The following is a 114,150-nucleotide window of genomic DNA, read 5'->3' on the forward strand; positions in this document are numbered from 1 at the left end:
CTGGCCATGACCGTCTTCGGCTTCGCCCCGGTCTTCGCCGTCATCACGTTCATCGCGCCGATCATGACCGGCGTCGGCGGCTTCTCGCCCGGCGCGGTGCCGGTCGTGATGGCCGTCTTCGGCGTCGGCCTCGTCGTCGGCAACCTCATCGGCGGCAAGCTGGCCGACCGCGCCGTCATGCCCAGCATCTACGGCTCGGTCGGCCTGCTCACCCTGCTCGCCGTCGTCGTGGCGCTCGTCTCGGCCAGCCAGATCCCCTTCGTCGTGACGATCACGCTGTTCGGCGTGGCCGCCTTCGCGACCGTCCCGCCCCTGCAGACCCGCGTCCTGGACGCCGCCGCGGGCGCCCCGACCCTGGCCTCGGCCGCCAACATCGGCGCCTTCAACCTGGGCAACGCCATCGGCTCGTTCGCGGCCGGTCTCACCATCGACGCCGGTCTCGGCTACACCGCCCCCGCCTGGACGGCCGCCCTGCTCGGGCTGGTGGGGCTGGGCGTGGCGGGGGTCGCGGGGGTGCAGGCCAGGCGGCTCGTACCCGCCTGACCGGTCATCACGTGGCGATGCCGCCGTTCTCGTGGGCGATCAGCCACTCCTTCACCGGCACGCCGTAGTAGTACCCGCCGTATCCGCCCCCCGTGGGCAACACCCGGTGGCACGGGACGAACGGGGCGATCAGGTTCTGCGCGCAGGCCGAGCCCGCCGCCCGTGCCGCCGTTCGCGGCATGCCCGCCCGCTCCGCCAGCTCCGCGTAGGAGACGGTCGTTCCGGCCTTGACCTCGCGCAGCGCCGCGTGCAGGCGCTTGCGGGTGGGCGAGCCGGGCTGCGAGACCGGGACGGCGTCCAGCGCGTGCAGGTCGCCGTCGAAGTACGCGCGGGACGCCTCGGCCGGAAGGCCGAGGTCGTCCACGACCTCCAGGCCCTCCGCCTGGAGCGCGGGCGTGAGCCGGGCGAACATGTCCGTCGGGTCGGCGGTGAAGCCGGCCGCGACCAGCACGCCCTCGCGGGCCAGCAGGGCCAGCGGGCCCACCGGCGTCGGTACGAGCTGGGCAGCGATCATGAGGAGCTCCAGAGGTGCAGGGCGGCGTACGCCCGCCACGGGCGCCACCGCTCGATGTGGTCATGGGGGATGCCCAGGGCGGCCATGCGCTTGTTCAGCACGAGGTCGCCCGTGGGCCACGCGTCCGGGTCGCGCAGCGCGCGCAGCGCGATGTAGCTGGCCGTCCACGGGCCGATGCCGCGAACCTCCAGCAGCTCGGCCACCGCCTCGGCCGGGTCCTGGCCGCCGTCCAGGTCGAGGTGGCCGTCGGTCACGCGGGCGGCGAGATCCTTGAGCGTGTCGATCCGGCGGCCGGTCAGGCCGAGCCCGGTCAGGTCGGTGTCCAGGAGGTGCGCGGGCGTGGGGAAGAGGCCGTCCGGCGCGGCGGCCCTGGCGACGATGCGGCCGAGCAGCGTACGGGCGCCCGCCACCGAGATCTGCTGGCCCACGACCGCGCGCACCGCCAGCTCGAACCCGTCGAACGCCCCCGGCACCCGCAGCCCCGGCCGGGCCGCGACGAGCGGGCCGAGCGAGGTCGGGCCGAGTGCCTGCGCGATGGCCTCCGGGTCGGCGTCCAGGTCGAGCAGGCGGCGGCAGCGGGCCACGACGCGGGCGAGCTGGCGGGTGTCGGCCACGCTCACGTCCAGCGCGATGTGGTCGCGCCGCGGGGTGAGCGTGATCGTCCCGCCGGGGACGGCCCTGGCGTACGAGGTGAGGTCGGCCACCTCCAGGCCGGGGATGGCCCGGGAGGCGAGGAAGGCGAAGACGCCGTCCACGTCGTACGGCTCCCGCCGGTGCAGCCGCAGCCGCAGCGTCGCACCCCCCGTCCCGGTCCCTTTCGCGGCTTCAGGGTTCGGGGTCCGGGGGCCGGCCGTGGCGCGCAGCTCGCTCGGCGTGAAGCCGTACGTCTCCCGCATCGTCGCGTTGAACTGCCGCACGCTGCCGAACCCGGCCGCGAACGCCACCTCGGTCACCGGCAGCGCCGTCTCCGTCAGGAGCTGCTTGGCCAGCAGCAGCCGCTTCGTCCTGGCCACCGCCAGCGGCCCGACGCCCAGCTCGGCCACGAACAGCCGGTGCAGGTGCCGCTCGGTGATGTGCAGCCGCTGGGCGAGCCCGGCGACGCCCTGCTCGTCGGCCGCGCCGTCGTCGATGAGCCGCAGCGCCCGCCCGACGAGGTCGCCGCGCACGTCCCAGCCGGGGTCGCCGGGCGACAGCTCCGGGCGGCAGCGCTTGCACGGCCGGAACCCGGCCGCCTCCGCCGACGCCGCGTGCCGGTAGAAGCGCACGTTGCGCGCCGAAGGGGTGCGGGCCGGGCAGATGGGACGGCAGTAGATGCGCGTCGTCGTCACCGCCGTGTAGAACCGCCCGTCGAACCGGGCGTCCCTGGAGGAGACGGCCCGGTAGCAGGAGTCGAAGTCGAGCTCTAGTGGCGACATGTCTCCGACAGTATGCGCTCCCCAAGGGGACCGACTGGCGGATTTCGGACGCGAACGTCCGAGCCCTGGAGCTGCCGTCTACGGCTCGTGGCGTAGCGGGGATCGGACATAGGGCAGCCAGCTCAGCGCCATGACGGCGGCGCCGAGCGCCATCGCGGCGCCCGCGCCCCACAGCTCGCCGACGCCGGCCGCGAGCAGCCCGCCGGCCCCGAGCGCGCCGGTCAGGAGCAGCCGCATCGTGGCCGTCATCCGGCCCAGCATGGCGTCCGGCGTGACCCGCTGCCGCAGGCTGACCAGCAGCACGTTGTTGAGCCCGGTGCGGAACGTCAGGACGAACCAGGCCGCCGCGCTCGCCCACACCCACGGCCCGCCCCAGGTCAGGAGCGGCACGACGAGCGCGGCGGGCGTGGTGACGACGCTCGCCAGCCAGGCGGCCCGCCCGGTGCCGAGCCGGCGGCCGACGGCGTTCGCGCCGGCCGAGCCCGCCAGCACGCCGAGCCCGCCGGTCGCCAGGTACGCGCCGACCACCCACTCGGGGTGGCCGAGCTGCTGGACGAGGACGACCGGGAGCAGGACGGAGCAGAGCGGGAACGCGAGGTTGGCCATCGTGCCCTGGAGCAGGGCGGTGACGAGGATCGGGTTGCCGAAGAGGAAGCGCACGCCCTCCGCGATCTGCCGCCCCATCGGCTCTCGCCGCTCCGCCGGCTCCTGCCGCTCCGCCGGCTCCTGCCGCCCCATCGGCTCCTGCGGCCCCATCGGCTCCTGCCGCTCCATCGGGTCGTCCGCGGAGCCCCGCCGTGCCCAGCCGGGCTCCGGGACGGTGCGGAGCCAGGCCGCCGACCACACGTAGCTCAGCGCGTCCAGCAGGATCGCCACCGGCGCCCCCGCCACCTGCACGAGCACCCCGGCCGCGCTGCGCCCGGCCACGTCCATCCCCGCCCCGGTGCCGACGAGCAGCGTGTTCGCGGGCGTGAGCCGCTCCCGCCCCACCAGCGCCGGCACGATGCTGTACGCGGCGACGTCGAACAGCAGCGTCCCGGCCCCGGTGAGCACCGCGACGACGTACAGGTGCCCCATGGAGAGCTGGCCGGCCCACCACGCGAGCGGGACCGACAGCAGCACGGCGGCCCGGAGCAGGTCGGTGGCGATCATGAGGGGGCGCCGCCGCACCCGGTCCACCCAGGCGCCGGCGGGCAGCCCGAGCAGCAGCACGGTGAGCGTCCCGAGCGCCGAGAGCAGCCCGACCTCGCCCGCGCCGGCGCCGAGGGCGGTCACGGCGAGCAGGGGCAGGGCGACGTAGCTGATCTGGGAGCCGAGCTGGCTGACCGCGCCGGCCACGAAGAGGTTGCGGAAGCCGCGAAGCCGCAGCAGCGGCTCTTCCTTCACCGTCGTTGACATGACCGCCACGATGGTGAAATGTCGGCAAAGGTGCCATCGATTAAGTGAGGCGCGAATCCAGTGACCCTCGACCTCGTCTTCACCGCGCCCGACCTCGCGAACCTCCGCTTCGCGATCTCCCCGCTGGGCGAGGTCGTGGCCGCCGTGCGCGTGGCGAAGGACCCGGCGGCGCACCCGCTGCTGCGCCCCTGGGCCGAGCAGGTGCGGCGGCGCCTGCGCGACGTCGAGTGGGGGCTGCTGTCCGACCTGGTGCCGGTGCCGACGATCACGATCGCGGGCTTCACCTGCACGCCGCCGTCCACGTCCATGCCGGACCTGGAACTGGAGCTCGCCACGATGCGGGGCGCGGCCGGCCGCGTCCGCGCGGATCTGGACGAGGTGCCCGGTCCCCGCACGAAACGGGTGCAGGCGCTCTACGACGACCCGGAGAAGGGGCTGGAACGCCTGGCCGCCGAGGTCACGGACTTCTGGCGGGCCGCGATGGCGCCGTACTGGCCGCGGGTCAGGGCCCTGCTGGAGGGCGAGATCCTCTACCGGGCCAGGCTGCTGGCGGAGGGCGGCGCGCAGCGCATGCTGGCCGACCTCGACGATGCCGTCACCTGGCACGACGGGACGCTGAGCATCCGGCACCGGTACGTCTCGGGCCCGCGCCCGCTGCGCGGCCTGGGGTTGCTGCTGGTGCCCTCCGTGTTCGTCTGGCCGCGGGTGTTCTCGGTGACGCTGCCGCCGTACCAGCCGACCGTGCGGTACGCGCCGCGCGGCATCGCGACGCTGTGGGAGCGCCGCGAGGTGGCGCCGCCGGAGGCGCTGGCGGCCGTGCTGGGCAGGACGCGCGCCCGGCTGCTGGCCGAGCTGGACCAGCCGGCCTCGACGCGCGAGCTGGCCCGGCGCGCCGGCCTGTCGGAGCCGGGCGCGAACCAGCACCTGACCGCCCTGCGCCGGGCGGGCCTGTGCACGGCCCACCGCACGGGACGCTACGTTCTGTACGCCCGCACGGCGACCGCCGAGGCCCTCCTGGCGGACAGCCACCTGGAGGACGGCTCCTGAGGCCGACCACTTGGAGGACGGCGCTTAGGGACGGCTACTTCGAGGAGACGCCCACCCCCAGGTCGAACTCCCGGTAGACCCGCGCCCAGAACCCGTCACGCAGCCACACCCGCGCCTCCGGGTAGGGCCGCAGCGAGTGCCCGAGCTCCTTCTCCGCCTCGATCAGCAGCTCGGTGTCGATCACGGTGGGCAGGATGGGCCCCGGCAGCAGGTCGCGGATGTTGTCGCGGCCGCGGGTGAGGATCCACTTCTGGGCCACGTGCTCGCCCACGTCCTCCACGCGCGGCCGGCTCGGCCCGAGCTTGGCGACCTGGCCGGGCTTGGCGTGCGGTTTGACGGGGGCGCGCCCGGCGAAGACCTGCGCGGGCGAGGGTGCGGCGGCGGGCGGTGGGACGGGAACGGGCTGGGGAGCACGGCTGAAAAACGGTCTTAGGAAATCAGCACTGATCACTTCGACGGTGTCGGACTCCCACACCAGGCGTTCGGCCTGGTTGGTGCCGTACGGCGGTTCGACGCCCCACAGGTGGATGCGCACGCCGTACGCCTGCGCCGCCTCCACCGCGGGGACCATGTCCTCATCACCTGCCAGCAGGATCGTGTCGGTGACCGCATGATGCCTGGCCAGGGCCTCCAGATCACTCCGGATCTGTGCGTCGACACCCTTCTGCTGGCCGCGGGCGTTCAGGTTGCCGAGTCGCACCTTGACCCACGGGAGCTGAGCGATGACACGCTGGTCGACGGTAGGCACGCGATCACGGGCTGCGTCATACCAATAGATCCGCAGAAGTTCGCCCGAAATGCGTTCCTCTGCATGTTTCTGTAGACTCTGGATGAGCTCATCGGCGGCCACCCGATATTCCTTGCGCTCCTTCGCGCCGAGCAGTACCTCACCTGCCGCCGCGTACAGATAACCGACATCCACTAGGACGGCGTACTTGGCTGCCACAGGATGCGGCATGAGGTCTGGGATGGCCATGTCGTCCTCCAGGCCGCGGTGTTAGTTGATCGGCCGACTATATACGCCTACTTTCTCTAGATAGTCCCAACTCCCGGGGAACTTGACACCCGATTCGCAGGATCTATCTAGGGTAGTGCGCTCATCCGCCATGCCGACTTCCCTGGTGCGACAGGCTTACGCATAGCTCTAGCCGGGTTTCGCCACGTTTGTCGTGCCGGCTGTCTTCCGGGCTCGGCGGGCGCCTCCGCCCGGGCGCGCCGCGCCGCCAGGACGGCGGTGAGCGCGGCGATCTCCTCGGGCGTGGCGTCGCCCCGGACAATCCGCAGGTGAGGCGTCATAGCGGGATGTTCCCATGCTTCTTGGGTGGCAGCGTCATCCGCTTGTTCCTGAGGGCCCGCAGCGCCCTGATGACCTGGGGCCGGGTTTCGGACGGCCGGATCACCGCGTCCACGTAGCCGCGCTCGGCCGCGATGTACGGGTTGGCCAAGGTGTCCTCGTACTCGGTGACGAGGGCGGCCCGCTCGGCCTCGGGGTCGGCGGCGGCGGCGAGCCTGCGCCGGTGCAGGATGTTGACCGCGCCCTGCGCCCCCATGACCGCGATCTGCGCGGTGGGCCAGGCCAGGTTGATGTCCGCGCCGAGGTGCTTGGAGCCCATGACGTCGTACGCGCCGCCGTACGCCTTGCGGGTGATGACCGTGATCAGCGGGACGGTGGCCTCGGCGTAGGCGTACAGGAGCTTGGCGCCGCGCCGGATGATTCCGTTCCATTCCTGATCGGTACCGGGCAGGAAACCCGGCACATCTACAAAAGTCAGGATAGGAATATTAAACGCATCACATGTTCGAATAAATCGCGCAGCCTTCTCGGATGCGTTGATATCCAGACATCCGGCGAAATGCATGGGCTGGTTGGCCACCACGCCCACCGGCTGGCCGTCCAGCCGCCCGTACCCGACCACCACGTTCGGCGCGAACAGCGCGTGGACCTCCAGGAACTCCCCGTCGTCCAGCACGTGCTCGATCACCTGGTGCATGTCGTACGGCTGGTTCGGCGAGTCGGGGATCACCTCGTCCAGCGCCGGATCCGGGTCGAGGTCGGTGACCGGCTCGTACGCCGGAGCCTCGTCCAGGTTGTTCGACGGCAGGTACGACAGCAGCGCCTTGACGTACTCCAGCGCGTCCTGCTCGTCGGACGCCTGGTAGTGGGCCACCCCCGAGCGGGTGTTGTGCGCGTGCGCCCCGCCGAGCTCCTCGAACGTGACCTCCTCGCCGGTCACCGTCTTGATCACGTCGGGCCCCGTGATGAACATGTGCGACGTCTGGTCCACCATCACCACGAAGTCGGTCAGCGCGGGGGAGTAGACGTGCCCGCCCGCCGCGGCGCCCATGATGAGCGAGATCTGCGGGATGACGCCGGAGGCGTGCACGTTGCGCTTGAAGATCTCGGCGTACAGGCCGAGCGCGACCACGCCCTCCTGGATGCGGGCGCCGCCGCCCTCGTTGATGCCGATGATCGGGCAGCCGGTCTTCAGCGCCAGGTCGAGCACCTTGACGATCTTCTCGCCGTACACCTCGCCGAGCGAGCCGCCGAACACCGTCACGTCCTGCGAGAACACGCACACCTGGCGGCCGTCGATCGTGCCGTGCCCGGTGATGACGCCGTCGCCGTACGGCCGGCGCTCTTCCATCCCGAACATGGTGGACCTGTGCCGGGCGAACTCGTCGAACTCCACGAACGAGCCCTCGTCCAGCAGCGCCAGCACCCGCTCCCTGGCCGTCATCTTGCCCTTGGCGTGCTGCTTGTCCACCGCCGCTGACGAGCCCGCATGCACGGCCTCGTCGAGCCGCCGCTCCAGATCGGCGATCTTTCCGGCGGTGGTGTGGATATCCGGTTGCTCCGGCATCGCCTCCGCAGTACTCATGCGCGCAAGGCTAACCCGTCCTCCTAGAGTGGAGCCATGTCGGACGCGGTTCGCACGCACGCCCTCGTGAAAAGATTCGGGCAGCAAATCGCCGTCGCGGGGGTGGACCTCGTGGTCCCCGCCGGGAGCTTCGCCGGGCTGGTCGGGCCCAACGGAGCGGGCAAGACGACCACCCTCAGCATGATCACCGGGCTGCTCCGCCCCGACGGCGGCTCCGCCGAGGTCGACGGGTTCCACGTCTGGCGCGACCCCGTGGAGGTGAAGGCGCGCATCGGGGTGCTGCCCGAGGGGTTACGGCTGTTCGAGCGGCTGTCCGGCCGCGAGCTGCTCCTCTACAACGGACGGCTGCGCGGCATCCCCAAGGCCGACGTCGAGCAGCGCGCCGCCGAGCTGCTGGCCGTGATGGACCTGACCGGCGCCGCGGACAAGCTCGTCGTCGACTACTCCACCGGCATGCGCAAGAAGATCGGCCTGGCCGCGGCGCTGCTGCACAACCCGTCCGTGCTCTTCCTCGACGAGCCGTTCGAGGGCGTCGACCCGGTCAGCGCCGACACGCTGACGGAGGTGCTGCGGCGCTACACCGCCTCCGGCTCCACCGTCATCTTCTCCAGCCACGTGATGGACCTGGTCGAGCGGCTGTGCGACTGGGTGTCGGTGATGAGCGCGGGCCACATCGTGGCCCAGGGCCCCTTGGCCGACGTACGCGGCGACCGTCCCTCGCTCAACCAGGCGTTCCTGGAGCTCGTCGGCCGCTCCGCGCACACCGGCGGGCCGGGCCTGAGCTGGCTCGGCGCCCGGCCGCACGAGCCGCGCCCATGAGCACCCCGTCCGGAAGCACCCCGGCGGTCAGCACCTCGTCGATGAGCACCGTCGCGCTGTTCGCGCAGCTCAAGCTCCGCCTGATGGTCGGGAACCTGCGCGGCGACCTCCAGCGCAAGCTCGGCTTCATCCTCACCCTCATCGCCGCCGTCTGGTTCGCCGTGCTCGGCTTCCTCCAGCTGGGCCTGCTGCGGCTGGCCCCGCCGGACATCTCGGCCGCGCTCGTGATCGTGGCCTTCTCCGTGTTCCTGTTCGGCTGGATGGTCGTGCCGCTCATGGCGTTCGGCCTGGACGACACGCTCGACCCGGCCAAGCTGTCGCTGTTCCCGCTGGCGACGCGGCGGATGGCGATCGGCCTGTTCACCGCGTCCGTGACCGGGGTCTGGCCGGTGGCGATGCTGTTCGTCATGTTCGGCGCCTGGATCGGGCTGGCCGACGGCGCCGGCGGCTGGCTGCTCGGGGTGCCGGCCGTGCTGGTGCAGTTCGCGCTGTGCGTGGTGACGTCCCGGCTGATCACGACGGCGCTGTCCAGCGGGCTGCGCACCCGGCGCGGGCGCGACGTGCTGGCCGTGGCCGCGCTGCTCGTCGTCCTGCTCGCCCAGCTGCCCAACCTGCTGATGAACGGCGGCCTCGGCGACCCCGGAGCCGTGCTGCGTCAGCTCGCCGCCGCGCTGCGCTGGACCCCGCCCGGCATGCTGGCCCACGCCATCGCCGACGGCGGCCTCGCCGGGCTGGCCGAGGTGGTCTTCGTGGCGCTGCTCACCGTGGCGCTGGCCTGGCTGTGGATCAAGGCGCTCGGCCGCGCGCTCGTCACGCCCGACGTCTCCACGCAGGCCGCGTCCGTCCGCAAGGAGAGCGGCCTCGTCGACCGGTTCCTGCCGGACGGCCCGCTGGCGGCCGTGGTGACCAAGGAGCTGAAGTACATCAGGCGCGAGCCCCGCTACCGGGTCGCCTGGTTCAGCGCGGTCCTGGTGACGATCGTGCTGTCGTTCTCCCTGACCAGGTCGGGCAGCGGCGCGGCCGGGCTGCCGATCCTCCTGACCGCCTTCGGCGGGCTGCTGATGGCGCTGCAGTCGGCCAACGCGTTCGGCGTCGAGGGCCGCTCCCTGTGGATGAACACCGTCGCCTTCGGCTCCGAGCGCGGCCTGGCCACCGACCTGGCCGGGCGGCACCTGGCGGCCTCGGCCGTGGCCGTGCCGCTGCTGGCCGTGCTCGCCGTCGCCTCCGCGCTGCTCACCGGGCATCCCGAGGCGATCCTGGCCGCCGTACCCGTCGGGTGGGGCGCGCTCGGGATCGGGTTCGGCGTCGGGTCGGTGGCCAGCGTGGTGCTGCCGTACAGCGTGCCCGAGCGGATGAACGCCTTCAGCGGCGCCGCCCCCGGCCAGGGCGGCATCGCGCTCGCCTCCTCCATGGAATCCATGGTGGCGATCGGGCTGCTCACGCTGCCGTTCGTGGTGCCGCTCCTGCTCGGCCTCACGTGGGTGTGCGTGCTCGCGCCGTTCTACGGCCTGCTCCTGGAGGTGCTCGGCCGGCGGCTGGCGGCGCGGATCGGCTTCGCGCGTACACCGGAGCTGCTGGCGGCCGTGTCAAAGGCCACCTGAGCAGTGGTCTAGTCCAATAACTGAGACCGGTCTACGGCGTCCAAAAGTGACTCGCTACCCTTCGAGACATGATTGACCAGGGGCTCGAGCGTCGCAGTGCCGCCGTAACCGAGATGCCGGACGAGCTACGTCACGATGTGCGTCTGCTGGGCAAACTGCTCGGCCAGGTCCTCGCCGAGCAAGGCGGCGAGGACCTGCTGGCCGACGTCGAACGCCTGCGCAAGGCCGTCATCGCGGCGCGCAGGGGCGAGATCTCGGCCGACGTGATCACCGAGATGGTCGCCGGATGGGAGATCGAGCGGGCCGTGGCCGTGGCCCGCGCGTTCACCTGCTACTTCCACCTGGCCAACCTGGCCGAGGAGCACTACCGCATCCGTACGTTGCGGGAGCGCGACGCCGAGGGCAGGGTGCAGCGCGAGTCGCTGGCACAGGCCGTACACGAGCTCGGCCACGAGCGCGTCAGCGAGCTGCTGGAGGGCCTGGAGCTGCATCCGGTGCTCACGGCGCACCCGACGGAGGCGCGCCGGCGCGCCGTCGTCACCGCCATCCAGCGCATCAGCGGCCAGCTCACCGAGTACAACGCGCCGGGACGCGGCGCCTCCGAGCGCGCCGAGAGCAAGCGGCGCATGCTGGAGGAGATCGACCTCCTGTGGCGCACCGCCCAGCTCCGCTCCACCAAGCTCGACCCGCTCGACGAGGTGCGCACCGCCATGGCCGCCTTCGACGAGACGCTGTTCCGCATGGTGCCGCAGGTCTACCGCTCGCTCGACACCGCTCTCGACGAGCGCAGCGGCACCCGTCCGCCGCTGGCCAGGCCCTTCATCCGGTACGGAAGCTGGATCGGCGGCGACCGCGACGGCAACCCCAACGTGACCTCCAAGGTCACCAGGGAGACCATCCAGATCCAGTCCGAGCACGTGCTGACGGCGCTCGAAACCGCGTGCGCGCGCATCGCCCGCACGCTGACCGCCTCCGCCCAGTTCGCGCCCTGCTCGCCCGAGCTGAAGGCGGCGCTGGCCACGGCCGTGGACGCGCACCCCGAGGTGGTGTCCGAGCTGGCCACCCGCTCGCCGCGCGAGCCGCACCGGCAGTGGCTGCTGTTCGTGGCCGCGCGCATCGCCGCCACCCGCCGCCGCGACCTCGACCTCGCCTACCGCACCCCGGCCGAGCTGCTGGCCGACCTCCGGCTGACGCAGGAGTCGCTGGCCGCATCAGCGCCGCGGCAGGCGTACGGGGAGCTGCAGCACCTCATCTGGCAGGTGGAGACGTTCGGCTTCCACCTGGCCGAGCTGGAGGTGCGCCAGCACTCCCAGGTGCACGCGGCGGCCCTGGCCGAGCTGCGGGCCGGCGGCGAGCTGTCGGAGCGCACCGAGGAGGTCCTGGCCACGATCCGGGTGATCGGCTGGATCCAGGAGCGGTACGGCGTCACCGCCTGCTCCCGCTACGTCGTCTCCTTCACCCGCTCCGCCGAGGACATCGCGGCGGTGTACGAGCTGGCCAGGCACGCCCTCGGCGACCGGGCGCCGGTGCTGGACGTGGTGCCGCTGTTCGAGTCGGGCCAGGACCTGGCCAACTCGCCCGGCGTGCTCACCGGCATGCTCGACATCCCCGAGGTGCAGCGGCGGCTGGCCGACACCGGGCGGCGCATGGAGATCATGCTCGGCTACTCCGACTCCGCCAAGGAGCTCGGCCCCGCCGCCGCCACCCTCCGCCTCTACGAGGCGCAGGAGGCGCTGACCGCCTGGGCCGCCGAGCACGACGTACAACTGCGCATGTTCCATGGCAGGGGCGGCGCGCTCGGCCGCGGCGGCGGCCCCGCCAACCGCGCGGTGCTGGCGCAGGCGCCCGGCTCGGTCGCCGGCCGCTTCAAGGTCACCGAGCAGGGCGAGGTCATCTTCGCCCGCTACGGCCACATCGCCATCGCCCGCCGCCACCTGGAGCAGGTGGCCAACGCCGTCCTCCTGGCCTCCTCGCCCACCGTCGGCGCCCGCACCGCCACCGCCGCCGAACGCTTCCGCGGCATGGCCGAGCAGGTCGCCGTCGCCTCGGAGCAGGCGTACCGCGCGCTCACCGAGGCTCCGGGCTTCCCCGAGTGGTTCGGCCTGGTCAGCCCGCTGGAGGAGCTCGGCAGCCTGCGCCTCGGCTCCCGGCCCGCCCGCCGCGGTCTCGGCGCCCCCCGCTCCCTCGACGACCTGCGCGCCATCCCCTGGGTCTTCGCCTGGGCCCAGACCCGCGTCAACCTCCCCGGCTGGTACGGCCTCGGCACCGGCCTGGCCGCCGTCGACTCCCTCGACGAGCTGCGGGCGGCGTACGCGGAATGGCCGCTGTTCAACGTGATGCTGGACAACGCCGAGATGTCCCTGGCCAAGACCGACCGCTCCATCGCCAAGCGCTACCTGGCGCTGGGCGGCCGGGAGGACTTCGCCCAGCAGGTGCTGGAGGAGTACGACCGGACCAGGGACCTGGTGCTGCGGGTCACGGGGCACACGCGGCTGCTGGAGAACCGCAAGGTGCTCTCGCGCGCCGTCCAGCTCCGCGACCCGTACGTGGACGCCCTGTCGCACCTCCAGCTCAGGGCGTTGCGCGCGCTGCGCACGGAAACCCTCTCGGACCAGGACCGCGACCGCCTCTCCACCCTGCTGCTGCTGTCGGTGAACGGCGTGGCGGCCGGCCTCCAGAACACCGGCTGAGATCTGTCCCCGAGCGGGAGGCGGCCATGGGCCGCCTCCCGCTCTTGGCATGATGGCCTCGAACGAGATCGGCCCGACTCGGAGGCTTCCATGTACGTCAGCAGGATCAAGGTCTCCGGCATACGCGGATTTTTCGGAAGACGCGCGCTCGATCTGCGGCTGACGCACCCCGGCTGGACCGTGCTGGCGGGCCGCAACGGGTCAGGGAAGACGACGCTGTTGCGTGCGATCGCCCTGGCCGTGTCCGGGCCCTACGTCGCGCACGCTCTCAACCCTGGCTTTCCCGGCTGGGTCTCCGTAGGGCTGGACGAAGGGGCCGTGGAAGCGGAAGTCCTGACGGATCCGGCTTGGGATCTCCTGTGGAACGAGGGCGTGGGGACGCTTTCCATCGGAATGAGCTGGGAGGGCGAGAGCGGTGAGTTCACCGTCTCCAGCTCCGATCTCGAGGCATCGAAAGAGACCTGGATGAACGAGCCTCGTGGCTGGTTCATCGCCGGGTACGGCCCCTTCCGGCGGCTGTCTGGAGGCGCGTCGGAGAGCCAGCGGCTCATGCGCGACACTGGGCGGGTCGCCCATCTGGCGAGCCTGTTTCATGAGGACGTCTCACTGGCCGAGAGCGTGAGCTGGCTGATCGATCTGCATCTGCGACGGCTCGAGGAACGGCCGGGGGCGGCCGACCTGCTGAGGATCGTGATCGAGTTGCTCAACGACGGGCTGTTGCCCGACGGGTTCAAGATCGAGCGCGTCGACAGCGAAGGGCTCTGGGTGGTCAGGGACGGTCACTCCATCGCCCTGCGTGAGCTGAGCGATGGCTATCGGACCGTCACGGCGCTCGTTCTCGACCTGGTGCGAAGAATGGACCAGGTCCATACCCTGACCGAACCAGACCGCGTGGACGGGTCCAGAGTGAAGGTGCCTGGTGTGGTGCTCATCGACGAGATCGACGCACACCTCCACGTGAGCTGGCAGAAGAAGATCGGCGGCTGGCTGAAGGATCACTTCCCGCAGATCCAGTTCATCGTGACCTCCCACAGCCCGTACATCTGCCAGAGTGCCGACCCCGGCGGCCTGATCCGGCTCGCGGGCCTGGACGAGGATGCTCCCCCCAGAGTGGTCGACGAGGATCTTCACCAACGGATCGTCAACGGCAGCGGCGACGACGCCCTGCTCACCGACCTCTTCGGTGTGGACTCGCTCTACTCCGACGAGGCGGAGCGGAACAGGCACCGGCTCGTCGTCCTGGAGCGGGCGATCATGGGCAACACCGCGACGCCGGAGGAGGAGCACGAGTACCGGACCCTACGTGACCGGCTGAAGAGCACCATGACCACCCGGGTGAGCGAGGTCGCGGCCAGGATCGTCGAGCCCTGATGCTCCGCGTCCACCGCATGGCCCTGCCGGTCGACCTCACAGAGCGCCTGCACCTGGCCACCGAGAAACTGCGAGCCGACACCGCCGACACGAAGCTCGCGCGTGCCCGCTGGAAGGCTGCGAAGACCACGCAAGGCCGGATCCGCTCACACCTCGCAGGCATGGTCCTGGGCATCAAGTCGTGCATGTACTGCGGCGACCATCTGAGCGCGGACATCGACCACTTCGAGCCGCTCGCCGAGGCACCGTTGCGGGCCTTCGACTGGCTCAACCACTTCCTGGCCTGCTCCCACTGCAACAGCCACGAGAAACGCGACCGCTTCCCCCGGGACGGCGACGGCGCGCCGCTGCTCGTGGACCCTGCCGCCGAGGATCCGCACGACCACCTCATGCTGGCCCTCGCCGCGGGCGTCTACACGGCGCTGACCTCTCGCGGTGCCGCGACCATCGATGTCTTCGGCCTGAACCGGCAGGACTTGGTGGACGCCAGAGCCGCCGCCTTCGATCGCACATGCGCGGTGCTGCGGGACCGGCGCAGGCAGCTCCGGGCGGGCGATACGGCCAGAGCGGGCAGGCTGGCGAAGTCCCTGTTCGACCAGCCCTTCATCGACGTCCTCTACACGATGCTGCGGGTCCGCCACCACCCTCGGGCCGAGCTCGTCCTGGACGGCCCGGAGGTGGTCGAGGCTCTCGCGGATCCCGCGCTTCACCTGTGGCCGGCTACAGGCCCCTGAAGAAGGCGATGACGTCCGAGGTGAGGGCTTCCGTGGCGGAGTGTGCCGTGTAGTGGCCGTGGGCCGGGGCCGGGAGGGTCTTCCAGGAGACGATGTTGGTGTGGTCGCGGTCGGCGAAGCGGCGGATCGACTTGAAGTCGCCCTCGGCCATGGCCAGCGCGATCGGCACGGTGGTCGGCTCCTTGGGCTGCTCGGCACGGGCGTTCTCCCAGTAGAGGCGCAGCGCGGAGCCGGCCGTGCCGGTGAGCCAGTGGATGGCGGCGTTGGCGATCACGAAGTCGTCGTCGAGGTCCTCGTCGAAGAGCTGCGCGAGCCAGCCGACGAGCCCGGCGGGGGAGTCGGTGATGGCGTGCGCGAGCGTCTGCGGCTGCTGGGACTGCAGCACGTTGAACGCGCCCTTCTCCTTCCAGAACCAGTCGAGCACGGCCAGCCCCGCCTGCTCCTCCTCGCTCAGGCCGGCGAACTCGGCCGGGTCGCCCGAGGGGAAGGAGAAGATCTGGGTGACGTGCACGCCCACGACGTGCTCGGGGGCGATCCGGCCGATCTCGGGGGAGATCATCGAGCCGCCGTCGTTGCCGACGGCGCCGTAGCGCTCGTAGCCGAGGCGGGACATCAGCTCGGCCCAGGCCCTGGCGATGCGCTGGTTGTTCCAGCCGAGCTCGCGGGTGGGGCCGGAGAAGCCGTAGCCGGGCAGCGACGGGATGACCAGGTGGAAGTGGCGCGACAGGGGCTCGATGGCGCGCAGGTACTCGGCGATGGAGCCGGGCCAGCCGTGGGTGAGGATCAGGGGGAGCGCGTCGGGGTCGGCCGAGCGGACGTGCAGGAAGTGGACGTTCTGGCCGTCGATCTCGGTGGTGAACTGCGGGTACGCGTTGAGCGTGGCCTCCAGCGCCCGCCAGTCGAACCCGTCGCGCCAGTGGGTGACCAGCCGCTTGACCCGCTCGACGCCGACGCCCTGCTCGGCGCCGGGGATCTCGTCGGCGAAGCGGGTGCGGGCGAGGCGGGCCTGGAGGTCGTCGAGGTCGGCCTGGGGGATCTGGACGCGGAAGGGGGTGATGGTGCTCATGGACGGACCTCCGAGAGAAGGAACGGAATGTTTCGTTCTGTTCTGAGGATAGCAGAACGGAATACTTCATTCCACTGTTTAGCCGATGATCCTTTCCGCCCCGGCGTACACGTTGCAGCGCTCCCCGCGCAGGAAGCCCACCAGCGTCAGCCCGAAGTCCCTGGCCAGCTCCACCGCCAGCGACGACGGCGCCGACACCGCGCACACCACCGGGACGCCCGCCGCCAGCGCCTTCTGCATGATCTCGTAGCTGGTCCGGCCGCTCACCATGAGCACGTGCTCGGCCAGCGGCAGCCGCCCCGTCAGCGCGGCCCAGCCGACCAGCTTGTCCACCGCGTTGTGCCGGCCCACGTCCTCGCGCACCGCCACCGGCGTCCCGTCGGCGGAGAACAGCCCGGCCGCGTGCAGGCCGCCCGTCTTGCCGAAGACGCCCTGGGCCGCCCGCAACGCGTCCGGCAGCCCGTACAGCACCTCGGGGGTGAGCTTGAGCGAGCCGCGCGGGACCGCCGCGCACCGGTCGCGCAGCGCGTCGAGGCTCGCCGAGCCGCAGACGCCGCACGCGCTGGAGGTCAGGAAGTGGCGGTCGAGCGCGGGCAGGTCGGGCAGGGGGCCGCGCAGGCGCACGGTGACGGTGTTGTAGCGGGCCTCGGGCGGCAGGTCCTCGTCGGTGCAGTACGCGATCGACGCGATGTCCTCGTGCCGGGCCAGCCCCTCGCCGTGCAGGAAGCCGGCGGCCAGCTCGAAGTCGTGCCCCGGCGTGCGCATGGTGATCGCGACGGTCCGGCGCGTGCCGTCGGGCGCGGTCAGGCGCAGCTCCAGCGGCTCCTCCGTGGCCAGGTCGTCGCGCCGCTCCCGGGCGGACGAGCCGGACAGCTCCATGATCCTGATCCGGGTGGTCGGCCCGGGGCGCTCGCTCACCCCACCATCTTGCCTCCTCCTCCTCGCCTCCCCCTCGCCTCCTGCGCGCCCGGGCGCCCGCCATCAGGGAAGATGGGGAGATGGCCGACTCACGCTACTCCGACCTCGACCGCCCGCCGCTGTCCGAGGCGGCGCTCAACCGCGCCCTGGTCCACCCGGGCTCGATGTGGACGGCTGTCACCGTCGTCGACAGCACCGGCTCCACCAACGCCGACCTCGCCCGGGCCGCCAGAGAGGGCGCGCCCGAGGGCATGGTGCTGGTCGCGGAGACGCAGGAGGCCGGGCGCGGGCGCCTCGGCCGCACCTGGTCGGCGCCGGCCCGCTCGGGGCTGACGTTCTCCATCCTGCTGCGGCCCGAGGTGCCGCCGCTCGCCCAGGGCTGGCTCCCGCTCCTGTACGGCGTGGCCGCCGCCTCCGCCGTGCGCCGCCTCGCGGAGGTCGAGGTGGGCCTCAAGTGGCCCAACGACCTGCTGATCGGCGAGCGCAAGCTGGCCGGCGTGCTGGCCGAGCGGGTCGAGGACGCCGTCGTGATCGGCATGGGCCTGAACGTGACGCTCCGCCCCGACGAGCTGCCCACCGAGACGGCCACGTCGCTGAGCATCGAGCAGGCCGCCTGCCTCGACCGCGACCCGCTGCTGCGCGCCGTGCTGCGCGAGTTCGAGAGCCACTACCGCGACTGGACCGAGGCCAAGGGCGACGCCGACGCGGCGGGGCTGCGCGCGGCGTACCTCGCCGTCAGCGCCACCGTCGGCCGCGACGTGCGGGTGGAGCTGCCCGCCCAGCAGGCGCTGACCGGCCGCGCGACCGGCGTGGACGGCGCCGGCCACCTCCAGGTGGAGTCGGCCGGCGAGCGCTACACGCTGAGCGCCGGCGACGTCGTGCACGTGCGGGCCGTGGACTAGGCGGGCAGTCGACCAAGCAGGCCACCTGCCCGTTGCGTCATGGACATGGCCCCGGCACCCCGATGGTGGCACGATGCTGCCCATGACCCTTCCCGACCACCATCTGACGCAGGGTGAGCGGCGCGTCCGGTCCTTCCACCCCCACTGGAAGCGGCTCGTCGCGCCCTTCATCGCGCTGGTCCTCATCGCCGCGGCCACGGGCGCGGCGCTGTACTTCATCCCCGACTTCGCGTACGTGTCCTACGCGCGGATCGCGGTCGTCGTCATCGGGCTCATCCTGCTCACGATCTGGTCGTTCGTGCCGTACCTGCAGTGGAAGAACACCGGCTACGTGCTCACCACGCACCGCTTCACGATCAGCACCGGCGTGCTCAACAAGTCGACCGACGAGATCCCGATCACCAAGGTCAACACGGTCAGCTCCGACCAGACCTTTCCCGAGCGGCTGCTCGGCTGCGGCACGCTGACGGTCGAGTCGGCCGGTGACCGCGGGGAGATCGTGCTGAAGGACATCCCGAAGATCCAGGACGTCCGCACCGACCTGTTCAGGCTCGTCGAGGACGCCTCCGACGGCGAGGTCGACGGCCGTTGAAGTAGCCTCCTCGGGTGAGCGAAGCCCGTCCCGGCCGCCCGAGCGCCGAGGAGATCGAGCGACTGCTGGTCGGCCTGCCGCCCCGGTACACGCGGGCGGAGGTCGCCGCCAGGAGCGGGGTGCGGCAGGAGCTGGCCGAGCGCATCTGGCGGGCGCTCGGCTTCGCGCAGCGGGCCGACGACGCGGTGGCGTTCACCGAGGCCGACGTCGACGCGTTGCGCCGGGTCCGCAGCATGCTCGACGGCGGCCTGCTCGACGAGCAGACCGTGATCAGGATGGCCCGCGCGCTCGGCCAGACCACGGCCAGGCTGGCGCAGTGGCAGGCCGAGATCATGATCGGCACGATGTTGCCGCCGGAGCCGTCCGAGGGCGACCTGGCGACGGTGCTCGACACGGCGCAGGGGCTGCTGCCCGACTTCGAGCACGTGCTCATCCACGTGTGGCGGGCCCAGCTCGCCGCCGCCGGCACCCGGCTGCTGGCCATCGCCGACGTCAACGACGAGCCGGTGCCGACCAGGGTGGCGATGGCGGTGGGGTTCGCGGACCTGGTGTCGTTCACCAGGCGCAGCCGCGAGCTGGGCGAGAAGGAGCTGGCCGAGCTGGTGGAGGGGTTCGAGGCGCGGGCCTCCGACGTGGTGGCCGGGCACGGCGCCCGGCTGGTCAAGACGCTCGGCGACGAGGTGCTGTTCACCGCGCAGGAGCCGGGGCAGGCCGCGGCCATCGCCCTCGACCTGGTGGAGACCGAGGAGCTGCGCATCGGCATGGCGTACGGGCCGGTGGTGCCGATGATGGGCGACGTGTTCGGCACGACGGTCAACCTCGCCGCCCGGCTCACCGCCATCGCCAGGCCCGGCACGATCCTCGTCGACGAGGCGCTGGCGGCGGGGCTCGACGGCGGGCCGTACGAGCCGCACCGGATCAGGCGGCGCCCGGCGAGAGGGCTCGGCGTGGTGCAGCCGTATGTCTTGCGGAGATCATCCTCCTGACACAAGATGACTGGCATGCCGTACGAAGTGCAGGGCGTGGTAGCCCAGGGCAAGGGTCAGGAAGTTTCCCTCGAGACGGTGCTCGTGCCGGATCCGGGTCCGGGCGAGGCGGTGGTGAACGTGCAGGCCTGCGGCGTGTGCCACACCGACCTGCACTACCGGGAGGGCGGGATCAGCGACGACTACCCGTTCCTGCTGGGGCACGAGGCGGCCGGCACCGTCGAGGCGGTCGGCGAGGGCGTCACGGGCCTGGAGCCGGGTGACTTCGTGATCCTCAACTGGCGGGCGGTGTGCGGCCAGTGCCGCGCCTGCCTGCGCGGTCGCCCGTGGTACTGCTTCGCCACGCACAACGCCAAGCAGAAGATGACGCTCAAGGACGGCACGGAGCTGTCGCCCGCGCTCGGCATCGGCGCGTTCCTGGAGAAGACGCTCGTCGCGGCCGGCCAGTGCACGAAGGTGTCGGACGACGCCCCGGCGCAGGTGGCGGGCCTGCTCGGGTGCGGCGTGATGGCGGGCATCGGCGCGGCCGTCAACACCGGCCAGGTGACGCGCGGCGACAGCGTGGCGGTCATCGGCTGCGGCGGCGTGGGCGACGCGGCGATCCTGGGCTCGTCGCTGGCGGGCGCCGCCAAGATCATCGCGGTGGACGTGGACGACCGGAAGCTGGAGTGGGCGCGCGGCTTCGGCGCCACCCACACGGTCAACTCGCGCTCGGCGGACCCGGTGGAGGCGATCCGCGACCTGACGGGCGGCAACGGCGCCGACGTCGTCATCGAGGCGGTCGGCCGGCCCGAGACGTACGAGCAGGCGTTCTACGCCCGCGACCTGGCCGGCACGGTCGTGCTGGTCGGCGTGCCCACCCCCGACATGCGCATCGACCTGCCGCTGCTCGACGTGTTCGGCCGCGGGGGTGCGCTCAAGTCGAGCTGGTACGGCGACTGCCTGCCCTCGCGCGACTTCCCCATGCTGATCGACCTGTTCCTGCAGAACCGCCTGCCGCTCGACAAGTTCGTCTCCGAGACGATCGGGCTCGACCAGGTCGAGGAGGCGTTCGGGAAGATGCACCGCGGCGAGGTGCTGCGTTCGGTGGTGGTCCTCTAAATGATCGACCGGGTCATCACGTCGGGCACCTTCTCCCTCGACGGCGGCACGTGGGACGTCGACAACAACATCTGGCTGGTGGGCGACGCGCGTGAGGTCGTGGTCATCGACGCCGCCCACGACGCCGCGGCGATCGCCGAGCGGGTCGGCGGGCGCACGGTCAGGGCCATCCTGTGCACGCACGCGCACAACGACCACATCAACGCCGCCCGCGACCTGGCCGCGCTGACCGGCGCGCCGATCCGGCTGCACCCGGCGGACCAGGTGCTGTGGGAGCAGGTGTACGGGCCGGAGGTGGCGTACGAGCCGCTGGCCGATGGGGAGAAGCTGGCGGCGGGCGGCGTCACCCTGGAGATCCGGCACACGCCGGGGCACGCGCCCGGCGCGGTCTGCGTGTACGCGCCGGAGTTGGGGGCGGTGTTCAGCGGTGACACCCTGTTCAAGGGCGGGCCGGGGGCGACGGGCCGCTCGTTCAGCTCGTTCGAGACGATCATCGAGTCGATCAGGGAGCGGCTGCTGACGCTCCCGCCGGAGACGGTCGTGCACACCGGGCACGGCGACTCGACCGCGATCGGCGCCGAGGCGCCGCACCTGGAGGAGTGGATCGCGCGAGGTCACTGACCGCGAAGGGGGGTAGGCGAGTGTGACCCACCCAACGTAGGCAAGCCTAACCAAAGTGGGTTACCTTAGGTGTGCCTAACCTTATAGCGCCCACCCCTTCGCGAGAGGCTTGTCCCCGGATGTACGTCTGCATTTGTCGTGCTGTGACCGAGAATGAGGTCCACGACTGCATTGCCGCCGGGGCCAAGAGCGCGAAGCAGATCCGCGACACCACTGGTGCTGGTGGGGACTGTGCCCGTTGTGTACGGAAGATCTGTGCGATCCTGAAACGGTCTGAAGAACTGACGACCGCATAGCCGGATAGCGATGAGGGGCCCGTCATGCAGGGCGACAAGCAGATCATCGAATTGCTCAACGAACAACTGACCGCCGAGCTCACCGCGATCAACCAGTACTTCCTGCACGCCAAGATGCAGGAGAACTGGGGGTACACCAAGCTCGCCGAGCACACCCGTTACGAGTCGATCGAGGAGATGCGCCACGCCGAGCGCCTCACCGATCGCATCCTCTTCCTTGAGGGCCTGCCCAACTACCAGCGGCTGGGCACCCTGCACATCGGCCAGACCGTCGAAGAGCAGCTCAAGGCCGACCTCGAAGTGGAGATGTCGGTGGTGGAGCGGCTGCGGCCGGCCATCCAGCTCATGCGCGAGAAGGGCGACATCACCTCGGCCAACATCTTCGAGGACATCTTGAAGGACGAGGAAGAGCACATCGACTACCTGGAGACGGAGCTGGGGCTGATCAACAGCCTCGGGATCCAGCTCTACCTGGCGCGCTACGCCGAGCCCACCTCCCACGACGACTAGCCGTCACGGGCCGGGGCCTATCGTCATCGGCCGAGGCCGTCCTCGCGGGCCAAGGCTGTCGTCACGCGCCGAGGCTGTCGTCACGGGTCGAGGCTGTCGTCACGGGTCAAGGCGCAGGCTGAGCTGCTCGCCGTACTCGCGGAAGCCCAGGGCCCTGGCGACCCGGCGCGACGGCGCGACCCGCGCCCGCCACTGCGGCAGCAGCCCGCTCGCCAGCGCGTCCGCGACGGCCGCCGAGGCCACCGCGCGGGCCAGCCCGCGGCCACGGCGGCCGGGAGCGGTCAGCACGCTCAGATGCGCCGCCGTTTCGACCCCATGTCCGGTACCCGGCCGCCGCGACCACCTCGGGACCGTCGCGGAGCACGTACATCTCCGACTCCACCTCGTCGAGCCCGCACTCCGCCGCCTCGTCCGCGGACACCGAACCCAGCAGCGTCAAGACGTCCGCGTGGTCCGGCGGCACGGCGCGCACATCCTCGCCGTGGGCGGGCAGGAAGTCGGCCGCGTCGAGGTAGGCCAGCGCCGCCGGGCCCAGCACCTCCCCGGCCGGCAGCCGGGCCGGATCGGCGCCCGCCGCCAGCCGGCCGCGCAGCGCCTCCACCAAGGCGGGGGTCGGCGCGGTGCACAGGACGCCCCCGTCCAGGACGACGACGCCCGCCCATCCCGGCGGGCACAAGCGCGAGTCGGGGGAGAGCACGACGCGCACCTCCCCGGGGCGGGGGAACGGCACGGGGGTCCGGGTCAGACCCGCCCACATCTCACGAGCCCGGTCGAGAGCGTTCACGCGCCCGATGATCTCAACAGCCGGTTGGGACGCGGAAGGGCGGGCATGATCGTCCGATGAATTCCGGGCCGAAAACGGCGGTGCTTTAATCACGACCTACCGTATTTTAGCTGTGTTTGCCCAGGTCAATGGATAGGTCAACGACGAGTCAAACCGCGCGCTGTGCCCGGGAAACGATCGCCTAAGGTCCTACGATCGCTTCATGACCTGCGTACTTCTCGCCGAGGATGACACCTCGATCTCCGAGCCACTCGCGCGTGCGCTGCGCCGCGAGGGCTATCAGGTCGAAGTGAGTCCCGACGGCCCGCAGGCCCTGGAAAGGGCCTTGTCGGGCGGAATCGACCTGATCGTTCTTGACCTCGGCCTGCCGGAAATGGACGGCCTGGAGGTCGCCCGCCGGATCCGGGCCGAGGGCCACGGCACCCCGGTGCTGATCCTGACCGCCCGCGTCGACGAGGTCGACACCGTCGTCGGCCTCGACGCCGGTGCCGACGACTACGTGACCAAACCGTTCCGGCTGGCGGAGCTGCTGGCCAGGGTGCGGGCGCTGCTGCGCCGCGGCACCTCCGAGACCCCGGTCGTCCAGGGCGTGCGCATCGACGCCGACTCGCGGCGCGCCTGGATGGGGGAGAAGGAGCTGCATCTGACCACCAAAGAGTTCGACCTGCTGCGCGTCCTCGTACGAGACGCCGGCAAGGTCGTCACCCGAGAGCAGATCATGCGCGAGGTCTGGGACACCAACTGGTGGGGCTCCACCAAGACGCTCGACATGCACATCTCCTGGCTGCGCCGCAAGCTCGGTGACGACGCGGCCAAGCCGCGCTACATCACGACCGTCCGGGGAGTCGGCTTCCGGTTCGAGCGCGAGTAGGAGATGCGCCGCCGACTGCTCTCCTCCACCCTGGTCGTCGCGGTCATCGCGGTCCTGCTGCTGGGGGTCCCCCTGGGCGTCGTCGTCAGCCGTCTGATCGTCGATGAGGCGGCTCAGGAGCTCGGGGCGGAAGCCAAGCGTCTCGTGGGAGAGGTGGAGTACGCCCGCGTCCAGGAGACGCCGCTCGACCCCCAGCAACTGGAGCAGAAGTACCCGGGCAGGTTCATCCAGATCTGGGAGCGCGGAACCCCCCTGAGGGTGACCGTCGTCGGCGACCCCCCGCCGTCCGGTCACCTGATGACCGAGGACGCGCAGACCAACACCGGCGTATACGTGCGGATCAGCCGCGACCGCGACCAGGTCGAGCAGGACGTACGAGCCCGCCTGCTGCTCATCGTGGCCCTGGCCGGCGCCGCCCTGGCGGTGGCCGTGAGCCTGGCCGTCGTGCAGTCCCGCCGCCTGACGCTACCCCTGCGGGACCTGGCCAAGATCGCCGAACGGCTGGGCTCGGGCGACGCCCGGCCGAGCAAGCACCGCTACGGCATCCCCGAGCTCGACCGCGTGGCCCAGGTGCTCGACCGCAGCGCCACCCGCATCTCCGACCTGCTCACCCGCGAGCGCGAGTTCGCCACCGACGCCTCCCACCAGCTCCGCACCCCCTTGACCGGCCTCACCATGCGCCTGGAGGAGATCGTGGCCTCCGCGGACGAGCCCGAGGTCGTGCGGGAGGAGGGCGAGGCGGCGATCGTGCAGGCCGAGCGGCTCACCGCCGTGATCGACGAGCTGCTCGCCGCCGCCCGCCGCCAGCGGCACGCGCAGGCCGAGCCGGTCGCGATCGACGAGGTGCTCGTGCAGCAGGTCACCGAGTGGGAGCCGGTCTTCCGCGACGCGGGCCGCACCCTGCGGCTCGAAGGCTCGCGCGGGCTGAAGGCCATGGCCACCACCGGAGGGTTCGGCCAGGTCATCGCCTCGCTGCTGGAGAACTCCCTGCGGCACGGCGGCGGCGCCGTCACCGTCACCACCTCCTACGGCGACAACTACGTCGTCGTCGAGGTCGCCGACGAGGGCCCCGGCATCGCCGACGAGATCGCCCCCAAGATCTTCGACAGGAACGTCAGCGGCGGCGGAGGCACCGGGCTCGGGCTGACGCTGGCCCGCGCGCTGGCCGCGGCCGACGGCGGCCGGTTGGAGCTCGTGCGGCGGCGGCCCGCCACGTTCGCCATCTTCCTGCGACCCGCGGAGGACGATGGGCGCAACCGCGTGGTCAGCGGTCCTGCTTGACGCCGCCCTCGGGCAGCTCGACCGGAATGGGGTCCGTCGCCTCCAGGAACACCCACTTCTTGTACGACCAGTAACGGAACAGCGTGCCGAGCCCCACGCCCACGATGTTGGCGATGTTGAAGCTGAGCGCGTCGTGCAGGCCGAGCGTGTAGGTGGTGAAGCCGATCGTCAGCATGCCGAACAACAAGGCGATGCCGTTGAGCAGGAAGAACAGGAAGTATTCGCGGCGCAGGCCGCTCTGCTCGCGGTGCCGGAACGTCCAGTAGCGGTTGCCCGCGTACGCGAACGTGGTGGAGATCGTCGTCGCGATGACCTTGGAGGTCAGCGGGCCCAGGCCGACGACGACGTTGAAGAGGTTGAGCAGGCTCGTGTCGAGGAGGAAGGCCAGGGCGCCGATGCTGCCGAACTTGGCCAGCTCGTGCACAAGAGAGGAGAACCGGTGGTAGAGGCGCCTGGTGAAGTTCACGTCTCTGCTCGGTCCCTTCCTCGTCGAGCTTGCGCACCCAGCGTACCGGGCACGATGGAGCACGGGTGTCGGCAGGATGAACAAAGGTCAGAAAATGGGCCTTGCGAAACATCCTCCGATAACCGACATACCCGCCCGGCGGGGATTACGCTGCTGAACAGTTCGAGGGCACGCGAACGCTGGACGGCCGTGCCCGCCGGACCGTGCCGCCGGACGGCACGGGCCTGGCGGGCAACCCGGAACGGCCGTCCAGCCCCGCCCGCCAAGCCATTCGGAACGGCCCGTCCAGCCCCCCTGCCACGACAAACGGCAAGGGGGCCGTAGCAGGGAAGTCGTCGCGTCCCGGTAAGCTCACCTGGCGTGAGTTCCTACAGCCCCATCGGACCGGTCGTCGGCATCGTCGGCGCCGGTCAGCTGGCCAGGATGTCGCAGCCGCCCGCGATCGCGCTCGGCATCGAGCTGCGGGTGCTGGCCAACAACCCGGAGGAGAGCGCCGCCCGGGTCATCGTCGACACGCGCGTCGGAGACTACCGCGACCTCGGCGACCTCAGGGAGTTCGCCAAGGGCTGCGACGTGATCACCTTCGACCACGAGCACGTGCCCACCGAGCACATCCGCGCCCTGTCCGAGAACGGCTACGTCGTGCACCCCGGCGCCGACGCGCTCGTCCACGCCCAGGACAAAGCCGTCATGCGCGAGCGCCTGACCCAGATCGGCGCGCCGTGCCCCGCCTGGTCGCGCGTCCCGGCCGCCGCCGACGCCGAACGCTTCGCCGCCGAGCACGGCTGGCCCGTGGTGCTGAAGGCGGTGCGCGGCGGCTACGACGGGCGCGGCGTGTGGGTGTGCCGCACCCCCGAAGAGGTCGCCGAGGCGTTCGCCACCGGGATCGAGCTCATGGCCGAGGCGTTCGTGCCGTTCGAGCGGGAGCTGGCCGTCCTGGTCGCCCGCTCACCGCACGGGCAGGGCGTGAGCTACCCCGTCGTCGAGACCGTCCAGCAGGACGGCATCTGCGTCGAGGTCATCGCCCCCGCCCCCGGCCTCGACCAGGAGCAGTCCGCGCAGGCCCAGCGCATCGCCCTCACCATCGCCAACCAGCTCGGCGTCACCGGCCTGCTCGCCGTCGAGCTGTTCCAGTCCGAGACCGGGCTGGTCGTCAACGAGCTGGCCATGCGCCCCCACAACAGCGGCCACTGGACCATCGAGGGCGCCACCACCTCCCAGTTCGAGCAGCACCTGCGGGCCGTGCTCGACCTGCCGCTCGGCTCGCCCAGGATGACCGCCCAGCACGTCGTCATGGCCAACCTGCTCGGCGGCGACGACCCCGACCTGTTCAAGCGGTACGAGCACGTGATGGCCCACGACCCCGGCATCAAGCTGCACTTCTACGGCAAGGAGGTGCGGCCCGGCCGTAAGATCGGCCACGTGACGGCCCTCGGCTCCAACCTCGACGAGGTACGCGCCCGCGCCCGCCACGCCGCCGTCTACCTCATGACCGGGGAGTACACGTGAGAGAGCGCAGCGAACGAGCCATGAGACGCAGCATCTCGATTTTCACGGTGCCGACGAAGGAGGCGCCGTGAAAATCGGCATCGTCATGGGCAGCGACTCCGACTGGCCGGTCATGAAGGCCGCCGCGGAGGCCGTCGCCGAGTTCGGCGTGCCGTTCGAGGCCGACGTCGTGTCGGCGCACCGCATGCCCACCGAAATGATCGACTACGGCCGCCAGGCCGCCTCCCGCGGCATCCAGGTCATCATCGCCGGCGCCGGCGGGGCCGCCCACCTGCCCGGCATGCTCGCCTCCGTCACCCCGCTGCCCGTCATCGGGGTGCCGGTGCCGCTGAAGTACCTCGACGGCATGGACTCCCTGCTGTCGATCGTGCAGATGCCCGCCGGGGTGCCGGTCGCCACCGTCGCCGTCGGCGGGGCCCGCAACGCGGGGCTGCTCGCCGTACGGATCCTGGCCGCCTCCGACGCCGGGCTGCGCGAGAAGATGGCGCAGTTCCAGGAGCGGTTGAAGGAGCAGGCGTACGCCAAGGGCGAGAAGCTGCGCGCGGAGGCAGCCCAGCTGTAACCGAACCCGAGCGGGGGGCCGGGCTGTGACCGAGACGGTCGAGCTGTAACCGGGACGGTCGAGCTGTAACCGGGACGGTTGAGCTGTAACCGGACCCAAGAGCGGGGCGGTTGCGCGGTAACCGAACGCTTTTTTCCCGGGGGTCGCGGCGGTTAGGGTGCCGCCATGGACGACCCGATCAAAGAGCACGCCACCCGTGTGTACGCCGCCGACCCGCTGCTCGCCGGCCAGGACGAGCTGACCGCCAGGCGCGGCGAGGACCTGCTCGAAGTGGCCGGCGGCATCGGGCTGGCCGCCGTCGAACGGCTCAACCCCGGCACCCTGCAAGCCTGCTGGTCCCCCCTGGTCGTCCATCGGCTGCGGGCCCGCGTCGCCGGCCCCGACCCGGAGGCCGCGCTCGGCGCGCTCCTCGACCAGTGGCTGGCCATGCCCCGCGGCGACGAGCCCGAGCAGGCGTTGAGCGTGGTGTGGCCGAGCCGCGACACCGCTCCCGTGCGGGCGCTGGCCGTGCGCGGCTTCGCGCCCATCACCTCGCTCGCCGTCCGCCGCCTCCGCCCCGCCCCCGCCCCTGACTCCGGCCTCGCCATCCGCCCGGCCCGCGCCGACGACGTGGAGACGCTGTCCCCCATGTACGAGCGGCTCGTGGCCTACGACGCCCAGTTCGGCTGGGTGACCGTGCGGGAGAGCACGGGCAGGTGCCTCAGGGAGTCGCTGGAGTCCGAGATGCTGCCGCTCGACTGGTGCTGGCTGGCCGAGGTGGACGGCGCCGTCGCGGGGCTCGTCATCGTGCAGCCGCCGTCCCGCTCCACCTGGATCTCGCACGTCGTGAACGAGGAGCCGGCCGCGTACCTGGGCACCATGTACGTCGAGCCGGCCGCGCGGGGCCGCGGCGTCGGCGCGGCGCTCGCCGACGTCGCGCATCAGGAGGCGGCCGCGCAGGGCGCGCCGGCCATGCTGCTGCACCACGCCCTGCCGAACCCGCTCTCGACGCCGTTCTGGGCCCGCCGCGGCTACCGCCCCCTCATGACCCAGTGGGTCCGCCACCTGCGGTGACGCAGGGGTTTCACGTCACTACGGACGGCCGAGGGCGCGGTAGTGCCATCCGGCGGCCCGCCACATCTCGGCGTTGAGCGCGTTCCGCCCATCCACGATCCGCCGGGTGGCGACGACGGCGCCCAGCTCCACCGGATCGAGCTGCAGGAACTCCTGCCATTCGGTGAGCAGCAACACCACGTGCGCCCCGCGCACCGCCTCGACGGCCGATATGCCGTAGTTCAGCTCGGGATGAGCCTTACGGGCGTTGTCGAGCGCGATCGGGTCGTACACGGTGACCTGCCCGCCCTGATGCCCGATCGTCACGGCCACGTCGAGTGCGGGGGAGTCGCGGATGTCGTCGGAGTTCGGCTTGAACGCGGCGCCGAGCACGCCGACGGTGCAGCCGTGGAAGGAGCCGCCGGCCAGCTCCCTGGCCAGGTCGACCATGCGGGCGCGGCGGCGCATGTTGATCGCGTCCACCTCGCGCAGGAACGTGAGTGCCTGGTCCGCGCCCAGCTCGCCGGCCCGCGCCATGAACGCCCTGATGTCCTTGGGCAGGCAGCCGCCGCCGAACCCGAGCCCGGCGTTGAGGTACCGGCCGCCGATGCGGTCGTCGTACGACAGGGCCTCCGACAGCAGCTGGACGTCGGCGTGCGCGGCCTCGCAGACCTCGGCCATCGCGTTGATGAAGGAGATCTTCGTGGCCAGGAACGCGTTCGCGGCCGTCTTGACCAGCTCGGCCGTGGCGAAGTCGGTCACCACGGTCGGCACCTCGCCGAGCGGCTCGTACACCTCGCGCAGCATCTTCTCCGCGCGCTCGCTGCGCACGCCGAGCACGACGCGGTTGGGGCGCAGGGTGTCCTCGACGGCGAAGCCCTCGCGCAGGAACTCGGGGTTCCAGGCCAGCTCGGCCTCGCCGCCGGCCGGGGCGAGCCTGGCCAGCTTGTCGGCCAGCCGCTCCGCCGTGCCGACGGGCACCGTGGACTTGCCGACGACCAGGCACTCGCGATCGAGGAGCGGCGCGAGGGATTCGATGGCCGCGTCCATGTAGGTCACGTCGGCGGCGTACTCGCCGCGCTTCTGCGGGGTGCCGACGCAGACGAAGTGCACGTCGCCGAAGGCGGCGGCCTCCTCGTAGGAGGTGGTGAAGCGGAGCCGGCCGGAGTCGAGGCCGCGCCGGAGCACGGGCTCGAGGCCGGGTTCGTGGATGGGGAGCTCGCCCGCGTTGAGTCGGTTGATCTTGTCGGCGTCGACGTCGAGGCCCAGGACGTCGAACCCGAGATCAGCCATGCAAGCCGCATGGGTGATGCCCAGATATCCGGTCCCGATCACCGTGAGGCGATATGGCACGAGGGAGCTCCTTTCGATCGCGCAGGCATGCTACCGGCCCCCGTCACCTCCTACGTGCCACCTGCAACTCCCCGCAAACCGTACCGGCTGGTAACAAGATGGTCGGACGTCCTAGTATCTAGAGCATGAGCTTCCCTCTCTACGCGCCCGCCGAAGAGCACGACATGCTCAGGGAGACGGTCCGCGCCCTGGCCGACGAGAAGATCGCACCGCACGCCGCCGAGATCGACGAGACCGAGGAGTTCTCCTGGGACGTCTACAAGGCGCTCGTCGCGGCCGACCTGCACGCCGTCCACGTGCCCGAACAGTACGGCGGCGCCGGGGCCGACGCGCTGGCCACGGTCATCGTCATCGAGGAGGTGGCCCGCGCCTGCGCGTCCTCCTCCCTCATCCCGGCCGTCAACAAGCTCGGCACCGTCCCGCTGCTGCTCTCGGCCTCCGAGGAGCTCAAGTCCCGCTACCTGGCGCCGGTCGCGCGGGGGGAGGCGATGTTCTCGTACGCGCTGTCGGAGCCCGAAGCCGGCTCGGACGCGGCCGCCATGAAGACCCGCGCCGTCGCGGACGGCGATTCGTACATCCTCAACGGCGTCAAGATGTGGATCACCAACGCCGGCGTCTCCGAGTACTACACCCTGATGGCCGTCACCGACCCCTCGGCCGGCGCCCGCGGCATCTCCGCCTTCGTCGTGGAGAAGTCGGACGAAGGCGTCTCTTTCGGCCCCAAGGAGAAGAAGCTCGGCATCAAGGGCTCCCCCACCCGCCAGGTCATCCTCGACAACGTCCGCATCCCCGCCGACCGCATGATCGGCGCCCCCGGCACCGGCTTCAAAACCGCCCTCGCCACCCTCGACCACACCCGCATCACCATCGCCGCCCAAGCCCTCGGCATCGCCCAGGGCGCCCTCGACTTCGCCATCGGCTACGTCAAGGAACGCAAGCAGTTCGGCCGCCCCATCGCCGACTTCCAGGGTCTCCAGTTCATGATCGCCGACATGTCGATGAAACTGGAGGCGGCACGGCAGCTCACGTACCACGCGGCCGCGAAGTCCGAACGCGCCATGCACGGCGAACCCCAGAAGGACCTGACGTTCCTGTCGAGCGCGGCAAAATGCGCCGCCTCGGACGCCGCCATGGAAATCACCACGGACGCGGTGCAACTGCTGGGCGGCTACGGCTACACGAAGGACTTCCCGGTGGAACGCATGATGCGCGACGCCAAAATCACCCAGATCTACGAGGGCACCAACCAGATCCAGCGCATGGTCATGGCCAGACAACTCCTCAAGTAGGGGCACCCTGGGGGCATCGGGGGAAACGCTCGGTCATCGCAAGAGAGGCGCTACGCGCTCGGAAGCTCAGGCAGTGACATCGGGGGCGCACCGCCCCCAAACCCCCAGCTCAAACCCCGCTGCGCCGCTTGGTGGGCTCGATTGCCCCGCCAAATAGTGCGACCGGCTGAAAACCTCGGTTCCAAGCCGCGGGCGGGGATTCGCACCCGGATGACGGTGGGATCGCTGTCAAATGACTCTGACGGAATGAGACCAGCAGCGGCATCAGCGAGGTCCAGGGCTTCATCACGGGCAGGGTCATAGCCTTCACCGACTGGTGAGCCGGATGCGCAAGGCGCCGGGAGTCAGCGCGGTGTGTAGACCGTCAGGCGGAGGCCGGGATCCTCGTTGGCCTGGAAGGTCGCGTAGTCGAAGGTGCGTCCGCGCAGCACCTTGCCGCCCGCGCCGCCCCGCGTGACGTCGTGCCGTGCCCACCAGCGGCCGAACTCCGGGCAGCCGCGGCGCAGGCGGGCGGCCAAACCTGTGAAGGCCGGGTCGGGCGCCCACAGGTCGAACGCGGCGCGGAACTGGGCGGTGGCGTGCCGTGCCTGCGCGGCCCAGCCGTCCCCGAACAGCTCGCGGGCCGCCGGCGTGAGCAGCAGGTAGACCAGCACGTTGCGGTCGCCGGGCGGCAGCCGGTCCAGGCCCGTGAACAGCTCGGCCGCGGCGGCGTTGACCGCCAGGACGTCCCAGCGGCGGCCGGTCAGGTAGGCCGGCCGGTCGAGGCTGTGCACCAGGCGGGCCGTGCCGTCCGGCACCCGTTCCCGGGTGAACGCGGGCAGGGCCGGCCGGCGGGCCAGCGTACGCAGGTGGGCGTGCTCGGTCTCGTCCAGGCGCAGCGCGCCGGCCAGGGCGTCGATCGTGGCGGCGGACGGGGTGACGGCGCGGCCCTGTTCGAGCCGTACGTACCAGTCGATGCCGATGCCCGCCAGCTCGGCCACCTCCTCCCGGCGCAGGCCCAGCGTGCGGCGGCGCGGACGCGGCGGCAGCCCCACCGCCTCGGGGGTCAGCCGTTCCCGACGGGAGCGCAGGAAGTCGCCGAGTGCGCGGCCACTCAGCTCGGCCATGATCGCCGCCTTTCCGCAGGGTGGTATCGGCCCATCCCAGGACGATACCGGTCCTGGTCCCGGGGCCGGCCGGGCGGCCAGGATGAAGCCCGCCAAGGGACAGGTGAAGCCTGCCAAGAGAGAGGAGTGCCACGATCATGAAGGCGGCTGTGCTGGCGGAGTTCGGTTCACCGTTGTCGGTGGAGGAGGTGCCGGAGCCCGTCCCGGGCTCCGGCGAGGTGGTGGTGGACGTCGTGGCGGCGCCGGTGCTGCCGTACGCGGCCGAGGTGTTCACCGGGCAACGGCAGTACCTGCTGCCGCTGCCGGCGACGCCCGGCACGGGGGCGATCGGCCGGGTACGCGCGTGCGGGCCCGACGCCACCCGGCTCGCCCCGGGCGACTGGGTGCTGTGCGATCCGACCGTACGGTCCCGGGACGACGCGCTGACCCCCGACATCACGCTGCAGGGCCTGAGCGCCCGCGGCGAGGGCGGGCTGCGCCTGCACCGGCACTACGGCCAGGGCTCCTTCGCCGAGCGCCTGCTGATCCCCACCGAGAACGCCGTGCCCCTCGGCCCCCTCGACCCCGGCGAGGCGGCGCGGTGGAGCGCGCTGTGCGTGTGCCTCGTGCCGTACGGCGGGCTCCTCGCCGGCCGGCTCCAGCCGGGGGAGACGGTCCTGGTGAGCGGGGCCAGCGGCAACTTCGGCGGCGCGGCGGTCGCCGTGGCGCTGGCCATGGGAGCCGCCCGCGTCATCGCGCCGGGTCGCAACGAGCGCGCCCTGGCCGCCCTGGAACGCCGGTTCGGCGCGCGGGTCAGCACCGTACGGATCACCGGCGGGGAGGATGAGGACCGCGAGCGCATGGCCGCGGCGGCGGCCGCCCCTGTGGACCTCGTGCTCGACCTGCTCCCGCCGGCGGCCCAGGTCGCCGCCGTACGCGCCGCCGCCATGACCGTGCGCGAGGGCGGCCGGGTCGTGCTCATGGGCGGGGTCGGCATGCTGAACGGCGACGACCTGCCGCTGCCGTACCGGTGGCTCATGCGCAACAACGTCACGGTGCGCGGGCAGTGGCTGTACCCGCGCGACGCCCCCGTGCGGCTGGCCGCCCTGGCCCGGTCCGGGCTGCTCGATCTCGGCCAGTTCGCCGTCACCGAGTTCGCCCTCGACGACGCGCCGGCGGCCGTGACCCACGCCGCCGAGCACGCCGCCCCGTTCCGGCTGACCGTGATCCGCCCTTGACCGTCGTCATGCGGGACGACGGGTACACGCGGTCGTCGTGCGCCGCTCAAGGGGCGGGCGGCCCCGCCATGCCCGTTCTCCTGTAACGGCGACTGGGACCCCTGGAGCGCACGGACTGTGTGCCGGTGTCCGGGGCCGGAAGAAGCGTGAGGCGTGACACGGCGGCGATCCGGCGACGATAGCTTGATCAATTGTGCATCGTGAGTTGCGTCTTCAAAGAGCAGGGGGAACGGCCCGAGGGGAGCGCAGGGGCGTGACGCGCTGGTCATGGTTGCCCGTCGTTCTCGCTCTCGCCGGCTGCTCCCTCGCGGCCCCGCCCACGCCGGTGCCCGGCAGCTCGCTGAAGGCCGGGAGCGAGATGGCCGTCCCGGGTCCGGCGCAGGCCCCGGACGGGGAGCGGAGCGTCGTGCATGTCACGGCCCTCGCGCCATCATGTAGCAAGACGTTCAAGGGCACGGGTTTCGTGTACGCCCCTCAGCGGGTGGTGACCACGGCGCACTTGGTGGCCGGTGCCGTTCCCGTGTCGCCGCTCGTGACGACGGCCGACGGCAAGGTGTACGAAGGGCGGGTCGTGGCCTTCGATCCCGATGTCGACGTCGCCATCCTGTACGTCCCGAAGCTGCCCGCACCCCCGCTGCGCATCACTGCGGCGCCCAAGCCGCTGCTGCCCATTCTTCGGCTTCCGCTCGGTGAGGCACTCCTGCTCGGTCATCGGAAGGGCGCGACGCGTCTGGAGACGCAGTCGGTCGTGCTTGAGGGGCGGCTTGAGGCGCAAGGGTCCAACCTCTACAAGGAGGGCGAGGTGTCCAGAATGGTCCTCGAGTTCTCCGCCGACATGAGCGAGGGGTTGAGCGGTGCTCCGCTGATCGATGAGGAAGGGGCGGTCATCGGGATGGTCTTCGCCGCGTCCATGAGCGATCCGGAACGGGGGTATGCGCTCGTAGGGGAGGAGCTTCTGGCCATCACCGACGGCGCGGCCGATGCCACCGAGTACGTCTCGACCCAGCGGTGCAAGACAGCGGACTGACCGGGCGCGGCCGCTCCACCCGGTCACCTCTCCTGTCCGGATCGCGGGCCGAGCCCGCCGCCCCCTCGAATCGTCGGCTCAGGTGATCTTCGCCAGGTCGATGAGGTAGAGGTCGTCGCCCAGTCGGTACGACAGCAGCCGCCCATCCCGCGCGACCCCAGGAAGCTGAAGGGCGCCCTTCTTGTCGGCCCGCACCAGGAGATCCGCCGACCGGCCCGTCGTCACGTCGTACAGGACGACGATGCGCCCCGCCTGCTCGGCCATGATCGGCGCGACCAGGAAGCGTTCGCGGGCGAGGCCGTCCGGCATGAGGCCGTTCACCGGGAGTTCCTTCTCCTCCAGGCCGTCGCGCAGGCGGTAGAAGGTCTTGTCCTGTTCGTCCCGGGTGCCGGTGCAGAGGCGGACGCCGCAGCTCAGGTTGCGGTCGCCGGGGCCCTTGACGGCGGCGCTGGTCTCCCCGGTCTCCACGTTGGTGATCGTGGTGAAGCGCGACCCGTCGTTCGCGGAGTAGATGCCGGGGGAGCCGATCCAGGGCCAGGCGAGCAGGTGCTGCCCCTCGCTGCCCGGCACCGCCTGCGGGGTGCCTCCTGTGGCGGGGATGGTGAACACGCCTCCCTCGACCAGGGAGAAGACGATCCGGTCGCCTTCGACGGCGAGGGCGTCGAGGCCGGCGCCGTCGCTTTCGGAGACCTTGATGTCGGCGATGCTCGTGGCCTGGCCGCCGGTCAGCGGGGCCGTCCATAGGTGGGCCTGTGCGTCCTTGGTGGCGGTCCACCAGGTGACCAGGCCGGCGCCGACGGTGAAGTCCGAGGCGAACGTGACCGTCCCGGTGGGAATCGGCACGTCGGCGACCTTGCGGAGGTCGCCGGTGTCGAGGTCGTACGCGTAGAGGGCGTTGGTCTTCTCGAAGCCGGACCAGGTGGTGACGAGCACCGTCCGGTCGTCGATGAACGCCTGCGGCATGAGCTTCGTCCCGCCCGGCCCGCGGGCGGGCACCTTGCGTACGGCGTCGGGCCACACCTGCTCCACGGGCTCGGGCAGCGGCCAGGCAGAGACCTCGGGGGCCCGTGGGGTGTCGGTCGTGGCCTCCCGGGACGTGCTGGGCACCGCCGCCGTCACGTCCCCGTGGCGCAGCACGGTCACCGTCCCGCCGGCCACGACCGCCACGGTCGCCGCCGCCAGCACCGCCTGGGCGAAGCCGCGCCGGCGGCGGCGCCGGTAGCCGGACTCCAGGTGGGCGGGCAGGCCGGTGGGCATCCGGGGCGCGTGCTGGGACGCGCTGCCGAGCGTCCTGCGCAGGGTCTCCTCAAGGTCGTTCATCGCGCGTTCCCTCCTCCATCCAGGTGCGAGTGCGGCCGGCCCCCGGCCGGTGCGGGTGGTCGTGTGTCGGCGGTCAGCGCAGGTGGTGGCAGGTCTTCGGCCGGTACGGCGGCGCGGAGCTTGTCGAGCGCCCGTGACGCCTGGCTCCGTACCGTCCCCCGTGAGATACCGAGCACATTGGCGATCTCCGCGTCCGTGAGCTGCTCGTAGTAGCGCAGCACCAGGACGGCGCGTTGCTTGCGCGGCAGGCCGGACAGCGCCTGCCACAGCGTGCGCTCGTCCCCGCGCGGCAGCGTGTCCTCGTGGGTGCCGTCCGGCAGGTCCCACGCGAGCAGCTCGCGCCGGCGCAGCCGCCACACGGACAGGTGCAGTCTGGCCATCGTGGTGCGGACGTAGCTCTCGGGGCTCTCCTTCGAGCGCAGCCTCGGCCAGGCGCCGCGCAGCCTCAACAGCGCCTCCTGCACGAGGTCGGCCGCGTCGTGCGGATTGCCGGCCAGTACGTATCCGTACCGCAGGAGCGCGTCACCCCGTTCGGCGACGAAGTCCGCGTAGCGGGGATCACCGTCCAACTGTCTCGACCCTTCGTTGTCTCCATCACTCCCAAGAGGACGAACCGCCAGGAACTGTTGCACGGCGGCCAGGGCGTCTTAGGTCCAAAGGAGGAGGGCCGCTCGATCGCGGGACCGACGCGGGTGACGGCGGCCAGGCGTAGCGTCCCGGTCATGGACGACACCGGGACGCTGGAAGAAGCGTACGAGCGGCTGCACGGGACGGGCCCCGAGTTCGAGGGCTGGCTGTCCAACCACGGTCCGATGGCGGTCGAGGCGATGGTCAGGCACGGGTACGGCCGCGACGTGCACCGCTGGCTCGACGGCTACGTCGCCCGGCTGGACGAGCTGCCGCGCGGCACCTCGCCCGTCGGCGAGCAGGAGTGGCGCGAGGCGCTGGGCGACGCGCGCCGGCTCGGCGACTGGCTGGCCTTCTTCGACCGGGAGGTGCGGGAGCGGCCGTGGCGGGACGTGCTGGAGACGTGGTGGCCGCGGCTGCTGCCCGGCATCGCGGCCGGGGCCACGCACGGGGTGATCCGCACGGGGCACGCGGTGCACGCACTGCTGGAGAAAACGGGCGAGAGCCGACTCGCCAAGGCGGGCGAGGGCCGACACGCCCAGGCGGGCGAGGGCCGGCTGGCCGAGGACGAGGCGGATGAGAGCCGGCTTGCCGAGCTGGGGCAGGCGCTCGGTTACTGGGCGGCGCGCTGGCAGCCGGTCGCCGCGTTCGGCGCGCCGTCCGGAACGGCCGATCCGGAGCGGGCACTGGCCGGGGTGCCGCGGGTGCCGGACCAGAGCAAGGGCATCAACCACCGGCTCGCGCAACTGGCCGGGCTCGACGGCTGGGGCGCGTCCGTGGCGGCCCTCGAACCCGCCGCCGACGCCGAGCAGGCCCGCACGCGTCTCGCCGCGCTGGCGGACGCGGCGACCCTCCGCTACGTCACGCACGCCCACGGCAATGCCGTCATGCTGGTGCACACCGCGACCGCCCCGACGGCCGTGCTGCGGGCGCTGCCGGCGCTGCCGAAGGAGATGTGGGGTGCCGGCCTGGACGCGGCGTGGGCGGCGGGTGCCGCGGTGACCGCCGCGTACGCGCCCGCCGAGCCGGTGGAACGGAAGGACCTGCCGGCCGGGCCAGGGTCGGCGGAGGAGGTGTTCGAGCTGGCCGTACGGCACGGCGACGAGCACGTGATCAAGCTGGCCGACACGGCGCTCGACGTGCATCGCCGCACAGGAGATCCCGCCGCTCTCGCCGCCGTGACCCGCGCCGCCGCACTGATCGCCCCCGCCTGAGGCTGCGAGAGAGCTGTCCGCCCCGCCTCCGGCTGAGGTCGCGAGCCCCAGGGCGGAGGCCGTGATCTCCAGGGCGGAGGCCGTGAGCCCCAGGGCGGAGGCCGTGAGGCCCCAGGACGAAGGGGGCTTTCGCGCTGCCCGAATGCGAAGCGTCCTCATTCGGCTACGAAACGCCGATCCCTCCGGCAGACTGCTGTCCCGAACGAAAGCGACAGATCGAACCAGCAAGGGCGGCGATCATGGCTGGAGTGGCCGGGAAGGGCAGGGCGGGCAACCTGCCCGTGGAGACCACGAGCCTCATCGGCCGCCAGGAGGAGCTGGCACGCATGGCGGCGCTGCTCGGCCAGGCCAGGCTGGTGACGGTGACCGGGGTGGCCGGGGTCGGCAAGACCCGGCTGGCCCTGCGCGCCGCCGCCACCCTGCAACCCAGCCTGGAGCACGGGGCCTGGTGGGTGCCGCTGTCACCGATCGGCCAGCCGGGCGCGGTGCTGTACGCGATCGCCGAGTCGCTGCCGATGGCCGACCGGACCACCCGCCCGATCAGCGAGGTGCTGGCCGAGTACCTGGCGGACCGGGAGCTGCTGCTGGTGCTGGACACCTGCGAGCACCTGATCGAGGAGTGCGCGACGATCGTCACGACGCTGCTGGCGGCCGCTCCCCGGCTGCGGGTGCTGGTCACCAGCCGCCGCTCGCTGAGCGTCGCCGAGGAGGAGACCCTGGTCCTGGGGACGCTGCCGGTGCCGGTCTCCGGCAAACGGGCGCGGGAGGAGACGGCAGGGGCGCGGGAGGAGGCGGACGCGGTGCGGCTGCTGTCCGAACGGGCCGCCGCCGCGCTGCCCGGCTTCACCCTGGACGACGGCGACCGCGAGGCCGCGGCGCTGGTGTGCCGGCGGCTGGAGGGCCTGCCGCTGGCCATCGAGCTGGCCGCCGCCCGCCTGGCCGAGATGTCGATGGAGGAGCTGGCCACCCGGCTGTCCGACCGGTTGTCCCTGCTCGGCGACACCGCGCAGGCCGTGTACGGCACCGTCCCGCCGTGGCACCAGGCGTTGCGTACCGCGATCGGCTGGAGTCACCAGCTCTGCACCTCGGAGGAGCGCCTGACGTGGGCGCGGTTGTCCGTCTTCGCGGGCTCCTTCGACGTCGGGGCGGCGGCCCAGGTGTGCGGGGACGCGCGGCTGCCCGGCGAGCGGATCCCCGAGCTGCTGTCGGCGCTGGCCGCCAAGTCGCTGCTGATCTGGGAGCCGACCGGCGGCGGTGAGCGGTACCGGATGCTCGACACGATCCGCGAGTTCGGCGCCTTCTACCTGCACCAGCTCGGCGAGCAGGACGAGCTGCGCCACCGCCACCGCGACCACTACCGGGCGCTCGCCCGCGCGGGCGACGCCGCCTGGCTCGGGCCCGACCAGTTCGCCTGGTACGACCGGATGACCGCCGAGCACGACAACCTGCGCTCCGCCCTGGAGTTCGCCCTGGCCCACCCGGGGGACCAGGCCGCGCTGGAGCTGGCCGGCGACCTGTGGTTCTACTGGTACAGCTGCGGGATCGCCAAGCTGGGCGCGCACTTCCTGGCGCGGGCGCTGGCCGCCGAGACGGAGCCGGGGCGGGCCCGTACCAAGGTGTTGTGGGTGGCGGGCCTGATCAGCACGATCCAGGGCGACGGGAGCGCGGGGACGGCGCTGGCGCGGGAGTGCATGCGTGCGGCCCGGCAGCAGGAAGACGCCGCCGCGCTGGCGGCGGGGCAGAGCGTCTACATGGCCGCCGCGCTGATCTCGGGCGAGGTCGAGCAGACGATGGCGTTGTCGAAGGACGTGCACGCGCACATGCTGTCGAAGCACGCGTCCGCGCACCTGTCCGGGCAGGACGGGCAGGGCGAGCGGAACGGGCAGGACGGGCAGGGCGAGCCGGCCGAGCAGGGTGAGCAGGACGGGCAGGGCGAGCTGACCCTGGCCTCCTGCCTGAGCGCCCTGTGCGCGGCGGCGGCCTACAACTTCTACAGCTCCAACGAGGAGGCGCTGGCCGTGTGCGAGCTGCTCGACCGCGACTGCGACCGCCACGGTGAACGCCTGATGCGCTCGCACAGCGACGTCGTCCGTACCGATGCGGAGCTGAGCCGCGGCCGTCCTGACGTCGCGCAGTCCTACGCCCGCTCGGCGCTGAAGATCAAGCACCGGCTGAACGACGCGCTCGGCGGCGCCGTCCTGCTCGACATGCTCGCCCGCGCCGCCGCCGCGCTGAACGACGGGGAGCGGGCCGCGTGCCTGCTCGGCCTGGCCCAGCAGGTGTGGAACCGGATCGGCCGGCCGCAGGTCGGCATCGCCACCTGGGTCGAGGCGCGCCAGGAGTGCGAGGCCAAGGCGCGCCGCCTGATCGGCGACGCCCCGTACGAGAGGGCTTATCAGGCGGGTTACGACGCCGACCCGCTGGACGTCGGGATCGCGTACGCGAGCGGCGCTGCCGGAGCCGGCCTGCCGGCATGACGTCGAGGTCTCAACGCTGGATCCTGCCGTCGATCCTGCTCGCCGAGGTCGCCGTCGCCGTGGCGGACGAGGCGGCCGTCTCCGTCTCGATGTCGGGGCTCCTGCTGATCGGGCCGCTGGTCGCCGCGCACTGCCTCCTCAGCCCCAGGCTCACCACCCTGGCCGCGGGGACGGCGCTCGCCCTGGCCGTGCTGCTGCTGGTCATCCCCGACGGCTCCGGCCTGTCGACGGTGCCCGACCACCTCATCCGGGTGCTGCTGGTCGCGACCAGCGGGTTGTGGGCGGTGCTGACGGCGCGGACGTACCGGGAGTACCGGATCGCCGTGACCCGCCTGGCCCGCCTCGCCGAGACGACGCAGCGGGCGATCAGCCCGCCGATGCCCGCGGAGCTGGGCGGCCTGAACCTGGCGGCCCGCACGCGCTCGGCCACGCCCGGCGCCCGCCTGGGCGGCGACCTGCACGAGGCCATCGCGACCCCCACCGGCCTGCGCCTGATCGTCGGGGACGCCAAGGGGCACGGCATCGACGCCCTCAGCCACGCCGCCGCCGTCCTGGCCGCCTTCCGGCGCAGCGCCCTCACCGCCCCCGACCTCACGTGCCTGGCCCGCCAGCTCGACACCCGCCTGGCCGGCGAGCTGGGGGAGGAGGACTTCGTGACGGTGCTGCTGGCCGAGTTCGGGCGCGACCACGTGACGCTCGTCAACTGCGGGCACCCGCCGCCGATCCGCATCGGCGCCACCCTGGACACCCTCGTCGTGCGCCGGCCGTCCCCGCCGCTGGGCCTGTCGCCCGACCCGTACCCGCAGCGGGTCCGGCTCCTGCCCACCGATCGCCTGCTGCTCTACACCGACGGCCTGACCGAGGCCCGCGCGCCCGGCGGCGCGTTCTTCCGCCTCGACGAGCGCCTGCACGCCGTGCTGGCCGCCCCCACGCTGGACCAGGCCCTGGACGAGCTGCTGGACGCCCTCGACGAGCACACCGAGGGGCCGGTCGCCGACGACGACCTGACCCTCGTCCTGGCCCAGGCCGCCCCGTCCACGCTGCTCAGCCCGCTCTCCGCGCCGGTCTTCGACGACCGGCGTCATCCGGTACGGCGGCGGCCGTAGGTCAGCCGCCGCAGCACGATCTCGGCCGGCCCCCGGTGCCCGGCCACGCGCATCACCTCGGCCAGCACGATCGAGACCACCCACACGGCCACCGCGACGCCGAGCGCCGCCGCGTACCCCATGTCGTCGTGCAGCCCCAGCGTGAACGGATAGAACAGCACCACCCACGCCAGCGCCTGGAACAGGTAGAACGTCAGCGACCGCCGGCCCAGCGCGGCCAGGGCCGTGGTGAGGCGGCCCTCGCGGGCCCCGGCCGCGACGAGCCCGATGGCGGCGGCCAGGCCGATGCCGCCCGCGTACCCGGTCAGGTCGTGCGCGACCGCGACCGCCCAGCTCACCGGGGCCGAGTCCGTCGTCCACGCGCCCGCCGCCATCAGCGCGGACGGCAGCCGCCCGGCCAGCGCCAGGCCGAGCCCCAGGGCGGCGATGCGGCGCAGCAGCGGCAGGTGCCGCTCCGGCTCGTCGAGCAGGCGGCGGCGCGCGGCCAGGATGCCCAGCACCATGGCGGGCACCACCATGACGGTGGAGAGCACGGTGTTGACGGGCCAGGCGGGCAGGGCGGCGACGAGGTGGGCCGCGAACGTCGGCTCCATGATCTCGGCGATGGTCGCCGGGTCCGCCTGCGCGGCCACGCTCTGCCAGGCCAGGAGCAGCGTGGCCGGCACGAGCGCCAGGCCGCCCGTCCACCACAGGGCCGCGGTCCGGGCCCGTACGATCGGCGCGAGCACCAGCAGGGTGAGCCCGTAGACGGCGACGATGTCGATCGGCACGAACACCACGGCGTTCAGGAACCCGATCACGATCAGCCACCACCCCCGGCGGCGCAGCAGTCTCCTGACGTCCGGCCAGCCGCTGCCCCTGGCCTGCTGACTCGCGAGTAACTGGATCAGGCCGTAGCCGAACAGGAACACGAACATGTTCCTGGCCTGGTTGTCGGCCACCAGCGACTTGACGAACTTCGCGCCGGCGTCCAGCCACGGCGGGCCGGTGTTCCAGTCGTCGACGAAGGCGGGCGCGTGGGAGAGGGCGATGAGCAGCAGCATCACGCCGCGGGCGAGGTCGGGCGCGAGGGACCTGGCGGACGCGGCGGTCCCGAGGTGACAACGAGATATTACGTCTTCAGTCATAGCTGAAAGCTAGATTGCTTTCAGCTCCCCGTCAACTCTTCATCCCGTATTTCCACAGGTCATTGCAATGGCAATGGAGTTGAACGCAAAACGGCGCACTTGCAATGAGATGCCGCTGAAGGCAAACTGAATTCCCCGACCCCAGCCCAGGAGGCGTACCCCACATGCCAGGCGGCAGGCTCACCCACGACGAACGCCGGACCATCGCGCAGGGCCTGGCCGACGGGCTCACCTACTCCGAGATCGCCCGCCGCCTCCAGCGCCCCGTCTCCACCGTCACCCGCGAGGTGACCCGCAACGGCGGGCCCGCCGCCTACCAGGCCGACCGCGCCCACGCCGCCACCGCGGCCCGCGCCCGCCGCGGCACGACCACCCGCCCGCCACGCCCGGCCCCCGCAGACGGGCGCGACCCCGCCACCATCAGGACGCTGGAGGAACGCTTCACCGCGATGCTCGTCGACACCGGCCTCGCCCGCACCCCCGCCCGCGTCCTCGCCGCCCTCTACCTCACCGACAGCGGCACCCTCACCGCCGCCGAGCTCGTCCAGCGCCTCCAGGTCAGCCCGGCCTCCATCTCCATGGCCGTCGCCCAGCTCGAACAGCAGCAGCTCATCCGCCGCGACCGCGACCCCCGCCGCCGCCGCGACCGCTACGTCATCGACGGCGACATCTGGTACCAGTCCTGGCTCGCGAGCGCCCGCCGAAGCGCCCACCTGGCCGACGTCGCCCACGACGGCGCCCAAGCCCTCGGCCCCACCACCCTGGCCGGCGCCCGCCTCAGGAACATGGGCCGGCACCTGCGCCAACTCAGCGACGACATGATCCGCGCGGTCGAGAAGCGGCGCGAGACCCCTCTTGAGGACGAGTAGGCGAGCGGCGGGCCTCGACGGGCCATAGGGTCCCCGCATGACGGAAACGCCCGCCACCGGCCAGTTGCACCACGTCGAGCTCTGGGTCCCCGATCTGGCCCGCGCCGAGGCGAGCTGGCGGTGGCTGCTGGAGCAGCTCGGCTACACCCTCCACCAGAGCTGGCCGGACGGGCGGAGCTGGCGTCTGGGGGCCACGTACGTCGTCATCGAGCAGTCCCCCGCCCTCACCGCCGCCCGCCACGACCGGCGCCGTCCCGGGCTGAACCACCTGGCCTTCCACGCCGGCACCCGTGACCGGGTGGACGCCCTGGCCGGGCAGGCGCCCGCGTACGGATGGACGCTCATGTTCGCCGACCGGCACCCCTATGCGGGTGGCGACGGGCACTACGCGGCCTACCTGGAGGATCGGGACGGGTTCGAGGTGGAGCTGGTGGCAAGGCTCTGAAGAGCGGGTGGACAGGGAGGCGCGGGCGGCGGCATCATGACGTTCATGATCTATGGAAAGGGCGGCCACCGCCCCAGCCGGTGAGGCCCGGCACGAGGAAGCCGAGCGACGGCGGTGACCGGCTCACCTTCCTGGCACACGCGATCTCCATGTCCGACAGGCACGGCCCCGGTCCCTGGCCGCCGCAGGCCATGGCGGACCTTCCCGACGAGCCTCCTCGCCCGGACGGCGTCCCGTACATGCCTTCCGTGGTCATGGACGGCGTCCGCACCCATCACTTCGCCTTCACGCCCGACCGCGACACCGCCCGAGAGGTCGCCGGGCTGCTCCAGGAGCGGGTTCCGTACCGGAGGCTGCACGACCGCCTCGCGGACGCCGGCGCGTTGCAGCTGAGCGACGAGCTGGTGCGGGAGCTGGTGGGCAGGCAGCTGGGCCGGCGGCAGGTGTACGAGGCCGGCCGGTGGCTGGCCGAGCACGGCACGCGGCGCGAGGCCGTGAAGATCGGCATCGTGCTGGTCGGCGTGTCCGGCAGCGAGCGGGACCGCGAGCTGCTGCTCCTGCTCGGCACGCTGGAGGAGTTCACCCTGTACGCGGTCGTCGCCCTGCTGCGCACCCAGCCGGCCGGGGAGGGGGAGCGGGCGGTGTACGAGCTGGCCAGGCGGGTGAGCGGCTGGGGCCGCATCCATGCCGTCGAACGCCTGGAGGACACCGACGACCCCGAGATCAAGGCGTGGCTGCTGCGCGACGGCTTCCGCAACGGCGTCATGGACGAGTACCTGGCGCCGCTCGCCGCCACGACCGGCGACCTGTACGCGGCGCTGCTCGACCCGGAGCCGGACGAGGCGCTGGTGGACGGCGCCGGCGGCATCCTGGCCGCGCTGGCTCGCGGCGAGGGCGGGCCGACCACGGGGCTCAGCGCGTACGGCGAGGCGGTGCCCGCCCTGGCCCGCTACGCCGACCTGGCCGCGTCGGGACGGGCCACGCTCCAGCGCCTCGACCACCTCCTGACCATCCGCCGGCACCTGCACCGGCCTCCCGGGCACTGGCTCGACAGGGACGTGGCGGCGCTGCGGCGGCGCTACTCGGACGCGATCGGGCAGCCGCGCTGGACCGAGCCGGCGCTGGCGGGGGTCCAGGATCCCGAGGGGCCGGGCTTCGACCTGGCCCGGCGCTGCGCGTCCAAGCTGGGCCTGCCGATCCTGCCGCAGCTCGTGGCGCGCCTCCGCGTGGACCCCGCCGACGACGCGACCTGGCAGGACGTCCTCGGCCTGGCTGACACCGGCACGCTGGTCGCGCTGGCGGAGGAGCTGCTGCCGCTGGACGCCCTGGCCCGCGGGCCGGCCGAGCGGGTCGTCGTCGGCAACGGACACGAGCGCGCGCTGGAGCTGGTGGTGACGGAGCTGGAGTGGCACCCCGGCCTGGGCCTGCCGCTCATCCGGGCGGCGCTGGCCGGCCGGGGCGTCCGGGCCCGCCGGTGCGGGCTGCGGGCGGTGCGCGCCTGGCTGCGCCCGCCGGAGGAGGCGGTCGCGTGGGTACGGGCGGCGCACGCGTCAGAGCCGGACGCCGAGCTGCGCGCCGCCATGGCCGTCTTCTTGGACGGGCTCCGGCGAGAGACATGACCGCCTGAGCCGGGGCGGCCCCGGCCACGTACCGGACAAAACCGCCATGGCGTGACGAATCAGGATTCGACGCCACTTCACTCTTAGTTCAGGAAATTGTCAGACATCAGCATGAAGCCGGTATAACGTCTGCCTTTGATCACCGAACGTCGAAGACGGGGTACCGCACCAATGCGCAAGGTCCTGACACTCACCCTCGCCGCCACCTCCGCCCTCTCCCTCCTGACCGCCACCCCGGCCACCGCCGCCGACCGCCCCCGGGACCTCCCGTCCGAGGTCTACGGGGGCGCCTGGACGGCCGGCCACGTCCAGGGCATGGCCATCGACCAGCGCAAGGGGTTCATGTACTTCTCCTTCACCAACCTCCTCGTCAAGACCGACCTCCAGGGCAAGCTCGTCGGCTCCGTCACCGGCTTCACCGGCCACCTGGGCGACCTCGACTTCAACACCCAGGACGGCCGCGTGTACGGCTCGCTGGAGTACAAGGAGCAGGAGTCGTTCTACATCGCGATCTTCGACGTCGACCGCATCACCGCCCCCGACATGGACGCCCAGACCACCGACGTGGTCAAGACCGTCTACCTCAAGGAGGTCGTGGACGACTACGTGGCCGACATGAACGGCGACGGCACGTTCGACGGCAACGTCGGCAACACCCCCGACCACCGCTACGGCTGCAGCGGCATCGACGGCGTCTCCTTCGGCCCCGAGTTCGGCAAGAAGCACGGCAAGCGGAAGCTGACCGTCGCCTACGGCATCTACGCCAACACCACCCGTCAGGACAACGACTACCAGGTCCTGCTCCAGTACGACATCCAGCAGTGGAAGGAGTACGAGCGCCCGCTGACCGAGAGCGACCCGCACAAGAGCGGCCCCGAGCGGGTGGACGGCAAGTACTTCGCCTACACCGGCAACACCACCTACGGCGTCCAGAACCTCCAGTACGACGAGCACACCGGCAACTGGATGATGGCCGTCTACAAGGGCACCAAGCCGCAGTTCCCCAACTACCCGTTCTTCATGGTGGACGGCGGCGCCCGCCCCAGGACGGGCGAGCTGGCCGGCCAGCCGCAGGCCGAGCGCGGCAAGCTCCTCACGCTGGCGCCCGGCGGGCTCCAGGACGCGGCAACGGGCGTGCGCGGCTGGCAGTTCAACGGCGAGTACGGGCTGATCTCGCTCGGCGGCGGCCGCTACTACGTCGCCAAGGCCGACAAGGTGACGGAGGACGGCGTCTCCAAGCACACCGGCACCGCCCAGCTCTACCGCTGGACCGGCCAGTCCCCGACCCCGTTCGAGCGCCTCGGCTGACCGCGCCGCGCGGTCTCCCTCACCTCCGCATGACCCGCCTGCGGACAGTCACTAAGGGCTGTTAAGGTCGTTCCTTATCTCTCGAACGAGTAAAGATTTCTGCCTGGGAGGGTCATGCGGACCGCTGGGAAGATCGCGATCATCACGACGGTGCTGGCCGGAGCCGCCGTTCCGATGACGGCCACGGCGCAGGCCGCGCAGGGGGCGTGGGTGGCCTACCACAACCTGAGCGCGAGCCAGAGCGTCGCCCGGGTCAAGCAGCTCAAGGACCAGGGCTACCGGCCGATCACGGTGAACGTCTCCGACGGGGAGCGGTACGCCGCCGTCTGGGTCAAGGGCGGGTCGTCCAACGAGTGGGGCATCTGGCAGGGCATGTCGGCCGGCGGGTTCCAGAAGCGGTTCGACGCCGGGCTGAAGGAAGGGGCGCAGCCGGTCAGCGTCTCGGCCACCGGGCCCGCCGACTCGGCCGTGTTCACCGCCGTCTTCGAGAAGAAGTCCGGCGCGTTCCTCGCCAGGTCCGGCCTCACCCCGTCCGCCTTCGCCACCGCCAACAAGCAGGCCACCGCGAAGGGGCTCGCGCTGACCTCCGTGGACGCGTACGGCACCCCCGACGACGTCCGGTACGTCGGCGTGTGGAGCGCCAACAGCGGCGGCGCCTGGTACTACACCTACGGCAAGTCGCTCAAGCAGCACGAGGCCGAGGTGCACGCCAAGAAGGAGAAGGGGTTCCGGCCGGTCAAGGTGGCCGTGGCGCCCGACGGGACGTACACGGCGGTGTGGCGCAAGGACGGGGTGAAGTCCTGGGCGCACTACGTGGACATGAGCGCCGCCGGCTACCAGCGGCGCTTCGACGAGCTCAAGGGCAAGGGGCTCGCGCCGGTGCAGGTCAACGCGGAGAACGGCAAGTACGCCGCCATCTGGCAGTAAGAACCCGGGCCAGAGGCGGCCCGGCCGCACCGCGGTCTCCTGGGGGCAGCACTGGCGGCCTCACCGGGTCAGGATGCGGACGTCGCCCGTGGTGCTGGCGGCCGAGATCCTGCGCTTGCCGTCCCGGTCGTTCTGGACCTCCGAGCGCGTGCTCCCGTCCTTGCTGCTCGCCGTCACCGCGTACGTGCCGGAGGGGACCCTCGCCGTCACCCCGCCGTCCTTCGACTGCAGGTCGAGGGTGGTCGGCGGGGTGGCGAAGGCCACGTCGATCGCCCCGTCCGAGGTGCGGCAGCGCATATACGCGGACTTCAGCCCCTGCGCCTTGATCGAGCCGTCGCTGCGCAGCCGCAGCCGCCCGGAGGCGCCGGTCACCTGGATGTGCTCCCGGCTTTTCGCGTCGACGTCCTGGGTGAGGTCGTCGAGGACGAGCCCGTCCGGCACGTCGATCGACAGCCGCACGCCGGGCGGGACCTTGACGTGGTAGCGGGCGCCGCAGTCGCCGAAGACGATGGTGCAGCTGGCTGACAGCCGCAGGGCGCCGTCCCGCAGTGACCACGAGGGGGCGTCGGCCGCCTTGCCGCGCACCCAGCGCTCCACCTGCACGGTGCCGGCGCTGCCCGGGAGGACGCGCACGCCGCCCAGGGACGCGTTGATCTTGAGGTCGGTCCCGCTGAAGGGGAACGACTGGGCGGCATGGACCTCTTCAGCCTCCAGGTCCATGCCGCAGCCGGCGACCACTGTCGCCAGGAGCGCCGCACATGCCGCTGATGCCGCGATTCGCCTCATGGCACCGATCGTGGCCGAACGGCCCGGCCGGGCCATCGACCGTCCGGCCGACCCGCTCCAAGCCCGCCTCGGCCATTCGGCCAATCGCGTTACAGCGCCGACAGCAGCGCGTTCACCTGACCCAGCGGATCGGCGCCGAGCGGCCGCACGACGACCGTCGTGGCCCCGGCCACCCACAGGCTCTTGACGAACGCCGCCGCCCCCTCGGCGCCGCCGGACGCCATCGCGACGTCCTCGGGCGGCACCCCCAGGAACCCGGCCTGCCCGGCCACCATCGCCGCCACCTCCTCGGCGCTGTCGGAGCCGACGCGCAGGAACGTGAACACGACCAGCTCGTGATCCTCGCCGGCGCCGATCGTCTTGATGATGCCGGGCACCTGGCCGGGCCCCACGCCCTCGGGCACGATCGTGCCCTGCGCGAGGCGGCCCGACAGCGCCAGCGAGCGCGGGCCCTTGACCCCGGCCAGCACCGGCGGCGGCTCGGCCGGCGGGTGCACCAGGGACACCTCGTCGAGGTGGACCTCCTTGCCGTGCAGGGTGACGCTCTCGCCGCGCAGCAGCGCGCTCACGGACGTGATCGTCTCCTCCAGGAGGGCGAGCGGCGAGGCGGGCGCGGCGCCGACCTGGCGCATCCAGTCTTGTACGCCGTGCCCGATCCCGGCCGCCAGCCGCCCCGGGTGCACGCGCGCGAGGTTGCCCAGCTCCATCGCCAGCAGCATCGGGTTGCGCAGGGGCGCGGGGGCGATGCCGAGGCCGACGCGCAGCCGGGAGGTGACGGCCAGCGCGGTGGCGGCCGAGGTGAGGCCGCCCGTCCAGCCCAGGTCCTCCACCACCCACAGGTCGTCGACGGTCGTCTCGTCGAGCGCTTTCGCGAACGGGACGAGCTGCTCGGGCGGCAGCCCCCGGTCGAACATGACGCCGAGTCTCACGATGCCCTCCAGTAGTAGCGGAACAACCGTCCGGTCTCCGAGTATCCAGCACGCAGGAAGGCGTTGGCGGTGGGGACGTTCGCGACGTCGGTGGCGGCCACGACGCGCTGGAGGCCGGCCTCGGCGAGCGTTCGGGTGCCCCGGGCGAGCAGGTCGTCGACGTAGCCGTGGCCGCGGTGCTCGGGCACCACCCCGATGTAGGCGATCGAGTGGTCGTCGGGCGCGACCAGCCCGACGGGGGACTCGCCGAGGTAGCCGATGACGAACCAGCCGGGCTTGGCCTTGCGGTTCATCAGGTCGTCGTACATCCAGCGGGCCTCGTGCTCGGCGCCCGACGTGGCCAGCTCGACCTGCGTGTCGTGGTCGAGCGAGCCGTGGGAGATGCGGACGAGCAGGTCGATCACCTCGGCCGGGTCCATGCGGCGCGCGGGACGGTACGTCAGCCTGCCCGGGTCGTCGGGGACGCCGCCCACGGCCACCCACTCCAGCAGCAGCCGCTCGACCTCCATCACGAACCCGGCCTCGAGCAGCGCCTCGTGCTCGACCGCGCGATCGACGGCGGGGTCGAGCCCGGGCTGGAGCGAGATGTCGTGGATCACCTTGGTCAGGCCCATCGCGGCGAGGCTGCGGCGCAGCAGGCCACCGGCGGCGACGGGGTCGGGGCCCGGGTCGAACTGCCAGACGATCGCCGGATCCGAGCCCGGAAAGGGCGCCCAGTAGGCCAGGCGGGCCTGCCCTTCCGCGAAGCACCACTCCGGCCGGGTCCTGCCCTCGTCGAAGGCGGCGCGGAGCTGGGATCGAGCAGGCTCGGGGAACTGGTCGAACAACGTGAAAGCCTCCGCACCTCAAGGGGGCTCTCCCGCGACGCCCGTGACGTCGGCACGGCTCGGGGGAAGGTGTGCCCAACATGACATGACCATGTTCTCGCACACCTCTTACCGGTTTCGCCCGTGCTCGGCGAGGTGCTGCTCAGGCGGCGCTGGCCAGCGCGGCGCGCGCCTCGGTGAGGGAGTCACTCGTCTCGAAATGCCGGTCGAGATTGGTGATGGTCAGCAAATGGCGGATCATTCCGGGCGCGAGGACCAGAATCATGCGCCCGTTGAACTCCTGGACGTGATTGAGCGTGGACACCAGCACGCCGAGCCCCACCGAATCGCAGAACGGCACTTCCGTCAGGTCCACGACGACGTTGAGCGGGTCGGCGGCCGCCAGGGCCTGCTCGAGCTCCGCGCGCAGCCGGGGCGCGCCTGCCACGTCGAGATCACCTGTGACGTGCAGAACCGTACAGGGCTCCTCCCGCCAGTGTCTGACCACCATGGGCCTCACCTGCCCGACGCCTAGATAATTATGCCTATTTCTTACATATGTTCTCCATTGCCGTTTTGGTGGTTGGTGTAACGCTCGGCCGAGCAGTTGGGGTCCCCGTTGACTTCTGTTGCTGGACTTTCAGCTGGTCGCTGCCCAGAATCAGCTCGATCCCGTCGAGCTCCACCTTGCGCAGCTCCGCCCCCGGAATGGCGGCGGCCACCACTTTCGCCTGCGCCTCGAAACCGTCGCCGTAACGGACGAACGTCTGCTTGTAGTCCTTCTTCGAGGTGTTGCCCGGCTTGCCGGGCACCTTGAACCCGTAGGCGACCAGGTCGTCCTTCATGCGGGCCGCCAGGCCGGTGATCAGCGTGCCGTTCTTGACCTCGAGCGTGATCTGGTCGGAGGTGACCGCCGACGGCTTGGCGGAAGCGGAAGCGGAGGCCGAGGCGGACGGCGTGGGCTTCGTGAGGTCCTGGTCCGCGTCGATCCTGGCGAACAGGTCGCGGGCCGCCTGCTTGTCCCACAACACCGCCGACTCGCCCGTGGGCGCCTTGAAGTCGACGTCGGCCAGCGGCACCTCGGCGAACTTCACGTCCGACAGCGACACGTCGCGCATCTGCGTGGCCAGCCCGAGCAGCCCGTCGTCGGGGTCGACCTTCACCGTGCTCAGCGTCGACTGGATGAACGAGGCCAGCTTGGCCGGGTTCGCCAGCGTGTCGGCGCTCAGCGCCCGGTTGAGCAGGGCCGAGATGACCTGCTGCTGCCGGTCGATGCGGTCGAGGTCGGAGCGGGCGGTCGCGCGGGTGCGCGCGTAGCCGAGCGCCCGCACGCCGTCGAGCTGGTGGGTGCCGGCCGGCAGGCTGAGCGCGATCTTGGTGTCGTTGATCGGTACGGGCGTGCAGACGGTGACCCCGCCGAGGGAGTCGACGACGTCGATGAAGCCCAGGATGTTGACCTCGATGTAGCGGTTGATCTCGAGCCCGGTGGCCGCCTCGACCGTCTGCTTGGCCAGCTTCGGCCCGCCGAACTGGTACGCGGAGTTGATCTTGTGCTCGCCCTTGCCCGGGATCGTCGTCCACGTGTCGCGCGGCAGGCTCACCACCGTGACCTTGCTGTGGTCCTCCGACAGGTGGATGACCATCATCGTGTCGGTGCGCTGGCCGCTCTCACGGCCCAGCTTGAGCCGGTTCTGCTGCTGGCGGGTGAGGTCGTCGCGCTTGTCGACGCCGACCAGCAGGATGTTCTCGGCGCCCGTCGAGGCGGGCGCCGTCACGCCGGCGTCGACCGTGCCGATCTGGCGCGGGGTCGCCCACACCACGCCCGTGGCGAGCAGCACGCCCGTGGACAGGAAACCGGCGACCAGGACGTTGCGGCGGCGGGCCTTGGCACTCCTGCGCGGCGGCCTGCGAGTGCGGACGGGTGTCGTCAGCTTGACGCCGCCGTAGGCGTCTCCGCCCACGAGCACACCGCCGTCCTCCTCGTCCGGGTCGCGCATACCGTCTCCCTTTTGTCACCCCGGAGGATCGGCCTTTCGATTGCCCTCCTCCCACGGTCGTACAGTAGCGTGAGCCCCGCCATGAAGCAGTTCCCCGACTCGCCGCACGCGCCCGCGCAGACGCGCGGCTGGCCCCCCATCTCCGTCGTCATGCCGGTCCTCAACGAGGAACGGCACCTCCGCGAGGCCGTCGAGATGGTCCTCGCCCAGAGCTACCCCGGTGAGATCGAGGTCGTTCTCGCCGTGGGTCCGTCCCAGGACCGCACCCAGGAGGTCGCCGACGCCATCGCGGCGGCCGACCGCCGGGTGACGGTGGTGCCCAACCCGACGGGCCGCACCCCCAACGCGCTCAACGCGGCCATCGCCGCCTCCCGCAACGGCATCATCGCCAGAGTCGACGGGCACGCCATGCTGCCCCCCGACTACCTGCGCGTGGCCGTCGAGACGCTGGCCGAGACCGGCGCCGACAACGTGGGCGGCATCATGGCGGCCGAAGGCGTCACGCCCTTCGAGCAGGCCGTCGCCTGCGCCATGACGTCCAAGATCGGCGTCGGCGCCGCCGCGTTCCACGTGGGCGGCACGCCCGGCCCCGCCGACACCGTCTACCTCGGCGTCTTCCGCCGCTCCGCGCTCGACCGCGTCGGCGGCTACGACGAGCACTTCCAGCGCGCCCAAGACTGGGAGATGAACCACCGCATCCGCCAGACGGGCGGGCTGGTGTGGTTCCAGCCCCGCATGCGGGTCTCCTACCGGCCCCGGCCCAACGTGAAGGCGCTGGCCAAGCAGTACTTCCACTACGGGCGGTGGCGGCGGGTGGTCGCGCGCACCCACGAGGGCACCATCAACCTGCGCTACCTCGCCCCTCCCGCCGCCGTGCTCGCCATGCTGCTCGGGCTGGTCGTCTCGCCGTTCTTCCCGTGGGCGCTGATCGTGCCCGGCGGGTACGTCCTGGCCATCGTCGCCGGGTCGGCGCTGACCGGCGGCGGGCTGCCGCTGAGTGCGAAGCTGCGGTTGCCGCTGGTGTACGCCACCATGCACTGCTCGTGGGGGTGGGGCTTCCTCACCAGCCCCAAGAAGCTGGCCCGCCCACCCCGCTGACCCCCTTCCGTCCGCCGCGCCGGACCCCCCCTTCCGTCCGTCCCCCCCCCCCGCCGTACTACGGCGGGGTCCTTTTTGGGGAGGAAAGCGCAGCACGCTGCGGAAGCCGCTGTGCGCGGGAGGCCAGGGCCCGGCGGGGTCAGTGGCCGGAGAAGACGCGTTCCACGGCCGCGTTGAAGCGGGTCAGGGCGTCCGGGTACTCCGGGCCCAGCAGGTAGCTCCTGAGCTTGACGCGGGCCCTGGCCAGCGTGTCCTCCCCGTCCAGGAACTCCGCCAGCCCCGACAGGTCCGCGCCCAGCAGCACCCCGGCCTCCGTGCTCGGGTACCGCTCGTGGAAGGCCCGTTCGGGCAGTCCAGCCACGTTCGTCACCGCGTACGGCTTCTCGCTGGCCAGGAAGTCGGCAACCACGCTGGAGATGTCGCTGATGAGCAGGTCGCATTCGTTGAAGCAGTCGTACAGGTGCGGCTCGGGCCCGGTGACGACGAGGTGCCTGATGTGCGGGGCGGTGTCGCCGGTGCGTGAGGGGTGGCGCGCCTTCGACTTGGCCAGCTCGGCCGCCTCGATCATGGCGACGATCTTGCGGTGGGCGCGGGTGGCGCTCTTGTCGCGGTGCCCGGTCAGCGGGTGCGGCTTGTAGATGACGCGCAGCGGCGGCTGGTGGTCGAGGAGCGCGCGGACGATGCGCGGGCCCATGGTGATGAGCGAGGTGTGGAACAGGTCGTCGTTCCAGCCCTCCCAGGTGGGCGCGTACAGGACGGTCCGGTACGGGTGCCCGGGCCCCTCCGTCTTGATGCCCTGGAGCTGGGGCCGCCCGACCTCGTGGATGTTCTCGTCCCTGACGCCCACCTTGGCCCGCCGGTAGCGGTCGCGGCCGGCCGGCCCCGCCACCCACACCTCGTCGTACACGCGGGAGAACGGGTTGAACGACGCCTCCTTGTCGCTGTCGCCGTGGTTGAGGAACGCGCTGCGCAGGGTCGGGATGCGCAGCATGTGGACGTTCCTGCCGACGTTGGCCACGTACAGGCACAGCTTGGCCCCGGCCAGCGCGCGGAAGCTCATCAGGTCGGCCGACGACGGGATGCACACCATCGGCAGCGTCGTGGACTCCAGGTGCCGGGCCATGCCGCGCTCGCGCAGCACGACGATGGCGCGGCGGGAGATGCGTTCGAGGGTGGGCAGCCACATCCTGGCCTGGTAGGCGGCGGCGGTGGCGCCGGAGAAGTAGAGGATCACCTCGGGGCCGTACTTCTCGACCTGCTCGCCGACGACCTCCAGCACCCGGGCGCGGTCGGTGAGCGGTGCGGCGCGGCGCACGTACGGGATGAGCGCGAGCGCCCCCGCCAGGCCCGCCACGAGGGCGAGCGCGGCGCCGGCGGTGGCGGGGACGGCGCCGAGGACGGCACCGAGGACCGGCAGCGCGTCCGCGTACAGGAACGGCACGCTGCGCGGGTCACGCAGCAGCCTGGGCGGCATCCTGGGGATGCGCAGCGCGGAGACGTCGAGGTTGCGGGTGGTCACCGGCATCCTGCTGAGCATCTGGCGCAGCCGCAGCGCCAGCCCCGTGTGCAGGGCGCGCACCACGTGGACGGCCAGCATGCCCGCCGCCAGCGCCGCGAACCACGGCAGCTCGGCCCCCGCCGTGCGCGCGACCAGGAGCAACGCCATCGTCTCCCGGGCCGCGAAGCGCAGCGTGATCCCGAGGTGCACCTTGCCGAGCAGCTCGGGCAGCGGGCGTCCGGCGCGCGGGGCCGCGTACTCGACGAGGTACGAGGCCGCCGCCACCACGCCGAACAGCACCGGCGCCGGCCACAGGGCCGCCACCAGCAGCGCCGGGTAGCAGGCGAGCAGCGCCGCGATCACGATGAGTCTCCTCATGTGATCGCACCGTAACAAGGCTCAGGTCAAGCGCCGTCCACGCGGGCGTCTATGACTTGCCCTGATAGGTCGGAGATGAGGATGTCCAGCGAGGTCTGCGCGACCACGAGCGGAGAGGCGCCGGTATTGACGCAGTTGACCCTGATGCCGTCGGCGGCCCACTCGCGGGCCAGCGCGCGGGTGAGCCCGGCGACCGCCGCCGCGCCCGACTCGTGCAGGGCGCCGGAACCCGGCGGGACGTGCAGCAGGAGGCTGCGGCGCAGGTGGGGGCGGGCGGCCCGGGCCACGTTCAGCGCACCCAGGTGCCCGGCCGCCACCGCGTCGGCCACGGTCTCGCCGCTCGCCCTGGACAGGTCGCCGGAGTGGCCCGTGCCCGCCACCAGCACCACGTGATCGGCGCCGCCCACGTCGTCGAGCGCCTTGGCGACGGAGTCGAAGTCCTCGACCCGCACCCCGTCGCCGGGGGTCAGCACGTGCACGGTGGCGCCATGGGCGGCCGCCTGCGCCGCGACCTCGGTGGCGGCGTGGGCGGCTGCCTCCGCCACCGGCCCACCGCCCCCTACCGTCCCGCCGTACTTCGGCTGAGGTCCTTCAGGGGAAGAAGAGGGTGCGTCTGGCGCGAGGTGCCCGGCCCGAGGGGTGGGTGCGGTGCCGGGCGCGAGGTGCCCGGGTCGAGGGGTGGGTGCGGTGCCGGGCGCGAGGTCTCCGGGTCGCGGGCCGGGGGCGAGGATGACGATCACCTGGCCGGACAGGGCGGTGCGGTCGCCCGCGGGCACAGGCGGCGGGAGGCGGAAGAGGAGGTCGGCGATGTGCAGGTCGGCGGGGTGGGTGACCTTGATGTTGCGTTCGCTGCCCGCCACCAGGTGGATCGGCACCTCGGGCAGGTACCGCAGCACCACCCCGCAGTCGTCGGTGGCGGGCAGGCCGGCGAAGCCGGGGTCGGCCATGGCCAGCTCGTACGCCCGCCGGATCACCGACAGCCGGAAGCACTGCGGCGTCTGGCTGCGCCGCAGCCGGGAGCGGTCGAGCACCTCGCCGATGGCGCCCTCCGGGGTGGCGACGAGGACCGTGTCGGAGCTCGGGATCGCCACGTTGACGGCCTCGTGGGTCTCCAGCGCCCTGACACACTCCGTGATGATCCGGGGCTCCAGGAGCGGGCGTACGGCGTCGTGCAGGAGCACGTTGCACTCGTCGGTGCCGAGCGCCGCCAGCGCCCGCCACGTGCTCTCGGTACGGCTGGAGCCGCCGTCCACGACCTTGCTGACCTTGCGGTATCCGCCCCGGGCGACGATCTCGCGCACCCGGTCGGCGTAGCCGGGGGTCATGAGCACCACGATCTCGTCGATCTCGGGCGCGGCCTCGAACACCGCGAGCGAATGCTCGATGATCGTCCGGCCCGCGACTTCGATGAGCTGCTTGGGCGTGCCGAGCCCGACCCGTTGTCCCACTCCGCCCGCGAGGAGCACTCCTACCGACCGCAGCCGTGAATCCATACCGGCAGCGTAACGGTGCTGTTCCGTGATATCGCGTTGACCTGTCGCTACGCTGTGTCTACGCACCCCCCGAGACCACGTGCTCCACCCCGACCGGGAGGAGACCTGAGCTTTGCCCGACTCATTGATCCGCGAAAGCGCGACCACCTCGGTCCTGCTGCTCGCCACGACTCCCGCGTGCAGGTTGCTCACCGGCGACGGCACGCTGCTCGACCGGCTCGGCGACCAGCTCGCCACGCTGCCCGTGCGCGAGGTCCAGGTGATGACCGCCGCGGGCGGTCTGGCGGCGGACCTGCGCGGGGTCGCGAAGATCGCGCGCACCACGGCGGGCGCCGTGGCGGTGCTGACCGCCGACCTGGTGATCCACACGGAGGCGCTGGCGATGCTGCTGGAGCATCCGGCGCACGGCACGGCCGCGCTGATCTCGCACGACGCGAGCGAGGGCCCGCTGCGCCCGCCGGTGCGGGTGGAGGGCGGCGCGGTCGTGGCGGCGGGCAGCTCGTTCCATCTCGTCCCCGAGTCGAACGGCACGTTCATGGGCGTGCTGCAGACGGGGGAGGCCGACCTGGCGTCGCTGGCCGACGTCGCCGAGGAGCTGGCGGAGCTGGCCGACGCGGGCAAGCTCGGCCCCGTCACCCCCGTCGAGGCGGTGGACCTGCTGCTGGTCGGGCTGGTCAGGTCGGGGGTGAGGGTGCGGGCGGCGAGCATCGGGCGGCTGCGCGCCGACCGGGTGACCGGCCAGAACGCCGCCGACGCCGCCCTGGCGAGGCTGGCCGAGGTGGACGAGGCCAGGGTGCGGCTCGACGCCTCCGTGAAGGAGGACGACGGCTTCTTCGCCACGTTCTTCGTCTCCTCCTGGACCCGCCACCTGATCAAGCCCAGCGTGCGGCTCAAGCTCAGCCCCAACACCGTCACCGGCGTCTCGGCGGGGCTGGCGCTGCTGGCGGCCGTCTGGTTCTCGGCGGGCAGCGAGGCCGGGCGGCTGGCGGGGGCGGGGCTGCTCTACCTGTCGTTCGCGCTCGACTGCCTCGACGGGCAGCTCGCCCGCTACACGCGGACGTTCTCGCCGCTGGGGGCGTGGGCCGACGGCATGTCCGACCGGCTCAAGGAGTACGCCGTCTACGTCGGCCTGGCCTTCGGCTCCGCCGCGCCCGACATCTGGTACCTGGCGGTGGCCGCGATGGTGCTGCAGGTCGTCCGGCACGCGATCGACTTCACGTACGCGGGCGCCGTCACCGACGCGGCCCGGGTCGGCGCCATGTGGGGCAGGCCCGCGCGCTCGCTGCTGGAGTCGCAGGACGTCCGCCGCGCCCCGGGCGGCGTGCTCAAGCTCGCCCGGCGGCTCGAACGCGACACGATCGCCCGCTACCTGAAGAAGATCATCGTGCTGCCGATCGGGGAGCGGATGGCCCTGATCGCCGTCACGGCGGCGCTTTGGGACGCCCGGGTCACGTTCGTGGCGCTGCTCTGCTGGGGCGGCGTGGCGGCGCTCTACCAGCTCATCGGACGGATCGCGAGGTCCGCGAGGTGATCGCGGCCCCCACCACCAGGATCGCGAGGTCCGCGGTGATCGCGGCCCCCATTACCAGGATCGCGAGGTCCGCGAGGTGATTTCGGTCCACATGACGCCCGTTCCCGGCAGCACGGTCGTGGCCTACCGCGACGACGGGCCGCTCTCGCGCGCCATGGGGCTGCTCGTGGCCGGGCAGCTCCCGCCGCTGCCGCCGGTGCTGGCCGGCACGTTCGTCACGGGCGTGCTGCTGATGCTGGGGGTGGCGGGCACCGACGGGCTGGCGGTGTTCGCGCCGGCGGTGACGCTGCTGCTGGCCGGGCCGGGCAGCACGCATCCGCACGACGGCAGGTTCGACTGGATCGTCCCGCCGATCCTGCGGCTCATCGAGTACACGTTCATCGCGGCGTGCGGGTTCGCCCACGAGGTGCACCCGCTGTTGATCTTCGCGTTGCTCGGCGCCCTGGGGTTCCACCATTACGATCTGGTCTACCGGTTGCGCCAGCGCGTCTACCCGCCCGCGTGGCTGCCCACCCTGGGGCTCGGCTGGGACGGGCGGATGATGGTGGTCTCCCTGGTCGCGCTGTCGGGCTGGCTGACCGGTGGCTACGCGCTGCTCGCGATCTACCTGTGGGCGCTGTTCGGCTGGGAGAGCCTGACGTGCTGGCTCGCCGCGCCCCGATCCGGGGTGGAAGCGACCGATATGGGAACGCAAGACTAACGCCGGATTACCCGCACGGGGGCCAAAGACGAATACTCTTTGGGCCATCGGAGTCATGCTCGACTGAGGAGTGCACGTTGCTGGGAATGGTTCTGGCCGCTGGAGCCGGACGACGCCTGCGGCCGTACACCGACACGCTGCCCAAGGCGCTCGTGCCGGTCGACGGCGAGACCACGATCATGGACATCTCGCTGCGCAATCTCGCCGAGGTGGGCCTGCGGGACGTCGTGGTCGTCGTCGGGTACGCGGCGCAGGCCGTACACGAGCGTAAGGACGCCCTGGAGGAGCGGCACGGCGTCAAGCTCACCCTCGTGCACAACGACAAGGCGGAGGAGTGGAACAACGCCTACTCCCTGTGGTGCGCGCGCGACTACTTCGCCCAGGGCGCGCTCCTGGTCAACGGCGACACCGTGCACCCCGTCTCGATCGAGAAGACGCTGCTGGCCGCCCCCGAGACCAGCGACATCCTGCTCGCCGTCGACAACGTCAAGCGGCTGGCCGACGAGGAGATGAAGGTCACGCTCTCGCCGGAGGGCTCGCTGCGCCGCATCACGAAGCTGATGGACCCGGCCGAGGCGTACGGCGAGTACATCGGCGCCACCCTCATCAGGCCGGGCGCGGCCGACCGGCTGGCCGACGCGCTCAAGGCCACGTTCGAGCGTGACCCGCAGCTCTACTACGAGGACGGTTACCAGGAGATGGTCGACCGCGGCGAGGTCATCCACGCCGCCCCCATCGGCGAGGTCGACTGGGTCGAGGTGGACAACCACGACGACCTGGCCAAGGCCCGCGCCATAGCCGTTCACTACTGAGGGGGCGCGGATGCCGCTTCTAGCGAGGATGTTGCCGGCGCCGCTGACCATGGACGTCAGGCGCGGCGCGGTCGCCCAGCTCGGCGCCCTGCTGGCCGACAGCCGCGTGGCGACCTCCGGCAGGGTCGCGGTGGCCGTCGGCATGGGCCAGGGCGACCACATCGAGAGCCTCATCGCGCCCACGCTGGGTGAGGCCGAGGTGTTCAGGGTGGCCGACGGGTCGGTCGACGCGGCCGTCTCGCTCGGCGCCGACCTGCGCAAGGCGGCCTACGAGGTGGTCGTGGGCGTGGGCGGCGGCAAGACGATCGACGTCACCAAGTACGCCGCGTCGCTGGCGGGCATCCCCATGGTGGCGGTGGCCACCAACCTCTCCCACGACGGCATCTGCTCGCCCACCGCCTCCCTCGTCTACGAGGGCGGCAAGGGCTCGTTCGGCGTGCCGATGCCGCTGGCGATCCTGGTCGACCTCGACTTCGTGCACAACGCGCCGGAGTCGCTGGTGCGGGCGGGCGTGGGCGACGTGGTGAGCAACCTGTCGGCCATCGAGGACTGGCAGCTCGGCAACGTCGAGCGCGGCGAGCCGATCGACGGGCTGGCCTGCTCGATGTCCCGCACGGCCGCGGAGGCGCTCATCGGGCGCACCGACTCGATCGAGTCCGACGCGTTCCTGACGGTGCTGGCCGAGTCGCTGATCCTGTCGGGCATGTCGATGGTCGTCGCGGGCTCGTCCCGGCCCGCGAGCGGTGGAGATCATGAGATCCTTCATGCCGTGGATCAGCTCTTCCCCGGCACCTCCAACCACGGCGAGCTCGCCGGCATCGGCGCCGCCTTCTGCTTCTTCCTGCGGCAGGACGACGCCCGCGTCAAACAGGTCGTCGACTGCCTGCGCCGGCACGAGCTGCCGGTCGTCCCCGGCGACATCGGGCTGAGCGCCGAGCAGTTCGCCGAGGTCGTCGCGCTGGCCCCGGCCACCCGTCCCGGCCGTTACACGATCCTGGAGCACCTGCGCATGCAGGACACCGAGATCCGCGAGCGGGTGGGGGACTATGTCCGGGCCTTCGGTAGCTGAGCTGCGCCAGGTGGCGCAGCCGCCCGGCCACCTGGAGCGCAGGAACGGCGAGCACTGGGCGGGCGTGCTCTACATGCGCCGCCTGTCGATCTACGTCACCTGGATGTTCGCCAAGACCTCCGTCACGCCCAACCAGCTCACCTGGGTGATGACCGTGGCGGGGGTCGCGGCCGGCTTCGTGCTGGCGCTGCCGGGGCTGTGGGCGGCCGTGCTGGCCGCCCTGCTGATCCAGGTCTACCTGCTGCTCGACTGCTCCGACGGCGAGCTGGCCCGCTGGACGGGCAAGACCTCGCTGGCCGGCGTCTACCTCGACCGGGTCGGCGCGTACTTCGCGGAGGCGGCGGTGCTGGCCGGGCTGGGCTGGCGGGCCTCCGAGGTGCTGCCCGACTGGTACACCGTGTGCGGCTTCGCCGCCGCGCTCGGCGCCATCCTCATCAAGGCCGAGAGCGACCTGGTGGAGGTGGCCAGGGCCAAGGGCGGGCTGGGGGCCGCGAGCGAGGCGGCGGCCGTGCAGTTCCGCTCCGGGCTGCTGGGGCTGGGGCGGCGGGTGCTGGCCGCCACGAAGTTCCACCGGATCGTGCAGCCGATCGAGCTGTCCATGCTGGCCGTGGTGACGGCGGTGATCGACCTGGTCATCGGCGCCCCGACGGCCACGCGGGTGCTCGTCGTGGCCTGCCTGGTGGCCGCGGCGCTGCAGACCGTGCTGCATCTGATCAGCATCATGGCGTCGAGGCGACTAGCTTGATGCCGGGCCTGGAACCACAAGGGCTTCCCGTCCGTCGTATTGATCGGACCTCCGCCGTTCGGTGGGGGTTCATCGTCGGTTCCGATACGCTTAGCTTCACCATTCCCAGACCATGCAGACCAGCAGACTCGGTGATCATGAAAGAATGCTCCGCTCGTGCTCTCAACGCGTCAGGACAGTGATTCGTTGAAGATCTCGTGCGTCATCCTCACCATGGGCAACCGGGTCGCGGAGCTGAACCGGGCGGTCGAGTCCGCGCTCAACCAGGTCGACGGCGACGTCGAGGTGGTGATCGTAGGCAACGGTGCCGACGTGCCCGAGGTGTCGGCGACGCCACCCGAGGGGTCGGCCGCGGTCGTGAAATCGATCCGGCTCGACCAGAACACGGGCATCCCCGCTGGCCGTAACCGGGGCGTCGAGGAGTGCTCGGGAGACGTCGTGCTGTTCCTCGACGACGACGGCTGGTACGCCAACCCGAAGGTCGTCTCGCACGTACGCGACCGCTTCGCCACCGAGCCCGACCTGGCCGTGATCTCCTTCCGGATCATGGACCCTGACGGCAGCGGCAGCCAGCGGCGCCACGTCCCGCGCCTGCGCGCCGGCGACCCGCAGCGCTCCTCCCCGGTCACCACGTTCCTGGGCGGGGCCTCGGCGATCAGGCGTTCGGCCTTCCTCCAGGTGGGCGGCCTGCCCGAGCGCTTCTTCTACGCGCACGAGGAGACCGACCTGGCCTGGCGGCTGCTCGGCGAGGGCTACCGCATCGAGTACGACGCCGAGACGGTGATGTACCACCCGCAGGTGCCGCCCACCAGGCACGCCGAGTTCCACCGGCTCAATGCCCGCAACCGGGTGTGGCTGGCGCGGCGCAACCTGCCGTGGCCGCTGGCGTTCCTCTACCTCACCAACTGGGTCGTGCTGACGGTGATCCGGGAGCGGGGTGCGTCGGGGGCGCTCAAGGCGTGGTTCTCGGGCTTCTTCGAGGGGTTGCGCACGCCGGCGGGCGAGCGCCGCCCCATGGCGTGGAGCACGGCCTGGCGGATGGTCAAGCTCGGCCGCCCGCCCATCGTCTAGACGTCTCTACACCTCGGTGGCCTCGCCGAAGCTCATCTCGGCGTGCGAGATCGTCGTGCTGAACATCGCCCGCTTGGGCAGCCCCAGCTCGCTCAGCTCCTTGGCGATGGGATGGTTGCCCAGGCGGATCAGCGCCCCGCTGGGCCGCACCCTGGCGCCCTTCGACCGCACGGTCCAGGGGATGCGCCGGGTGATGCCATCGCGGTGCGTGTAGGCGTCGAGCGGCGCCATGGCGGCCCCCGCGGGCACGGGCAGCCCCGGTTTGATCAGCATGTCGAGCACGAGCCGGCCGTCCTTGCGCAGGATGCACCTCTTGTACGGCGACGACAGCCGCAGCTCGATGTCGGCCAGCTCCTTCGGGAACCCCCACAGCGTGCGCCCGGCCTCCAGCGTGAACTGCTGGTCCACCGGCAGCCAGTGCACGAACACCCCGGCCTGCCGCAGCTCGCCCGGCCCCATCGAGCCGGAGGCGCCCGGCGGCCGCACGAGGAAGGCCATGCCGAACTCGTGGTAGGTGTCGAGGTCGCCGTCGCGGTAGTCGACGAACAGCAGTGCGCAGACGGCCTTGCCGGGCAGCACCTCGGCCACGTCGAGCCCTGAGTACGCGATCACCGCCCGGGCGGCGTCGGCACGCACCGGGTAGAGGGCACTGCACACCTCGGCGTCCCTCACTCGTACGGGCATGCTCACCGTCCGGCCCTGGATCTGATGCGATGCCATGACTCCAAGTACATCAACCATGAAGGCGTGTGACCATTCCCGCCCCGGTGCCGTCTACGTGTGATGTGACAACGGACAGACCACGGGGGGCACCATCATCGAGGACTTGTACCGCGAGCACTGGGCGCTCGTGTGCGGGTTCCTCCTGCGCCGGACGCGTGATCCCCACCTCGCCGAGGACCTGGCCCAGGAGACGTTCGTCAAGGCGACCAGGGCGCTGCTGGGCTGGCGCGGGGAGAACCCGGCCGCGTGGCTGCTCACGATCGCGCGCAACGTCCTCATCGACCACGTGCGCCGGACGCGGCGCGAGCTGCCGCTGCCCGAGCCGGACGAGCTGGGCGCGCCGGCCTTCCACGTGGACTCGCTGGAGGTGCGCGACGCCCTGGGCCGGCTGCCGGAGCGGCATCGCCGGCTGCTGGCGCTGGTCTACTTCGAGGGCTTCTCGCTCGTGGAGGTGGCCGCGATGACCGGCAGGAAGCACAACTCGATCAAGACGGCCCTCTGGCGGGCCAGGAACGCGTTCGCCGAGACCTACGGAGTCCCCCATGACTGATGATTTTCCGGAAATGCCAGACTTCGACCCGAAGCTGACCAGGAAGGCCGTCCGCCGAGGCCTGCTCAGGACGACCGCGAACGTGCTGGCGGTGCTGCTGGCGCTCGCGCTCGTGGCCACGATCGGCTCGTCCCTCGTCCAGCAGCGCGGTGACCGGGAACAGCGCATGATGGACGTGCTCGGCACCGCCTTCAAGCTCTACAACCCGGCCTACAACGTGAGCGTGGGTGACTGCTGCGAGACCACGCCGTTGTCGATGTCGTTCCAGGTGACCGCCTCCGCGCTGCGGCCCGTCGGGGGCTTCTGGCCGGATGGAGGCGACACCTACACCATCAGCCAGGACTTCTTCGGGCGTGTGGGCCGCCTGCCCCTGGGCAGTTCCGCCGGCACCCGGCTCTCCATCTCGCTGTTCGACGTCGGTGGCACGCAGGCGCCCAAGGACCAGGTGCGCAAGGTGTTGGCGAGGCTGCCCGACGGGCTCAACGCGCTGGCGGTGGTGGAGTTCGCCACGCCGCTCAAGGAGGCAGAGCTGAAGGAATTCCTCAGCCGGAACAAGGCGTGCGCCGACAAGGTGGTCTACGAGCGCAGGACGAGCTCGCTGCCCATCACCTGGGGCGACACCACCTGGGACCGCGGCGAGCTCCCCGAGGGGAAGCAGGGGTGCGGGGTCGGGCTGGACAACTTCCGGGCCTGGGTCCGCCTGTTGCGCGAGCACGACGACGCGAACCTGCGCAGCTTCGACCTGTCCCTGGCCCGCCTGCGCAAGGCGGCCACGGAGGGCCTGGCCTACGCCTACGTGGACCAGCTCTCCTCGGTCGAGGAGCTGCGCGAGCTCATCGAGGACCCGCGCGTGCGCACGGTCCGCCTGGCCGACGTCACCTTCGACCTCGACCGTCCCTAGACGGCCAGGGCGTGCCGGGTCACGCCCGCCCACGACTCGGCGCGGCGCACGAAAGCCTCGGCGTGGTCGGGCCAGTGGTGGCGCAGCCGCGCCTGCGCGTGCCCCGCCTCGCCCAGCTTCAGCCGCCGCGCCGGGTCCTCCTTCAGGTCCAGGACGGCGTTCAGCACCGCGTCCACGTCCAGCGGCACGACGAGCCCGCACCCGACGCCCTCGACCAGCGAGGCGCCCTGCGGCGTCGTGATCACCGGCAGGCCCCTGCCCATGTAGTCCATGATCTTGGTGGGCGGGGTGCGGACCGTGTCGTCGGCCAGCGACAGCCCGGCCAGCGCCCCCTCGGCCATGCGCAGGGCGTGCCGGTTGGGGACGTACCCGAACCAGTCGAGCAGGCCCACCCGCTGCGCGTCCCGCAGCAGGGGGCGCACGTCGCGGGCGGCGGCGCCGATGAGGTCGAGCCGGATGCCGTGCGGGACCAGCCGCTCGGCCAGCCCGATCAGCTCGCTCACGCCGCGCTCGGCCGACAGGCGGCCGATGTGCACGACCCTGGTGTCGCCAGGAGAGGGAGGGCTGGGCGACACCAGGGTCGCTTCGGGGACCACGGCCGGCGTGATCACCCGGTGGCGCCTTTCGGCGCGGGCGAGTTGCTTGGGGGTGACCTGCTCCCGCACGTCCCAGACGACCGGAGGCCGCCGGTACGGCAGCGCCCGCAGCAGCCGGTGGTCGTGCACGATCAGCAGGTCTGCGTCCCGCACGCCGCGCCTGAGCGCGCTTCGCGCCCGGCCGTAGGAGGCGTGGCGGGCCACGTCGATCGCGGTCAGGCCCATGGCGGGGGTCACGTTGAAATAGGTGAAGGGCGCGACGTAGGTCACCTCGTGGCCCGCGTCGAGCAGCGCCCGGATCTGCCGGTGCATGATCCGGGCGTCCTCGGGATGGTGGACGGTGGTGGCGACACATGCGCGCATGTGTCGATGCTGAGCGCTTACCAGGTCAAAGGCGTTAATGCGGAGGGAACGGCCGCTTAACTTCGTGAGGGGCGCCGATAGAGCCAGGTCAGGCGGGGCTCCAGCACCCACTTGAAGACGGTGCGGGTCTCGGGCAGGCACAGGATGATGGCCAGGGCGAAGCAGCTCGCGCTGATCGCCAGCACGCCCAGCGGCCCGTACAGCCACGGGACCGACAGCCAGCCCATCTCCTTGGCGATCAGCACCGGGATGCCGTGCAGCAGGTAGCAGTAGAGGGTGCGGGTGCCGAGGTCGGTGTACCAGGTCTCCTTCCTGGGCACCAGCGCCAGCACGGCCAGGCACATGGCCAGCGCGCAGACCAGCAGCCCGACGCGCAGGCCGAGCCCCATGTACCAGGACAGGTCGAGGTCCTGGTAGCTGTTCTTGTAGTAGAACGGGCCCAGCTTGGCGCCCCTCGACGCGAGGAAGACCGCCACCGCCGCCGCGCCGAGCAGGACGAACCCCGACACGATCTTGATCCAGCGCCGGTTGAGCAGCTCGAAGTGCTCCGGCTGGAGCACCAGGCCGATCACGAAGAACGGCAGCAGGCCGAAGAACCGGTCCATGCTGAAGTCACCCGAGATCTGCGAGAACCCGGCGAACAGGTAGATCGCGATCGCCACCGGCACGGGATACTTCATCCGCTTCCACACCGGTGTGGACAACCGCCAGAACAGCAGCGCCAGCAGGTACCAGTTGAGCCACGCCGGATCGATGATCGTCAGGCTCCACTTCTGCCCGAGGGCGGTGCGGAGCGCGGCGTAGCCCACCTCGACGATCACGTACGGGACGAGGAACGTGTCGACCAGCTTGTTGGTCTTCGCGTTGGAGTTCCAGAAGTTTCTGGACAGGTAGCCGCTGATCACCACGAACAGCGGCATGTGGAAGACGTAGATGAAGATGTAGGCGGCCCGCGCCGAGTCGGCGGCCAGGGTGGGCACCAGCGAGTGCCCGATCGGCACCAGCGCGATCAGGATGAACTTGACGTTGTCGAGGAACGGGTCGCGCTTGCGCTTGGCCGGCTCGGCCGCCGGCTGCGGCTGCTCCTGACGCCCCTCGCCGGAGTCCGGCCCCTCGGCGATCGCCGCCTGCGGCGCGGTGCGCTCGCCCGGCGCGATGCCGTGGGGATCGGTGGACTCGCTCCAGAACGCCTCCTCCGGCAACGGCCAGCGGGCCCCGGTGTTGGCGGGCCCCTGCTCCTCGGGGCTGCGCTGGGGCGTGGCCGGTGGGGAGAACCTGGTGTCAGACACAGAAGGAGTCGCTCAGCTTCGCTCGGGGCCGGGGAATCACGACGACAACAGGGTCGGGAAAACCCTTGCGGCTTCGTGTCGCGCTGCGTCGCCAACCCGCAACAGACTATCCCGCCCTCGCGGGTCCTGTCTCTCGCAGAGCCGCGAAACGCCCGGTTCCACAGGAGATTTGGAGCCTCAGGTGCACACGTTCTTCTGCTCCGAAGCGGTGATGGAGTTGTTCTTGACGCTGTCGGGCAGCTCGGTGACCTTGACCGAGTCGAAGTCCTCGCCCACCACGAGCTGGATGACCGGCGTGCCCTTCACGGCGGCCCCCGCCGTGGTGGCGGTGGTGCCCGCCGCGGGCGTGTACGGCTGCACGTTGGTGGCCCGCACCTTGCCCGAGGCGGCCTGCGGCTTGGGCAGCACCGCTCCGCCGAGCTTCACGGCGTGGGCGGTCGCGGTGTCGGTCTTGGTGTAGTGGATCTCGCTCTTGGCCAGGCTCGCCCCACCGGGCGGCGCGTAGTTGCCCAGGCTGACGACGTTGTAGCCCTCCTTGGCGAGCTGGTCGGCCACCTCGCGGGCCTTGCCGAAGGTCTTGGTGCCGTTGAGCACCTGGACGCGCACCTGCTGCGGCTTGACCGCGGCGGCCTTGGGCTGGTTGTTCGCGGTCGGCTCCGGGGTCGCGACCTCGGTGTCGGTCCTGATCGCCTTGAACAGCTCGGTGGCGTCCGGCTCCTTCCAGACCACCCGGTTGGGGTCGTCGGGGGCCGGCCCCCAGGGCACGGTGATGAACTTGACGCCGTTGGCCGTCATCTCCTTGGCGCTCATCGCGATGTTGATGAGCTCCTCGGTGTCGTTGGCCAGCTCGGGGTCCATCGTGACCGACTTGCCCGCCGCCGCGACGAACTCGCGCAGCCGGCCCACGTCGGTGAGCAGCTCGCTGCTGGTGGCCTTGGCCACGACCTTGCTCAGGAAGATCTGCTGGCGCTTGATGCGCTGGATGTCGCTGCCGTCGCCGTAGTGGCGCAGGCGCACGTAGCCGAGCGCCTTCTCGCCGTCGAGGCGGCTCTTGCCGGCCGGCAGCACCAGCTTGGACGCCTTGTCGTTGACGGCCGTCTTCAGGCAGATCTCGATGCCGCCGAGGGCGTCGACGATGTTCTTGAATCCGCTGAAGTTCACCTCGACGAAGTGGTTGATGCGGATGCCGGTGAGGGTCTCGATGGTCGAGATCGTGCAGGCGATGCCGCCGGAGTTGTACGCCGAGTTGATCATGTCCCGGCGGGCGGGCATCTCCTGCTTGGTGGTCTCGTTCTTGCACTTGGGGATCTGCACCAGCGAGTCGCGCGGAAAGCTGATGAGCTGCGCCTTGTCCCGGTTGGGGGAGATGTGCATGAGGATGATCGTGTCGGTGCGCTTGCCGCCCGCGTCGGCCTGGCGGGCCAGCGCCTGCCCGTACTTCGCGTTGCCCGCGCCCGCCCGCGTGTCGGAGCCGACGAGCAGCACGTTGAGCGCGCCGGTCGCCGGGGGCCGCGGGTTGATGATGTCTTCCTTGACGCTCTTCTGGTTGATGTTGCCGAGGCTGTCGCGGAAGGCGGCGTAGGCGGTCAGCGTGCCGGCGACCATGACGCCGGTCAGGCCGACGCTGACCCAGGCCAGCACGCGCATCTTCGTCTTCTCGCCGTTACCGCCGCCGGAGCGGTGCCCGCGCGCGGGCCGGTCGTCGGGCGGTGGCGGCGGCGGTGCGGCGGCCGCCTGGCGGCGGGCCATCCTGCTGCCGGGTTGTGTGACGGCCGTCCGGCGGTCCTGCACGGGATCGACTACCGGTACGCCCCTGTAGTCACTCATACGCCCCCTAGCCCTACTCCTTGCGCCGCCGGATTGATCGCTCCGCGCCACGAGACTAGGTCACGTACGGCGTGCACCGAGCCATGATCATGGGGAATGGTCGTGACCCGGACGTGATGTTTCCGCGGCAAAGCATACTCAGAGCCGGACATTGGGTGGAATATCATCGCCAAACTCTTTCGCCCTCGAATCGCCACCGGACTGTCGCAGCAGCTCAGGCCTGATGCTCTGCGCCGCCGCCAGACAGGCCAGGGGCACGGCCGGCAACACGTACCGGTAGTCGAACTCGGCGGCCGCGGCCGGTGTGATCAGCAGCACAACGGCCACCGACCAGGGCACCAGCCAGGCCGGCCCCGCCGCCAGGCGCCTTCCCTTACGCCTGCGGGCGATCGCCGCCACCGGTGGCACCAGCAAGATCGCCAGGAGCACCGGGCCGGGCAGGCGCACCATGCTCTGGTAGGCCCGCAACCACCCGGCGAAGGGCTCCACGATCTCCGTGCCGATCGCACCCTGCTCGTAGAGCTTGGCATACTCGGCGCCGACCTGCGCGGGATAGCGCCCAGGTGGCCCCGGCTCGGTCACCGGAAACTGGTAATAGCCGTAGATCTCGGCGTCGGGATAGATCGGCCGGTCCCACCGGAACGAGCGGGCCAGCTCCTCCAGCACCGAGGCGGCGTAGTCGAGCGGCTGCGCGGTGATCGCCAGCATCGCGAACCTGGCCGCCAGGTCGTCGTTCTCCTTCGAGAACGTGATGCCCGGCCGCAGCACCAGCGGCGCGTCCTTGGCCCAGATGTACTCCTGCGAGGGCGGCCGCCGCTCCGGCGGGCGCGGATCGCACAGCACCTTCACGTCGGGCGGCGGGTCCATCCTGGCGCAGTCGGCGAACGCCATCGTCCGGGCGTACAGGAAGGCGCCGTTCGCCCCGACCAGGCCGACGCGCTGGTAGGTGACGTAGAACCAGGCGCCGTACGCGACGATCGGCACCAGCGCGGCGGCCAGCAGCACGGCGACCGGCCGCAGCCACGCCCCCACCGGCCGCCTCCTGCCGCCGCCCCGCCTGGTCCCCCCCTTGGCCGGCCCGATCCAGCCGCGCAGCACGAACCAGGCCGCCAGCACCACGATCAGCGGCTGGCCGACCGTCCTGGTGAGCGTGGCGGCGGCCAGCAGCAGGCCGATCCCGGCGACCGTCGCCGTCCGGCGCGTCGCGCACAGCGCGACGGCGGCCACGACCAGGAACATGAACAGCGTGTCCGAGACGAGCAGGTGCTCCAGCTCGATCTGGTACGCGTCCAGCAGCACCGGCACCGTGGCCAGCGTCGCCGCCCACCTCGGAGCCCTCCCCGCCACCCTCCTCGCCGTCCGGTAGACCAGCACCCCGGTGGCCAGTCCCAGCAGGTGCTGCGCCGCCGTGACCGCGCCGAACGCGTGCAGGGGCTCCAGCAGCTTGAGGAACATCGAGTAGCCGGCCGGGCGCACCAGGTCGGGGCGGGGCTTGAAGACGGTGACGATGTAGGTGTAGGAGTCGGGGAACCACAGGGCGGGGCGGTAGCCGAGCATCGCCAGGGCCCGCAGCGCGGCGCCCACGGCCAGGACGGCCAGGAACCAGCCGTGCCGGCGCGCGAGCTCGCGCGGGCTTCCGGGCAGGCGCCACCGGCCGCGGCCGGTCTTCGCGGGCTCCCCGTCGCGAGCCTCCGGCCTCACCGCATGTCCTCCCGCTCGTCCGGCAGCGTCCGTCCGTACGCTACCGGCGTTCCGCAGGCGGCCGCGCCGCCACGGCAGGCCCGCACCCCGCGCCGCCACGAACGACCCGCCCCGCGCCACCACGGCGGACCCACGCTCGCGCCACTACGGCGGACCCGCGGCCGCGCCGCCGCCCAGGCCCGCCCCGCGCTCTCGTGGGCCCGGGGTTGGATACGCTCCCGTTCCGATGGAACTCGATCGACCCGGCCGGGTGCTCGCCACGTTGTCCGTGCTGCCCGCGCTGGCCGTCGCGGGCTGGCTGCTGGCGGGGCTGCCGCTGCTGCTGCTCGGCCGGTTCGCCCCGCTGCCCGCCACGCTGCTCGGCGTCCCGCTGGGCGCGCTGCTGTGCTGGGCGGGCGCGCGGAAGGTCCAGGGCACGACGCCGATCAGGGGCGGCTGGTGGCAGGTCGGGGGCGTCGCCGGGGTGGCCGTGGCGTCGGGCGCGGTCAACGCGATCATGCACAGCGAGCAGGTCGCCGTCCGGCGTGACCCCGCCACCTACACCCAGTACGCCGCCTGGATCGCCGCCCACGGCGGGCTGCCCATCGACGTCCAGGCCGGCGCGTTCGGCGGCCCGGATCCCGCGCTGGTGTTCAAGAGCGTCGGCTTCTTCGACGTGGACGGCGGGGTGGTGCCGCAGTTCATGCCGGGGCCGCCGATGCTGTTCGCGATCGGCCACTGGCTGGGCGGGCCGTACGTGGTGCCGGCCGTGCTGGGCGCGCTGGCCGTGCTCACGGTGGCCGGCGTGGTGGCGCGGCTGGCGGGGCCGCGGTGGACGCTGGTGGCGGCGACGGCGTTCGCGGTGAGCCAGCCGATCCTCTACACCTCGCGCACCACGTTCAGCGAGATCCCGTCGCTGATCCTGCTGTTCGGCGGCCTGGCCCTGGCCCACGACGCCCTGGCACGGGGGGAGCGGACCAGGGCGGCGCTGGCGGGGCTGGTGTTCGGGCTGGCGGTGCTGGTCAGGGTGGACGGGCTGCGGGACGTGCTGCCGGTGCTGGCGTTCGCGGGGCTGCTGATCGCCATGCGGCGCTTCCGCCGGCCGGAAGGGGCGCTGGGGCCGCCGCTGCTGCTGGGGCTGCTGGCCGGGGCCGGGCTGGGGATGCTGGCGGCGTACGTGCTGGCCCGTCCCTACCTCTCCTACCTGTCCGGCTCGGTGAAGCCGCTGCTGCTGATCTGCGCCGCCGTCCTGGTGCTGACCGCCGCCGGGACGGCCTGTGCGCCCGCGCTCGTCCGGATCCGCCTGCCGAGATGGGCGCCGCGGACGGGCGCGGTGCTGGTGGTGCTGCTGATGGCGGCCCTGTACGCGCGCCCGTGGGTGCAGACCGTGACCCGGGTCCCCACGAACGAGGACGACCGCCGCACGTTCGAGATGATCCAGCAGATCCAGCGCGCCAACGGACTGCCCGTGGACGGCACGCGGCTCTACTTCGAGAGCTCGCTGCACTGGGTGACCTGGTACGTCGGCGCCCCGGCCGTCCTGCTGGCCACGATCGCGGCCGCGCTGCTGGTGCGCCGGCTGCTGCGCGGCGGCTCGTCGTTCGAGTGGCTGCTGCCGCTCGCGGTGATCGGCTGGACGACGGTCACGACGCTGCTGCGGCCCGAGATCACCCCCGACCATCCGTGGGCGGCCCGCCGCCTGGTCCCCATCGTGATCCCGGGGATGATCCTGCTGGCCGCGTACGGTCTGGCCCGGCTGCGCCGGCTCGCGGACCGGCACGGGCCCAAGGTGCTGAAGTGGGGCATGGCGCCGGCCGTGGCGCTGGTGCTGGTGCCGCCGGCGGTGACGTCGATCGGCACCGCGTTCACGCCGGTCGAGCGGGGCGAGGCGGCGGCGGTCGCGGCGATGTGCGCGCGGCTGCCGGCCGACGCGTCGGTGCTGACGGTGGAGCGGGTCACGGGTGACCGGTTCGTGCAGGTCGTCCGGGGCATGTGCGGCAGGCCGGCGGCGCAGGTGGCCCGCCTGCGAGGGGATCTCGCGCCCGAGGCGGAGGTGCGGCGGCTGGCCGAGCGGGTGCGGGCGGCGGGCCGGGTGCCGGTGGTGCTGGGCGCCGAGGCGGGGCAGGTGTCGCCCTTCGGGGCGCCGGCGCAGATCCTGGAGCTGGTCACGCGCCAGGATGAGCGCTCGCTCACCGAGGCCCCGAACGGCACGTGGTCCCTGCGGATGAACGTCTGGATGGCCATCGCCTGACCGGTTTGCGATGGTTGCCGCATGTCCTACGACGTGGTGTCGTTCGGGGGCGACAGGCGGCCCCGGTGGAGCGCGTGGGCGGCGGCGCGCCGGTGGCCACTGGTGATCCTCGCGGGGGTGGTGGCCGCGCTGGTGGGCGGCGGGTACCTGCTCGGGCGCCCGCCGGAGCCGTCCCCGCCTCCTGACGCGCCGTTCCCGCAGGCGGACGGCGTGCAGATCACCCTGTGCCCGGACTCCGGAGACTCCTGCGAGCCGGGCACGCCCGAGCAGGCGGTGGCCGAGGCGCGGAAGGTGCCCGAGCTGACCTCCGTCACGCTGGTCACGGGCGAGGAGGCGAGGCGGCGGCTGTACGACGCGATCGTCACGCGGGAGCCGCAGTCCCCTGAGGAGGCGCGGTACCGGAGCCTGGCCTACCCGCCGCACCTGCGCGCGGGCCTGCGCGGCCCGGCCGACCTGGAGACCGTCCGGCGCCGCCTCGCCGGGCGGCCGGGCATCGGCCGGATCTTCCTGACCTGGCCCGACTTCTGGGCGGGCAAGGCGCAGGTGGCCGTCGCGCTGTGCGCGCCCCGGCTGGCCTCCTCCGGGACGTGCGGCACGAGCTACGCGACGCGGGCCCAGCGGGACGCGGTCTTCGCCCTGCTGCGCGAGCAGGACGGCGTGGAGGAGGTGTTCCTGGAGGACCGGCCGTTCGCGCTGCGGCTGGCCCGGCACCGGCAGCCGCACCTGCGGTTCACGCTCGGCCAGTTCTCCGAGACGCTGTACGCCCGGCTCGACGATCCGGCGAAGGCACGGGCGATCGCTCAGGCCGTGGTCCGGCAGCCCGGCGTGGCATGGGCCAGACTGGTGAAATGATCCCTGAATCGGGAGCTCCCGCTGGCCCGATGTGGACTCGCCGTCCGGCTGGGCAGAGTACCCTCGACCCCCGTGAGCACGCTTGAGACCCCCAAGAGTGGAACTGCCGTGGAAGAAGCGCCGTACGTCACGATCGTCCTGCCCTGCTACAACGAGCAGGATCACGTCATCGACGAGGTGGAGCGCATCACCAAGGCGATGGACTCGAGCGGCTACACCTACGAGCTGGTCGCCGTCGACGACTGCTCGACCGACGCGACGCTCGCCAAGCTGCAGGAGGCCGCGCCCCACTACCCGCACCTGCGCATCCGCGCCTTCCACCGCAACGGCGGCTCCGGCACCGTGCGGCGCATCGGCACGCAGGAGGCCAGGGGCGAGATCGTGGTGTGGACCGACGCCGACATGTCCTACGCCAACGAGCGCATCCCCGAGCTGGTGCAGATCCTGGAGAAGGACTCCACGATCGACCAGGTGGTGGGGGCGCGCACCAGCGAGGAGGGCTCGCACAAGCTGCTGCGCGTGCCGGCCAAGTGGGTGATCCGCAAGGTGGCCGAGATGCTGGCCGGGCAGAAGATCCCCGACCTCAACTCCGGCCTGCGGGCCTTCCGCAAGTCGGTGGCCCGGCCGTACCTGCGGCTGCTGCCTCCCGGGTTCTCGTGCGTCACGACGATCACGCTGTCGTTCCTGATGAACCAGCACGACATCTACTACCTGCCGACGGAGTACGCGAAGCGGGCCGGCAAGTCGAAGTTCAGCTTCGTCTCCGACGCCTACCGCTACATCCTCCAGGTGCTGCGGATGATCATGTACTTCAACCCGCTCAAGGTGCTCATGCCGCCCGCGTTGTGGCTGGTCGCCATCGGGTTCGTGAAGGGCGTCTGGGACATGATCCAGCACCCGTTCTACTTCCCGGCCAACACCGTCATGATCTTCCTGTCGGGGCTGCTGATCGGGTCGGTGGCGCTGCTGGCCGACCTGATCGTGCGCTCGCGGGGAGAGTGACGGTGCGGATCGCGATCGTCGGCCCGACGTATCCGTACAAGGGCGGCGGGGCGCAGCACACGACCGAGCTGGCGCACCGGCTGGCGGCGCTCGGCCACGACGTGGTGATCGAGTCGTGGCGGGCCCAGTACCCGTCGTTCCTCTACCCGGGCCAGCAGACGATCTCCGCGCCGGAGGGCACGCCCTACCAGAAGACGGTGCGGCGGCTCGACTGGCGGCGGCCGGACGGGTGGGTGGCGGCCGGGCGGCGGCTGCGGTCGGCCGACCTGGTGGTGCTCGCGGTGCTGAGCCCGGTGCAGGTCCCCGCCTACCTGGGCATCCTGTACGGGATCGGGCGCAAGACGCGCACCGTCGCGCTGTGCCACAACGTGCTGCCGCACGAGCGCAAGCCCTACGACGAGCCGCTGATGAAGGCGCTGCTCAAGCGGGTGGACGGCGTGCTCGCTCACTCCGAGCCGCAGGCCGCGCTGGCCAGGGGGCTCACGGCCAAGCCGGTCAGCGTGGCCGGGCTGCCGCCGCACCTGCCCTCGACCTCCGGCGAGAAGCCCGCCGAGGTGGTGCGCCGCCGGCTGCTGTTCTTCGGCATCGTGCGCCCGTACAAGGGCCTGGATCTGTTGCTGCGCGCGCTGCCCGAGGGCATCGCGCTGACGGTGGCCGGCGAGTTCTGGGGCGGGCTCGACGAGACGAAGGCGCTGATCGCCGAGCTGGGCCTCGGCGACCGGGTGGAGCTGCGGCCCGGGTACGTCGCGGCCGAGGACGTGCCCAAGCTGTTCGCCGCGGCCGACGCGCTCGTGCTGCCCTACCGCCACGCCACGGCCAGCCAGAACGTGTGGCTCGCGCACGAGCACGGCCTGCCCGTGATCGCCACCCGCGTCGGCGCGCTGGCCGACCACGTCACCGACGGCGTCGACGGGCTGCTGGTCGAGCCGGGCGACGCCGGGGCACTGCGGGCGGCGATCGAGCGGTTTTACGCCTCGGGCGAGCCGGAGAGGTTGCGGTCGGGGGTCAAGGCGGTCGATCCCGAGCCGTTCTGGTCGGCGTACGCGACGGCGCTGCTCGGTGCCTGACGGCCGAGCACGAACGCGATGCCCGCGGCCGCCGCGTCGGCCAGCGTGAACGCCAGCCGCGACACGATCGCCACCGCGAGCGCGGCGGGCGTGCCGACGATCGGGCCGAGCACGAGCACGAGCGCGCCCTCCCGGACGCCGACCCCGGCCGGCACGACCACGGTCAGGATGCCGGTGGCCCAGGCGAAGGCGTAGGCGCCGGTCGCCACCACGTACAGGCCGGGGTGGCCGGCGACGAGCCAGATGTGCACGCCGTACACGAGCCAGCCGAGCGCCGTCCACGCCACCGCGACCAGCACCGTGCGGCCGGGCAGCACGCTCTCCAGCGGCTCCCTGCGCGCGACGCGCAGCGCCAGGTTGAGGCCCCAGGTGAGCACCTTGGGGTGCAGGCACACGATGATCACCGGGACGAGCAGCACGATGTACCAGGTCTGCCGGACCGCCTCCAGCGTGCCCAGCGTGGCGGCGGCGATCGAGATCGCGACCCCGAGGTTGATCACCAGCCCCAGCGAGATCGTCGCGAACGTGCGCCGCGGCGGGCTGCCGTGGTCGCGCCCGAGCTCCATCATCGCCGCGTACGCCCACACCGCGCCCGGGATGTACTTGCCGAGCTGCCCCACGAACATGATCCGCCCGGCGATCCGCACCGGCACCCGCGTGCCGAGCCCCGCCAGGATCTCCCGCCAGGCCAGCAGCATGCAGAACTGGCCGATCAGCACCGCCGCGAACGAGCCGAGCACCGCCCACGGCGACATCGCCGCCAGCGCGGTGGTGGTGTCGTGCCAGTTGGCGGCCAGCCCGTAGCCGAGGAAGCCGAGCGCGACCAGGGCCAGGACGATGCGCAGCAGGCGGCGGAGCATTGGCTCAGGTTACGCGTGCCCTCCCGGGTAAATCCAGAAGGCGTCGCGGGGGCCCGGAGGTCGGTACGGTGGGGAACCGTGGTGAAGCAACGGGTCGCGCAGCTCGAATACTCGGAGTTCCAGTCCGCCATGCTCGACGAGGCGAAGCGCAGGCGGAAGGCGGCGAAGATCATCGCGGTGCTGGAGCACTTCCACGGGCCGCTCGCCGGGCTGACCGTCGGCGACGTCGGCTGCTCGGCCGGGTTCATCGCCGACGAGCTCGCGCAGGCCGGGGCCAAGCACACGCTCGGCATCGACATCGACGTGCCGGGGCTGCGCAAGGCGGCCGACCGGTTCGGTGAGCGGGTGGCGTTCGTCTGCGGCGACGGCACGGCGCTGCCGTTCCCCGACGGCTCGATCGACGTGCTGGTGTTCAACCACATCTACGAGCACGTGGTCGACCCCGACGCGGTGGTGGCGGAGATGCGCCGCGTGCTGTCCGACGACGGGGTGCTCTACCTGGGGCTGGGCAACCGGCTCGGGGTGATGGAGCCGCACTACAAGCTGCCGTTCCTGTCGTACCTGCCGCCGGCGCTGGCCGACCGCTACGTGCGCGCGTTCGGGCGGGCCGACCACTACTACGAGCGGTTCAGGACGCGGCGCGGGCTGCGCCGGATGGTGCGGGCCTTCCATGTGTGGGACTACACGCTTCCCGTGCTGGCCACGCCCACCAGGTTCGCGGGGGGCGAGCTGTTCCCCGGGGTGCTGGGGAAGGTGGTGCGCACGGTGCTGTCGCGGATGCCGCGCGAGGTGCTGAGGCTGCTGCTGCCGGTCGTCCCGACGTACCTGTGGGTGGCCACCAAGACGCCGCGCCGGCCGGTGGGGCCGCGGCTGCCGCAGCCGCCCGAGCGGGTGCGCCCGTGGTGAAGGCGCCCGTGGAGCCGGTGCCGCGCCGCTCGCTGGCTCGCCGGCTGGTGAGGTACGGCTTTCTGGCCGTCGCGCTCGGCTTCGGCACCTGGGCGGTGGCCAGGGAGTGGGACGCGGTGGTGGCCGGGTTCGCCCGGCTGTCGTGGGGGGCGCTGGCCGCCTCGCTGGTCGCGGTGGTGGCCGCGCTGCTCGGGGCCATGCTGACCTGGCGCACCCTGCTGGCCGACCTGGGCTCGCCGCTGCCGGCGCGCCCGGCGGCCAAGGTGTTCTTCGTGGGCCAGCTCGGCAAGTACATCCCGGGCGCCGTCTGGCCGGTGCTGGCCCAGATGGAGATGGGCCGCGACCTCGGCGTGCCGCGCTCCCGCAGCGCGGCGGCGTTCTTCCTGATGATGCCGATCCAGCTCGCCACCGGCCTGCTGGTGACGCTGGTCACGCTGGGCTGGGACCGCTACGGCTGGCTGCTGCTGTTCGTCCCGCTGCTGCTCGTCCTGCTGGAGCCCAAGGTCATCAACGCGGTCATCGGCCAGGTCCTGCGCCGGCTCAGGCGCGAGCCGCTCGAACGCCCGCTGACCAGGCGCGGCATGCTGACCGCGCTCGGCTGGGCGCTGGCCGGCTGGCTCGCCTACGGCGTGCACCTGTACTTCGTCGCCCCGCAGGGCGGCCTGATCTTCGCCGTCGGGGCCTTCGCGCTGTCGTGGTGCCTGGGCATCCTGACGTTCGTGATCCCGGCGGGCGCGGGTGTCAGGGAGGCGGCCATGGTGGCGGTGCTGGCGCCCCATCTCGACTCCGGTGCCGCGATCGCGGTGGCCCTTTCGTCCCGCATTGTCATCATTCTCGGGGATCTGATCTGTGCGGGCTTGGCCGGAATCGCGGCGCGTCGCGACTCCGTGTGATTTGGCCCACGATTTAGGGGAGGCTGGTCATAAGCTGAACTTCAGAGGGGGACGCCCGGTCCCACGTTGATCTTGAGGGGAGAAGATCTTCGTAATGCCTCGAGTGCTCGTCGATGCGGCGGCGGTCCCCGCAGACCGCGGCGCGTTGATCAGATATGTGGACGGGCTCGTGGCCGCGCTCGATCGGGCCGGTGCGGAGCTGTCGGTGGTCTGCCAGCGTGCCGAAGCCGAGAGATACCGGCGCCTCGCGCCGTCGGCCCAGATCCTTCCAGGGCCCGTCGGCATCACCAACAGAGCCGCCAGGCTGGCGTGGGAGCAGACAGGGCTCCCACTGCTCGCCCGCCAGGCCGGCGCCGACGTCATCCACGCCCCCTACTACTCCATCCCGCTCAGCTCGGGCGTGCCGACCGTCGTGACCGTGCACGACGCCACCTGGTTCACCGAGCCCGACCAGCACAGCCCGCGCGCCGCGTTCTTCCGCTCGGCCACCCGCACCGCCGTACGCCACGCCAAGCGCGTGATCGTGCCGTCCAAGGCGACGCGAGACGAGCTGGTCCGCGTGCTGTCCGCCGACCCCACCCGCATCGACGTCGCCTACCACGGCGTCGACCTGGCGCAGTTCCATCCGCCGAGCGAGGAGGAGATCCGCCGCGCCGCCATGCGCTGCGGGCTGCACGGCCAGCCGTACGTCGCCTTCCTGGGCGCGCTCGACCCGCGCAAGAACGTCCCCAACCTCATCCGCGGCTTCGCCGCCGCCGTGAAGCGGCTGGACAAGCCGCCGGCGCTGGTGCTCGGCGGCGGCGTGCACGAGGACGACGTGGACGCCGCCTGCCGCGAGGTCGAGGCCACCGTGCGGGTCATCAGGCCCGGCTACCTGCGCGCGCCCGACCTGCCCGGGTTCCTGGGCGGGGCGCTGGTGGTGGCCTTCCCCTCGCGCGGAGAGGGGTTCGGGCTGCCGGTGCTGGAGGCCATGGCCTGCGGCGCCCCGGTGCTGACCACCCACCGCACCTCGCTGCCCGAGGTGGGCGGCGACGCCGTGGCCTACACTGAGCCGGACGCCGACAGCATCGCCGCCGAGCTGGGGCGGCTGCTGGCCTCGGCCGAGCGCAGGAAGCAGCTTCAGGAAGCCGGGCTGGCCAGAGCTCGCGAGTTCACATGGGACGCCTCCGCGGAGGCGCATCTCAGCTCCTATCAACGCGCAATCGAATAGTTCGGTAACCTCACGGAGTGATGGAGAGCTCTTTGCCAGACCTCGAGGCGATCCTCCTGGTCGGGGGGCAGGGCACGCGCCTGCGTCCGCTGACACTGGGCACGCCCAAGCCGCTGCTGCAGACCGCCGGGGTGCCGTTCCTGGCCCACCAGTTGGCGCGCGCCCGTTCTTTCGGGGTGCGCCGGATCGTGTTCGCCACCTCCTACAAGGCGTCCATGTTCGAGCCTGCCTTCGGTGACGGGGCCGCGTTCGGGCTCTCGCTCGAGTACATGACGGAGGAGACGCCGCTGGGCACCGGCGGCGCGATCCGCAACGCCGCCGAGGCGCTGACGGCCGGCCCCGACGACCCCGTCCTGATACTCAACGGCGACATCCTCTCCGGTCACGACATAGGCGAGCAGGTGCGCCTGCACCGCGCCCGGCAGGCCGCTGTAACGCTCCATTTGACGGAGGTCGAGGATCCCTCCCGGTTCGGCTGCGTGCCGACCGACGAGGCGGGGCGGGTGACGGCGTTCCTGGAGAAGACCCCCAACCCGGTGACGAACCGGATCAACGCCGGCTGCTACGTCTTCACCCGGTCCGTGATCGACTCGATCCCGCGGGATGAGGTCGTCTCGGTCGAGCGCGAGACGTTCCCCGGGCTGATCGAGTCCGGCGAGCTCGTGCTGGGCTACGCCGACCGCACCTACTGGCTCGACGTCGGCACGCCCACCGCCTACGTGCAGGGCTCGCGCGACCTGGTGCTCGGCCGCCTGGCCTCGCCCGCGCTGCCCGGGCCCACGGGCGAGTTCCTGCGGCTCGAAGGGGCCGTGATCTCGCCCGAGGCGAAGGTCCAGGGCGGCACGGCCGTCGGCGCGCGGGCCGTCGTCGAGGCGGGCGCCACCGTGGTGGGCTCCGTGCTGAGCGACGACTGCGTCGTGGAGACCGGCGCCGTGGTGACCGACTCCGTGGTCGGCCAGGGGGCGCGGGTCTGCGCCGGCACGGTGGTGCGCGACGCGGTCATCGGCGACGGCGCCATCGTGGGGCCGGGCAACGAGCTGCAGAACGGCGTGCGCATCTGGCCGGGCATCGAGCTGCCCGAGCGCGCGCTGCGCTACTCCAGCGACGTCTGACCCACCCGCTTCGAGCGCGTGCCGCGGTCCTCCAGGACGGCTCCAGGCGCGCGCCGCGGTTCTCGCGTGACGTCCGACCCACCCGCGCGGCGGGGGCAGACTGGACGGGTGAGGGAGCGCAGGTGGGAGCCCGGCGGGCCGCTCGACGTGGGGCTGGCCCTGCAGCCGCACAAGCGCGGCGGCGGCGACCCCACCTGGCGCCGCACCCCCGACGGGGCCGTGTGGCGCACCTCCCGATCCCCCGACGGCCCCTGCACGCTCAGGGTGAGCGTCAAGGCGGGCACCGTGCACGGGCAGGCGTGGGGGCCCGGCGCCGGATGGGCGCTGGAGACGCTGCCCGCGCTGCTGGGCGCCGACGACGACCTGTCCGGGTTCACGGTCAGGCACGAGGTGCTGGCCGAGGCCGCCAGGCGGCATCCGGGCGGGCTGCGCATCGGGCGTACGGGGCGGGTGATGGAGGCCCTCGTGCCCGCCGTGCTGGAGCAGAAGGTGGTCGGGCAGGAGGCGTGGCGGGCCTGGCGGTGGCTGCTCGGCCGCTACGGCGAGCCCGCGCCGGGGCCCGCGCCCGAGGGCATGCGGGTGGTGCCCGAGCCCGAGGTGTGGCGGCAGATCCCGTCCTGGCACTGGCACCGGTCGGGGGCCGAGGCGGTGCGCGCCCGGACGATCGCCACCGCCGCCTGGCACGCCGCCAAGCTGGAGGCCGCCGCCACCACGCAGGAGCTCGACCGGCTGCTGCGCGCGCTGCCCGGGATCGGCGTGTGGACGTCGGCGGAGGTGCGCCAGCGGGCGTTCGGCGACCCCGACGCGGTCAGCGTCGGCGACTTCCACCTGGCCAAGCTGGTCGGCTACGCGCTGACGGGGGAGAAGACCGACGATCCCGGGATGCTGCGGCTGCTGGAGCCGTACGCGGGGCACCGGCACCGGGCCACGGTGCTGGTGTGGCTCAGCGGCCTGCGCCCGCCGGCCAGGGGGCCCAGGATGTCCGTACGCGACTATCGGTCGTTCTGATCGCGGGCCCTGGGTGCGTACGGTGAACTCAGCCCGTCGTACTGTGCCTCTATGAGTTCTGACTCCGCGCTCCGCCGCGCCCTCGCCCGTGCCAGGGACGGCAAGACGCTCGACGTGACCGAGGCGACCGTGCTCCTGCACGCCAGGGACGGGCACCTCGACACGCTCCTCGACCACGCCTCCCGCGTGCGCGACGCCGGTCTGCGGGCCGCCGGGCGCGAGGGGATCATCACCTACAGCAGGAAAGTGTTCATCCCGTTGACCCGGCTGTGCCGGGACCGGTGTGGTTATTGCACGTTCGCGACGGCGCCGCACAAGCTGCCCGCGCCGTTCCTGAGCCCCGACGAGGTGCTGGAGATCGCCCGGCAGGGGGCGGCCATGGGGTGCAAGGAGGCGCTGTTCACGCTGGGGGACCGGCCGGAGGATCGCTGGCACCAGGCCAGGGAGTGGCTGGACGCGCACGGCTATGACGACACGTTGTCCTACGTGCGGGCGATGGCGATCAGGGTGCTGGAGGAGACCGGGTTGCTGCCGCACCTCAACCCGGGGGTGCTGAGCTGGCGGGACTTCCAGCGGCTCAAGCCCGTCGCGCCGTCCATGGGGATGATGCTGGAGACGACGTCGCGGCGGCTGTTCGAGGAGAAGGGGCAGCCGCACTACGGCTCGCCGGACAAGGACCCGGCCGTGCGGCTGCGCGTGCTGGAGGACGCCGGCCGCACGAACGTGCCGTTCACCACGGGCATCCTCATCGGCATCGGCGAGACCGTCGAGGACCGCGCCGAGTCGATCTTCGCGATCCGCAAGGTGGCCAGGGAGTACGGCGGCATCCAGGAAGTCATCGTGCAGAACTTCCGCGCCAAGCCCGACACCGCCATGCGCGGCCTGCCGGACGCCGACCTCCAGGAGCTGGCCGCCACGATCGCGGTGGCCCGCCTGGTGCTCGGCCCCCGCGTCCGTCTCCAGGCGCCGCCCAACCTGGTGGACTCCGAGTACGAGCTGATGATCAGGGCCGGCATCGACGACTGGGGCGGCGTGTCGCCGCTCACCCCCGACCACGTCAACCCCGAGCGGCCGTGGCCGCAGATCGACGACCTGGCCGCCCGCACCGGCGAGGCCGGGTTCCGGCTCAGGGAGCGGCTGACGATCTACCCCGAGTACGTGCTGGCCGGGGAGCCCTGGCTCGACCCGCGCCTGATCGCGCACGTCTCCGCCCTGGCCGACCCGGAGACGGGCCTGGCCCGCGAGGACGCCGTGCTGGAGGGCCGGCCCTGGCAGGAGCCCGACGGCGGTTTCGCCGCGTCCGGGCGGGTGGACCTGCACGTCGAGGTCGACACCACGGGCCGCACGAACGACCGCCGCGACGACTTCGACCACGTCTACGGCGACTGGGACGCCCTGCGCGAGCGCCTGGGCACCGTCGCCGCCACCACCCCCAGCGACGTGCGACAGGCGCTCAGGCGGGCCGAGGCCGACCCGGCCGGCCTGACGGACGCCGAGGCCGTCGCCCTGCTCGGGGCCGAGGGGGAGGCGCTGGACGAGCTGGCCGCGATCGCCGACGCGCTGCGCAAGCAGGCCGTGGGCGACGACGTCACCTACGTGGTCAACCGGAACATCAACTTCACCAACGTCTGCTACACCGGCTGCCGCTTCTGCGCCTTCGCCCAGCGCAGGACGGACGCCGACGCGTACACGCTGAGCGTCGAGCAGGTCGCCGACCGGGCCGAGGAGGCGTGGGCGGCCGGCGCGACCGAGGTGTGCATGCAGGGCGGCATCCACCCCGACCTGCCCGGCACCGCCTACTTCGACATCGCCAGGGCGGTGAAGGCGCGCACGCCGGGCATGCACGTGCACGCGTTCTCCCCGATGGAGGTCATCAACGGCGCCTCCCGGACGAACCTGTCGATCCGCGACTGGCTGGAGGCCGCCAAGGAGGCGGGCGTGGACTCGCTGCCCGGCACGGCGGCCGAGATCCTCGACGACGACGTGCGCTGGGTGCTGACCAAGGGCAAGCTGCCGGCCAAGGAGTGGATCGAGGTGATCACCACGGCGCACCGGGTCGGCATCCCCACCACCTCGACCATGATGTACGGGCACGTGGACAACCACCTGCACTGGGTCAGGCACATCAAGCTGATCAGGGGGCTGCAGGAGGAGACCGGCGGCTTCTCCGAGTTCGTGCTGCTGCCGTTCGTGCACACCAGCGCCCCGATCTACCTGGCGGGCGTGGCCAGGCCGGGCCCGACCGCGCAGGAGAACCGCGCGGTGCACGCCCTGGCCCGGATCCTGCTGCACGGCGCCATCGGCAACATCCAGTGCTCGTGGGTCAAGCTCCAGGACGACCTGTGCCGCCAGGTGCTCCAGGGCGGGGTCAACGACCTCGGCGGCACGCTGATGGAGGAGACGATCAGCCGGATGGCCGGGTCGGAGAACGGCTCGTACAAGACGATCAGCGAGCTGCGCGCGATGGTCGAGGTCACCGGCAGGCCGGTCCGGCAGCGCACCACCGAGTACGGCGTGCCGTCGGAGGAGCGGCTGGCCGCCTCGGCGGCCAGTGACGGCGTCTGCCAGAGCGTCAGGAGGGTGCTGCCCCTCGCCTAGTTGTAACGTGTTCTAACAAGGGCTTGCGCTCGCCCTGTGAGGCGCTGGGAGAATCATCACTCCCCCGGGAGAGAGGTCTTCACCGTGCGGTTGGGTCGGCACCGCGCCGCGCTGTCCCCCGAGCAGCGCCGCAGGAAGGCGTTCCAGCGCGGCATGCTCGCAGGGCTCACGGCCGTGGCCATCGTCGCGGCCGGCCTCGTCGTGATCTTCGGTGGCGGCGGGGTGCTGTGCAGCACCCGCGAGCCCCTCCTGGTCGACGTCGCCGCCGCCGTGGACGTCGCCCCGGCCGTCATGCGGGCCGCCGACCGGTTCAACGGGACGAAGACGGCCGTGGGCGGCCGGTGCGTGCTGGTCCAGGTGACCGAGCAGCCGCCGGCCACGGTCTTACGGACGCTGATCGGCGACCGGGCCGGCGTGCTGGCCGAGCGGCCCGACGGCTGGATCGCCGACTCCTCCGCCTGGATCAGGCTGGCCCGCCAGCAGGGCGCCAGCTCGCTGCCGGCGGGGGAGAGCGTGGTGGCGACCTCGCCGCTGGTGTTCGCCACCCGGGCGTCGCTGGCGCAGCGCTTCTCCGTGGGGAAGACCGAGATGAACTGGCGGATGGTCTTCCCCTCGACCGTGCGCGGCCGGCTGACGCCCACCGCCGACGAGCCGGACGTCGTCCGCGTGCCGGACCCGTCCCTGGCCGGCGCGGGCATCGCCACCGTGGCCGCCGCCAGGGACGTCGTCGGCACCGGGCCCGACGCCGACAAGGCGCTGACCGCGTTCGTCCGCTGGGCGCAGGCAGGGTCGGCGCCCGACTACCGCAGCATGCTGGCGGCCGTGGACGACCACACGTTCTGGCAGCGTCCCGTCGTCATCGTGCCCGAGCAGTCGGTGTGGCAGCACAACCTGCGCCCCTCCGCCGACCCGGTCGTGGCCCTGCACCCGCGCGAGGGCACGATCAACCTCGACTACCCGTACGTCGTCACCGCCGCCGACCCCGACGTGGCCGAGGCGTCCACCGTCTTCGCCGACTGGCTGAAGGGCGCGCAGGCGCAGGAGATCGTCCGGCGGGCCGGCTTCCGCTCCGGCGACGGCACGCAGGGCCCGATCTCGCCCGGCCCGCAGCTTCCCTCCGCCGCTCCCAAGACCAGGTCGTCGGTCTCGCCGCAGGACATCGACGAGGCGCTGCGCGCGTGGAGCCGGCTCGCCCCGCCCACCAACATCCTCGTGCTGGCCGACACCTCCAAGCACATGGCCGAGCCGCTCAACGGCAGCACCCGCGTCAGCGTGGCCCTCGACGCGGCCAAGATCGGGCTGCGGCTCTTCCCCGACTCCACCCACATGGGGCTGTGGGAGTTCGCCGACAAGGTGGGCGGCATCAGGGGCTACCGGCAGCACGTCGGCCTCGGCCCCATCAACGAGCCCGAGACCGGGCAGGTCATCCGCCGCAGCCGCCTCGACCAGCTCACCACCACCATCACCGCCCACCCCGGACGCGACAGCTCGCTCTACGACGCGATACTCAGCGGCTTCCGCACCATGACCAGCGACTACCGGGAGGAGATGAACAACGCGCTCCTGGTGATCACGGCGGGGCGGGACGACGGCAGGGGCACGACCCTGACGCAGCTCCTCGACCGGCTGCGCCAGGAGTGGAACCCGGACCGGCCCGTACAGATCATCGTGATCGCGTTCGGCAAGGGCGTGGACCGGGCCGGCCTGTCCCGGATCACGGCCGCCACCAACGGCTCCCTGCACGAGGCCGAGGAGCCCGGGGAGATCATCGACGTGTTCCTCGCGGCCCTGGCCCGCCGCCTGTGCCACCCGACCTGCAAGCCGACGGCCTGACGGTCCGGGGTCGCGGCGGGCTGGTTCTCTTTGGGAGGGCCGGCCGCCGCGCGGTGCGGCGGCCGGTCCCCGGTGCTACCCGCGGGCCCAGAGGGCGGGCACGTTCGGCGGCTCCCAGCCCGCGAGGGCGGTGTGCGCCTGGAGGCACCGGTACGTGGCGCCGTTGTAGGTGACGGTGTTGCCCACGGCGTAGGCCGTGCCGGCCTTCCACGTGCCCGAGGGCGTGGTCGGCGTCGGGGTCGGGGTCGGCGTGGGGGTGGGCGTGACGGTCGGGGTGGGGGTCGGGGTCGGGTTGCCGCCACCGCCGCCGATGTTCAGGTCGACGCAGGAGTAGAACGCGTTCGTCGTGTCGGAGATGTTCCAGATGGCCAGGACCTTCTGGCGGCCCGAGTAGCCGGAGAAGTCGACCGTGTGCGAGATCGTCGCGGGCGGCTGCTGGCCGTGGCCGTCGAAGACCGCGACCCGCGTGTTGCCGATGTAGTACTCGTAGTTCAGCGTGGCGTGCCGGGCGGTGAACGTCCAGGTGAACGTCACCGACCTGCCCACGGAGGCGACGGGCCACGCCTTGTTGTCGTCGCTGAGCTGCGCGAACTGGCTGAGGTTGGCGTGACAGCTGCGCAGCCCCTTCGGGCCTTCGACGCTCTGCGGCTCGTAGATGATGTTGCCGCAGCCGGAGACCTTGCCCTGGGCGCAGTTGGCCTGGCGGGAGGGCGGGGTCAGGACGTACCCGTGGGCGAAGGCCGGGCTGGTGTTGAACACCGTGGTGGCGACCGCGATCACCACCACGGCGACTAACGTGAGGGTCCTTCTCATTGAAGTGGCTCCTTCACATGGGGGGATGGCCCCAATGTAAAGGAAAGTTTCCTAACGGTAAACGGCCGATTGACCGCCCGTCAGCGCGTCACGATGAAGTCCGCCGGGTCGCGCGGCGCCCGGTCGCGCGGCGGCGCGGCGGCGTGCCCCACGGCCACGCATCCCATCGGATCCCACGACTCCGGCAGGTCGAGAACCTCGCGCACGACCGGCCGGCAGAACATCGTGGACGACACCCACGCCGAGCCCAGCCCCTCCACCGCGAGCTGGATCAGGAAGTTCTCCACCCCGGCGCCGGTCGCCACGATGAACATCTCCCGCTCCGAGGCGTTGCGCCGATCGTCGCGGTAGGTGTGGGAGCCCTCCATCACCAGGCACGGCACCACCAGGTAAGGCGCGTTGCGCAGCACGTCGCCCCGCCTGACCCGCTTGGCGATCGACTGCTCCGAGAACCCGTCGCCGCGCAGGTCGGCGATCCACGCCTCCCGCATGGCGTCGAGCAGCTTCGTCCTGGTCTGCGCCGACTCCACCAGCACGAACCGCCACGGCGTCGTGTGGTGCGGCGCCGGCGCCGCGATGCCGGCCGCGACCGCCCGGCGCACCGCCTCGGGATCGACCGGCTGCTCGGAGAACTCCCTGATCGTCCGGCGGGCGAAGACGACGTCCCGCGACCCGAACCGGAACAGGTCGTGGTCGGCGGGGCGCACCAGCGGCCGGACGCCCGGCCCGTCGTCGTCGGTCACCAGGTGCGCCAGCCCGCGCACGATCGCCACCGGCACCCCCGCCAGCTTGCCCTTGACCAGCTCCGCCGCGCTCGCGATCTCGTCGGCCAGGGCCGTGACCGTGACATTCAGCTCGTTGCCGTAGGAGTCGGAGGCGCCGCGGTAGTCGTCGAGCGGCAGCACGCCGGCCGCGCCGATCGCCACGTCGGTCAGGCCGTTGCGCCACGGCCGCCCGAACGTGTCGGACACGATCACCCCGACCCGCCTGCCGAGCTTCGCCCTGATGGCACGCGCCGAGGCGTCGGAATCCTCCGGGAGGAGCAGCACGGTGCCCGGCTCGGTGTTGGAGGCGTCGACCCCGGCCGCCGCCATGACGAAGCCGTGCCTGGTCTGGGCGATCACGGTGTCGCCGCGCCTGGCGACCACGCGCTCGGTCTCCTCCTCGATCGCCGCCGTGCGGTCGGGCGCCCGGCGCACCCGGCCCTCGGCCTTGCTGACGATCTTGGACGTGATGACCACGATGTCGCCGTCACGCAGGTCGGCGCCGGACAGCAGCGCCGCGATGTCGTCGCCCTGCCGCACCTCGCCGAGGCCGGTCACGGGGATCACCTCGACCCTGGCCACCTCGCTCGCGGGACGGGCGCCGCCCCGGGCCGTGTCGTTCTGCTCGCTCATTTGCGCAGCTCCTGGGCCAGGTCGAGGGCGGTGCGGGCGATGTCGGCGGCGGCCTCGGCGTCGTGCATGAGGATCGGGCGGGCCAGCACGCGCACGCCGTCGAGCGCCACCCCGGAGTCCTCCTCCGCGACCAGCCAGCCGTCGATCAGCTCGGACCCGTACAGCTCCAGCACCGCCTGCGCGGTCGTCTCCACCCCGATCGCCGTCAGGCACGCGTCGGCCATGCCCCGCACCGGCGCGCCGCCGATGATCGGGGAGACGCCCACCACGGTCTTGGGCAGCAGCGCCTCGCGGATGCCCGGCACCTGGAGGATCGTGCCGATGCTCACCACCGGGTTGGACGGCGGCAGGATCACCACGTCGGCCTGCTCGATGGCCTCCAGCACGCCGGGGGCCGGCTTGGCGGTGTCGACCCCCACCAGGGCGAACGACTGGGCGGGCACGGAGGCGCGCAGGCGTACCCACCACTCCTGGAAGTGGATCGCGCGCTTGCCGCGCTCGTCCTCGATCACGACGTGGGTCTCGCAGCGGTCGTCGCTCATCGGCAGCAGTCGCACGCCCGGCTGCCAGCGCGCGCAGAGCGCCTGCGTGATCTGCGAGAGCGGGTAGCCGGCCTCCAGCATCTGCGAGCGGACGATGTGGGTGGCGAAGTCGCGGTCGCCGAGCCCGAACCACTGCGGCTCGACGCCGTACGCCGCCAGCTCCTCCTTGACGACGTGGGTCTCCTTGGCCCGGCCCCAGCCCTGCTCCTCGTCGATGCCGTTGCCCAGCGTGTACATCACGGTGTCGAGGTCGGGGCAGACCCGCAGGCCGTAGAGGGTGATGTCGTCACCTGTGTTGCCGATGACGGTGATCGAGGCGTCGGGCACGGCGGCGCGCAGGCCCCGGAGGAAGCGGGCGCCGCCGATGCCGCCGGCGAGAGACACGATGTGCATGCGGCCCAGTCTTCCATCGGGCTCTGACAAGCCCGTCGCGGGACCGGTTTTCCACCTTTTGTCAGCGGTGTCCTGGCAGGTATGGGGCGATTTGCTGAGAAAGAGGTTCGTGGGACTCCCGGCGGGTGAGTCAGTGATGTGGCAAACTCCCTTCGGGCTAAAGGGTCTGATGGGGGTAGTTGTGAGCAAATTTGACGTCGCCCGGCTCAAGGAGCCGGCCGCCTGGATCATGCTCGTCGCCGGGTTGCTGAACGTCGTGCTGGCGATCGGGCACATCCTGATCGGCTCGTCCGGCACCTCGTCCTTCACCGAGCGCGCCGTCTCGAACTTCTCCAGCCTGACCAACCCCGTCGTGACGGCCCTGCTGCTCGGCGCCGTGCTGCTGGTCACCAAGGTCGGCGCGCCGTCGCCCAAGGCCAAGCCCATCACGTACGGCGCCGCGGTCGGGCTGCTGCTCGCCGCCGTGTTCGGCATGCTGGCGCTCCTGGCCGGGCTGTTCGCCGGCGGCGGCGCCCGCGCCACCGTCGAGTACGTGCTGCTCGGCGTGCCCACGCTCGCCCTGACCGCCGTCGCGCTGGTCTACCTGCTGCCGCAGGTGCTGCCCGAACGGCCGGCCGCGCAGGTGTACCACGGCCAGTTCGGGCCCCAGCCCGGGTTCTTCGACCAGCAGCAGTACAACGCCCAGAACCCCCAGGGGCAGCCCCAGCCCGGCTACGGCCAGCCCCAGCCCGGTTTCGGCGGCGCCCAGGACCCGCAGGCCGCCCCCGCCTACGGTCAGCAGCCGCAGCCCGGTTTCGGCGGGCAGCAGGAGCCGGCCGCGTACGGCCAGCAGCCCGACAACGGCCAGCAGCCTGGTCACGGTCAGCAGCCCAGTAATGGCCAGCAGCCCAGTAGCGGCCGGCAGGCCGCCTCCGGTCAGCAGGACCCGCAGGCGGCGCCCGGCTACGCGCCGCAGCCCCCGTCCGGCCAGCAGCCCCAGCCCCAGCCGGGCCAGCAGCCCCAGTCCGGCTACGGCCCTCAGCCGATGTCCGGCCAGCAGCCCGGCTACGGCCAGCAGCCCCCTTCCACCCCGGCCTACGGCCAGCAGCCCCCCTCCACCCCTGGTTACGGCCAGCAGCCGCCCTCCACCCCCGGCTACGGCCAGCAGCCCAGCTTCGGCGGGCAGCCGGAGCAGGCCCCCGAGCCCCAGGCCGCGGCCCCCTACTCGCCGCAGCCGCAGATCAGGGGTGCGCTGCCCGCCGCCCCCTCCGACCAGCAGCAGCCCGAGCCCTACAACGCGGACGGCTTCGGCCAGTACGTGCCCGCCGACACGGCGCCCTCCACCCCGGTGCCGCCGCCCGTGCAGGAGTACAGCACCCCGCCGCCCGTGCAGGAGTACAGCACCCCGCCGGCCGGCGAGTACACCCCGGCCCCGTACGTCCCCGCCGACAGCCAGCCGAACCTCTACGGCCAGGCCAGCCCGAACCCGTACGCGCCCCCCGCGAACGACCCCTTCCCCACGCCGGTGGAGCACCAGCCGAGCCCGTACGCGGCGGCCGGCCAGGCGTACCCGTCGGGCGACACGACGCCGAACGTCCAGTACCCGCCGCAGGCCGAGCAGCCCCAGCAGCCCCAGCCCCAGCAGTTCGGGCAGCAGCAGCCGTACTTCGGCCAGAGCGCGTTCGACCAGCAGCAGGGCGGCTTCGACCAGCCCCAGGCCCCGTACGACCAGCCCCAGGCCCCGTACGAGCAGCCGCAGGCGCCGTTCGAGCAGCAGCCGGCACAAGGTGGCCAGCCGTTCACGGGCTACTCGGGCCACGAGTTCGCCACGCCGCCCGCCTACCAGGAGCCCGACCCGCCGGTGGACCCGCGCTCGCAGCAGCTCCTGGACGCCTACCAGCAGGCGGAGACGTACCAGTCGAGCGTCGGCACCCAGCCGGAGCTGCGCGTTCCCGACTACGGCAGTCAGCAGGGCAGGCCGTACGACGACCCGTTCGGCCACCCGCAGCAGCCTCAGCACGCGGCACCCCCGCACCAGGGCCCCTCGCATGCCGCACCTGCGCACGGCGCGCCCCCGCACGCCGGGCCGCAGCACGCGGGCCCGCAGCACGGCGGGTACGAGCCCCAGCAGGGCCAGTACCAGCCCACCCACCAGGCCCCGCAGGCGCCCCAGCAGCAGGGCTGGCCGGACCCGCAGGGCGGCGAGTCGACGATGCGGATCGACCCGGCCACGTTCGGCGGCGGCTACGGCACCGACCAGCGCCGCCCCGGCGACGACCCGATCGACCCGACCGCCATATACACCCCCAATGAGCCACGCAGGTAACGGACCGGCAATGAACGGCTAGAGAGAAGGTGGGCCACGGGCGGGCGTCTTTCCCGCCCTGGTACGGTTCCGACCGCTGACAGCGTTGAACGAGCCTGGCCGATGCCCTGCCCGTAAGGCGTCGGCCCGGGTGCGAACATCACATGCCGAGCACACCGGGGCGAGATCTGGTCTTTCCCCGGATAGCTGCATGCCGCTTGACGCCACGTGCAGCACACGCGTGTAATTACAACCATGTTGTTACGCCTTCCCGTGGGTGGGTAATAAGGAAGGCGTCCATGGGGGGCTCCATTGCGGGCGGGCGGCAGGGAGGTGTGCAGTGACCGATCCGGTCATCGCACAGGATCAGCTTGACGCTGAAGAACTCGGCTGGCAGGAGCGTGCCTTGTGCGCGCAGACTGATCCGGAGGCGTTCTTCCCGGAGAAGGGCGGCTCCACCCGAGAGGCCAAGAAGGTCTGCCGATCGTGCGAGGTCCGTGCCGAGTGCCTGGAATACGCACTTGAGCACGATGAGCGGTTCGGCATCTGGGGTGGGCTGTCCGAGCGGGAGCGCAGACGGATCAAGCGCCAGGCGGTTTAGTGATAAGGGGGGAAGGGGTCACGCGGAGCGCCGTGTGACCCTTTTCGCATCTCCTGAACGGCTTGCGCATGTATGGTGGGGCCGCCTGATCTTCCCCCCAGGAGTCACCCAGCCATGTCCCGTCCCTACGTCACCGCGATCGTCGTCGCCCACGACGGCGCGCGCTGGCTCGGGGAGACCCTGCGTGCGCTGATCCACCAGAGCCGCAGGCCGGACCGTGTGGCGGGCGTCGACAACGGCAGCAGGGACGGCTCGGCCGAACTGCTCGGACAGACGCTCGGCCCCGGCAACCTGATCTCCCTGCCGCGCTCCCACAGCTTCGGCGAGTCGGTCGCCAAGGCGCTCGACCGGATGCCGCCCTCCGGGCCCGACGAGTGGATCTGGCTGCTCCACGACGACTGCGCCCCCGACCGGCGCGCGCTGGAGATGCTGCTGGACGCGGCCGAGCAGGACCCCAAGGCCGCCGTGCTCGGCCCCAAGCTGCTCGACTGGATCGACCGCAGGCGGCTGCTGGAGATCGGCGTCACCGTCGGACGCACGGGGCGCAGGGACACGGGGCTGGAGCCGCGCGAGTTCGACCAGGGGCAGCACGACGGGACGCGGGAGGTCCTGTCGGTGTCCACGGCCGGGATGCTGATCAGGCGGGACGTGTGGGAGCAGGTGGGCGGGCTCGACCCGTTCCTGCCGCTGTTCCGCGACGACCTCGACCTGTGCTGGCGGGTGCGCAACGCCGGCCACAAGGTCCTGAACGTGACCTCTGCCGTGGCCTGGCACGCCGAGGCGGCGGCCCGCAGGCGGCGGCGCATCACGGTCAGCGGGGACCATCCGCGCCGCCTCGACCGGCGCAACGCGATCTTCGTGGTGATGGCGAACCTGCCGTTCAGGGCGATGGTCTGGGCGCTGCTGCGGAACGTGCTCGGCTCGTTCTTCCGTACGTTGCTGTTCATCGTCAGCAAGCAGCCCGCGAACGCGCTGGACGAGGTCGTGGCCATGGCGTCGGTGCTGGCGCACCCGTTCAGGCTGCTGCGGGCGCGGCGGGCCCGCAGCCACGGCCGCAAGAAGGGATATATCCGCATAAAGCGGCTTATGACCCCTCGGGGTGCGGCCTACCGGCGGCTCACCGACATGGTGCAGAGCTTCCTCGCGGGCGAGGCCCCCGTCGACGCCGCCGGCCAGCACCACCACGTCTCCCACGCCTCCCACGCCGACGACCAGGACGCCGCCCCGCCCACCGACACCGGCGCGTTCCAGAGCTTCATCGGCCGGCCCGGCGTCATCCTCATGCTCGCGCTGACCGTCGTCTCGATGGTCGCCGAGCGGTCACTGCTCGGCGGCGAACGGCTCGGCGGCGGCGCACTCGTGCCCGTGAGCGGCGGCGCCGCCGACCTGTGGGCGTTCTACCTCGAAGGCTTCCACGACGTCGGCCTCGGCTTCACCGCCCCCACGCCGCCCTACGTCGCCGTGCTCGCCGCGCTCTCCACCCTCGCCCTCGGCAAGACGTGGCTGGCCGTGTCCGTGCTGCTGCTCGGCTCCGTGCCGCTGGCCGGCGCCACCGCCTACCTCGCCACCCGGCACCTCATCCCGTCCGTGCCCGCCCGCGCCTGGGCCGCCGGCACGTACGCGCTGCTGCCCGTCGCCACCGGCGCCATCTCCGGCGGGCGGCTCGGAACGGCCGTGGTGTTCGTGCTCCTGCCCGTCTACGCCTGGCTCCTCGGCATCGTCCTGCTCACCCCCGACCGGCGGCGAGCCCGGCGGGCCGCGTGGGCCCTGGGGTTGTGGCTGGCTGTCGGGATGGCGTTCGTGCCCCTGGTGTATCCGCTGGTCGCGGGGGTGGGGCTGCTGGGGGCGGTGGGGCTCGGCCGGCTCCTCACGAACGGGCGCGACCCCGACACCCACGACGATCCCGACACCCACGACCGCCTGGCCGCCACCGCCGCCCCAGCCCCCGCCTTCACCCCCGGCTCCGCCACCGCCTTCGCCTCGGGGACCGCCGCTGCCTTCACGGCTGCCACCGCGCCGGGTATCGTCCCCGCCCTCGGCACGGCCACCGCCTTTACAGCCACTCCTGGCGCCGCCCCAGCCACCGCCTTTGAGGCCGCCGGTGGTGTGAGTGCCGGCACGGGCAGGCACGGCCGGGCCGGTGATCGTCCTGAACGTGCGGCAGGCAGACGCGGCCGGACCGGCGACGGCCATGAGCGGGCGGGCGGCAGGCGCGGCCGGGGCCGTGCCGGCCATCCAGGCGTCCGGGCGAGCAACCGCGAGGCCCTGGTCTCCATCCTGATCGCCCTCGCCGTACCCCCCGCCCTCCTGCTCCCCTGGACGGCCACCCTCGTGACGGACCCCGGCAGGTTCCTCCTGGAGGCCGGCCTGCACGACCCGTCCCTCGTGAACCCGTCCCTCCCGCCGGAAAGCCTGCTGGCCCTCAGCCCGGGCGGCCCGGGGCTGCCGCCGTTCTGGGTGACGGCGGGCCTGGTGGCGGCGGCGCTGGCCGCGCTGCTCATGCGCCGGCAACGCCTGATCGTCGCGATCGGCTGGGGCGTGGCCCTGTACGGGATGCTGGCGGCCGTCCTGGTCAGCCGGGTCACGGTCGAGGGGGCGAAGGTGTGGCCGGGGGTGCCCTTGGCGTTCGCGGGGACGGGGCTGGTGGTGCTGGTCGGCCTGACCGCCCACCGGCTCACCGAGTTGCGTGCCGGGGGCGGGCTGCGGCGGCTGGGCGCGACGGTGATGGTGGCGGTGGCGTTCAGCACGCCGCTGCTGGCGGCCGGCTACTGGGTGGTCAACGGTGTGCGGGGGCCGCTCGTGGGCGATGCGCGGGACGTCATGCCGGCGCTCGCCGCCGCCCGTACGACGCAGGGGGAACGCACGCTGGTGATCAAGGGATCGGGCTTCACCGTCCTGCACGGGCGCACCCCGCTGGTCGGCGAGGCGGAGCTGCCCGTGGCGTCCGAGGCCCGCGAGCGCGTCACCGCGGCCGTGCAGGGCCTGGTCGGCGGGCGCGGCGGGGACGCGGCCACGCTGGCCGCGCAGGGCATCGCGATGGTCGCCGTCGCGCCCCCGGTCTCGCCCGAGCTGGCCAGGACGCTCGACTCCCAGCCCTCACTCGAACGCATGAGCCTGTCGGACACGGGCGGCGGCCTGTGGCGCCTGGCCGAGCAGGTCACTCGCGTCCCGGCCCAGCCGGTGAGCGTCCTGCACCAGGTGTGGTTGTGGGTGCAGGGCGCGTTGCTGCTGGTGGTCGCCCTGCTCGCCGCGCCGGGCCGCCGCCAGCCTCCCGAGCCGGCCGAGTCGCCCGGCGTCGCGCCGGCGGGTGCGTGATGCGGGCGCCGAGCAGGGGAGGGGCGGGTTCGGAATGAAGAGGTTCGTGGACAACCGGTTCGGCCTGCTGGTGCTGGTCGTCGTGTCCCTGGCGGCCATGTACGGCATCGCGTACGCCACCGAACCGGCCGTCACCCCGGCCCAGCCGCCGGGCCCGCGCAAGGTCCCCGTCGAATCGGTCACCGCCGTGTGCCCGGGGACGAAGGGGGAGCAGGTCAACGTGTACCTGCCGGGCACCCTCAACGGCGAGGCCATGGAGAACGGCAAGCCGTACGTGACCAAGGGCCCCGGCGGGCTGGAGGCCGGCTACCTCACGCGCGTCACCGCCGGCGCCGGGCGCGGCCTGGCCGGGGTCCGCTGCACCGAGCCCGCCCCCGAGACGTGGCTGGTCGGCCCCGGCCCCGCCAACGCCGACGTCCGCCTCCACCTCACCAACGCCGACAAGGCTCCCGCGCTGGCGGACGTGCAGGTGTACGCGGCGGAGGGCAGGATCTCCAGCGACGCCGGCCTCGGCCTGGAGCTCGCGCCGGGCGAGCACCGGGAGATCGACCTCAAGACCCTCGCCCCGTCGGCCGACATCATGGCCGTCAGCGTCACCACCACGTTCGGCCGCGTCGCCGTCGCCGCCAGGGCCACCCTGGAGACGGGCGGCGTGGACTGGCTCCCCGCCGCCGCCCCGCCCGCCACCCGCGTCGTCGTCCCCGGCGTCCCCGGAGGCGGCGGCCTGCGCCGGCTCCTCGTGGCGACCCCCGGCGAGGCGGACACCGTCGTCCAGATCAAGGCCGTCAGCAAGGACGCCGAGTACGCGATGAAGGGCAGGGAGACCCTGGACGTGCCGGCGGGCAGCGTGACCGCCTTGGACATCACCACCGGCGTGGCCGGCTCCGCCGCCGCCCTCGTCCTCACCTCACAGACCCCGATCGTCGCCGGCCTGATCGCCACCGGCACCGGCGACCGCCCGGACGTCGCCTTCACCGCCGGCACCCCGTCCCTGGCCTTGGGCAGCGCCGTGGCCCGCAACACGACCGGCTCCCACCTCCTCCTCACCGCCCTCGGCACCCAGCCCGGCAAGGTCCGCGTCCAGGTGGTGCCCGGCAAGGGCCCGGCGAGCCCCCCGTACGACGTGGACATCCCGGCCGGCCGCACGAAGGCGGTGCCACTGAAGGCGAGGGGCGACTTCGCGGTGGTGGTCACCCCGGTATCGGGGGAGGTCTACGGCGGCAGATTGGTGGAGGAACGCCGGCGAACAGGCGTCCTCCTGACGATGCAACCTCTGGCCCCAGCCCGCCTGTTCACCCTCCTCCCACCCATGACCGACACCTACAACGTGGTCGTCCCCTGAACCCCGGCGGCTCCCGGGGGCAACCGGGGGCTCCGGCGGGGCTCCCGGGGGAACTGCAAGGTCCTCCCACTGAGCCGCGCTACGCGCGAAGGGGCTCGGGCAGCGCCCTGTGGGGGCAAGCCCCCACACCCCCGGCGAGAGGCTTGCCAGCCCCTCGCGCTCCCCGGACGCAACCCCGTCACCGGAACAGCCCCAGCAAGAAGGAACCAGCCGACGTAAGCTGATGCTTACCGAGGCGCCCGGGAGGTGCTTGCCCTGTGACTGATGACCCGATGCCGCCGCCCCCCACGGTCGGCCAGCGGATACGAATGCTCCGTCTCCGGCGAGGCATGAGCCAGGAGGTCCTGGCCGGGCTCGTCGGCAAGTCGGTGTCCTGGATGAAGGGCGTCGAATCGGGCCGGCTCCAGTCGCAGCCCCGGCTGTCGATCCTCCTGCTGCTGGCCGAAGCCCTTCAGGTCAGGGATCTTTCGGAGCTCACGGGTTCCCGCTCCGTCCCTGTGCGCATGTTCGGCGGCCCCGGTCATGCCGCGCTCGCCTCCGTCCGCGACGCGATCAACGCCACCCCGCTCGCCGTCGGCATCCCGCAGGGAACCGTTCAGCCGTTGAGCGTCCTGCGGGGGCGGCTCGACGCGGCATGGCGTACCCGTCACACGTCCCCGGACCACCGCACCGCTCTCGCGCGGCTCCTGCCCGACCTGCTGCGGGACGCTCAGCTCGCGGTGCACCTGCGTCAGGGCGACGAGAGGCGGCGCGCCAACGCGTTGCTGGCGCAGACCTACGGCCTCACTCAGATGTACGTCGCCTACCAGCCCGCGCAGGAGCTGGTGTGGAGGGTGGCAGACCGCGCGTTGACGGCCGCCCAGGAGTCGGGCGATCCGCTGGCGTTGTCGTGCGCGGTGTGGTTCCTCGTCCAGGCACACCGGGAGAGCGGCGACTACACCGCTGCTCGCAGCATCAACGAGCAGGCGATGGCCGCCCTGGAGCCGCACCTGAGCGAGGGAGGCGTGGATCTGCTGGCGATGTGGGGTGCGCTCACGTTCGAGCTGGGGTTCACGGCGGCCCGGGCGGGTGACGCGGGTGAGGCTTGGATGCACTGGGACGAGGCCGGCCGCGTCGCCGACCGGCTCCCAGGTGACTGCTACCAGCCGTGGACGTCGTTCTCACGGGTGATCATGAAAGCGCATGCGGTGACCGTGGCGGTCGAGCTGCGCCAGGGCGGGGAGTCGGCCCGGCAGGCGGGCAACGCCGAAAGCGTGCCCATCCCGTCGCGGCCCAGGCGAGGCCGTCACCTCATCGAGGTGGCCCGTGCTCATCACCTGCGTCGTGATCACCCGGCTGTGCTGGGCGCGCTGCAACTGGCGCAACAAGCCGCGCCGGAAACGGTCATGTACAACGGCTTCGCCAGGCGGATGGCTCTGGAGCTGGTGGAATCGGGGCCGTCCCATCTGCGTGTGCAGGCGCGGGATCTGGCGGATGAGATCGGGCTGACCGTCTGACCGAACAAGGGACACAGTTTGTGTCCGTCTCATCACTCACGGCGCCCTAGGTTCTCCGGTGGCGAGCGTGGCGAAACAGCGTGGCGCATCCACCTGCGCCACGATGCCACGCCGCATGCGGGCGGCCCGGTGCCGTCTCCCCGCCGTCCGCTCGGGCGCGGGCCGGATTCCTGCCGTTCCGGCCCGCGCCTCTTCATGCGAGTGCGACCGACCTCGGGGTCAGGTCCGCGACAAGCCGATCCCTTCCAGAACGGTATCGGCCAGGTCGTCGACGAACTCGTCCGTGAAGTCCTGGTGGGCGGAGGCGTTGTGCAGGAGACCCGTGAGGATCGTCTCGTGGCAGACGCCGACGATCATCGCCGTGGCCGCCTCGATCCGGGCGTCCGGGGCGAGGCGGCCCAGCTCGGCCTCCGCCCGCAAGTAGGCGTGGAGCAGGTCGCGCCAGTCCTCGCCGGGCTCGCTCAGCTCGGCGAACGCCGTGAGGACCCGGGGCTGGGCGATCAGGCCGGCGAACGCGGGCAGGACCGCGCGGTGGAACGCCAGGCCGTACGCGATGTGGGCGCGCAGGTTGTCGCGGACGGTGCCATGGCCGGGGACCGGGAGGTCGCCCATGTCGCGGACCACCGTGCGGAGGTGGGTGCGCAGGGCGAGGGCCAGGAGTTCTTCCTTGTCGGCGAAGTGGTTGTAGAGCACCCCGTCGGCGACGTCCGCCTCGCGGGCGATGGCGCGGACGGTCAGGCCGGCGGTGCCGCGCTCGGCGATCAGGCGGGCGGCCGTGGTGACCAGGTGTTCCCGCAGGCTGAGGTCGGTCCCGCGGAGTGCCGGGGCTTTTCTGGGTGACACCAGGACACCGTATCTGGAGGGAGAGGGCGGGCGCGGGCCCCCGAGGCGATGGCCGCCTCCGTCTCAAAGGCGGTCGGCGCGTACCAGCCAGGCGGTGCTGCGCAGGTGGACGGCGGAGCCGGTCTCGAAGGGGCGGAAGGCGGCCTCCAGGGCCGCGCGGGCCGGGGCCGGGTCGGCGCCGGCGAGGTTGTGGCGGACGGGGCCCCAGTCGCTGAAGAACGCGGCCGCGGCGGAGGCGTTCTCGCCCCAGTTCGCCATGGCCTCGACGTGGGTGACCGTGATGTTCCGGAAGCCTGCCCGGGTGAGGACACCGCGGATGTGGTCGGGGTCGGAGAGGGAGAGGGGGCCGGAGCGATCCGGGGCGGGCGACGGCTGGTCGGGGGTGGGTGACGGCTCGTCCGGGGTGGGTGACGACTGGTCAGGGGCGGGTGACGGTCGGTCCGGGGCGGGGTTCGGGGTAGTGGACGGCTGCCAGCCCGGCAGGTGCGGCGCGAGGGACGCCATGACCGTGCCCAGGTCCGTCCCGCGCAGGTCCTTCATCGTCACGAACGCGAGCCGCCCGCCGGGCCGCAGTGCCCGCGCGACGTTGGTGAAGGCGGCGACCGGGTCGTTGAAGAACATCACCGCGAACCTGCTGACGGCCGCGTCGAACGAGCCCGGCGGGAACGGGTGGACCTGGACGTCGCCGCGTTCGAAGGTGATGTTGTGCAGGCCCTCGGCGGTGGCGGTCGAGCGGGCCCTGGCCAGCATCGGCTCCGACAGGTCCACCCCTACGGCGTGCCGGGCGGCGCGGGCGGCGAGCCTGGTGAGCTGGCCGTTGCCGCAGCCGATGTCGAGGACGCGGTCGTGGTCGTGGTCGCCGAGCTGCGCCGCGTCGAGCACGGGCTGGTTGAACCCGCTGTTCACGGCGTCGTAGCGGTCGTGGTGGGCCGCCCAGTGCTCGCCCTCGTAGCCGTTCCACGCCTGCGCCTGCGCGGTGTTGACGATCGTCTCCATGAAGCTTCCCCTCCGTGAACATGTGTTCATGAACATACGTTCATAGTGAGGGCGCAGTCGGGCCCGCGTCAACCAGGAGGGGTGGTGGTAACAGAAAGTAGCTGATCGTCACCTTGTGTGAGAGGAGGGTGGTGGCGGAGGGTGGGAGTCCGTGTATCGATCGAGGAGGTTCCCGTGCAGACCACCTACCCCCGCAGGATCGCCGCCGCCGTGGTCGTCCCGCCGGAAGTGCCGCTTGTGGGGTGTCTCACGTTCTGACCGGACAAGAGCGAGCGGCCGGAATCCCCGGCCGCTCGCCCGATGGCTATTCGACGATCTCCAGCCCGTTGCCGTCCGGGTCGCGCAGGCTGAACATCGGCGGCACGCCCGGCCAGTTCAGCAGCTCGCCCACCACCACCCCGCGCTCCGCCAGCTCCTTGTGCAGCGCCGCCGCGTCCGCCACCGTGAGCCGAACGCCCGTCTCGACGCCGGCCTTCGCCTCCGCGCCGGCCGGGACGAGGGCGATCGTCGTCGCGGCCCCGGCCGGCGCCACCTCGATCCACCGCCCGCCGAGCTGCTCGACCGGCGCGTCCACGCGCTTGTCCAGGCCCAGGACGTCCACGTAGAAGGCGACCGCGCGATCCTGGTCGGTGACCGGGACGCCGATGGTCCTGATGGCGGTGATGGCTGTGGTTACTCGCTCGCCCATGTCGGGCCTCCTGTCGTCGTTCGTTCGATGAGGTGGACCCGCGCGGGTTCAGGAACTCATCGCGAACGGACGGAGGACGGTCAGCGGCGGTCGTCGTAGCCGGGGTCGACCGTCTCCGGGGCCAGGCCCAGGAGGGTGGCCACCTGCTCCACCACCGTGTCGTGGACCATCGCCCCCAGCATGTCCCTGTCGCGGGCCCTGGCCTCCAGGGGCCGGCGGTACACCACGATCGAGGCCGGGCTCTGGCCGGTGGCGGCGTCGGCGCGGCCGAACGGGATGGGATCGGAGTTGAGGCGCGGCCCGTCGCCCAGCTCGCTCAGCGGCGGGACGTCCTCCACCGCGAACTCCACCGCGGAAAGCTGCCTCTCCCAGCGCGGCCTGAGGCGGTCGACGGCGTCGAGCACCAGGTCGTCGAAGCGCTCGCTGCGGGACTTGGCCATGGGGACGTGGGAGGGGGCGAGCGGGCCGCGAAGACCGCGGCCGTGGCGATCGCGCCGTCGGGGACCGCGCTTGTGAGTCACGTGTGCAAGTGTACGGGGCCGCGTCCCGGATCCTCGGGACCGTCCGGGCCCGCGCCCGCAGATCTCGTGCGTGACCGAAACTCGCCTGGCCGGATCTCCGGGGCGGTGCGGGGAAGATGGCGGCGGCCGGGAGGATTGGGCAGGTCACGAGGTGGGGAAGCCGGGGAGGGCGGTTGCGGGGCGAGCGGAGGAGGGTTCGGGGCATGTGGGTGGAAACGCTGCGACAGGTGTCCGAATTGTGGCGACACGCTCGTTAAGAGCGCTCAGGTAGTGGCGCCTCGCACTCTTACCAGATACGGTCCCTCCGTGAGCCCCGTCCGCCGCTGTTCCCGCACCGCCTGCAGCCAGCCTGCCGTCTTCACGCTCACGTACGTATACGCCGACTCGACCGCTGTTCTCGGCCCTCTGGCGACGTACGCCGAGCCACACTGTTATGACCTGTGCGCCGAACACGCCGAGCGGCTGACCGCCCCCCGTGGCTGGGAGGTGGTGCGGCTGCCGACGGACGGCGCCTCGCCCAGCTCCGATGATCTCGAAGCGCTGGCCAACGCCGTCAGGGAGGCCGCGCGTCCCACGTCGTCCGGCGGAGGTGAGCCGGTCGGTCAGGGCGTGGAGGTGAGCCGGCGCGGGCACCTGCGTGTTCTGAGATCGGCCCAGCAGCACCGCGACCGGTAGGCTCGTCTCGTACGGCGGAAACGACCTAGGGGCGGAGCTGGAGAGTGGGCGACCTCGCCAAGATCTTCAAAGCGTACGACGTTCGCGGGGTGGTGCCCGACGAGCTGGACGAGCCGACCGCCGAGGCCGTGGGGGCGGCGTTCGTCGAGGTGACCGGGGCCGGGTCGGTGGTGGTCGCGCACGACATGCGCGAGTCGTCCCCGCTGCTGGCCGACGCGTTCATCAGGGGCGCCCGCTCGCGCCGCGCCGACGTGGTGCACGCCGGGCTGGGCTCGACCGACCTGCTCTACTACGCCAGCGGCAGCCTGGGGCTGCCCGGGGTGATGTTCACCGCGAGCCACAATCCCGCCCGCTACAACGGCATGAAGATGTGCCGGTCGGGCGCGGTGCCGATCGGCGGCGACACGGGGCTGACGGAGATCCGCGACCGGGCGGCGCAGCTCGTCGGGGTGACGGCCACGCCGTCCGGCTCGCTGATCGAGAAAGACCTGCTCAAGGGCTATGCCGACCACCTGCGTAGCCTGGTCGACCTGCGTGGCATCCGGCCGCTGAAGGTGGTCGTCGACGCCGGCAACGGCATGGGCGGCCACACGGTGCCCGCCGTGTTCGAGGGGCTGCCGATCGAGCTGACCCCGCTCTACTTCGAGCTCGACGGCACCTTCCCCAACCACGAGGCCAACCCCCTGGAGCCGCAGAACCTCGTCGACCTCCAGCGTGCCGTCGTCGAGCAAGGCGCCGACATCGGGCTCGCCTTCGACGGCGACGCCGACCGCTGCTGGGTGATCGACGAGCGGGGTGAGTCGGTCTCGCCGTCGGCGATCACGGCCCTGGTGGCGACGCGCGAGCTGGCCAAATACCCCGGCTCCACGATCATCCACAACCTCATCACGTCGCTCGGCGTGCCGGAGATCGTGCGCGAGCACGGCGGCGTGCCGGTGCGCACCCGGGTGGGTCACTCCTTCATCAAGGCCGAGATGGCCAGGTCGGGCGCGGTGTTCGGGGGCGAGCACTCGGCCCACTACTACTTCAGGGACTTCTGGTTCGCCGACTCCGGGCTGCTGGCCGCCATGCACGTGCTGGCCGCGCTGGGCGAGCAGGAGCGCCCGCTGTCGCAGGTCGTGGGCGCCTACTCGCGTTACCACGCCTCCGGCGAGATCAACAGCCAGGTGTCCGACCAGGCGGAGGCGCTGCGGCGGGTGCGGGAGGCGTTCGAGGGGCGCGGCGAGCCCGACGAACTCGACGGGCTGACCGTGCGCGGCGACGGCTGGTGGTTCAACCTGCGGCCCTCCAACACCGAGCCGCTGCTCAGGCTGAACGCCGAGGCGGCCGACGAGAGCAAGATGACGGCGATCAGGGACGAAGTCCTCGCCATTGTGGGAAAGGTGTCAGAGTGAAGATCGACGACTGGCTGCTGGAGATCCTCGCCTGCCCGGCGTGCAAGGCCCCGCTGCGGGCCGAGAACGAGGCCGAGGAGCTCGTCTGCACCGGCTGCGGGCTGATCTACCCGGTCCGGGATGACATTCCCGTCCTGCTCGTCGATGAGGCCAGGAAGCCGTGACCTGGGAGCCGGAGCGGCTTGACGACCAGCGTCACCTCAGTGAGGGCGATCCTGGCGGCATGCTCCCGGCCGTCGCGGCCTCCGCGGCGCACGTACGCACCGGCTACCGCAACGCGGTCGAGGCCCGCGTCGACCGCCTGGCCGACCACGGGCGCCCGCGTGCCATCGTGGTCGCCGGCATGGGCGGCTCCGGCGTCGCCGGCGACATCCTGGCAGCGGTCGTCGGCAACGGCGCGCCGCTGCCGATCGTGACCGTGCGCTCCTACCAGCTGCCCGGCTGGGTGGGGGCCACCGACCTGGTCATCGCCGTGTCCGGCTCGGGCGACACCGAGGAGACGCTGGCCGTCGCCACCCAGGCGGTGCGGCGCGGCTGCACGCTGCTCGGCGTCGGCGCCCCCGATTCGCCGCTGGAGGCCATCGCCACCCAGGCGTCGGCCGTCTACGTGCCGGTGCCGGTCTCCGGCCCGTCCAGGGCCAACCTGTGGCTGCTGAGCGTCCCCCCGATCGTGGCGGCGGCGGCGCTGCGGCTGGTGCAGGTCGACGCCGACCTCTTCGAACGGGTGGCCGCCGCGCTGGAGGACATGGCGCACCGGTGCCGGCCGACGAGCGAGTCGTTCATCAACCCCGGCAAGTCGCTGGCGATGGACCTCGCCGAGAGCGTGCCGATGATCTGGGGGTCGTCGCCCGCGGCGGCCGTGGCGGCGTACCGGCTGGCCTGCCAGCTCAGTGCGAACGCGAAGTATCCCGCCCTCCACGGCGAGCTGCCCGATGTCGGCCACCACCAGGTGGCCGCCCTCGACGGCCCCCTGGCCGAGCGTGACATCTTCGCCGACACCTCCGGGCGCACGCTCAAGCTCGTCGTGCTGCGCGACGTCGAGGAGCACCCTCAGGTGACGCGGCGGCGCGAGGCGTCGCTGCGCGCGGCGCGCGAGCGCGACGTGCCCGTCACCGAGCTGACGGCCGAGGGGGAGCATCCGCTGGAGCGGATGGCCGGCCTCATCGGGCTCGGCGACTATGCGAGTACGTATCTCGCGCTCGGTTATGACATCGACCCGACCCCTGTGTCAGCGATCACTGAGGTAAAGGCAAGAATTTCCCAATAGGATCCACTTTCAGGCCTTTGAGTACGTGATCTTTATGACTGGAGCAGACCGGTGAGCGCGAGCGGCGGAACCAAAGCGATCATTGCGGCCTTGGCTGCGAACCTGTCCATTGCCGTGGCCAAATTCGTGGCAGCGTTCTTCACCGGCTCCTCCTCGATGCTGGCCGAAGGCATCCACTCGGTCGCCGACTCGGGCAACCAGGTGTTGCTGCTGATCGGCGGCAAGCGGGCCGCCCGGGCCAGCACCAAGGAACACCCGTTCGGCTACGGGCGCGAGCGTTACTTCTACGCCTTCGTGGTGGCCGTGGTGCTGTTCACGATCGGCGCCGCGTTCTCGATCTACGAGGGCGTGCACAAGATCCAGGAAGGGCACCCCGTCGAAGAGCCCATCTGGGCCTTCGCGGTGCTGATCTTCGCGATCATCGCCGAGGCGTTCTCCTTCCGTACGGCGATCAAGGAATCCAACCACGTCCGCGGCAAGCAGTCGTGGGTGTCGTTCGTGCGCCGCTCCAAGTCGCCCGAGCTGCCCGTCATCCTCCTGGAAGACCTCGGCGCCCTGCTCGGCCTGATCTTCGCGCTGTTCGGCGTCACGATGGCCGTGATCACCGGCGACGGCGTCTGGGACGGCATCGGCACTCTCATGATCGGCGTGCTGCTGGCCGTGATCGCCATCGTGCTGGCCGTCGAGATGAAGTCCCTGCTCGTCGGCGAAGGCGCCTCGCCCGAGATCGAGACCCAGATCCGCGCCGCCCTCGAAGGGGCGCCCGAGGTGGCCCGCATCATCCACATGCGCACGCTGCACCTCGGGCCCGAGGAGCTGCTGGTGGCCGCCAAGATCGCCGTCGAGCACAACGACACGGCGGCCGAGGTGGCCCACGGCATCGACGAGGCCGAGCGGCGCATCCGCGAGGCGGTGCCGATCGCGCGCGTCATCTACCTGGAGCCGGACCTGGACCGGCTCAAGAGCACCTCCGCATCCTGACCGTACGGGCGGCCGCCCCGTCGCCGAGGTGACCCGGGCGCGGTGGCCGGGGTCCCTTTGGGGGAAGTGGGTGGCGGTGCCCGCCACCCACGGGCCTGTCGCGTTCGCTCACGGGACCGCCCGCGGGCTGGGGCAAGGGCGCTCGCAGGTTCGCGGGACCGCCTGGGGCTGAGGCAAGGGCGCTGGCATGCTCGCGAGGTTGCCTGCGGGCGTGCGGGGACGGTTCGCCGGACGTACCTCATGGGGAAGCGCGGGTGCGGCGGTGGGGCAGGAGGAGCGGGAGAGAAGCCGGGCGGGGGCGGAGGGGGCGGGTCAGGGGCAGGAAGGCCTCCGCCTGCAGGGCCGACACCCCGATGCGGGGGAGGTCCCGGGCGTTCGGGTAGACGACGAACCTCGGTTCCCAGATGGGGCGGAACTTCGCGTTGAAGCGGTACAGCGACTCGATCTGGAACCAGTGCGACAGGAACAGCAGCACCCCGCGCCAGGCTCGCAGCACCGGCCCGGCCCCGAGGCGTTCGCCGCGGGCCAGGGCGGCGCGGAACATGGCGAAGTTGAGTAATACCTGGGTGATGCCCAGGGAGGGCGCGGCCTGGAGGGTCTTGACGATCAGGAGCTCGTTCAGGCCGGGGTCGGCGGCGCGGTCGCGGCGCATGAGGTCGAGGGAGATCCCGTGGGGGCCCCACGGCACGTAGTGCTGGAGGGCGACGAGCTTCCCGTTCCGGTGGGCCGTGACGACCAGGCAGGCGGGGTCCTCGGGGTCGCAGAAGCGGCCGAGCGCCATGGAGTAGCCGCGTTCGGTCTGGGTACCGCGCCAGGCGTCGGCGGCCTGCTGGAGGCGTACCCGCTCGTCGTCGCCGAGGTCGGCGACGCGGCGGACGCGGCAGGTGTGGCCGGCCCGTTCGACGCGGTTGACCATCTGGCGGACGTTGCGCATGGCCCGGCCCTCCAGGGTGAAGCCGGCGACCTCGACCACGGCCTCGTCGCCGAGCTCCAGCGCGGACATGCCGGTCTCGCGGGTCCACACCTCGCCGGCGGTCTCGCCGCAGCCGATGACGGCCGGCACCCAGGCGTGCCGGCGCGCCTCGGCGGTGAACGCCCTGATCACGGCCGGCCACGCCTCGCGGTCGCCGAGGGGGTCGCCGCTGGCGAGCATGACGCCGGACACGACCCGGTAGGCGATGGCCGCCTTCCCGGACGGGGAGAACAGCACGCTCTTGTCGCGGCGCAGCGCGAAGTAGCCGAGCGAGTCGCGTTCGCCGTGCCGGTCGAGCAGGCCGCGCAGCCGGCGCTCGTCGTCCACGCTGAGCACGGCGTTGGGGCGTTCGGGGCGCAGCGCGAGGTCGAGGGTGGTGACGGCGGTCAGCGTGCCGAGGGCGAGCAGCGAGAAGTAGACCAGGTCCGACACGCGTTCGCTGGTGAACGTGACCGGCCCCTCCACCCCGGCCAGGCCGAGCAGCACGTGCTCCAGCCGGTCGGCCACGCCGGGATGGCCGGCCACGGCCCGGGGGCGCAGGGCGGATGCGGGGTGGTGGTGCAGCGGGCGGCTGGCGCACCTGCCGGCGCCGGCCGTGAACGTGCTCGTGACCAGCAGCAAGAGGGGCGAGGCCGACTACGCGGCGACCGAGCGGTTCCTGGCCGCCGTGCGGCCGCCGATGCGGGCGTCCTCGCTGATCCTGCCGAGCGGCGGCCACAACTTCAACACGTGGAACCGCGAGCTGCCGCAGGCGCTGCCCTGGCTGGCCCAGCAGCTCACCGTGGATTGAGCAGGCGCAGGGCCTTCTCCTTCTCGAAGTCGAGGGCGCGGCGGGGCACCTGGATGCGCCCGATGCGCACCCCGAGGTCACGGACGGCGGCCGCCACGGACGGCTCGCTCAGCACCCGCAGCGCGAACGCCAGCTCCGCCGGCGACACGTCGAACCGTTTCTCCAGCTCCACCCCCTGAGCGACGGCGGCCAGCTCGTCGGGCCCGAACCTGCGGTGCGACCCCTGCTCGCGCACCGGTGGCAGCAGGCCGAGAGCCTCCCGGTACCGGAGCATTCGAGGGGACATGCCGAGCCGCTTGGCCGCTTCCGTGATGCGCATTCTTACATTCTTACGTCAGATTCCAGCTCCGCGAGATGCGTCCTCGAGTGAGGGCCGCTTAGACTCATCGGCGACAACCATCAGTGACGCGAGGGGAAACCCGATGGACTTCAAGGTCGCAGACCTTTCACTTGCCGACTTCGGCCGTAAGGAAATCCGGCTCGCCGAGCACGAGATGCCCGGCCTCATGGCGGTTCGCAAGGAGTACGCGGCCTCCCAGCCCCTTCGCGGCGCGAAGATCATGGGCTCCCTGCACATGACGATCCAGACGGCCGTCCTCATCGAGACGCTGGTCGCCCTGGGCGCCGAGGTGCGCTGGGTGAGCTGCAACATCTTCTCCACCCAGGACCACGCCGCCGCCGCGGTCGTCGTCGGCCCCGACGGCACCGTCGACGACCCCAAGGGCGTGCCGGTCTTCGCCTGGAAGGGCGAGACGCTGGAGGAGTACTGGTGGTGCACCGAGCAGGCCCTCACCTGGCCCAATGGTGACGCCCCCAACATGATCCTCGACGACGGCGGCGACGCCACCCTGCTCGTCCACAAGGGCGCCGAGTACGAGAAGGCCGGCGCCGTACCCCCGGCGACGGCTGAAGACCCGGAGGAGTGGCACGTCATCATCGACCTGCTCACCCGCACGGTCGGCGCCGACAAGAAGTGGACCCGGATCGCCGAGAGCATCAAGGGCGTCACCGAGGAGACCACGACCGGCGTGCACCGCCTGTACGAGATGCACAAGAACGGCCAGCTCCTCTTCCCGGCGATCAACGTCAACGACTCGGTCACCAAGTCGAAGTTCGACAACAAGTACGGCTGCCGCCACTCCGTCATCGACGGCCTCAACCGCGCCACCGACGTGCTCATCGGCGGCAAGGTGGCCGTGGTCTGCGGCTACGGCGACGTCGGCAAGGGCTGCGCCGACGCGCTGCGCGGCCAGGGCGCCCGCGTCATCGTCACCGAGATCGATCCGATCTGCGCGCTCCAGGCGGCCATGGACGGCTTCCAGGTGACGACCCTCGACGAGGTCGTCGGCATCGCCGACATCTTCGTGACCTGCACGGGCAACTTCAACATCATCACCGCCGAGCACATGGCGAAGATGAAGCACCAGGCGATCGTGTCCAACATCGGCCACTTCGACAACGAGATCGACATGGCCGGCCTGGCCAAGACCCCCGGCATCGTCAAGAACAACATCAAGCCGCAGGTCGACGAGTGGGTCTTCGAGGACGGCCACTCGATCATCGTGCTCGCCGAGGGCCGCCTGATGAACCTGGGCTGCGCCACCGGCCACCCCAGCTTCGTCATGTCCAACTCGTTCACCAACCAGGTGATCGCGCAGATCGAGCTGTTCACGAAGACCAGCGAGTACCCGATCGGCGTCTACACGCTGCCGAAGCACCTGGACGAGAAGGTCGCCCGCCTGCACCTCGACGCGCTGGGCGTGAAGCTCACGGAGCTGACGAAGGAGCAGGCCGCCTACATCGGCGTCCACGTCGAGGGCCCGTACAAGTCCGACCACTACCGGTACTGAATTTTCGTGGGAAGAAGCTCCGGGAGATTCGCCTCTCGGAGCTTTCCCTTCTTCCTGTTGTACGGCAGAGCCGGGGTTACCCGCACGCGCCGACGTCACCTCCGCCCGTCATGGCCGGTCGTGAAGGCTCACGGGCCGGGCGCCGTGACGAGCGTGCCCCTGGCCGTCTTCTTCGGTTTAAGGTTGGCCATGGACCTCAGTGAAAGCGGTGAGCGGCAGATCTCCTGGGCCGCCCGCTCGATGCCGGTGCTCACGGCGATCGGTGAGCGGTTCGCGGTGGAGCGGCCGCTCGGCGGGCTGAGGATCGCGGCCTGCCTGCACGTCACCGCGGAGACGGCGGTGCTGCTGGGGGCGTTGAAGGCGGGCGGGGCGGAGATCGCGCTGGCGGCGTCCAATCCGCTGTCGACCCAGGACGACGTGGCGCAGGCGCTGCGCGAGTACGGGATCGCGGTGCACGCGCGGGCCGGCGTCGATCGGGCGACCTACTACCGGCACATCCACCAGGCGCTCGACCTGGGGCCGGAGCTGGTGCTCGACGACGGGTGCGACCTGGTGAACATCCTGCACACGGAGCGGACGGACCTGCTCGACGGGGTGAGCGGCGGGTGCGAGGAGACGACGACGGGGATCATCCGGCTGCGGCAGATGGCGGCCGAGAAGGCGTTGCGGTTCCCGGTGGTGGCGGTGAACGACACCCGTACGAAGCGCATGTTCGACAACCGGTACGGCACCGGGCAGTCGACGCTCGACGGCATCATGCGGGCCACGAACACGATGCTGGCCGGGCGGACCGTGGTGGTGGCGGGGTTCGGCTACTGCGGGCGGGGGGTGGCCGAGCGGGCGAAGGGGTTCGGGGCGCGGGTGATCGTGACCGAGATCGACGCGGTGAAGGCCCTCGACGCGACCCTGCAAGGCTACGAGGTGCGGCCGATGGCGCAGGCGGCGCTGCTGGGCGATCTGTTCATCACGGTGACCGGCAACCGTGACGTGATCAGGGCGGAGCACCTGTCGGTGATGCGCGACGGGGCGATCCTGGCCAACGCGGGGCACTTCGACGTGGAGATCGACGTGCGGGCGCTGGACGAGCTGGCCCACGAGGTGCACCGGGGCGTGCGGCCCAACACCGACGAGTACGTCATGCCCGACGGGCGGCGGCTCCTGCTGCTCGCGGAGGGGCGGCTGGTCAACCTCACCGCGGCGGAGGGGCATCCGGCGGCCGTCATGGACATGTCGTTCTCGGCGCAGGCGCTCGCGGTGGCGTGGCTGGCCGGCGAGCGGGCCGGGCTGGCGCCGGGCGTGTACGACGTGCCCGAGGAGATCGACCACGAGGTGGCCAGGCTGAAGCTCGCCGCCGCCGGCATCGGCATCGACCTGCTCACGGCCGAGCAGGAGGACTACCTGCACTCCTGGCGCTCCGGCTCATGACGTGGCCTGCGTGGACTGTGTGGACTGCATGGCCTGCATGCGGCGGATCTCGGCGGCCTGCTCCACGCTGACGTCGGTGGCGAGCTCCTCGATCCTGATGTGGGCCCCGCCGGTCAGCACCTGCTTCGACATCTCGATCGCGCCCAAGTGGTGGTTGATCATGAGCTGCAGGAACATCCGGTCGAACTCCTTGCCCTTGGCGGCCTTCAACGCCTCCAGCTGCTCGGGCGTGGCCATGCCGGGCATGCCGTCGTGCCGGGCGTGATGGGCGGGCACCGTCTGCTCCTGCTCCCGCAGCCAGGTGGTCATGAACTGGATCTCGGGGCCCTGAACGTCCTGGATGCGGTCGGCCAGGCTTTTGAGCTGGGGGGATTCGGCGCGGTTGGGGGCGAGCAGCGCCATGTCGACGGCCTGCCGGTGGTGCACGATCATGTTCTGGACGTAGGTGACGTCCGCGGCGTTGGCGGTCGCGGAAGGCACGACGGTGGCGGCCTCCGCGGGGGAGAGGGTTCTGGCCTGCTCGCCCGGGCGGCCCGGCGCGATGACGGGCGCCGACGAGCCGGCCTGGGGGGTCTGCGGGGCCGGGTCGGGGCTGCAGCCTGAGAGGGCGACGGCCAGGGCCACGACGACGACGAGCGCAGCGCGCACTCAGCCTCCTGACTGAACCGGGTACGGCATGCGCACTCTAGGTGAAATCCGTTGTAAACGAAAGGGGTCGAATCGCAACAAAAATTGACATGTTGGACGCTGGCCGACGAAGCCGAGAAGGGTGAGGATTGCGTAGATTTATGCCCCCTTTATAGGAGGTTGCGTGTTAGGCCCCCGCAGAGCCCTCACCCTGGTGGCGGCGTTCGCCGTGCTGATGGGCGTCACCGCGCCCGTCCAGGCGGCGGACATCCCGGCTCCCGGCGAGATCGTCATGAGTCCCAACATCAGGCACGTCACCAACGTGCCGAAACCCGAGGCTCTGACCGACATCAACACCGACATGGCGTTCCAGGGCGACTACGCCTACGTCGGCAACTACTACGGCTTCTCCATCTACGACATCCGGAACCCGAAGAAGACCTCGCTGGTCAGCTCCGTCGTCTGCCCCGGCGGGCAGATGGACGTGTCGGTCTACGGCGACCTCCTGATCGGCTCCGTCGACTCCTCCCGCAACGACGACTCGTGCAACAGCACCGGGCAGAGCGCCACGATCAAGGAGTCGTGGGAGGGGCTACGCATCTTCGACATCTCCGACAAGAGCAATCCGCGCTACATCAAGTCCGTCGAGACGAACTGCGGCTCCCACACGCACACGCTGGTGCCCGACCGCCGGCGGCAGAGCGTCTACGTCTACGTCTCCTCCTACGGCCCCAGCGACACCTACCCCGACTGCAAGACCCCCCACGACCTCATCTCCATCGTCAAGGTGCCGCTGAGCGACCCCCAGGCCGCCGCGGTCGTCGCCACGCCCAACCTGTTCCCCGACGGCGGGTACCCCGGCGTGTCGCTGCCCTACCCCGACGGCAAGTCGGCCACCACGGGCTGCCACGACATCACGGCCTACCCGGAGAAGGGCATCGCGGCGGGCGCCTGCATGGGTGACGGCGTCCTGTTCGACATCCGCGACCCCGAGCGGCCCAGGGTCACCGCGAGCGTGCGCGACGAGGTGAACTTCGCGTTCTGGCACTCCGCGACGTTCAACAACGACGGCAGCAAGGTGATCTTCACCGACGAGCTGGGCGGCGGCACCCGCGCGACCTGCAACGAGGCCATCGGGCCGAACCGGGGCGCCAACGCCTACTACGACATCGTCCGCGGCCGGCTCACGTTCAGGAGCTACTTCAAGATCGCCCGGCACCAGGCCGACACCGAGAACTGCGTCGCCCACAACGGCTCCCTGATCCCCGTCAAGGGCCGCGACATCATGGTGCAGGCGTGGTACCAGGGCGGGATCTCCGTGGTCGACTTCACCGACTCCGCGCACCCGCAGGAGATCGCCTACTTCGAGCGCGGCCCCGACAACACCGCCGGGCCGCTGTTCGGCGGCTTCTGGTCCGCCTACTACTACAACGGCTACATCTACGGCTCCGACTTCCACCAGGGCCTGGACGTGCTGAAGATCAACGACTGGCGTACGAATCAGGCCAACGGCGTCAAGATGCGCTCGCTGAACGCGCAGACGCAGGCGTCGTACCCCGAGCGCGGCCACGGCCGCGACGACTGGTAGATCGCCCGGCGGGGGCTCCGACCGGAGCCCCCGCTCCGCCGTTCCCGGCATCCGACCCGCACGTTCCCACCCGACGAACGTGATCAAGGAGGCTCCCGAGTGTCCCGATCCCGCCGCTCCCTCGTCCTCGCGGCGGCGGCCGCCGTCCTGGCCCTGTCAGGAATGCCCGCGCAGGCCGCCGACATCCCGCCGCCCGACACCGTGGTCACCAGCCCGAACGTGACCCACGTCCTGAACGTCCCCAAACCCGCCCCGATCGCCGCCACCATCAACACCGACCTTGCCTTCCAGGGCGACTACGCCTACGTCGGCAACTACGGCGGCTTCTCCATCTACGACATCAGCAACCCCAGGAAGGCGACGCCGGTCAGCTCCGTCGTCTGCCCCGGCGGCCAGATGGACGTGTCCGTCTACGGCGACCTGCTGTTCACCGCCGTCGACTCCTCCCGCAACAACGACTCGTGCAGCAGCACCGCGCAGAGCGCGTCCATCAAGGAGTCGTGGGAGGGGGTGCGCATCTTCGACATCTCCGACAAGACCAACCCGCGCTACATCAAGTCCGTCGAGACGAACTGCGGCTCCCACACGCTGACGCTGGTGCCCGGCAAGGGCCGCGACCGGCTCAGGAACGTCTACATCTACGTGTCGTCGTACCTGCCGGCCGACAACTTCCCCGACTGCGCGCCGCCGCACGACAAGATCTCCATCATCAAGGTGCCGCTCAGGAACCCGGCCGCCGCCGCGGTCGCCTCGACCCCCGTCGTCTTCCCCGACGGCGGCAACGAGACCCAGCCCGGCCTGCTCCTGCCGACCACCGGCTGCCACGACATCACCACCTACGCCGAGAAGGACATCGCGGCGGGCGCGTGCATGGGCGACGGCGTGCTGTTCGACATCTCCGACCGGCTGAACCCCAAGGTCACCGCGAGGACCACCGACCCGAACTTCGCGTTCTGGCACTCCGCCACCTTCAGCAACGACGCCAGGAAGGTCGTCTTCACCGACGAACTCGGCGGCGGCGGCGCGGCCACCTGCAACGAGGCCACCGGCCCCAACCGCGGGGCGGACGCGATCTACGAGATCGTGAAGGGGCAGCTCGTGTTCAAGAGCTACTTCAAGATCTCCCGCTACCAGGCCGACAGCGAGAACTGCGTGGCGCACAACGGCTCGCTCATCCCCGTCAAGGGCCGCGACATCATGGTGCAGGCCTGGTACATGGGCGGGGTGTCGATCTGGGACTTCACCGACGCCTCCCAGCCCAGGGAGATCGGCTACTTCGACCGCGGGCCCCGCGCCGACGGCAGCGGCGGCGGAATCTGGTCCGCCTACTACTACAACGGCTACATCTACGGGGCCGACTTCCACCAGGGCCTCGA

The 114,150-nt window shown here is 71.8% G+C and carries 102 protein-coding genes and 1 pseudogene (1 of these 103 only partly in view); 65 read left to right on the forward strand and 38 right to left on the reverse strand.

Features of this window, described 5'->3' with window-relative positions; translation table 11 throughout:
- Positions 1–543 (forward strand): annotated as a pseudogene (locus tag HCN51_RS27550) (MFS transporter); the annotation flags it as partial.
- Positions 544–550: 7 nt separating this feature from the next.
- On the opposite strand, the gene HCN51_RS27555 reads toward HCN51_RS27550, so the two are convergent.
- From HCN51_RS27555 to HCN51_RS27565, 3 genes are all read right to left on the reverse strand, one after another.
- Positions 551–1,057: a methylated-DNA--[protein]-cysteine S-methyltransferase gene (locus HCN51_RS27555; protein ID WP_168013076.1), complete on the reverse strand. Its 507-nt coding sequence runs from the start codon at positions 1,055–1,057 to the stop codon at positions 551–553.
- Positions 1,054–2,472: a DNA-3-methyladenine glycosylase 2 family protein gene (locus HCN51_RS27560; RefSeq protein ID WP_168013078.1), complete on the reverse strand. Its 1,419-nt coding sequence runs from the start codon at positions 2,470–2,472 to the stop codon at positions 1,054–1,056. The genes HCN51_RS27555 and HCN51_RS27560 overlap by 4 nt, the downstream gene beginning before the upstream one ends.
- A gap of 78 nt (positions 2,473–2,550) precedes the next feature.
- Positions 2,551–3,870, reverse strand: a complete 1,320-nt coding sequence (locus HCN51_RS27565; RefSeq protein ID WP_168013080.1) for an MFS transporter — start codon at positions 3,868–3,870, stop codon at positions 2,551–2,553.
- Positions 3,871–3,930: 60 nt separating this feature from the next.
- Between HCN51_RS27565 and HCN51_RS27570 the strand changes: the two genes are divergently transcribed.
- Positions 3,931–4,917: a DUF5937 family protein gene (locus tag HCN51_RS27570; protein WP_168013082.1), complete on the forward strand. Its 987-nt coding sequence runs from the start codon at positions 3,931–3,933 to the stop codon at positions 4,915–4,917.
- Between the two features lie 34 nt (positions 4,918–4,951).
- Here the strand turns inward: HCN51_RS27570 and HCN51_RS27575 are convergent, their stop codons facing one another.
- The 3 genes from HCN51_RS27575 to HCN51_RS27585 form a co-directional block, all read right to left on the reverse strand.
- On the reverse strand, positions 4,952–5,893 hold the full coding sequence (locus HCN51_RS27575; protein ID WP_080042948.1) for an NYN domain-containing protein: 942 nt from the start codon (positions 5,891–5,893) through the stop codon (positions 4,952–4,954).
- A gap of 107 nt (positions 5,894–6,000) precedes the next feature.
- Positions 6,001–6,213, reverse strand: coding sequence for an acyl-CoA carboxylase subunit epsilon (locus HCN51_RS27580; RefSeq protein WP_080042947.1), 213 nt, complete (start codon positions 6,211–6,213; stop codon positions 6,001–6,003).
- Positions 6,210–7,796: an acyl-CoA carboxylase subunit beta gene (locus HCN51_RS27585; RefSeq protein ID WP_168013084.1), complete on the reverse strand. Its 1,587-nt coding sequence runs from the start codon at positions 7,794–7,796 to the stop codon at positions 6,210–6,212. Before HCN51_RS27585 ends, HCN51_RS27580 begins: the two co-directional genes overlap by 4 nt.
- A gap of 36 nt (positions 7,797–7,832) precedes the next feature.
- Here HCN51_RS27585 and HCN51_RS27590 point away from each other — a divergent pair, with 36 nt between their 5' ends.
- The 5 genes from HCN51_RS27590 (at position 7,833) to HCN51_RS27610 (ending at position 15,011) form a co-directional block, all read left to right on the forward strand.
- The gene (locus HCN51_RS27590; RefSeq protein WP_168013086.1) at positions 7,833–8,615 is read left to right on the forward strand and encodes an ABC transporter ATP-binding protein; all 783 of its coding nucleotides are present in this window, start codon (positions 7,833–7,835) and stop codon (positions 8,613–8,615) included.
- Entirely contained in the window at positions 8,612–10,216 is a 1,605-nt protein-coding gene (locus HCN51_RS27595; RefSeq protein ID WP_240973312.1) for a hypothetical protein, read from the forward strand. Before HCN51_RS27590 ends, HCN51_RS27595 begins: the two co-directional genes overlap by 4 nt.
- Before the next feature lie 68 nt (positions 10,217–10,284).
- Positions 10,285–12,906, forward strand: coding sequence for a phosphoenolpyruvate carboxylase (locus HCN51_RS27600; protein ID WP_168013088.1), 2,622 nt, complete (start codon positions 10,285–10,287; stop codon positions 12,904–12,906).
- Positions 12,907–12,996: 90 nt separating this feature from the next.
- Positions 12,997–14,277, forward strand: a complete 1,281-nt coding sequence (locus HCN51_RS27605) for an AAA family ATPase (RefSeq protein ID WP_168013090.1) — start codon at positions 12,997–12,999, stop codon at positions 14,275–14,277.
- Positions 14,277–15,011: an HNH endonuclease gene (locus HCN51_RS27610; protein WP_240973313.1), complete on the forward strand. Its 735-nt coding sequence runs from the start codon at positions 14,277–14,279 to the stop codon at positions 15,009–15,011. The genes HCN51_RS27605 and HCN51_RS27610 overlap by 1 nt, the downstream gene beginning before the upstream one ends.
- On the opposite strand, the gene HCN51_RS27615 is transcribed toward HCN51_RS27610, so the two are convergent.
- Positions 14,998–16,077 (reverse strand): epoxide hydrolase family protein, encoded by a 1,080-nt coding sequence (locus HCN51_RS27615; RefSeq protein WP_168013092.1) that lies wholly within the window; start codon positions 16,075–16,077, stop codon positions 14,998–15,000. The two genes, HCN51_RS27610 and HCN51_RS27615, sit on opposite strands and share 14 nt — an antisense overlap.
- A gap of 78 nt (positions 16,078–16,155) precedes the next feature.
- Positions 16,156–16,995, reverse strand: a complete 840-nt coding sequence (fdhD, locus tag HCN51_RS27620) for a formate dehydrogenase accessory sulfurtransferase FdhD (protein ID WP_168013094.1) — start codon at positions 16,993–16,995, stop codon at positions 16,156–16,158.
- 80 nt (positions 16,996–17,075) lie between these two features.
- Here fdhD and HCN51_RS27625 point away from each other — a divergent pair, with 80 nt between their 5' ends.
- From HCN51_RS27625 to bfr, 7 genes are all read left to right on the forward strand, one after another.
- Positions 17,076–17,897, forward strand: a complete 822-nt coding sequence (locus tag HCN51_RS27625) for a biotin--[acetyl-CoA-carboxylase] ligase (protein ID WP_168013096.1) — start codon at positions 17,076–17,078, stop codon at positions 17,895–17,897.
- An 82-nt stretch (positions 17,898–17,979) separates the two neighbouring features.
- Positions 17,980–18,489 (forward strand): PH domain-containing protein, encoded by a 510-nt coding sequence (locus tag HCN51_RS27630; protein WP_168013098.1) that lies wholly within the window; start codon positions 17,980–17,982, stop codon positions 18,487–18,489.
- 14 nt (positions 18,490–18,503) lie between these two features.
- Positions 18,504–19,475: an adenylate cyclase regulatory domain-containing protein gene (locus HCN51_RS27635; protein ID WP_168013099.1), complete on the forward strand. Its 972-nt coding sequence runs from the start codon at positions 18,504–18,506 to the stop codon at positions 19,473–19,475.
- A gap of 15 nt (positions 19,476–19,490) precedes the next feature.
- The gene (locus HCN51_RS27640) at positions 19,491–20,576 is read left to right on the forward strand and encodes an S-(hydroxymethyl)mycothiol dehydrogenase (protein WP_168013100.1); all 1,086 of its coding nucleotides are present in this window, start codon (positions 19,491–19,493) and stop codon (positions 20,574–20,576) included.
- Positions 20,577–21,197 (forward strand): MBL fold metallo-hydrolase, encoded by a 621-nt coding sequence (locus HCN51_RS27645; protein ID WP_080042938.1) that lies wholly within the window; start codon positions 20,577–20,579, stop codon positions 21,195–21,197.
- A gap of 119 nt (positions 21,198–21,316) precedes the next feature.
- Positions 21,317–21,493, forward strand: a complete 177-nt coding sequence (locus tag HCN51_RS27650) for a (2Fe-2S)-binding protein (protein WP_080042937.1) — start codon at positions 21,317–21,319, stop codon at positions 21,491–21,493.
- A 24-nt stretch (positions 21,494–21,517) separates the two neighbouring features.
- Entirely contained in the window at positions 21,518–22,003 is a 486-nt protein-coding gene (gene bfr / locus HCN51_RS27655; protein WP_168013101.1) for a bacterioferritin, read from the forward strand.
- A gap of 99 nt (positions 22,004–22,102) precedes the next feature.
- Here bfr and HCN51_RS58240 read toward each other — a convergent pair whose 3' ends face one another.
- On the reverse strand, positions 22,103–22,291 hold the full coding sequence (locus HCN51_RS58240; RefSeq protein ID WP_206067960.1) for a GNAT family N-acetyltransferase: 189 nt from the start codon (positions 22,289–22,291) through the stop codon (positions 22,103–22,105).
- Positions 22,292–22,989: 698 nt separating this feature from the next.
- On the opposite strand from HCN51_RS58240, the gene HCN51_RS27665 reads away from it, so the two are divergent.
- Positions 22,990–23,658 (forward strand): response regulator transcription factor, encoded by a 669-nt coding sequence (locus tag HCN51_RS27665; RefSeq protein WP_043620820.1) that lies wholly within the window; start codon positions 22,990–22,992, stop codon positions 23,656–23,658.
- Between the two features lie 3 nt (positions 23,659–23,661).
- Complete coding sequence (locus HCN51_RS27670) at positions 23,662–24,939, forward strand: ATP-binding protein (protein ID WP_080042934.1); 1,278 nt, start codon at positions 23,662–23,664, stop codon at positions 24,937–24,939.
- Here HCN51_RS27670 and HCN51_RS27675 read toward each other — a convergent pair.
- Positions 24,923–25,405 (reverse strand): GtrA family protein, encoded by a 483-nt coding sequence (locus HCN51_RS27675; RefSeq protein WP_080042933.1) that lies wholly within the window; start codon positions 25,403–25,405, stop codon positions 24,923–24,925. The genes HCN51_RS27670 and HCN51_RS27675 overlap by 17 nt on opposite strands.
- Positions 25,406–25,765: 360 nt before the next feature.
- On the opposite strand from HCN51_RS27675, the gene HCN51_RS27680 reads away from it, so the two are divergent.
- The 3 genes from HCN51_RS27680 to HCN51_RS27690 all read left to right on the forward strand — a co-directional run bounded on the left by HCN51_RS27680 (position 25,766) and on the right by HCN51_RS27690 (position 28,529).
- Positions 25,766–26,914, forward strand: coding sequence for a 5-(carboxyamino)imidazole ribonucleotide synthase (locus HCN51_RS27680; RefSeq protein ID WP_168013102.1), 1,149 nt, complete (start codon positions 25,766–25,768; stop codon positions 26,912–26,914).
- A 67-nt stretch (positions 26,915–26,981) separates the two neighbouring features.
- The gene (gene purE / locus HCN51_RS27685) at positions 26,982–27,476 is read left to right on the forward strand and encodes a 5-(carboxyamino)imidazole ribonucleotide mutase (protein WP_346433819.1); all 495 of its coding nucleotides are present in this window, start codon (positions 26,982–26,984) and stop codon (positions 27,474–27,476) included.
- 165 nt (positions 27,477–27,641) lie between these two features.
- Entirely contained in the window at positions 27,642–28,529 is an 888-nt protein-coding gene (locus tag HCN51_RS27690; protein WP_168013103.1) for a GNAT family N-acetyltransferase, read from the forward strand.
- A gap of 18 nt (positions 28,530–28,547) precedes the next feature.
- On the opposite strand, the gene HCN51_RS27695 is transcribed toward HCN51_RS27690, so the two are convergent.
- Positions 28,548–29,861, reverse strand: a complete 1,314-nt coding sequence (locus HCN51_RS27695; RefSeq protein ID WP_168013104.1) for a nucleotide sugar dehydrogenase — start codon at positions 29,859–29,861, stop codon at positions 28,548–28,550.
- Between the two features lie 125 nt (positions 29,862–29,986).
- Between HCN51_RS27695 and HCN51_RS27700 the strand changes: the two genes are divergently transcribed.
- Entirely contained in the window at positions 29,987–31,150 is a 1,164-nt protein-coding gene (locus HCN51_RS27700; RefSeq protein ID WP_168013105.1) for an acyl-CoA dehydrogenase family protein, read from the forward strand.
- Positions 31,151–31,494: 344 nt separating this feature from the next.
- On the opposite strand, the gene HCN51_RS27705 is transcribed toward HCN51_RS27700, so the two are convergent.
- The gene (locus HCN51_RS27705) at positions 31,495–32,256 is read right to left on the reverse strand and encodes a helix-turn-helix transcriptional regulator (RefSeq protein WP_168013106.1); all 762 of its coding nucleotides are present in this window, start codon (positions 32,254–32,256) and stop codon (positions 31,495–31,497) included.
- A 137-nt stretch (positions 32,257–32,393) separates the two neighbouring features.
- Between HCN51_RS27705 and HCN51_RS27710 the strand changes: the two genes are divergently transcribed.
- Both HCN51_RS27710 and HCN51_RS27715 read left to right on the forward strand, forming a co-directional pair.
- The gene (locus tag HCN51_RS27710) at positions 32,394–33,473 is read left to right on the forward strand and encodes a quinone oxidoreductase family protein (protein WP_168013107.1); all 1,080 of its coding nucleotides are present in this window, start codon (positions 32,394–32,396) and stop codon (positions 33,471–33,473) included.
- A gap of 253 nt (positions 33,474–33,726) precedes the next feature.
- Entirely contained in the window at positions 33,727–34,500 is a 774-nt protein-coding gene (locus tag HCN51_RS27715; protein WP_168013108.1) for a trypsin-like peptidase domain-containing protein, read from the forward strand.
- 78 nt (positions 34,501–34,578) lie between these two features.
- On the opposite strand, the gene HCN51_RS27720 is transcribed toward HCN51_RS27715, so the two are convergent.
- A complete protein-coding gene (locus tag HCN51_RS27720) occupies positions 34,579–35,820 on the reverse strand; it encodes a TolB-like translocation protein (RefSeq protein WP_168013110.1) in 1,242 nt (413 codons plus the stop codon).
- A complete protein-coding gene (locus HCN51_RS27725; RefSeq protein WP_168013112.1) occupies positions 35,817–36,389 on the reverse strand; it encodes a SigE family RNA polymerase sigma factor in 573 nt (190 codons plus the stop codon). The genes HCN51_RS27720 and HCN51_RS27725 overlap by 4 nt, the downstream gene beginning before the upstream one ends.
- 153 nt (positions 36,390–36,542) lie before the next feature.
- Here HCN51_RS27725 and HCN51_RS27730 point away from each other — a divergent pair, with 153 nt between their 5' ends.
- The 3 genes from HCN51_RS27730 to HCN51_RS27740 all read left to right on the forward strand — a co-directional run bounded on the left by HCN51_RS27730 (position 36,543) and on the right by HCN51_RS27740 (position 41,244).
- The gene (locus HCN51_RS27730; protein ID WP_168013114.1) at positions 36,543–37,661 is read left to right on the forward strand and encodes a questin oxidase family protein; all 1,119 of its coding nucleotides are present in this window, start codon (positions 36,543–36,545) and stop codon (positions 37,659–37,661) included.
- A 239-nt stretch (positions 37,662–37,900) separates the two neighbouring features.
- A complete protein-coding gene (locus HCN51_RS27735) occupies positions 37,901–40,138 on the forward strand; it encodes an ATP-binding protein (RefSeq protein ID WP_168013116.1) in 2,238 nt (745 codons plus the stop codon).
- On the forward strand, positions 40,135–41,244 hold the full coding sequence (locus HCN51_RS27740) for a PP2C family protein-serine/threonine phosphatase (protein WP_168013118.1): 1,110 nt from the start codon (positions 40,135–40,137) through the stop codon (positions 41,242–41,244). The genes HCN51_RS27735 and HCN51_RS27740 overlap by 4 nt, the downstream gene beginning before the upstream one ends.
- On the opposite strand, the gene HCN51_RS27745 is transcribed toward HCN51_RS27740, so the two are convergent.
- On the reverse strand, positions 41,220–42,371 hold the full coding sequence (locus HCN51_RS27745; protein WP_168013120.1) for a DUF418 domain-containing protein: 1,152 nt from the start codon (positions 42,369–42,371) through the stop codon (positions 41,220–41,222). The genes HCN51_RS27740 and HCN51_RS27745 overlap by 25 nt on opposite strands.
- Before the next feature lie 164 nt (positions 42,372–42,535).
- Here HCN51_RS27745 and HCN51_RS27750 point away from each other — a divergent pair, with 164 nt between their 5' ends.
- The 5 genes from HCN51_RS27750 to HCN51_RS27770 all read left to right on the forward strand — a co-directional run bounded on the left by HCN51_RS27750 (position 42,536) and on the right by HCN51_RS27770 (position 47,539).
- A complete protein-coding gene (locus HCN51_RS27750) occupies positions 42,536–43,240 on the forward strand; it encodes a GbsR/MarR family transcriptional regulator (protein WP_168013122.1) in 705 nt (234 codons plus the stop codon).
- 37 nt (positions 43,241–43,277) lie between these two features.
- Entirely contained in the window at positions 43,278–43,685 is a 408-nt protein-coding gene (locus tag HCN51_RS27755) for a VOC family protein (protein WP_168013124.1), read from the forward strand.
- A gap of 149 nt (positions 43,686–43,834) precedes the next feature.
- A complete protein-coding gene (locus tag HCN51_RS27760; RefSeq protein ID WP_168013126.1) occupies positions 43,835–45,304 on the forward strand; it encodes a hypothetical protein in 1,470 nt (489 codons plus the stop codon).
- A gap of 171 nt (positions 45,305–45,475) precedes the next feature.
- On the forward strand, positions 45,476–46,612 hold the full coding sequence (locus HCN51_RS27765) for a hypothetical protein (protein ID WP_168013128.1): 1,137 nt from the start codon (positions 45,476–45,478) through the stop codon (positions 46,610–46,612).
- A 114-nt stretch (positions 46,613–46,726) separates the two neighbouring features.
- A complete protein-coding gene (locus tag HCN51_RS27770) occupies positions 46,727–47,539 on the forward strand; it encodes a hypothetical protein (protein WP_168013130.1) in 813 nt (270 codons plus the stop codon).
- Between the two features lie 60 nt (positions 47,540–47,599).
- Here the strand turns inward: HCN51_RS27770 and HCN51_RS27775 are convergent, their stop codons facing one another.
- The 5 genes from HCN51_RS27775 to HCN51_RS27795 form a co-directional block, all read right to left on the reverse strand.
- Positions 47,600–48,325, reverse strand: a complete 726-nt coding sequence (locus tag HCN51_RS27775; RefSeq protein WP_168013132.1) for a DUF4097 family beta strand repeat-containing protein — start codon at positions 48,323–48,325, stop codon at positions 47,600–47,602.
- A gap of 89 nt (positions 48,326–48,414) precedes the next feature.
- The gene (locus HCN51_RS27780; RefSeq protein WP_346433820.1) at positions 48,415–49,254 is read right to left on the reverse strand and encodes an LLM class flavin-dependent oxidoreductase; all 840 of its coding nucleotides are present in this window, start codon (positions 49,252–49,254) and stop codon (positions 48,415–48,417) included.
- On the reverse strand, positions 49,251–50,081 hold the full coding sequence (locus HCN51_RS27785) for a GNAT family N-acetyltransferase (RefSeq protein ID WP_168013134.1): 831 nt from the start codon (positions 50,079–50,081) through the stop codon (positions 49,251–49,253). Before HCN51_RS27785 ends, HCN51_RS27780 begins: the two co-directional genes overlap by 4 nt.
- 142 nt (positions 50,082–50,223) lie before the next feature.
- Positions 50,224–50,571, reverse strand: coding sequence for an STAS domain-containing protein (locus HCN51_RS27790; protein ID WP_080042910.1), 348 nt, complete (start codon positions 50,569–50,571; stop codon positions 50,224–50,226).
- 34 nt (positions 50,572–50,605) lie between these two features.
- Entirely contained in the window at positions 50,606–52,057 is a 1,452-nt protein-coding gene (locus HCN51_RS27795; protein WP_168013136.1) for an LCP family protein, read from the reverse strand.
- A 39-nt stretch (positions 52,058–52,096) separates the two neighbouring features.
- On the opposite strand from HCN51_RS27795, the gene HCN51_RS27800 reads away from it, so the two are divergent.
- Positions 52,097–53,155, forward strand: a complete 1,059-nt coding sequence (locus HCN51_RS27800; RefSeq protein ID WP_487353031.1) for a glycosyltransferase family 2 protein — start codon at positions 52,097–52,099, stop codon at positions 53,153–53,155.
- Positions 53,156–53,294: 139 nt separating this feature from the next.
- Here HCN51_RS27800 and HCN51_RS27805 read toward each other — a convergent pair whose 3' ends face one another.
- The gene (locus HCN51_RS27805) at positions 53,295–55,031 is read right to left on the reverse strand and encodes a CDP-glycerol glycerophosphotransferase family protein (RefSeq protein ID WP_206067961.1); all 1,737 of its coding nucleotides are present in this window, start codon (positions 55,029–55,031) and stop codon (positions 53,295–53,297) included.
- Between the two features lie 26 nt (positions 55,032–55,057).
- Complete coding sequence (locus HCN51_RS27810; protein WP_168013138.1) at positions 55,058–56,524, reverse strand: bifunctional cytidylyltransferase/SDR family oxidoreductase; 1,467 nt, start codon at positions 56,522–56,524, stop codon at positions 55,058–55,060.
- 112 nt (positions 56,525–56,636) lie between these two features.
- On the opposite strand from HCN51_RS27810, the gene HCN51_RS61515 reads away from it, so the two are divergent.
- The 6 genes from HCN51_RS61515 to HCN51_RS27840 all read left to right on the forward strand — a co-directional run bounded on the left by HCN51_RS61515 (position 56,637) and on the right by HCN51_RS27840 (position 62,452).
- The gene (locus tag HCN51_RS61515; RefSeq protein WP_168013140.1) at positions 56,637–58,055 is read left to right on the forward strand and encodes a CDP-alcohol phosphatidyltransferase family protein; all 1,419 of its coding nucleotides are present in this window, start codon (positions 56,637–56,639) and stop codon (positions 58,053–58,055) included.
- 91 nt (positions 58,056–58,146) lie between these two features.
- A complete protein-coding gene (locus HCN51_RS61520) occupies positions 58,147–58,755 on the forward strand; it encodes a DUF5941 domain-containing protein (protein ID WP_206067962.1) in 609 nt (202 codons plus the stop codon).
- Between the two features lie 77 nt (positions 58,756–58,832).
- Complete coding sequence (locus HCN51_RS27825) at positions 58,833–59,567, forward strand: phosphocholine cytidylyltransferase family protein (RefSeq protein ID WP_080042904.1); 735 nt, start codon at positions 58,833–58,835, stop codon at positions 59,565–59,567.
- A gap of 28 nt (positions 59,568–59,595) precedes the next feature.
- Positions 59,596–60,636, forward strand: coding sequence for an iron-containing alcohol dehydrogenase family protein (locus tag HCN51_RS27830; protein WP_168013294.1), 1,041 nt, complete (start codon positions 59,596–59,598; stop codon positions 60,634–60,636).
- The gene (locus HCN51_RS27835) at positions 60,614–61,381 is read left to right on the forward strand and encodes a CDP-alcohol phosphatidyltransferase family protein (protein ID WP_168013142.1); all 768 of its coding nucleotides are present in this window, start codon (positions 60,614–60,616) and stop codon (positions 61,379–61,381) included. The genes HCN51_RS27830 and HCN51_RS27835 overlap by 23 nt, the downstream gene beginning before the upstream one ends.
- 186 nt (positions 61,382–61,567) lie before the next feature.
- Positions 61,568–62,452 (forward strand): glycosyltransferase family 2 protein, encoded by an 885-nt coding sequence (locus HCN51_RS27840; RefSeq protein WP_080042901.1) that lies wholly within the window; start codon positions 61,568–61,570, stop codon positions 62,450–62,452.
- Positions 62,453–62,458: 6 nt separating this feature from the next.
- Here HCN51_RS27840 and HCN51_RS27845 read toward each other — a convergent pair whose 3' ends face one another.
- Positions 62,459–63,172, reverse strand: a complete 714-nt coding sequence (locus HCN51_RS27845; RefSeq protein WP_168013144.1) for an acetoacetate decarboxylase family protein — start codon at positions 63,170–63,172, stop codon at positions 62,459–62,461.
- A 106-nt stretch (positions 63,173–63,278) separates the two neighbouring features.
- Between HCN51_RS27845 and HCN51_RS27850 the strand changes: the two genes are divergently transcribed.
- Together HCN51_RS27850 and HCN51_RS27855 are read left to right on the forward strand one after the other, a co-directional pair.
- On the forward strand, positions 63,279–63,725 hold the full coding sequence (locus HCN51_RS27850) for an RNA polymerase sigma factor (protein WP_168013146.1): 447 nt from the start codon (positions 63,279–63,281) through the stop codon (positions 63,723–63,725).
- Positions 63,726–63,738: 13 nt separating this feature from the next.
- Entirely contained in the window at positions 63,739–64,626 is an 888-nt protein-coding gene (locus HCN51_RS27855; RefSeq protein WP_168013148.1) for a hypothetical protein, read from the forward strand.
- Here the strand turns inward: HCN51_RS27855 and HCN51_RS27860 are convergent.
- The 4 genes from HCN51_RS27860 to HCN51_RS27875 form a co-directional block, all read right to left on the reverse strand.
- Positions 64,623–65,585 carry a glycosyltransferase gene (locus HCN51_RS27860; RefSeq protein WP_168013151.1) on the reverse strand — a complete coding sequence of 321 codons (963 nt, stop codon included), beginning with the start codon at positions 65,583–65,585 and terminating at the stop codon, positions 64,623–64,625. The two genes, HCN51_RS27855 and HCN51_RS27860, sit on opposite strands and share 4 nt — an antisense overlap.
- A gap of 56 nt (positions 65,586–65,641) precedes the next feature.
- A complete protein-coding gene (locus HCN51_RS27865; protein WP_080042896.1) occupies positions 65,642–66,874 on the reverse strand; it encodes an acyltransferase family protein in 1,233 nt (410 codons plus the stop codon).
- A 177-nt stretch (positions 66,875–67,051) separates the two neighbouring features.
- Positions 67,052–68,701 carry an LCP family protein gene (locus tag HCN51_RS27870; protein ID WP_168013153.1) on the reverse strand — a complete coding sequence of 550 codons (1,650 nt, stop codon included), beginning with the start codon at positions 68,699–68,701 and terminating at the stop codon, positions 67,052–67,054.
- Positions 68,702–68,839: 138 nt separating this feature from the next.
- Positions 68,840–70,402 carry a hypothetical protein gene (locus HCN51_RS27875; RefSeq protein WP_346433821.1) on the reverse strand — a complete coding sequence of 521 codons (1,563 nt, stop codon included), beginning with the start codon at positions 70,400–70,402 and terminating at the stop codon, positions 68,840–68,842.
- A 226-nt stretch (positions 70,403–70,628) separates the two neighbouring features.
- Between HCN51_RS27875 and HCN51_RS27880 the strand changes: the two genes are divergently transcribed.
- The 4 genes from HCN51_RS27880 (at position 70,629) to HCN51_RS27895 (ending at position 75,553) form a co-directional block, all read left to right on the forward strand.
- The gene (locus HCN51_RS27880) at positions 70,629–72,632 is read left to right on the forward strand and encodes a hypothetical protein (RefSeq protein WP_168013155.1); all 2,004 of its coding nucleotides are present in this window, start codon (positions 70,629–70,631) and stop codon (positions 72,630–72,632) included.
- Positions 72,633–72,653: 21 nt separating this feature from the next.
- Complete coding sequence (locus HCN51_RS27885) at positions 72,654–73,484, forward strand: hypothetical protein (protein ID WP_168013157.1); 831 nt, start codon at positions 72,654–72,656, stop codon at positions 73,482–73,484.
- A 72-nt stretch (positions 73,485–73,556) separates the two neighbouring features.
- Entirely contained in the window at positions 73,557–74,486 is a 930-nt protein-coding gene (locus tag HCN51_RS27890) for a glycosyltransferase family 2 protein (protein WP_080042892.1), read from the forward strand.
- Positions 74,487–74,488: 2 nt separating this feature from the next.
- Positions 74,489–75,553: a glycosyltransferase gene (locus tag HCN51_RS27895; protein WP_168013159.1), complete on the forward strand. Its 1,065-nt coding sequence runs from the start codon at positions 74,489–74,491 to the stop codon at positions 75,551–75,553.
- Here HCN51_RS27895 and HCN51_RS27900 read toward each other — a convergent pair.
- On the reverse strand, positions 75,454–76,413 hold the full coding sequence (locus tag HCN51_RS27900; protein ID WP_168013161.1) for a lysylphosphatidylglycerol synthase transmembrane domain-containing protein: 960 nt from the start codon (positions 76,411–76,413) through the stop codon (positions 75,454–75,456). The two genes, HCN51_RS27895 and HCN51_RS27900, sit on opposite strands and share 100 nt — an antisense overlap.
- 78 nt (positions 76,414–76,491) lie before the next feature.
- On the opposite strand from HCN51_RS27900, the gene HCN51_RS27905 reads away from it, so the two are divergent.
- From HCN51_RS27905 to HCN51_RS27935, 7 genes are all read left to right on the forward strand, one after another.
- A complete protein-coding gene (locus tag HCN51_RS27905; protein WP_168013163.1) occupies positions 76,492–77,319 on the forward strand; it encodes a methyltransferase domain-containing protein in 828 nt (275 codons plus the stop codon).
- A complete protein-coding gene (locus HCN51_RS27910) occupies positions 77,313–78,212 on the forward strand; it encodes a lysylphosphatidylglycerol synthase domain-containing protein (protein ID WP_346433822.1) in 900 nt (299 codons plus the stop codon). Before HCN51_RS27905 ends, HCN51_RS27910 begins: the two co-directional genes overlap by 7 nt.
- Before the next feature lie 94 nt (positions 78,213–78,306).
- Entirely contained in the window at positions 78,307–79,422 is a 1,116-nt protein-coding gene (locus HCN51_RS27915) for a glycosyltransferase family 4 protein (RefSeq protein ID WP_080042888.1), read from the forward strand.
- A 32-nt stretch (positions 79,423–79,454) separates the two neighbouring features.
- Positions 79,455–80,534, forward strand: a complete 1,080-nt coding sequence (gene manB / locus HCN51_RS27920; protein WP_240973315.1) for a mannose-1-phosphate guanylyltransferase — start codon at positions 79,455–79,457, stop codon at positions 80,532–80,534.
- A gap of 108 nt (positions 80,535–80,642) precedes the next feature.
- Positions 80,643–81,542, forward strand: a complete 900-nt coding sequence (locus tag HCN51_RS27925; protein WP_168013167.1) for a DNA glycosylase family protein — start codon at positions 80,643–80,645, stop codon at positions 81,540–81,542.
- Positions 81,543–81,593: 51 nt separating this feature from the next.
- Positions 81,594–84,140 carry a bifunctional FO biosynthesis protein CofGH gene (locus HCN51_RS27930; protein ID WP_168013169.1) on the forward strand — a complete coding sequence of 849 codons (2,547 nt, stop codon included), beginning with the start codon at positions 81,594–81,596 and terminating at the stop codon, positions 84,138–84,140.
- Positions 84,141–84,224: 84 nt separating this feature from the next.
- On the forward strand, positions 84,225–85,973 hold the full coding sequence (locus HCN51_RS27935) for a substrate-binding and VWA domain-containing protein (protein ID WP_346433823.1): 1,749 nt from the start codon (positions 84,225–84,227) through the stop codon (positions 85,971–85,973).
- A 75-nt stretch (positions 85,974–86,048) separates the two neighbouring features.
- Here the strand turns inward: HCN51_RS27935 and HCN51_RS27940 are convergent, their stop codons facing one another.
- The 3 genes from HCN51_RS27940 to cofD all read right to left on the reverse strand — a co-directional run bounded on the left by HCN51_RS27940 (position 86,049) and on the right by cofD (position 89,118).
- The gene (locus HCN51_RS27940; protein WP_168013171.1) at positions 86,049–86,786 is read right to left on the reverse strand and encodes a lytic polysaccharide monooxygenase; all 738 of its coding nucleotides are present in this window, start codon (positions 86,784–86,786) and stop codon (positions 86,049–86,051) included.
- A gap of 80 nt (positions 86,787–86,866) precedes the next feature.
- Positions 86,867–88,183 (reverse strand): coenzyme F420-0:L-glutamate ligase, encoded by a 1,317-nt coding sequence (locus tag HCN51_RS27945; protein WP_168013173.1) that lies wholly within the window; start codon positions 88,181–88,183, stop codon positions 86,867–86,869.
- Complete coding sequence (cofD, locus tag HCN51_RS27950) at positions 88,180–89,118, reverse strand: 2-phospho-L-lactate transferase (RefSeq protein ID WP_168013175.1); 939 nt, start codon at positions 89,116–89,118, stop codon at positions 88,180–88,182. The genes HCN51_RS27945 and cofD overlap by 4 nt, the downstream gene beginning before the upstream one ends.
- A gap of 181 nt (positions 89,119–89,299) precedes the next feature.
- On the opposite strand from cofD, the gene HCN51_RS58245 reads away from it, so the two are divergent.
- From HCN51_RS58245 to HCN51_RS27980, 5 genes are all read left to right on the forward strand, one after another.
- Entirely contained in the window at positions 89,300–91,423 is a 2,124-nt protein-coding gene (locus HCN51_RS58245) for a hypothetical protein (RefSeq protein WP_206067963.1), read from the forward strand.
- 319 nt (positions 91,424–91,742) lie between these two features.
- Positions 91,743–92,003 carry a WhiB family transcriptional regulator gene (locus HCN51_RS27960; protein WP_020546325.1) on the forward strand — a complete coding sequence of 87 codons (261 nt, stop codon included), beginning with the start codon at positions 91,743–91,745 and terminating at the stop codon, positions 92,001–92,003.
- 114 nt (positions 92,004–92,117) lie between these two features.
- Positions 92,118–95,318: a glycosyltransferase family 2 protein gene (locus HCN51_RS59820; RefSeq protein WP_240973316.1), complete on the forward strand. Its 3,201-nt coding sequence runs from the start codon at positions 92,118–92,120 to the stop codon at positions 95,316–95,318.
- 34 nt (positions 95,319–95,352) lie between these two features.
- Positions 95,353–96,660 (forward strand): DUF5719 family protein, encoded by a 1,308-nt coding sequence (locus tag HCN51_RS27975; RefSeq protein WP_168013177.1) that lies wholly within the window; start codon positions 95,353–95,355, stop codon positions 96,658–96,660.
- Positions 96,661–96,932: 272 nt separating this feature from the next.
- On the forward strand, positions 96,933–98,156 hold the full coding sequence (locus HCN51_RS27980) for a helix-turn-helix domain-containing protein (protein ID WP_168013300.1): 1,224 nt from the start codon (positions 96,933–96,935) through the stop codon (positions 98,154–98,156).
- 219 nt (positions 98,157–98,375) lie between these two features.
- Here the strand turns inward: HCN51_RS27980 and HCN51_RS27985 are convergent, their stop codons facing one another.
- From HCN51_RS27985 to HCN51_RS28000, 4 genes are all read right to left on the reverse strand, one after another.
- Positions 98,376–98,999, reverse strand: coding sequence for a TetR family transcriptional regulator (locus HCN51_RS27985; protein ID WP_168013179.1), 624 nt, complete (start codon positions 98,997–98,999; stop codon positions 98,376–98,378).
- 63 nt (positions 99,000–99,062) lie between these two features.
- The gene (locus HCN51_RS27990; protein WP_168013181.1) at positions 99,063–99,995 is read right to left on the reverse strand and encodes a class I SAM-dependent methyltransferase; all 933 of its coding nucleotides are present in this window, start codon (positions 99,993–99,995) and stop codon (positions 99,063–99,065) included.
- A 304-nt stretch (positions 99,996–100,299) separates the two neighbouring features.
- The gene (locus HCN51_RS27995; RefSeq protein WP_168013183.1) at positions 100,300–100,683 is read right to left on the reverse strand and encodes a VOC family protein; all 384 of its coding nucleotides are present in this window, start codon (positions 100,681–100,683) and stop codon (positions 100,300–100,302) included.
- A gap of 80 nt (positions 100,684–100,763) precedes the next feature.
- Entirely contained in the window at positions 100,764–101,123 is a 360-nt protein-coding gene (locus HCN51_RS28000) for a metallopeptidase family protein (protein WP_080042877.1), read from the reverse strand.
- A gap of 387 nt (positions 101,124–101,510) precedes the next feature.
- Between HCN51_RS28000 and HCN51_RS28005 the strand changes: the two genes are divergently transcribed.
- The 5 genes from HCN51_RS28005 to HCN51_RS28025 are packed head-to-tail and all read left to right on the forward strand — an operon-like array spanning position 101,511 to position 105,521.
- Positions 101,511–101,879: a DUF3499 domain-containing protein gene (locus HCN51_RS28005; protein ID WP_080042876.1), complete on the forward strand. Its 369-nt coding sequence runs from the start codon at positions 101,511–101,513 to the stop codon at positions 101,877–101,879.
- A gap of 44 nt (positions 101,880–101,923) precedes the next feature.
- Positions 101,924–103,273 carry a phosphomannomutase/phosphoglucomutase gene (locus HCN51_RS28010; RefSeq protein WP_168013185.1) on the forward strand — a complete coding sequence of 450 codons (1,350 nt, stop codon included), beginning with the start codon at positions 101,924–101,926 and terminating at the stop codon, positions 103,271–103,273.
- Positions 103,270–103,437: a Trm112 family protein gene (locus HCN51_RS28015; RefSeq protein WP_080042874.1), complete on the forward strand. Its 168-nt coding sequence runs from the start codon at positions 103,270–103,272 to the stop codon at positions 103,435–103,437. Before HCN51_RS28010 ends, HCN51_RS28015 begins: the two co-directional genes overlap by 4 nt.
- A gap of 59 nt (positions 103,438–103,496) precedes the next feature.
- Entirely contained in the window at positions 103,497–104,540 is a 1,044-nt protein-coding gene (locus tag HCN51_RS28020; RefSeq protein ID WP_168013187.1) for an SIS domain-containing protein, read from the forward strand.
- Positions 104,541–104,591: 51 nt separating this feature from the next.
- Positions 104,592–105,521, forward strand: coding sequence for a cation diffusion facilitator family transporter (locus HCN51_RS28025; RefSeq protein ID WP_168013189.1), 930 nt, complete (start codon positions 104,592–104,594; stop codon positions 105,519–105,521).
- A 238-nt stretch (positions 105,522–105,759) separates the two neighbouring features.
- Here the strand turns inward: HCN51_RS28025 and HCN51_RS28030 are convergent, their stop codons facing one another.
- On the reverse strand, positions 105,760–107,115 hold the full coding sequence (locus HCN51_RS28030) for a phosphatidylglycerol lysyltransferase domain-containing protein (RefSeq protein ID WP_168013191.1): 1,356 nt from the start codon (positions 107,113–107,115) through the stop codon (positions 105,760–105,762).
- Between HCN51_RS28030 and HCN51_RS28035 the strand changes: the two genes are divergently transcribed.
- Complete coding sequence (locus tag HCN51_RS28035; RefSeq protein WP_168013193.1) at positions 107,102–107,284, forward strand: alpha/beta hydrolase; 183 nt, start codon at positions 107,102–107,104, stop codon at positions 107,282–107,284. The two genes, HCN51_RS28030 and HCN51_RS28035, sit on opposite strands and share 14 nt — an antisense overlap.
- Here HCN51_RS28035 and HCN51_RS28040 read toward each other — a convergent pair.
- Positions 107,271–107,603, reverse strand: a complete 333-nt coding sequence (locus tag HCN51_RS28040; protein ID WP_080042870.1) for a MerR family transcriptional regulator — start codon at positions 107,601–107,603, stop codon at positions 107,271–107,273. The genes HCN51_RS28035 and HCN51_RS28040 overlap by 14 nt on opposite strands.
- A 103-nt stretch (positions 107,604–107,706) precedes the next feature.
- On the opposite strand from HCN51_RS28040, the gene ahcY reads away from it, so the two are divergent.
- Entirely contained in the window at positions 107,707–109,134 is a 1,428-nt protein-coding gene (ahcY, locus tag HCN51_RS28045) for an adenosylhomocysteinase (protein ID WP_080042869.1), read from the forward strand.
- A gap of 189 nt (positions 109,135–109,323) precedes the next feature.
- The gene (locus HCN51_RS28050; protein WP_168013195.1) at positions 109,324–110,559 is read left to right on the forward strand and encodes an adenosylhomocysteinase; all 1,236 of its coding nucleotides are present in this window, start codon (positions 109,324–109,326) and stop codon (positions 110,557–110,559) included.
- Here the strand turns inward: HCN51_RS28050 and HCN51_RS28055 are convergent.
- Entirely contained in the window at positions 110,554–111,207 is a 654-nt protein-coding gene (locus HCN51_RS28055) for a DUF305 domain-containing protein (RefSeq protein WP_168013197.1), read from the reverse strand. The genes HCN51_RS28050 and HCN51_RS28055 overlap by 6 nt on opposite strands.
- Positions 111,208–111,421: 214 nt before the next feature.
- Between HCN51_RS28055 and HCN51_RS28060 the strand changes: the two genes are divergently transcribed.
- Together HCN51_RS28060 and HCN51_RS28065 are read left to right on the forward strand one after the other, a co-directional pair.
- Positions 111,422–112,774, forward strand: coding sequence for an LVIVD repeat-containing protein (locus HCN51_RS28060; RefSeq protein WP_168013302.1), 1,353 nt, complete (start codon positions 111,422–111,424; stop codon positions 112,772–112,774).
- 99 nt (positions 112,775–112,873) lie between these two features.
- On the forward strand, positions 112,874–114,150 hold the 5' portion of the coding sequence (locus HCN51_RS28065; protein WP_168013199.1) for an LVIVD repeat-containing protein. The gene runs 112 nt beyond the window's last position; only the first 1,277 of its 1,389 coding nucleotides appear in the window; the start codon lies at positions 112,874–112,876; the stop codon falls past the right edge of the window.

This window comes from Nonomuraea composti (genome assembly GCF_012034275.1).
Classification (GTDB): Bacteria; Actinomycetota; Actinomycetes; order Streptosporangiales; family Streptosporangiaceae; genus Nonomuraea; species Nonomuraea composti.

What these genes read in the sequence shown, in the direction of transcription:
- HCN51_RS61520 (WP_206067962.1), top strand. Translation starts at nt 58,147, where the DNA reads ATGACGCCCGTTCCCGGCAGCACGGTCGTGGCCTACCGCGACGACGGG.
- HCN51_RS27805 (WP_206067961.1), bottom strand. Translation starts at nt 55,031, where the DNA reads ATGAGGAGACTCATCGTGATCGCGGCGCTGCTCGCCTGCTACCCGGCG.
- HCN51_RS27975 (WP_168013177.1), top strand. Translation starts at nt 95,353, where the DNA reads ATGAAGAGGTTCGTGGACAACCGGTTCGGCCTGCTGGTGCTGGTCGTC.
- HCN51_RS27765 (WP_168013128.1), top strand. Translation starts at nt 45,476, where the DNA reads ATGCGCAAGGTCCTGACACTCACCCTCGCCGCCACCTCCGCCCTCTCC.
- HCN51_RS27740 (WP_168013118.1), top strand. Translation starts at nt 40,135, where the DNA reads ATGACGTCGAGGTCTCAACGCTGGATCCTGCCGTCGATCCTGCTCGCC.
- HCN51_RS27595 (WP_240973312.1), top strand. Translation starts at nt 8,612, where the DNA reads ATGAGCACCCCGTCCGGAAGCACCCCGGCGGTCAGCACCTCGTCGATG.
- HCN51_RS27560 (WP_168013078.1), bottom strand. Translation starts at nt 2,472, where the DNA reads ATGTCGCCACTAGAGCTCGACTTCGACTCCTGCTACCGGGCCGTCTCC.
- HCN51_RS27915 (WP_080042888.1), top strand. Translation starts at nt 78,307, where the DNA reads ATGCCTCGAGTGCTCGTCGATGCGGCGGCGGTCCCCGCAGACCGCGGC.
- HCN51_RS27880 (WP_168013155.1), top strand. Translation starts at nt 70,629, where the DNA reads ATGGAACTCGATCGACCCGGCCGGGTGCTCGCCACGTTGTCCGTGCTG.
- HCN51_RS27580 (WP_080042947.1), bottom strand. Translation starts at nt 6,213, where the DNA reads ATGACGCCTCACCTGCGGATTGTCCGGGGCGACGCCACGCCCGAGGAG.
- cofD (WP_168013175.1), bottom strand. Translation starts at nt 89,118, where the DNA reads ATGCACATCGTGTCTCTCGCCGGCGGCATCGGCGGCGCCCGCTTCCTC.
- HCN51_RS27585 (WP_168013084.1), bottom strand. Translation starts at nt 7,796, where the DNA reads ATGAGTACTGCGGAGGCGATGCCGGAGCAACCGGATATCCACACCACC.
- HCN51_RS27745 (WP_168013120.1), bottom strand. Translation starts at nt 42,371, where the DNA reads ATGACTGAAGACGTAATATCTCGTTGTCACCTCGGGACCGCCGCGTCC.
- ahcY (WP_080042869.1), top strand. Translation starts at nt 107,707, where the DNA reads ATGGACTTCAAGGTCGCAGACCTTTCACTTGCCGACTTCGGCCGTAAG.
- HCN51_RS27640 (WP_168013100.1), top strand. Translation starts at nt 19,491, where the DNA reads ATGCCGTACGAAGTGCAGGGCGTGGTAGCCCAGGGCAAGGGTCAGGAA.
- HCN51_RS28040 (WP_080042870.1), bottom strand. Translation starts at nt 107,603, where the DNA reads ATGCGCATCACGGAAGCGGCCAAGCGGCTCGGCATGTCCCCTCGAATG.
- HCN51_RS27665 (WP_043620820.1), top strand. Translation starts at nt 22,990, where the DNA reads ATGACCTGCGTACTTCTCGCCGAGGATGACACCTCGATCTCCGAGCCA.
- HCN51_RS27650 (WP_080042937.1), top strand. Translation starts at nt 21,317, where the DNA reads ATGTACGTCTGCATTTGTCGTGCTGTGACCGAGAATGAGGTCCACGAC.
- HCN51_RS27565 (WP_168013080.1), bottom strand. Translation starts at nt 3,870, where the DNA reads ATGTCAACGACGGTGAAGGAAGAGCCGCTGCTGCGGCTTCGCGGCTTC.
- HCN51_RS27705 (WP_168013106.1), bottom strand. Translation starts at nt 32,256, where the DNA reads ATGGCCGAGCTGAGTGGCCGCGCACTCGGCGACTTCCTGCGCTCCCGT.
- HCN51_RS27795 (WP_168013136.1), bottom strand. Translation starts at nt 52,057, where the DNA reads ATGCGCGACCCGGACGAGGAGGACGGCGGTGTGCTCGTGGGCGGAGAC.
- HCN51_RS27735 (WP_168013116.1), top strand. Translation starts at nt 37,901, where the DNA reads ATGGCTGGAGTGGCCGGGAAGGGCAGGGCGGGCAACCTGCCCGTGGAG.
- HCN51_RS27980 (WP_168013300.1), top strand. Translation starts at nt 96,933, where the DNA reads ATGCCGCCGCCCCCCACGGTCGGCCAGCGGATACGAATGCTCCGTCTC.
- HCN51_RS59820 (WP_240973316.1), top strand. Translation starts at nt 92,118, where the DNA reads ATGTCCCGTCCCTACGTCACCGCGATCGTCGTCGCCCACGACGGCGCG.
- HCN51_RS27755 (WP_168013124.1), top strand. Translation starts at nt 43,278, where the DNA reads ATGACGGAAACGCCCGCCACCGGCCAGTTGCACCACGTCGAGCTCTGG.
- HCN51_RS27810 (WP_168013138.1), bottom strand. Translation starts at nt 56,524, where the DNA reads ATGGATTCACGGCTGCGGTCGGTAGGAGTGCTCCTCGCGGGCGGAGTG.
- HCN51_RS27885 (WP_168013157.1), top strand. Translation starts at nt 72,654, where the DNA reads ATGTCCTACGACGTGGTGTCGTTCGGGGGCGACAGGCGGCCCCGGTGG.
- HCN51_RS27605 (WP_168013090.1), top strand. Translation starts at nt 12,997, where the DNA reads ATGTACGTCAGCAGGATCAAGGTCTCCGGCATACGCGGATTTTTCGGA.
- HCN51_RS27830 (WP_168013294.1), top strand. Translation starts at nt 59,596, where the DNA reads ATGTTGCCGGCGCCGCTGACCATGGACGTCAGGCGCGGCGCGGTCGCC.
- HCN51_RS27930 (WP_168013169.1), top strand. Translation starts at nt 81,594, where the DNA reads ATGAGTTCTGACTCCGCGCTCCGCCGCGCCCTCGCCCGTGCCAGGGAC.
- HCN51_RS27710 (WP_168013107.1), top strand. Translation starts at nt 32,394, where the DNA reads ATGAAGGCGGCTGTGCTGGCGGAGTTCGGTTCACCGTTGTCGGTGGAG.
- HCN51_RS28020 (WP_168013187.1), top strand. Translation starts at nt 103,497, where the DNA reads ATGCTCCCGGCCGTCGCGGCCTCCGCGGCGCACGTACGCACCGGCTAC.
- HCN51_RS27630 (WP_168013098.1), top strand. Translation starts at nt 17,980, where the DNA reads ATGACCCTTCCCGACCACCATCTGACGCAGGGTGAGCGGCGCGTCCGG.
- HCN51_RS27600 (WP_168013088.1), top strand. Translation starts at nt 10,285, where the DNA reads ATGATTGACCAGGGGCTCGAGCGTCGCAGTGCCGCCGTAACCGAGATG.
- HCN51_RS27990 (WP_168013181.1), bottom strand. Translation starts at nt 99,995, where the DNA reads ATGGAGACGATCGTCAACACCGCGCAGGCGCAGGCGTGGAACGGCTAC.
- HCN51_RS27860 (WP_168013151.1), bottom strand. Translation starts at nt 65,585, where the DNA reads ATGCGCGCATGTGTCGCCACCACCGTCCACCATCCCGAGGACGCCCGG.
- HCN51_RS27645 (WP_080042938.1), top strand. Translation starts at nt 20,577, where the DNA reads ATGATCGACCGGGTCATCACGTCGGGCACCTTCTCCCTCGACGGCGGC.
- HCN51_RS27625 (WP_168013096.1), top strand. Translation starts at nt 17,076, where the DNA reads ATGGCCGACTCACGCTACTCCGACCTCGACCGCCCGCCGCTGTCCGAG.
- HCN51_RS27870 (WP_168013153.1), bottom strand. Translation starts at nt 68,701, where the DNA reads ATGAGTGACTACAGGGGCGTACCGGTAGTCGATCCCGTGCAGGACCGC.
- HCN51_RS27770 (WP_168013130.1), top strand. Translation starts at nt 46,727, where the DNA reads ATGCGGACCGCTGGGAAGATCGCGATCATCACGACGGTGCTGGCCGGA.
- HCN51_RS27590 (WP_168013086.1), top strand. Translation starts at nt 7,833, where the DNA reads ATGTCGGACGCGGTTCGCACGCACGCCCTCGTGAAAAGATTCGGGCAG.
- HCN51_RS27995 (WP_168013183.1), bottom strand. Translation starts at nt 100,683, where the DNA reads ATGGGCGAGCGAGTAACCACAGCCATCACCGCCATCAGGACCATCGGC.
- HCN51_RS27610 (WP_240973313.1), top strand. Translation starts at nt 14,277, where the DNA reads ATGCTCCGCGTCCACCGCATGGCCCTGCCGGTCGACCTCACAGAGCGC.
- HCN51_RS27555 (WP_168013076.1), bottom strand. Translation starts at nt 1,057, where the DNA reads ATGATCGCTGCCCAGCTCGTACCGACGCCGGTGGGCCCGCTGGCCCTG.
- HCN51_RS27670 (WP_080042934.1), top strand. Translation starts at nt 23,662, where the DNA reads ATGCGCCGCCGACTGCTCTCCTCCACCCTGGTCGTCGCGGTCATCGCG.
- HCN51_RS27945 (WP_168013173.1), bottom strand. Translation starts at nt 88,183, where the DNA reads ATGAGCGAGCAGAACGACACGGCCCGGGGCGGCGCCCGTCCCGCGAGC.
- HCN51_RS27575 (WP_080042948.1), bottom strand. Translation starts at nt 5,893, where the DNA reads ATGGCCATCCCAGACCTCATGCCGCATCCTGTGGCAGCCAAGTACGCC.
- HCN51_RS27940 (WP_168013171.1), bottom strand. Translation starts at nt 86,786, where the DNA reads ATGAGAAGGACCCTCACGTTAGTCGCCGTGGTGGTGATCGCGGTCGCC.
- HCN51_RS28050 (WP_168013195.1), top strand. Translation starts at nt 109,324, where the DNA reads ATGGACCTCAGTGAAAGCGGTGAGCGGCAGATCTCCTGGGCCGCCCGC.
- HCN51_RS27750 (WP_168013122.1), top strand. Translation starts at nt 42,536, where the DNA reads ATGCCAGGCGGCAGGCTCACCCACGACGAACGCCGGACCATCGCGCAG.
- HCN51_RS27720 (WP_168013110.1), bottom strand. Translation starts at nt 35,820, where the DNA reads ATGAACGACCTTGAGGAGACCCTGCGCAGGACGCTCGGCAGCGCGTCC.
- HCN51_RS27615 (WP_168013092.1), bottom strand. Translation starts at nt 16,077, where the DNA reads ATGAGCACCATCACCCCCTTCCGCGTCCAGATCCCCCAGGCCGACCTC.
- HCN51_RS28000 (WP_080042877.1), bottom strand. Translation starts at nt 101,123, where the DNA reads ATGGCCAAGTCCCGCAGCGAGCGCTTCGACGACCTGGTGCTCGACGCC.
- HCN51_RS27730 (WP_168013114.1), top strand. Translation starts at nt 36,543, where the DNA reads ATGGACGACACCGGGACGCTGGAAGAAGCGTACGAGCGGCTGCACGGG.
- HCN51_RS27690 (WP_168013103.1), top strand. Translation starts at nt 27,642, where the DNA reads ATGGACGACCCGATCAAAGAGCACGCCACCCGTGTGTACGCCGCCGAC.
- HCN51_RS28060 (WP_168013302.1), top strand. Translation starts at nt 111,422, where the DNA reads ATGGGCGTCACCGCGCCCGTCCAGGCGGCGGACATCCCGGCTCCCGGC.
- HCN51_RS27775 (WP_168013132.1), bottom strand. Translation starts at nt 48,325, where the DNA reads ATGAGGCGAATCGCGGCATCAGCGGCATGTGCGGCGCTCCTGGCGACA.
- HCN51_RS27855 (WP_168013148.1), top strand. Translation starts at nt 63,739, where the DNA reads ATGCCAGACTTCGACCCGAAGCTGACCAGGAAGGCCGTCCGCCGAGGC.
- HCN51_RS27900 (WP_168013161.1), bottom strand. Translation starts at nt 76,413, where the DNA reads ATGCTCCGCCGCCTGCTGCGCATCGTCCTGGCCCTGGTCGCGCTCGGC.
- HCN51_RS27835 (WP_168013142.1), top strand. Translation starts at nt 60,614, where the DNA reads ATGTCCGGGCCTTCGGTAGCTGAGCTGCGCCAGGTGGCGCAGCCGCCC.
- HCN51_RS27760 (WP_168013126.1), top strand. Translation starts at nt 43,835, where the DNA reads ATGTCCGACAGGCACGGCCCCGGTCCCTGGCCGCCGCAGGCCATGGCG.
- HCN51_RS27845 (WP_168013144.1), bottom strand. Translation starts at nt 63,172, where the DNA reads ATGGCATCGCATCAGATCCAGGGCCGGACGGTGAGCATGCCCGTACGA.
- bfr (WP_168013101.1), top strand. Translation starts at nt 21,518, where the DNA reads ATGCAGGGCGACAAGCAGATCATCGAATTGCTCAACGAACAACTGACC.
- HCN51_RS27790 (WP_080042910.1), bottom strand. Translation starts at nt 50,571, where the DNA reads ATGGTGGTCAGACACTGGCGGGAGGAGCCCTGTACGGTTCTGCACGTC.
- HCN51_RS27700 (WP_168013105.1), top strand. Translation starts at nt 29,987, where the DNA reads ATGAGCTTCCCTCTCTACGCGCCCGCCGAAGAGCACGACATGCTCAGG.